This is a genomic window from Rhodovulum steppense, assembly GCF_004339675.1.
In the GTDB taxonomy this organism is placed as follows: domain Bacteria; phylum Pseudomonadota; class Alphaproteobacteria; order Rhodobacterales; family Rhodobacteraceae; genus Rhodovulum; species Rhodovulum steppense.
In genome coordinates, this window is the sequence record NZ_SLVM01000007.1 from 1 (window position 1) to 115,343 (window position 115,343).

99 protein-coding genes, 7 pseudogenes and 1 CRISPR repeat array (1 of these 107 running past the window's edge) are annotated in these 115,343 nt (G+C 65.3%); of the genes and pseudogenes, 58 read left to right on the forward strand and 48 right to left on the reverse strand.

The window, feature by feature from the left end:
- Positions 1-109 precede the first annotated feature (109 nt).
- Entirely contained in the window at positions 110-640 is a 531-nt protein-coding gene (locus EV216_RS05850; protein ID WP_165899161.1) for a LysE family translocator, read from the forward strand.
- 76 nt (positions 641-716) lie between these two features.
- On the opposite strand, the gene EV216_RS05855 is transcribed toward EV216_RS05850, so the two are convergent.
- Both EV216_RS05855 and EV216_RS05860 read right to left on the reverse strand, forming a co-directional pair.
- Complete coding sequence (locus EV216_RS05855) at positions 717-2,747, reverse strand: tyrosine-type recombinase/integrase (protein ID WP_132694138.1); 2,031 nt, start codon at positions 2,745-2,747, stop codon at positions 717-719.
- Entirely contained in the window at positions 2,744-3,928 is a 1,185-nt protein-coding gene (locus EV216_RS05860; protein ID WP_207893974.1) for a tyrosine-type recombinase/integrase, read from the reverse strand. The genes EV216_RS05855 and EV216_RS05860 overlap by 4 nt, the downstream gene beginning before the upstream one ends.
- A gap of 3 nt (positions 3,929-3,931) precedes the next feature.
- On the opposite strand from EV216_RS05860, the gene EV216_RS18595 reads away from it, so the two are divergent.
- The 6 genes and pseudogenes from EV216_RS18595 (at position 3,932) to EV216_RS05890 (ending at position 7,271) form a co-directional block, all read left to right on the forward strand.
- Entirely contained in the window at positions 3,932-4,273 is a 342-nt protein-coding gene (locus EV216_RS18595) for a DUF6915 family protein (protein WP_243641983.1), read from the forward strand.
- 1 nt (position 4,274) lies between these two features.
- The gene (locus tag EV216_RS05870) at positions 4,275-4,472 is read left to right on the forward strand and encodes a hypothetical protein (protein ID WP_132694139.1); all 198 of its coding nucleotides are present in this window, start codon (positions 4,275-4,277) and stop codon (positions 4,470-4,472) included.
- Positions 4,473-4,547: 75 nt separating this feature from the next.
- Positions 4,548-4,968 (forward strand): annotated as a pseudogene (locus tag EV216_RS05875) (hypothetical protein).
- On the forward strand, positions 4,961-5,605 hold the full coding sequence (locus EV216_RS05880) for an antitoxin of toxin-antitoxin stability system (RefSeq protein WP_132694140.1): 645 nt from the start codon (positions 4,961-4,963) through the stop codon (positions 5,603-5,605). Before EV216_RS05875 ends, EV216_RS05880 begins: the two are co-directional and overlap by 8 nt.
- A 57-nt stretch (positions 5,606-5,662) precedes the next feature.
- Positions 5,663-6,256 (forward strand): DUF6088 family protein, encoded by a 594-nt coding sequence (locus EV216_RS05885; protein ID WP_132694141.1) that lies wholly within the window; start codon positions 5,663-5,665, stop codon positions 6,254-6,256.
- Complete coding sequence (locus EV216_RS05890; protein WP_132694142.1) at positions 6,249-7,271, forward strand: nucleotidyl transferase AbiEii/AbiGii toxin family protein; 1,023 nt, start codon at positions 6,249-6,251, stop codon at positions 7,269-7,271. The genes EV216_RS05885 and EV216_RS05890 overlap by 8 nt, the downstream gene beginning before the upstream one ends.
- Before the next feature lie 22 nt (positions 7,272-7,293).
- Here EV216_RS05890 and EV216_RS05895 read toward each other — a convergent pair whose 3' ends face one another.
- Complete coding sequence (locus EV216_RS05895; protein ID WP_132694143.1) at positions 7,294-7,590, reverse strand: hypothetical protein; 297 nt, start codon at positions 7,588-7,590, stop codon at positions 7,294-7,296.
- A 177-nt stretch (positions 7,591-7,767) separates the two neighbouring features.
- On the opposite strand from EV216_RS05895, the gene EV216_RS05900 reads away from it, so the two are divergent.
- The 9 genes and pseudogenes from EV216_RS05900 to EV216_RS05940 all read left to right on the forward strand — a co-directional run bounded on the left by EV216_RS05900 (position 7,768) and on the right by EV216_RS05940 (position 17,559).
- Positions 7,768-12,126, forward strand: coding sequence for a strawberry notch family protein (locus EV216_RS05900; protein WP_132694144.1), 4,359 nt, complete (start codon positions 7,768-7,770; stop codon positions 12,124-12,126).
- A gap of 3 nt (positions 12,127-12,129) precedes the next feature.
- Complete coding sequence (locus tag EV216_RS05905) at positions 12,130-13,161, forward strand: DUF7146 domain-containing protein (protein ID WP_132694145.1); 1,032 nt, start codon at positions 12,130-12,132, stop codon at positions 13,159-13,161.
- A 364-nt stretch (positions 13,162-13,525) separates the two neighbouring features.
- Entirely contained in the window at positions 13,526-14,458 is a 933-nt protein-coding gene (locus tag EV216_RS05910) for a DUF2493 domain-containing protein (RefSeq protein WP_132694146.1), read from the forward strand.
- Positions 14,459-14,542: 84 nt separating this feature from the next.
- Positions 14,543-14,818, forward strand: coding sequence for a WGR domain-containing protein (locus EV216_RS05915; RefSeq protein WP_132694265.1), 276 nt, complete (start codon positions 14,543-14,545; stop codon positions 14,816-14,818).
- Positions 14,819-14,866: 48 nt separating this feature from the next.
- Positions 14,867-15,115, forward strand: a complete 249-nt coding sequence (locus EV216_RS05920; protein ID WP_132694147.1) for a FitA-like ribbon-helix-helix domain-containing protein — start codon at positions 14,867-14,869, stop codon at positions 15,113-15,115.
- Between the two features lie 3 nt (positions 15,116-15,118).
- Positions 15,119-15,541 carry a type II toxin-antitoxin system VapC family toxin gene (locus EV216_RS05925; protein WP_132694148.1) on the forward strand — a complete coding sequence of 141 codons (423 nt, stop codon included), beginning with the start codon at positions 15,119-15,121 and terminating at the stop codon, positions 15,539-15,541.
- Positions 15,538-16,515: pseudogene (locus EV216_RS18825) on the forward strand (type IIL restriction-modification enzyme MmeI); the annotation flags it as partial. The gene EV216_RS05925 and the pseudogene EV216_RS18825, both read left to right, overlap by 4 nt.
- Position 16,516: 1 nt before the next feature.
- Complete coding sequence (locus EV216_RS05935; protein ID WP_207893975.1) at positions 16,517-16,723, forward strand: transposase; 207 nt, start codon at positions 16,517-16,519, stop codon at positions 16,721-16,723.
- Between the two features lie 293 nt (positions 16,724-17,016).
- Positions 17,017-17,559, forward strand: a complete 543-nt coding sequence (locus tag EV216_RS05940) for a hypothetical protein (protein ID WP_132694150.1) — start codon at positions 17,017-17,019, stop codon at positions 17,557-17,559.
- A 32-nt stretch (positions 17,560-17,591) separates the two neighbouring features.
- On the opposite strand, the gene EV216_RS05945 is transcribed toward EV216_RS05940, so the two are convergent.
- Entirely contained in the window at positions 17,592-18,788 is a 1,197-nt protein-coding gene (locus EV216_RS05945; RefSeq protein ID WP_132694151.1) for an IS256 family transposase, read from the reverse strand.
- 173 nt (positions 18,789-18,961) lie between these two features.
- Here EV216_RS05945 and EV216_RS05950 point away from each other — a divergent pair, with 173 nt between their 5' ends.
- The 9 genes and pseudogenes from EV216_RS05950 (at position 18,962) to EV216_RS05995 (ending at position 32,976) form a co-directional block, all read left to right on the forward strand.
- A complete protein-coding gene (locus EV216_RS05950; protein ID WP_132694152.1) occupies positions 18,962-21,154 on the forward strand; it encodes a putative bifunctional diguanylate cyclase/phosphodiesterase in 2,193 nt (730 codons plus the stop codon).
- Between the two features lie 299 nt (positions 21,155-21,453).
- Positions 21,454-22,086, forward strand: a pseudogene (locus EV216_RS18610) (antitoxin of toxin-antitoxin stability system).
- Positions 22,087-22,151: 65 nt separating this feature from the next.
- On the forward strand, positions 22,152-22,553 hold the full coding sequence (locus tag EV216_RS05965) for an MbcA/ParS/Xre antitoxin family protein (RefSeq protein WP_131389154.1): 402 nt from the start codon (positions 22,152-22,154) through the stop codon (positions 22,551-22,553).
- Positions 22,550-23,251 carry an RES family NAD+ phosphorylase gene (locus EV216_RS05970; RefSeq protein ID WP_132694155.1) on the forward strand — a complete coding sequence of 234 codons (702 nt, stop codon included), beginning with the start codon at positions 22,550-22,552 and terminating at the stop codon, positions 23,249-23,251. The genes EV216_RS05965 and EV216_RS05970 overlap by 4 nt, the downstream gene beginning before the upstream one ends.
- Before the next feature lie 249 nt (positions 23,252-23,500).
- Entirely contained in the window at positions 23,501-24,655 is a 1,155-nt protein-coding gene (locus tag EV216_RS05975) for an FIST signal transduction protein (protein WP_165899162.1), read from the forward strand.
- A gap of 15 nt (positions 24,656-24,670) precedes the next feature.
- The gene (locus tag EV216_RS05980) at positions 24,671-27,457 is read left to right on the forward strand and encodes a PAS domain-containing sensor histidine kinase (protein WP_132694157.1); all 2,787 of its coding nucleotides are present in this window, start codon (positions 24,671-24,673) and stop codon (positions 27,455-27,457) included.
- Positions 27,442-28,062: a response regulator transcription factor gene (locus tag EV216_RS05985; protein WP_132694158.1), complete on the forward strand. Its 621-nt coding sequence runs from the start codon at positions 27,442-27,444 to the stop codon at positions 28,060-28,062. The genes EV216_RS05980 and EV216_RS05985 overlap by 16 nt, the downstream gene beginning before the upstream one ends.
- A gap of 350 nt (positions 28,063-28,412) precedes the next feature.
- On the forward strand, positions 28,413-32,387 hold the full coding sequence (locus tag EV216_RS05990) for a PAS domain S-box protein (protein ID WP_132694159.1): 3,975 nt from the start codon (positions 28,413-28,415) through the stop codon (positions 32,385-32,387).
- The gene (locus EV216_RS05995; protein WP_132694160.1) at positions 32,359-32,976 is read left to right on the forward strand and encodes a response regulator; all 618 of its coding nucleotides are present in this window, start codon (positions 32,359-32,361) and stop codon (positions 32,974-32,976) included. Before EV216_RS05990 ends, EV216_RS05995 begins: the two co-directional genes overlap by 29 nt.
- On the opposite strand, the gene EV216_RS06000 is transcribed toward EV216_RS05995, so the two are convergent.
- The gene (locus tag EV216_RS06000; RefSeq protein ID WP_132694161.1) at positions 32,949-33,458 is read right to left on the reverse strand and encodes a hypothetical protein; all 510 of its coding nucleotides are present in this window, start codon (positions 33,456-33,458) and stop codon (positions 32,949-32,951) included. The two genes, EV216_RS05995 and EV216_RS06000, sit on opposite strands and share 28 nt — an antisense overlap.
- Positions 33,459-33,613: 155 nt before the next feature.
- Positions 33,614-33,841 carry a hypothetical protein gene (locus EV216_RS06005; RefSeq protein WP_132694162.1) on the reverse strand — a complete coding sequence of 76 codons (228 nt, stop codon included), beginning with the start codon at positions 33,839-33,841 and terminating at the stop codon, positions 33,614-33,616.
- Positions 33,842-34,222: 381 nt separating this feature from the next.
- Between EV216_RS06005 and EV216_RS06010 the strand changes: the two genes are divergently transcribed.
- Positions 34,223-34,435, forward strand: coding sequence for a hypothetical protein (locus tag EV216_RS06010; protein WP_132694163.1), 213 nt, complete (start codon positions 34,223-34,225; stop codon positions 34,433-34,435).
- Between the two features lie 189 nt (positions 34,436-34,624).
- Here the strand turns inward: EV216_RS06010 and EV216_RS06015 are convergent, their stop codons facing one another.
- Positions 34,625-35,272 carry a hypothetical protein gene (locus EV216_RS06015; RefSeq protein WP_132694164.1) on the reverse strand — a complete coding sequence of 216 codons (648 nt, stop codon included), beginning with the start codon at positions 35,270-35,272 and terminating at the stop codon, positions 34,625-34,627.
- Positions 35,273-35,706: 434 nt separating this feature from the next.
- On the opposite strand from EV216_RS06015, the gene EV216_RS06025 reads away from it, so the two are divergent.
- Both EV216_RS06025 and EV216_RS06030 read left to right on the forward strand, forming a co-directional pair.
- A complete protein-coding gene (locus EV216_RS06025; RefSeq protein ID WP_243641986.1) occupies positions 35,707-36,036 on the forward strand; it encodes a type II toxin-antitoxin system TacA family antitoxin in 330 nt (109 codons plus the stop codon).
- Positions 36,037-36,654 (forward strand): GNAT family N-acetyltransferase, encoded by a 618-nt coding sequence (locus EV216_RS06030; protein WP_132694165.1) that lies wholly within the window; start codon positions 36,037-36,039, stop codon positions 36,652-36,654.
- 116 nt (positions 36,655-36,770) lie between these two features.
- On the opposite strand, the gene EV216_RS06035 is transcribed toward EV216_RS06030, so the two are convergent.
- Positions 36,771-37,067 (reverse strand): hypothetical protein, encoded by a 297-nt coding sequence (locus EV216_RS06035; RefSeq protein WP_132694166.1) that lies wholly within the window; start codon positions 37,065-37,067, stop codon positions 36,771-36,773.
- A gap of 162 nt (positions 37,068-37,229) precedes the next feature.
- On the opposite strand from EV216_RS06035, the pseudogene EV216_RS18920 reads away from it, so the two are divergent.
- Positions 37,230-38,636: pseudogene (locus EV216_RS18920) on the forward strand (strawberry notch-like NTP hydrolase domain-containing protein); the annotation flags it as partial.
- Here EV216_RS18920 and EV216_RS06045 read toward each other — a convergent pair.
- From EV216_RS06045 to EV216_RS06055, 4 genes and pseudogenes are all read right to left on the reverse strand, one after another.
- Positions 38,627-38,877 (reverse strand): annotated as a pseudogene (locus tag EV216_RS06045) (DUF4172 domain-containing protein); the annotation flags it as partial. The pseudogenes EV216_RS18920 and EV216_RS06045 sit on opposite strands and share 10 nt — an antisense overlap.
- 146 nt (positions 38,878-39,023) lie before the next feature.
- Positions 39,024-39,194, reverse strand: a complete 171-nt coding sequence (locus EV216_RS18165; protein ID WP_165899163.1) for a hypothetical protein — start codon at positions 39,192-39,194, stop codon at positions 39,024-39,026.
- Between the two features lie 139 nt (positions 39,195-39,333).
- Entirely contained in the window at positions 39,334-39,762 is a 429-nt protein-coding gene (locus tag EV216_RS18615; protein WP_243641988.1) for a hypothetical protein, read from the reverse strand.
- 244 nt (positions 39,763-40,006) lie between these two features.
- Positions 40,007-40,726, reverse strand: coding sequence for a ParA family protein (locus tag EV216_RS06055; RefSeq protein ID WP_132694167.1), 720 nt, complete (start codon positions 40,724-40,726; stop codon positions 40,007-40,009).
- A gap of 464 nt (positions 40,727-41,190) precedes the next feature.
- Here EV216_RS06055 and EV216_RS06060 point away from each other — a divergent pair, with 464 nt between their 5' ends.
- Genes EV216_RS06060 through EV216_RS06070 form a run of 3 tightly spaced genes read left to right on the forward strand, consistent with a single transcriptional unit; the run spans position 41,191 to position 46,106 of the window.
- Entirely contained in the window at positions 41,191-41,793 is a 603-nt protein-coding gene (locus EV216_RS06060) for a helix-turn-helix domain-containing protein (RefSeq protein WP_132694168.1), read from the forward strand.
- On the forward strand, positions 41,780-44,131 hold the full coding sequence (locus EV216_RS06065; RefSeq protein WP_132694169.1) for a relaxase/mobilization nuclease domain-containing protein: 2,352 nt from the start codon (positions 41,780-41,782) through the stop codon (positions 44,129-44,131). The genes EV216_RS06060 and EV216_RS06065 overlap by 14 nt, the downstream gene beginning before the upstream one ends.
- Positions 44,124-46,106 carry a type IV secretory system conjugative DNA transfer family protein gene (locus tag EV216_RS06070; protein ID WP_132694170.1) on the forward strand — a complete coding sequence of 661 codons (1,983 nt, stop codon included), beginning with the start codon at positions 44,124-44,126 and terminating at the stop codon, positions 46,104-46,106. The genes EV216_RS06065 and EV216_RS06070 overlap by 8 nt, the downstream gene beginning before the upstream one ends.
- Before the next feature lie 320 nt (positions 46,107-46,426).
- On the opposite strand, the gene EV216_RS06075 is transcribed toward EV216_RS06070, so the two are convergent.
- On the reverse strand, positions 46,427-46,870 hold the full coding sequence (locus tag EV216_RS06075) for a thermonuclease family protein (protein ID WP_243641989.1): 444 nt from the start codon (positions 46,868-46,870) through the stop codon (positions 46,427-46,429).
- Positions 46,871-47,232: 362 nt separating this feature from the next.
- Between EV216_RS06075 and EV216_RS18620 the strand changes: the two genes are divergently transcribed.
- The 8 genes from EV216_RS18620 (at position 47,233) to EV216_RS06115 (ending at position 56,935) form a co-directional block, all read left to right on the forward strand.
- Positions 47,233-47,865 carry a hypothetical protein gene (locus EV216_RS18620; RefSeq protein WP_243641990.1) on the forward strand — a complete coding sequence of 211 codons (633 nt, stop codon included), beginning with the start codon at positions 47,233-47,235 and terminating at the stop codon, positions 47,863-47,865.
- Entirely contained in the window at positions 47,783-49,204 is a 1,422-nt protein-coding gene (locus tag EV216_RS06085; protein ID WP_481404350.1) for a Y-family DNA polymerase, read from the forward strand. Before EV216_RS18620 ends, EV216_RS06085 begins: the two co-directional genes overlap by 83 nt.
- On the forward strand, positions 49,201-52,503 hold the full coding sequence (locus EV216_RS06090; protein WP_132694172.1) for an error-prone DNA polymerase: 3,303 nt from the start codon (positions 49,201-49,203) through the stop codon (positions 52,501-52,503). Before EV216_RS06085 ends, EV216_RS06090 begins: the two co-directional genes overlap by 4 nt.
- Positions 52,504-52,683: 180 nt before the next feature.
- A complete protein-coding gene (tnpA, locus tag EV216_RS06095; RefSeq protein ID WP_207893976.1) occupies positions 52,684-53,112 on the forward strand; it encodes an IS66-like element accessory protein TnpA in 429 nt (142 codons plus the stop codon).
- Complete coding sequence (gene tnpB, locus EV216_RS06100) at positions 53,109-53,456, forward strand: IS66 family insertion sequence element accessory protein TnpB (RefSeq protein ID WP_132694173.1); 348 nt, start codon at positions 53,109-53,111, stop codon at positions 53,454-53,456. The genes tnpA and tnpB overlap by 4 nt, the downstream gene beginning before the upstream one ends.
- Positions 53,457-53,518: 62 nt before the next feature.
- A complete protein-coding gene (gene tnpC, locus EV216_RS06105; protein WP_132694174.1) occupies positions 53,519-55,147 on the forward strand; it encodes an IS66 family transposase in 1,629 nt (542 codons plus the stop codon).
- Complete coding sequence (locus EV216_RS06110) at positions 55,147-55,443, forward strand: hypothetical protein (RefSeq protein ID WP_132694175.1); 297 nt, start codon at positions 55,147-55,149, stop codon at positions 55,441-55,443. The genes tnpC and EV216_RS06110 overlap by 1 nt, the downstream gene beginning before the upstream one ends.
- A 262-nt stretch (positions 55,444-55,705) precedes the next feature.
- Positions 55,706-56,935 (forward strand): aminotransferase-like domain-containing protein, encoded by a 1,230-nt coding sequence (locus EV216_RS06115; protein WP_165899164.1) that lies wholly within the window; start codon positions 55,706-55,708, stop codon positions 56,933-56,935.
- Positions 56,936-57,032: 97 nt separating this feature from the next.
- On the opposite strand, the gene EV216_RS06120 is transcribed toward EV216_RS06115, so the two are convergent.
- Together EV216_RS06120 and EV216_RS06125 are read right to left on the reverse strand one after the other, a co-directional pair.
- Positions 57,033-57,851 (reverse strand): COG3904 family protein, encoded by an 819-nt coding sequence (locus EV216_RS06120; protein ID WP_132694177.1) that lies wholly within the window; start codon positions 57,849-57,851, stop codon positions 57,033-57,035.
- Positions 57,841-59,148 carry a hypothetical protein gene (locus EV216_RS06125; protein ID WP_132694178.1) on the reverse strand — a complete coding sequence of 436 codons (1,308 nt, stop codon included), beginning with the start codon at positions 59,146-59,148 and terminating at the stop codon, positions 57,841-57,843. The genes EV216_RS06120 and EV216_RS06125 overlap by 11 nt, the downstream gene beginning before the upstream one ends.
- Before the next feature lie 399 nt (positions 59,149-59,547).
- On the opposite strand from EV216_RS06125, the gene EV216_RS06130 reads away from it, so the two are divergent.
- Positions 59,548-59,730 carry an AbrB/MazE/SpoVT family DNA-binding domain-containing protein gene (locus tag EV216_RS06130; RefSeq protein WP_243641991.1) on the forward strand — a complete coding sequence of 61 codons (183 nt, stop codon included), beginning with the start codon at positions 59,548-59,550 and terminating at the stop codon, positions 59,728-59,730.
- A complete protein-coding gene (locus EV216_RS06135; RefSeq protein WP_132694180.1) occupies positions 59,727-60,113 on the forward strand; it encodes a type II toxin-antitoxin system death-on-curing family toxin in 387 nt (128 codons plus the stop codon). Before EV216_RS06130 ends, EV216_RS06135 begins: the two co-directional genes overlap by 4 nt.
- A gap of 445 nt (positions 60,114-60,558) precedes the next feature.
- Here the strand turns inward: EV216_RS06135 and EV216_RS06140 are convergent, their stop codons facing one another.
- Both EV216_RS06140 and EV216_RS06145 read right to left on the reverse strand, forming a co-directional pair.
- Entirely contained in the window at positions 60,559-61,269 is a 711-nt protein-coding gene (locus tag EV216_RS06140) for an RES family NAD+ phosphorylase (protein WP_424511169.1), read from the reverse strand.
- Positions 61,266-61,676, reverse strand: coding sequence for an MbcA/ParS/Xre antitoxin family protein (locus EV216_RS06145; protein WP_243641992.1), 411 nt, complete (start codon positions 61,674-61,676; stop codon positions 61,266-61,268). The genes EV216_RS06140 and EV216_RS06145 overlap by 4 nt, the downstream gene beginning before the upstream one ends.
- 176 nt (positions 61,677-61,852) lie before the next feature.
- Positions 61,853-62,348: direct repeats of the CRISPR family, unit length 36 nt; unit sequence GGTGTAGTCGCCCTTCATATGGGCGTGGTCTTCGAC.
- A gap of 296 nt (positions 62,349-62,644) precedes the next feature.
- On the opposite strand from EV216_RS06145, the gene cas13a reads away from it, so the two are divergent.
- Positions 62,645-66,475, forward strand: coding sequence for a type VI-A CRISPR-associated RNA-guided ribonuclease Cas13a (cas13a, locus tag EV216_RS06150; RefSeq protein WP_132694182.1), 3,831 nt, complete (start codon positions 62,645-62,647; stop codon positions 66,473-66,475).
- 295 nt (positions 66,476-66,770) lie between these two features.
- Here the strand turns inward: cas13a and EV216_RS06155 are convergent, their stop codons facing one another.
- From EV216_RS06155 to EV216_RS06220, 14 genes are all read right to left on the reverse strand, one after another.
- On the reverse strand, positions 66,771-67,796 hold the full coding sequence (locus tag EV216_RS06155; protein ID WP_132694183.1) for a TrbL/VirB6 family protein: 1,026 nt from the start codon (positions 67,794-67,796) through the stop codon (positions 66,771-66,773).
- Positions 67,796-68,215, reverse strand: a complete 420-nt coding sequence (locus tag EV216_RS06160; RefSeq protein ID WP_132694184.1) for a hypothetical protein — start codon at positions 68,213-68,215, stop codon at positions 67,796-67,798. The genes EV216_RS06155 and EV216_RS06160 overlap by 1 nt, the downstream gene beginning before the upstream one ends.
- A gap of 17 nt (positions 68,216-68,232) precedes the next feature.
- Positions 68,233-69,267, reverse strand: coding sequence for an ATPase, T2SS/T4P/T4SS family (locus EV216_RS06165; protein WP_132694185.1), 1,035 nt, complete (start codon positions 69,265-69,267; stop codon positions 68,233-68,235).
- A gap of 1 nt (position 69,268) precedes the next feature.
- A complete protein-coding gene (locus EV216_RS06170) occupies positions 69,269-70,591 on the reverse strand; it encodes a TraB/TrbI/VirB10 family type IV secretion system protein (RefSeq protein WP_132694186.1) in 1,323 nt (440 codons plus the stop codon).
- Positions 70,588-71,304 carry a TrbG/VirB9 family P-type conjugative transfer protein gene (locus EV216_RS06175; RefSeq protein WP_165899165.1) on the reverse strand — a complete coding sequence of 239 codons (717 nt, stop codon included), beginning with the start codon at positions 71,302-71,304 and terminating at the stop codon, positions 70,588-70,590. Before EV216_RS06175 ends, EV216_RS06170 begins: the two co-directional genes overlap by 4 nt.
- The gene (locus EV216_RS06180) at positions 71,301-71,960 is read right to left on the reverse strand and encodes a VirB8 family type IV secretion system protein (RefSeq protein WP_243641993.1); all 660 of its coding nucleotides are present in this window, start codon (positions 71,958-71,960) and stop codon (positions 71,301-71,303) included. The genes EV216_RS06175 and EV216_RS06180 overlap by 4 nt, the downstream gene beginning before the upstream one ends.
- Positions 71,961-71,974: 14 nt before the next feature.
- Positions 71,975-72,772, reverse strand: coding sequence for a type IV secretion system protein (locus EV216_RS06185; protein ID WP_132694187.1), 798 nt, complete (start codon positions 72,770-72,772; stop codon positions 71,975-71,977).
- Complete coding sequence (locus EV216_RS06190) at positions 72,769-73,842, reverse strand: lytic transglycosylase domain-containing protein (RefSeq protein WP_207893981.1); 1,074 nt, start codon at positions 73,840-73,842, stop codon at positions 72,769-72,771. The genes EV216_RS06185 and EV216_RS06190 overlap by 4 nt, the downstream gene beginning before the upstream one ends.
- A 124-nt stretch (positions 73,843-73,966) precedes the next feature.
- Entirely contained in the window at positions 73,967-74,179 is a 213-nt protein-coding gene (locus tag EV216_RS06195) for a hypothetical protein (protein WP_132694189.1), read from the reverse strand.
- Positions 74,176-76,572, reverse strand: coding sequence for a VirB4 family type IV secretion/conjugal transfer ATPase (locus EV216_RS06200; RefSeq protein WP_132694190.1), 2,397 nt, complete (start codon positions 76,570-76,572; stop codon positions 74,176-74,178). The genes EV216_RS06195 and EV216_RS06200 overlap by 4 nt, the downstream gene beginning before the upstream one ends.
- The gene (locus EV216_RS06205; protein ID WP_132694191.1) at positions 76,562-76,840 is read right to left on the reverse strand and encodes a VirB3 family type IV secretion system protein; all 279 of its coding nucleotides are present in this window, start codon (positions 76,838-76,840) and stop codon (positions 76,562-76,564) included. The genes EV216_RS06200 and EV216_RS06205 overlap by 11 nt, the downstream gene beginning before the upstream one ends.
- Before the next feature lie 22 nt (positions 76,841-76,862).
- Positions 76,863-77,153, reverse strand: coding sequence for a TrbC/VirB2 family protein (locus EV216_RS06210; protein WP_132694272.1), 291 nt, complete (start codon positions 77,151-77,153; stop codon positions 76,863-76,865).
- 20 nt (positions 77,154-77,173) lie between these two features.
- Positions 77,174-77,797: a lytic transglycosylase domain-containing protein gene (locus tag EV216_RS06215; protein WP_424511170.1), complete on the reverse strand. Its 624-nt coding sequence runs from the start codon at positions 77,795-77,797 to the stop codon at positions 77,174-77,176.
- Between the two features lie 67 nt (positions 77,798-77,864).
- Positions 77,865-78,185 carry a hypothetical protein gene (locus tag EV216_RS06220; protein ID WP_243641994.1) on the reverse strand — a complete coding sequence of 107 codons (321 nt, stop codon included), beginning with the start codon at positions 78,183-78,185 and terminating at the stop codon, positions 77,865-77,867.
- A gap of 354 nt (positions 78,186-78,539) precedes the next feature.
- Here EV216_RS06220 and EV216_RS06225 point away from each other — a divergent pair, with 354 nt between their 5' ends.
- The 3 genes from EV216_RS06225 (at position 78,540) to EV216_RS06235 (ending at position 80,745) form a co-directional block, all read left to right on the forward strand.
- Positions 78,540-78,698, forward strand: coding sequence for a hypothetical protein (locus EV216_RS06225; RefSeq protein ID WP_424511171.1), 159 nt, complete (start codon positions 78,540-78,542; stop codon positions 78,696-78,698).
- Between the two features lie 312 nt (positions 78,699-79,010).
- Positions 79,011-79,664 carry a hypothetical protein gene (locus EV216_RS06230; protein WP_207893977.1) on the forward strand — a complete coding sequence of 218 codons (654 nt, stop codon included), beginning with the start codon at positions 79,011-79,013 and terminating at the stop codon, positions 79,662-79,664.
- A 238-nt stretch (positions 79,665-79,902) separates the two neighbouring features.
- On the forward strand, positions 79,903-80,745 hold the full coding sequence (locus tag EV216_RS06235; protein ID WP_132694194.1) for a hypothetical protein: 843 nt from the start codon (positions 79,903-79,905) through the stop codon (positions 80,743-80,745).
- Between the two features lie 373 nt (positions 80,746-81,118).
- Here EV216_RS06235 and EV216_RS06240 read toward each other — a convergent pair whose 3' ends face one another.
- Positions 81,119-84,442, reverse strand: a complete 3,324-nt coding sequence (locus EV216_RS06240) for a sensor domain-containing protein (RefSeq protein WP_165899166.1) — start codon at positions 84,440-84,442, stop codon at positions 81,119-81,121.
- A gap of 575 nt (positions 84,443-85,017) precedes the next feature.
- On the opposite strand from EV216_RS06240, the pseudogene gltA reads away from it, so the two are divergent.
- Positions 85,018-85,158 (forward strand): annotated as a pseudogene (gene gltA / locus EV216_RS06245) (citrate (Si)-synthase); the annotation flags it as partial.
- A 13-nt stretch (positions 85,159-85,171) separates the two neighbouring features.
- Here the strand turns inward: gltA and EV216_RS06250 are convergent.
- From EV216_RS06250 to EV216_RS18925, 10 genes are all read right to left on the reverse strand, one after another.
- Positions 85,172-86,833: a methyl-accepting chemotaxis protein gene (locus tag EV216_RS06250; protein WP_132694196.1), complete on the reverse strand. Its 1,662-nt coding sequence runs from the start codon at positions 86,831-86,833 to the stop codon at positions 85,172-85,174.
- Entirely contained in the window at positions 86,830-87,957 is a 1,128-nt protein-coding gene (locus EV216_RS06255; RefSeq protein ID WP_132694197.1) for a protein-glutamate methylesterase/protein-glutamine glutaminase, read from the reverse strand. The genes EV216_RS06250 and EV216_RS06255 overlap by 4 nt, the downstream gene beginning before the upstream one ends.
- Before the next feature lies 1 nt (position 87,958).
- On the reverse strand, positions 87,959-88,849 hold the full coding sequence (locus EV216_RS06260; protein ID WP_243641995.1) for a CheR family methyltransferase: 891 nt from the start codon (positions 88,847-88,849) through the stop codon (positions 87,959-87,961).
- Between the two features lie 17 nt (positions 88,850-88,866).
- Entirely contained in the window at positions 88,867-89,343 is a 477-nt protein-coding gene (locus EV216_RS06265; protein WP_132694198.1) for a chemotaxis protein CheW, read from the reverse strand.
- Positions 89,340-90,980 (reverse strand): methyl-accepting chemotaxis protein, encoded by a 1,641-nt coding sequence (locus EV216_RS06270; RefSeq protein ID WP_132694199.1) that lies wholly within the window; start codon positions 90,978-90,980, stop codon positions 89,340-89,342. Before EV216_RS06270 ends, EV216_RS06265 begins: the two co-directional genes overlap by 4 nt.
- 2 nt (positions 90,981-90,982) lie before the next feature.
- On the reverse strand, positions 90,983-91,453 hold the full coding sequence (locus tag EV216_RS06275) for a chemotaxis protein CheW (RefSeq protein WP_132694200.1): 471 nt from the start codon (positions 91,451-91,453) through the stop codon (positions 90,983-90,985).
- Positions 91,453-93,387 carry a chemotaxis protein CheA gene (locus tag EV216_RS06280; RefSeq protein WP_132694201.1) on the reverse strand — a complete coding sequence of 645 codons (1,935 nt, stop codon included), beginning with the start codon at positions 93,385-93,387 and terminating at the stop codon, positions 91,453-91,455. The genes EV216_RS06275 and EV216_RS06280 overlap by 1 nt, the downstream gene beginning before the upstream one ends.
- Positions 93,384-93,752 (reverse strand): response regulator, encoded by a 369-nt coding sequence (locus EV216_RS06285; protein ID WP_132694202.1) that lies wholly within the window; start codon positions 93,750-93,752, stop codon positions 93,384-93,386. Before EV216_RS06285 ends, EV216_RS06280 begins: the two co-directional genes overlap by 4 nt.
- Positions 93,749-94,084, reverse strand: a complete 336-nt coding sequence (locus tag EV216_RS06290; RefSeq protein ID WP_132694203.1) for an STAS domain-containing protein — start codon at positions 94,082-94,084, stop codon at positions 93,749-93,751. Before EV216_RS06290 ends, EV216_RS06285 begins: the two co-directional genes overlap by 4 nt.
- Before the next feature lie 277 nt (positions 94,085-94,361).
- On the reverse strand, positions 94,362-94,934 hold the full coding sequence (locus EV216_RS18925; protein ID WP_132694204.1) for an enoyl-CoA hydratase-related protein: 573 nt from the start codon (positions 94,932-94,934) through the stop codon (positions 94,362-94,364).
- A 553-nt stretch (positions 94,935-95,487) separates the two neighbouring features.
- On the opposite strand from EV216_RS18925, the pseudogene EV216_RS18630 reads away from it, so the two are divergent.
- From EV216_RS18630 to EV216_RS06345, 10 genes and pseudogenes are all read left to right on the forward strand, one after another.
- A pseudogene (locus tag EV216_RS18630) lies at positions 95,488-95,703 on the forward strand (IS5/IS1182 family transposase); the annotation flags it as partial.
- A 166-nt stretch (positions 95,704-95,869) separates the two neighbouring features.
- Complete coding sequence (locus EV216_RS06305) at positions 95,870-97,153, forward strand: polysaccharide biosynthesis/export family protein (RefSeq protein ID WP_165899167.1); 1,284 nt, start codon at positions 95,870-95,872, stop codon at positions 97,151-97,153.
- 1 nt (position 97,154) lies between these two features.
- Complete coding sequence (locus EV216_RS06310; RefSeq protein WP_132694206.1) at positions 97,155-99,038, forward strand: tetratricopeptide repeat protein; 1,884 nt, start codon at positions 97,155-97,157, stop codon at positions 99,036-99,038.
- Between the two features lie 2 nt (positions 99,039-99,040).
- Positions 99,041-100,360, forward strand: a complete 1,320-nt coding sequence (locus EV216_RS06315; RefSeq protein ID WP_132694207.1) for a nucleotide sugar dehydrogenase — start codon at positions 99,041-99,043, stop codon at positions 100,358-100,360.
- A 30-nt stretch (positions 100,361-100,390) separates the two neighbouring features.
- On the forward strand, positions 100,391-102,562 hold the full coding sequence (locus tag EV216_RS06320; protein ID WP_132694208.1) for a hypothetical protein: 2,172 nt from the start codon (positions 100,391-100,393) through the stop codon (positions 102,560-102,562).
- Positions 102,562-104,535, forward strand: coding sequence for a glycosyltransferase (locus EV216_RS06325; RefSeq protein ID WP_132694209.1), 1,974 nt, complete (start codon positions 102,562-102,564; stop codon positions 104,533-104,535). The genes EV216_RS06320 and EV216_RS06325 overlap by 1 nt, the downstream gene beginning before the upstream one ends.
- A 3-nt stretch (positions 104,536-104,538) precedes the next feature.
- Positions 104,539-105,549: an SDR family NAD(P)-dependent oxidoreductase gene (locus tag EV216_RS06330; RefSeq protein ID WP_132694210.1), complete on the forward strand. Its 1,011-nt coding sequence runs from the start codon at positions 104,539-104,541 to the stop codon at positions 105,547-105,549.
- Positions 105,546-106,346 (forward strand): ABC transporter permease, encoded by an 801-nt coding sequence (locus EV216_RS06335; RefSeq protein ID WP_165899168.1) that lies wholly within the window; start codon positions 105,546-105,548, stop codon positions 106,344-106,346. The genes EV216_RS06330 and EV216_RS06335 overlap by 4 nt, the downstream gene beginning before the upstream one ends.
- Positions 106,347-106,396: 50 nt before the next feature.
- Positions 106,397-107,023: an ATP-binding cassette domain-containing protein gene (locus tag EV216_RS06340; RefSeq protein ID WP_132694212.1), complete on the forward strand. Its 627-nt coding sequence runs from the start codon at positions 106,397-106,399 to the stop codon at positions 107,021-107,023.
- On the forward strand, positions 107,016-108,347 hold the full coding sequence (locus EV216_RS06345) for a KpsE/RkpR family capsule polysaccharide export protein (protein WP_132694213.1): 1,332 nt from the start codon (positions 107,016-107,018) through the stop codon (positions 108,345-108,347). Before EV216_RS06340 ends, EV216_RS06345 begins: the two co-directional genes overlap by 8 nt.
- Here EV216_RS06345 and EV216_RS06350 read toward each other — a convergent pair.
- The 3 genes from EV216_RS06350 to EV216_RS06360 form a co-directional block, all read right to left on the reverse strand.
- Positions 108,313-109,113 carry a nucleotidyltransferase family protein gene (locus EV216_RS06350; RefSeq protein ID WP_165899169.1) on the reverse strand — a complete coding sequence of 267 codons (801 nt, stop codon included), beginning with the start codon at positions 109,111-109,113 and terminating at the stop codon, positions 108,313-108,315. The two genes, EV216_RS06345 and EV216_RS06350, sit on opposite strands and share 35 nt — an antisense overlap.
- Before the next feature lie 103 nt (positions 109,114-109,216).
- Positions 109,217-109,942, reverse strand: coding sequence for a glycosyltransferase family 2 protein (locus EV216_RS06355; protein ID WP_165899170.1), 726 nt, complete (start codon positions 109,940-109,942; stop codon positions 109,217-109,219).
- A gap of 1 nt (position 109,943) precedes the next feature.
- Positions 109,944-111,740, reverse strand: a complete 1,797-nt coding sequence (locus EV216_RS06360) for a glycosyltransferase (protein ID WP_132694216.1) — start codon at positions 111,738-111,740, stop codon at positions 109,944-109,946.
- Positions 111,741-111,958: 218 nt separating this feature from the next.
- Between EV216_RS06360 and EV216_RS06365 the strand changes: the two genes are divergently transcribed.
- Positions 111,959-112,375 carry a PqqD family protein gene (locus tag EV216_RS06365; protein WP_165899171.1) on the forward strand — a complete coding sequence of 139 codons (417 nt, stop codon included), beginning with the start codon at positions 111,959-111,961 and terminating at the stop codon, positions 112,373-112,375.
- Between the two features lie 257 nt (positions 112,376-112,632).
- Here EV216_RS06365 and EV216_RS06370 read toward each other — a convergent pair whose 3' ends face one another.
- From EV216_RS06370 to istA, 3 genes are all read right to left on the reverse strand, one after another.
- Positions 112,633-113,523 (reverse strand): thermonuclease family protein, encoded by an 891-nt coding sequence (locus EV216_RS06370; protein WP_132694218.1) that lies wholly within the window; start codon positions 113,521-113,523, stop codon positions 112,633-112,635.
- Positions 113,524-113,673: 150 nt separating this feature from the next.
- Entirely contained in the window at positions 113,674-114,528 is an 855-nt protein-coding gene (istB, locus tag EV216_RS06375) for an IS21-like element helper ATPase IstB (RefSeq protein ID WP_207893978.1), read from the reverse strand.
- Positions 114,525-115,343, reverse strand: partial view of an IS21 family transposase gene (gene istA, locus EV216_RS06380; RefSeq protein ID WP_424511172.1) — the 3' portion only. Its footprint extends 690 nt past the window's final position; only the last 819 of its 1,509 coding nucleotides appear in the window; its start codon lies beyond the right edge, outside the window; it ends in the stop codon at positions 114,525-114,527. Before istA ends, istB begins: the two co-directional genes overlap by 4 nt.

Genomic DNA, 115,343 nt, shown 5'->3' on the forward strand with positions numbered 1-115,343 from the left:
AACAAGCTCGACGAACTGATGCCTTGGAACTGGGCGCCGATGGCTGCCCCGCAGGCAGAGGCCGCCTAAACCGCGGTATCAACCGGGCGGTTACGGTTCCCGGCACGGAGTGGCGATCGCCACATTCGGGATCGTTGGCGCTGCGCTCTCTGACATCGTCCTGATCGGGGCTGTATCGCTCGGGCTCGGTGCGTTGCTCGCAACCTCGCAGGTCTGGTTTGAGGTGCTGAAATGGCTGGGCGTAGCCTATCTATGCTATCTCGGCATCCGCGTTCTGCGCCAAGCGGGAAGCCCGACAGTCGCGCCATCGGATAGTGCGCCCAAGGCGGACAGGTTGATAAGACCAGTATTCCTGCGCAGCTTTCTGGTCGCGGTGACCAATCCCAAGGGCTACCTGTTCTTTACCGCGTTCCTGCCACAGTTCATTGACCCTACAGCACCCTTGCCGAGCCAGTATGCCATTCTGACGCTGATATTTGTGACGATTGATGTGATGGTGATGGGGGCCTATGCGGCTCTCGGTGCCAGTGCGGCAAGAACGATGCGTGCTGGAGCGCAAAAATGGATCGAGCGGCTCTGCGGATCAAGCTTCCTATTGCTGGCAACAGGGCTGGCCTTCTATCGAAGATCCGCAGAATGAAGCATTTTCTGCTTTTGTGTTTCTTCCGGTAAGATTTGGTCACCTTGTGTATATGTTCCGCCAATACGATGGTCCCTCACCCTCCGGCAAGCTCACCCAAATCCGCCAGCAGTTTTTCAATGCGCGCTGCGATGCCAAGATGTCGCTCGACTTCGCGGGACCAACCTCGGTCGCGGGCATCATTCACCAGAGCAAGTTCGATCTTGTGTCGGTCGCGCAGTCGGCCGGCATAGGCTTTCGTTGTCACGAACTTGGCGCATGTTAGGTAGAGATCGCACTCGCAGGGGCCTTCGGACGGCAATCGCAGACAGTGGCCCAGTTCGAGCTCGGTCTTGATAAAGTTCGTTTTCAGCCAGTCTATCGCGGTGCAGGAAAGCTTTCCAGCGCGCACAGCTTCAGCCCCCGGACCCGCGATCAACTGCCCGGGTTCCAGAACGCTCCTGTAATCTCGGAGGACCTCTGCGTCGCTGATCCTCGCATAGACCATTGCCATGTGCGGGGACTGGTGACCGAGCACGCTCATGATCGTGTGTAGTTTGGCCCCGCGTTCGGCAAGCTGGGATCCGACGCTGTGCCGAAAACGATGCGCCGAAATTGTTGGCTTGCCCTTCTGGTCTACCAGGCCAGCCGCCTCGCAGACCACCCTGAGAGACTCCTGAAATAGATAGTCCGCTGAAATTTGTGTACTGCGGCGGTAGAAGACGTAACGAACGTGCTCGCCAGTTCTTTCATCAGGAACGGGCAGGTCCGGTGCTTCTCGCCGCTGAGCGATCAAGGCTCGCAGCGGCATGGCTGCCTCCTCGTGCAGTGGAACTAGGCGCTCGCACAATGTCTTGCCAGCTGGAATTCGCAGTCTGGCTGTGCCATCGGGATATTGATCGAGGCAGTCGAGTCGCAAACGCGTGATTTCGCTGCGCCGGGCGCCGGACCATCGGGCGATCAACAATGCGGTGCGCTGGAAATCACATTCCAGCCGAACGACTTCCTGCATCAGGCGGTTCAGCTGGTCCTCTGGAATAAACCGCGGAACACGATGCGCAAGGCGAGGAAGGTCGTTTGTGTCCAGAACCGGGCGGTCTGGGAAATCCGGCCAACCCCAAGCTGCCCCATCAGCGAGGAATCTGGCGACTGCGCCTGCCCGTGCGCGGCGCGCTGTGATCGACAAGGGGGCGCCTGCCCTCGGTCTGATATCGACCCGGATGAACTCAAGGTAATCATTGAAAAGGTCAGGCGTGACATCGGCAAAGACCGAGACCCTTGGCTTCGCCTTTGACAAGAACGACACGAAGTGGCGCAGCGAGACGGCAAGGTGATCTGTTGTCTTCTGGGCAAGCGTTTGGTTTTTCCGTTCGATCCAACGATCCGCCCAGATTTGGAGATCTGGTCTTGCTGACGGGATGGGCTTTCTCTTCTCGGGTGTGATCCTCGGGCGAACGACGCTGTTGCCTCGATGGAAAAGGAGTAGCTGCAGCCTGCGGATACGATTGAACCAGGCGCGTTTGAAGCTGTGAGGAAAATCCTTATCCGGCTGCCTGAACGGAAACTGGTTGATCCGGCAGGCAATCGCCTCGATTGCTGACGCCATATCATCGAGGTGATGTTGTTGAACGCCGTCGAAGGTTCTGACGCCAGTGTGCATCGCAAGACGCGGCAGGATGCAGGCTAACGCACAACGCATGCTTCCCTCTGAATAGCCAAGCCTGCCGGCGTCTGTCACGAGGCCCTCTACCCCAGAAAATGCGTCGATTGGTGCGAGCGTCTCTGCGACCCGCATGTTGCCCACGGCGAAAAGGAACTCGTAGTCCAGTCGAACCCGATCTGTCAGAGCCAGATAGTAGAGGTAAGTCCTTGCCCGGTAACTGAGGGGATGGGTTGGGAATGCCTGTTTGTCTCCGGCCAGGCACCCGATTCTGACAGGGAGAGGTTCCGCAAACCAAGCTGCAAGATCTGGCCAGCGCGTCTGAAACGCGGCTCGATATGTCAGACGCTTCCGGCGAAAGCGCTCGTTCATGGGCAGGCGGGAAAGAAAGGCTGCGTAGTCAGCTTCGTCTGCATGAAGACAGGCGATATGTGCAGTCAGGCGCAAATCTGCGGCGGCTAGCGTCATGACTTTTCCCCTTCGTCGTTGGATTGATCACGCTTCATGCCAAGGGCTGCCCGATACTCTGCGACGACCACCGGGTCGGAGACCTTGGTGTAGATTCTGGTGGATTCCGGTGACGCATGGCCAAGCCGCCGTTGCAGCGTCAGTTCCCGCATGCCGGCCTCCCACATCTGCGTCGCATGGGTGTGGCGAAGGGCGTGTGGCGTCATCCAGGGTTCACGGATCCCGGCGCGTTCACATGCGCGTGCGAAAAGACGTGCAAGTGCCGAATACGACAAGGGCTCCGCTCGGCGACTGCCGTCGCCGCCGACCAGAAAGATGAAAGGGGAGGTTGCGTCGTGCGGGCGTTCGCTCATGACATAGGCGTTCAGCGTGTCCAGGGTCACTCCGTCGTGCAGGTCGACGACGCGCTCTACTCTCGACTTTGATCTCGCGCCTTTGGGATGATCGTCACGGCAGCGGACAAATACCCGTCTTCGGCCATAGCCAATGTCGCTCAGGTGCAGTCCCAGTACTTCGCCGGGGCGCAGGCCGGCGTTCAACATAAGAAGGATCAAGCTGCGATCGCGAAGGTTACGCAGCGCGCCCAGTATGCTGGCGACTTGCTGATGTGACATCGGGCGCGGCAGGCGCTGCACAGTCCGGAGGCTCAGATCGCGAACCTCAAGTTTTCGACGAGTTACGCCCGCCAAGAATGGCCGGTGGAGGTCGGTGGCCAGCCAGGCAGACAAATCGGCGGTTTTGGCGATGGGGTTCGGACCACTGAACGTGCCCATAAACCGCGCCCATTTGTAGAAGGCGCCCACCGCTGCCAAGGCCCTGTTGATCGTTGCGGCGGATAGGCGGGGCTGCACCTCGGCGCCATCCCTGGCCGCCAGCCGGATCGCTGACGCCTGCCGCTTTCGGCCGGACGGCATCGCCCGAAGATGAGCGAGGAATCCAACGGAGAGTTCGGGGGTGAGGTTTGTCCAGTGAATGTTCTGGGTTGAGAGAAAGGTCCAAAGATGAACCAGATCGTGCGCGTAGGCCGAGACAGTGTTCGGCGAAAACCCCTTGGCATTGAGATAGGCGAGAAAGCGACAGGCCGGGTCGATTTCAGCGCCGTCAGCAGTAATGACGATCGGAATACCGCTGTCCCCAGGACGTTTGACTTTGAACATGAGCACCTCGATGAAATTGTTCAATCAATGGCTTACTTTACGGCGTTTCCACGTCATTTTGATACTGTCCACATAATCGATGCCAGCAAGGAGATCACGGCCGACTTCCGGCACCGCGCGCTCCGCCACCATGCCGAGGGCATCTTCATGGCCGAGACGATTTTCGGTCCGACGCTCACCCTCTCGACTGGGCGCATTATCCCGACCCGCTGGGTCGGCGAGCAGCATGTGAAGGAAGACCTCGGCTTCATCCCGAGCTTCGCCGACTGGGTGAAGGCCATCCGGCCCGAGCCCTGGATGGGCCGGTCCGAGCGGATCGAAGCGCTGGTCGATCCGCATCTCGCTTCACCCGTGGTCGAGGTCGCCTGAGATGATTGACCCGGCCTATCAGCGCCTCGGCCTGCCAGCGGAGGTGTCGCCCTACGCCGTCCTGCGCGCGGCAGTCCGGGCGCTGCACCCCGACACGCGCGCCGTTCGCGGCTTTCGCACGGCGCGCAAGCGCTTCTACCGGCAGATGCTCTGCGCGCATGCCGCGCGACAGGCGGCGGGCGACGAGCCAAACGCCTGATCTCCGCCAGCCACCCTTTCATCCCAACCCAGCGCCCGGCCGCTCGGCCGGGTCTTCCCCATCCAGGAGGTCCCCATGGCGGATTACTTCACCCATTTCTCGTGCCTGCTCGATGTCGGCACCCCCGACAAGGCTGCCCGCGCGCTCGCGCTGTTCCAGAGCTTGCGCGAAGCCGATCAGGACGCCGAAGACCCGGAGGTCGCGGGCTTCAACCTCGTGCGTCAGGACGTGCCCGAGGGCAGCAGCCTCTGGATCCATGACGACGAGCACGGCGATGTCGAAGCTGTCATCCGCTTCGTGCTGCGCCTGGCAGAAGAACTCGACCTTACCGGTCTCTGGGGGGTTTCAGTATGCGCTGACCTGTTCGCGGCCTCGCCTCGACGCCTTCGGCGGTGGCGCGCATGCCATCGATCTCGGTGCCCGCAAATCCATCGGCTGGACCAGCAGCCAGGAATGGCTCGCCGCCGCGCTGAACGGGGAGGACACCGATGCCTGAGGTGATCTGCACCACCGTCTACCAGTTCCCCGAACTCTCGGAGGCGGCCAAGGAAAAGGCGCGCAGCTGGTATCGCGAGCTCGGGCCCCGTGACGATTGGTGGGACGCGGTCTACGAGGATTTCGAGCGGGTCTGCGAGATCCTCGGTATCCGCCTGAAAACCACACCCGTCCGCCTGATGGGCGGCGGGACGCGGGCCAGATCCTGCATCTGGTTCTCCGGGTTCTGGAGCCAGGGCGACGGGGCCTGCTTCGAGGGCTACTGGTCCCACGCCAAGGGCGCGGCCGCGCGCATCCGGGACTACGCCCCGACGGATGCGACGCTGCATGGCATCGCGGACCGGCTGCTGGCCATCCAGCGCCGGAACTTCTACCAGCTCGCTGCCGAGGTCAGCCACCGCGGGCGCTACTACCACGAATACACCATGTCGATCGACGTCACGCGCGACAGCCCGACCTGGCAGCCGCCGACCGAGGATGCGGAGGAGATCGTGACCGAGGCGCTGCGTGATCTGGCCCGCTGGCTATACCGCCAGCTTGAGGCCGAATACGACCACCTCACCTCGGATGAGGCCATCGAGGAAGGGATCATCGTCAACGAGTATTCGTTCACGGAAGCCGGGCGGCGGTTCGGGTGAGAGCGCACGGTTGAAAACTGTCAGAAATCTGCGTATATTTCTGACAAAGGAGCGATCATGGAGCGCATGGCCGAGAGCATTATGAATGTCGCTACGGCGTTGCCGGAGGGGGTGCCCTTGGCAGCGAAGGGGCTCCTGCACCTCGGCTCGCGCGCGGCGGTCGATCAGACACTCTCGCGTCTGGCCGCGCGCGGCGAGCTGATCCGTGCAGGACGCGGCATCTACATGCGCCCAGTCCAGACACGCTTTGGTCCGCGCAGTCCGTCCGCTGAACAGGCGATTGAAGCGCTCGCTGTGCAGCGGGGCGAGACGATCGTGCCGAGCGGCGCTGCCGCGGCAAACGCTCTGGGCCTGACCACGCAGGTGCCGGTCAAGTCGGTTTACCTCACCTCGGGGCGAAGCCGTGTGCTGAACCTTGGCCGGCAAGCAGTCGAACTGCGTCATGCGCCGCGCTGGCAGTTGGCCCTTGGGAGCAAGACCTCGGGCCAGGCCGTCCGTGCGCTGGCCTGGCTCGGGCCGGATGAGGCCCCCAAGGCTCTCCCCTTTCTGCGATCCAAGCTCACGGACACGGCAAAGACCGAACTCGTGTCCGCCGCGCCGCAGTTCCCGACTTGGCTGGCACGATTGGTTGGAGAGATGGTTCATGGCTGAGGCATTCCTGCGCCTCACCGCCAAAGACCGACTGGATGCTCTTGGCGTCGCAGCCGATCGGCTTGGTCGGCCAGCCCACCTCCTCGAAAAGGACGTCTGGGTGGTCTGGGCGATCCAGCAACTGTTTGGATCGCCCGTCGGCACAAACCTCGTCTTCAAGGGTGGCACCTCTCTGTCGAAGGCCTACCAGGTCATTGACCGGTTTTCCGAGGATGTGGATCTGACATTTGATATCCGGGCGCTGATCCCGGATTTGCTCGAGGGCCGTGAAGATGCCATGCCCGCCACATCCAGCGAAGAGCGGCGCTGGTCGAAGCGTGTCCGACAGGCTTTGCCAGAATGGGTGGCCGGGACCATCCAGCCGATCCTGCAGCAGGCGATTGATCGGGACGGGATCGATGCCGGCCTTCGGATTGACGGCGACAAGCTGTTCATCGACTACCCGCACCTCGCCCAAGGCACGGGATACGTTTCTCCGAGCGTGATGCTGGAATTTGGCGCGCGTTCTACCGGAGAGCCGGCATCAGCGCGAGACATTGTCTGTGACGCAGCGGGGGCCGTTGACGGCCTTGAGTTTCCGACTGCTCGCCCGCGCGTGATGCATGCAGAACGGACCTTCTGGGAAAAGGCAACGGCGATCCACGTGTTCTGTTTGCAGAGCCGTATGCGAGGGGATCGCTTTTCCAGACACTGGCATGATGTCGCCCGGTTGGACGCAGCGGGCATCGCCGCTGCGGCCATCGAAGATCGCGCACTTGGGACCGCTGTCGCAAAGCACAAGGCGATGTTCTTTGCAGAGAAGGCAGCGGATGCCACATGGATCGATTACGGCGCCGCAACCTCTGGGCATCTACAACTGGTCCCGGGCGGCGATGCTCTCAAGGCTCTCGCCGACGATTATCGCCGGATGGTCGAGGACGGCCTGCTTGCATCAACACCAGAGCCCTTTGGCGACTTGATGGACCGCTGCGCGGACATCGCGCGCAAGGCCAATGCAGCGTTCAAGCCTGACTGACCATCTTTTCGGAAGATTCCCGTTACTTGTTCCCGTCGATCCACTTCGACATGAGCCCCTTGTTGCGGAAGCACTCATCCGGCACGGCGCGCCGTTTGATCCGGGCGAGTTTCTCTGCGAAGGCCACCTGCTTGGACGTGGGCAGCCGGTCCATGTCGGATACTGGTTTCAGCCGGGCCTGTGCCTCGATCCAGGCACTCAGGGACCGGCGGTCCTGCTGCACCTCCCACGGCAGGAGGGTCTGGTTGCGCAGGGCGAGAGACCGCGCATAGGCGATCTGCTTGGGTGTTGCGGGCAGGGCGTGCGTGGTGCTGTCCATCGGGAAACTCCCTTTCTGGCTTGGGCTTCAATATAGAACATAAGGGGAACATAATCAAGCCAAGCGTCCGGGTTGCGCCGGTTCGAGAGGAAAAGGGGGGCGGGGAAAGATCAGGCCTGAGGGTGCCCGAGAGAGGGTGCCCGATCCTGATCCTGTCCCTCATTCCGGAGTTTCCCCATGACCTATCTCGCCCCTGTTGCGCCTCCCGTTCCTGTTCCATCTCGCGATCCCGCGTCCGCGATCCTCGCTGTCGCCGAAGCGCTGCAGCCCGATCTGGCACAGGGGTTCCAGATCGACGCGGTGCGCCTGCGGCTTGAGATGGAGCGCGCCTTTTGCGGCTCCGATGCCGATGGCGCGTGGGACTGGAAGCTTGCCTATGAGGCGGGCGAGGTGGCGCTGGTCCTCTTCCTGCGGAAGTTCGGCCGCGCGCTGCTCGCCCGGGCGGGCTCGCCCGCTGCCCTGCTGCCGATCCTTACCAAGGTCGCGGGCCTGTTGCCCACGCATACGCGGCGCTCGGAGGAGATGGAGCGGTTCCAGCAATTCAGCACACCGCTGCCCATGGGTCTCGCGGCCCTCGCCGGGGCGCAGATCACGCCCCGAGACCTCGTCCTCGAACCCTCGGCCGGGACCGGACTTCTGGCGATCCTCGGCGAGATCGCAGGTGGCGGTCTCGCGCTGAACGAGCTGGCCGATACCCGCGCCGATCTTCTGCGCCTCCTCTTTCCGGGGCGTCCCGTGTCCACGTTCGACGCCGCGCAGATCGATGATCATCTGGACGCGGGCTTTCGCCCGAGCGTTATCCTGATGAACCCGCCCTTCTCGGCTCTGGCCAATGTCGATGGTCGGACGACCGAGGCGACGGCCCGGCATCTGCGCTCGGCGCTTGCGCGGCTCGCTCCTGGCGGGCGGCTCGTCGCCATCACCGGAGCCGGCTTCGCGCCCGATGCGCCCGCCTGGGCGGACGGTTTCGCCCGCCTGACCGAGTCTGCTCATCTGATCTTCACCGGTGCTGTGTCCGGCACCGCCTTTGCCAAACATGGCACCAGCTTTGAAACCCGTATCTCGGTCTTTGACAAATGCCGCGGTGGAGAGGCGGGCGGCATCGCCGCCGATCTGGCGCGCCCGATATCGCCGGATGTGGCCAGCCTTCTGTCGCTGATCACCACCCATATCCCCCCGCGCCTCGAGTTGGAGCCTGCTGACCCAGTAGGGCCGGGCCGCTCTTCCCCCTTCCCGGGAAATCCTGCCCGTACCACGCGCACGGCCATCAGCACATCGCGCGCTGCGCCAGCAACACCCACCACCACTGGCGCGCAGATCGAGGCCGCGGACCTCACCTACAGCCTGCGGGATGCAACCGAGGCCAGTGCCAGCGCGCGCCTTTCGGATGCCATTTATGAGAACTTCAGTCTGCAGGCCATCCACATCCCCGGCGCGGCACCACACCCGACCAAGCTGGTGCAGTCGGCCGCCATGGCCTCGGTCGCGCCCCCGAAACCGACCTACCACCCCAAGCTGCCCTCCGCCGTCCTGCGCGACGGCCTGCTGTCTGATGCCCAACTGGAGACGGTCATCTATGCGGGCGAAGCGCATGGCGCCTATCTCGCGGGGTCGTGGTCTGTCGATGAAACCGGCGACATGGTCTCGGCCGCACCGGAGGATGCCGCTGACGCTGTCCGCTTCCGTCGTGGGTTTTTCCTTGGCGACGGCACCGGGGCGGGCAAGGGCCGGCAGTCGGCCGGGATCCTGCTCGACAACTGGTGCCAGGGCCGCCGCAAGGCGCTGTGGATCTCGAAAAGCGACAAGCTGCTGGAAGATGCGCAGCGCGACTGGTCGGCCCTTGGCCAGGAGCGGCTGCTGGTCACGCCGCTCTCGCGCTTCGCGCAAGGCCGCGACATCCCGCTGACCGAAGGCATCCTCTTCACCACCTATGCCACGCTGCGCTTGGAGGAACGCGGCGCCAAGAAATCCCGCGTCGATCAGATCGTCGACTGGCTGGGGGCGGATTTCGACGGGGTGATCCTGTTCGATGAAAGCCATGCCATGGCGAATGCCGCCGGGTCGAAGGGCGAGCGCGGCGACACGGAAGCCTCGCAGCAAGGCAGGGCGGGCCTGCGACTGCAGCACAAGCTGCCCAATGCCCGCGTGGTCTATGTCTCTGCCACGGGGGCGACGACGGTCCACAACCTCGCCTATGCTCAGCGCCTCGGGCTTTGGGGCGGGGAGGACTTTCCGTTCGCAACGCGGGCGGAATTCGTACAGGCCATCGAGGCGGGGGGTGTCGCCGCGATGGAGGTTCTGGCCCGCGACCTGCGGTCCCTTGGCCTCTACACTGCCCGGTCGCTGTCCTATGACGGCGTCGAATACGAGATGCTGGAACATGCGCTGACCCCCGCGCAGCGTGGCATCTACGATGCCTATGCCGAGGCCTTCGCCATCATCCACAACAACCTCGCCGCCGCCATGGAGGCCGCGAACATCACGGGCGACAGCGGCACGCTGAACCGCCAGGCCAAGTCTGCCGCACGCTCGGCTTTCGAATCCGCCAAGCAGCGCTTCTTCGGCCATCTGCTGACCAGCATGAAAACCCCTACGCTGATCGCCGCCATCGAAGCTGATCTCGCAGCGGGTCACGCCTCCGTCATCCAGATCGTCTCCACCGGCGAGGCGCTGATGGAACGCCGCCTGTCGGAAATCCCGACCGAAGAGTGGAACGACATCCGCGTCGACATCACGCCTCGGGAATATGTCCTAGATTACCTCGCCCATTCCTTCCCGGTGCAGCTCTACGAGCCCTTCACCGATAGCGAGGGCAATCTCTCGTCCCGACCCGTGGTCCGTGGCGGCCAGCCCATCGAATGCCGCGAAGCCGCCCGCAGGCGGGACGCGCTGATCGAGAAGCTGGCATCACTTCCGCCCGTGGCCGGGTCGCTGGATCAGATTGTCCAGCGCTTCGGCACCGATCTCGTGGCCGAGGTCACAGGCCGGTCGCGCCGCATCGTACGAAAGGGCGAGGGTCCTGCGGCGCGCCTCGTCGTGGAAAGCCGCGCGGGGTCTGCCAACCTCGCGGAAACCGCCGCCTTCATGGACGACCAGAAGCGCATCCTGGTCTTCTCGGATGCCGGGGGGACGGGGCGCAGCTATCACGCCGATCTCGGGTCGAGGAACCAGCGCCTGCGCGTCCACTACCTTCTGGAGCCCGGGTGGAAGGCCGACGCGGCCATTCAAGGCCTCGGGCGTACCAACCGCACCAACCAGGCGCAGCCGCCGCTCTTCCGTCCCGTGGCCACCGATGTGAAGGCGGAGAAGCGTTTCCTCTCGACCATCGCGCGCCGCCTCGACACGCTCGGCGCGATCACGCGCGGCCAGCGTCAGACCGGGGGTCAGGGTCTCTTCCGCCCGGAGGACAACCTCGAGTCCCCCTATGCCCGCGATGCCCTGCGCCAGCTCTACCGCCGCCTCTATCGCGGCGATGTGGCGGGCTGCTCGCTTGCGGCCTTCGAGGATGCGACGGGGCTCAGCCTGACCGACGACACTGGTCTGAAGGACGACCTGCCGCCGATCACGACCTTCCTCAATCGCCTGCTGGCGCTGACGATCGACATGCAGGCCGTGCTCTTCTCGGCCTTCGAGGAACTGCTCGATGCGCGGATCGAGGGGGCCATCGCCGCCGGGGCCTATGACCTCGGGCTCGAGACGCTGCGCGCCGAGAGCTTCCGCATCACCGACGCCCGGGTGATCTATACCCATCCCGGCTCCGGCGCCGAAACCCAGCTGCTGACCATCGCGGAGAAGCGGCGCAACACGCCGACCTCGCTCGCCGATGCGCTCGACTGGCTCGACGATCCGAAGGCGCGCCTGCTGGTCAACAGCCGCTCCGGCCGGGCCGCGGTGCAGGTTCCCGCCACCAGCCTGATGGTGGACGACGGCACCATTGAACCTCGCCTGCGCCTGATCCGACCCACCGAGGCCAGCACGGTTCCGGCCAGGATCATGGAGGACACGCATTGGCTGGAGGCCGACCGCGCGGCGTTCGATGCCGCCTGGACCGCGGAACTGGCCGAGGTGCCGGAGTTCAGCGAGTCCACGCTGCATATCGTGTCGGGGCTGCTGCTGCCGATCTGGAAGCAGCTCCCGCAGGATGAAACCCGGGTCTACCGGCTGCAGACCGACGACGGCCAGCGCCTCATCGGCCGCCGCGTCTCGCCCGCCTGGGTCGCGACCACGCTGGCAGATGACGCGCCGAAGCTCAGTGCAGCGCAGGTCCATGCCCTTGTTCTTGAGGGCAAGACGGTCGTGCGGTTGGCTGAAGGGATGGAACTCCACCGGTCCCGCGTCATGGGCGTCAACCGGATCGAGCTGTCCGGCTTCACCGAGGCCGCCAAAGACCGGCTCAAGGCCGATGGCTTCTTCTCGGAGATCATCAGCTGGAAGCTGCGGCTGTTCTGTCCGACCGACCCTACCGGCATCGCTGTGCTGGATCGCCTGCTTGCACGTTGTCCTGTGACGGGACTACATGAACGCGGAGGGTGTTGAGCCATGTATTCTGAGACCGAAGATGTAATCCGCGCTCTGGCGGAGAATGCCGAGGGCGTGTGTCGCGCCTACCTTCCCGCCGGACGGCGGGAAGGGTCCTACTGGATCGTTGGCGATCTGCAGAACAACCCTGGACGGTCGCTCTTCGTGCGGCTGACCGGGCCTGCATCAGGGCCGGGTGCTGCCGGCAAGTTCGCCGACGCCGCCACGGGAGAGCATGGCGATCTTCTCGACATCATCCGCGAGCGGACCGGCATCTCCCGCTTTCCCGACCTTCTGGCCGAGGCCCGGGCGCATCTCGGTCGTCCGCAGCCGGTCCTCCCGGACGTGCCAGTGCCGAAGAAGTCCAAGGCCCCCGGTGGCACGCCAGCGGCAGCGGCGCGCCTCTTTGCGGCTTCGGTCCTGATCGCAGGCACGCTTGCTGACATCTACCTCCGTTCGCGGGGCGTCACCCAAGGTGGCACCATGAGCGCCCTGCGCTTCCACCCGAAGTGCTGGCATCGGGATGAGGGCCAGACCCGAAGCGTCCCCAGACCGGCGCTGATCGCGGCGGTCACCGATGGGGCAGGGGTCTTGCAGGGCGTGCACCGCACCTGGCTGGCGCCGGACGGACAGGGGAAAGCAGATGTCGAGACGCAGCGGCGTGCCATGGGTCACCTCCTGGGCAATGCCGTCAGGCTCACCCCACATGACGACATCCTCGTTGTTGGCGAGGGCATCGAGACCATGCTGTCCCTGGTTGAGGCAGTGCCCGGCCTTCCCGTCTGGGCTGCGCTCTCGTCCGGTCACCTCGGGGCCGTCCTGCTGCCGGAGGGGGTGCAGCGCCTCTACATCGCCATCGACCGCGATCCGGCGGGGCGGAGCGCGGCAGAGAGGTTGAGCGCCAGAGCAGCCGAGGGTGGGATTGCCGTGCGGGTGCTGGAACCGCGGCTCGGGGATTTCAACGATGATCTCCGGGCGTACGGCACGGGCGCGCTGCGTCGGCATCTGGCAGGGCAGATCGGGCCCGAGGATCGGCATCGCCTGTTCGGCTGAGCAGCATCGCGCAGGGGGCGGACAAGGGACAGCGGGGCAGGGGTCACATCCCTGTCGTGGCTCTGGACTGTCGCTTTGCCTATTCCCGGGCAACCTCATCCACCCGTCACCCACACGGCCTTCAAGAGATGGGCAGGCGGCCGTCAAAGGGGCCGCCCCTTCAAGGACGGGGGGCGACTGATTTCCGCCGCGGGGGACGAGCCCCCGCTTTGCATCGCGATACAAATCAGCCGCCCCCCGTCCTCCTCCACATGCGTTCCGGCCCCGAAAGGGGGTGAAGGGGCGTCCCCTCCCACGGCTTTCGCAGCCCATGAAGGCCGCGCGGGATGACGCGCGGACGTGACAGGCCCGGAGGCAAGAACCGATGACGATCCACACCCACGACGACGCGTATGAACCCGTCCACACCGCATCCCAGACCGCCCATGCGCTCGAAGAGCTGCAGCTCTATGGCTACCGCCCCTTTGACGAGCCCGATCCGCGCCCGATGCCCGATGGGCAGCGCCTCGCGGTCGCCGTCGCCGACATCTTCGACGCCCTCGTCGCGACCCTGGAAGACACCCGCATGGAACCAGACCTCGAAGAAGTGCTCTGGGGCCAGGTCAACCTCTTCCACCGCGCCACAGCCCGGATCGAGCGGTCGCTCGACGAGAATGAACAGACGCAGCGCCGCCTCCAGCGTGAGCAGGACGGCTCCGAGGTGAAATCCACCGAGCTTGAACGCCTGACGGCCGAAGGCCTGACGCTCATCGAACGGCGCAACTGCATGGACATGATGCGCGATCACGCCGCGACCGAGTTCGTCCATCACACGGGATCGACCTGGCGCCCCCGCACCGGCTCGATGGTGAACCGCCAGCACATGACTGCAGCGCTGATCGACAGCCGCGACTTCCTCGCCGCCAAGCGCCGCGCGGAAACCGAGGCGATGCTGCCCGCAGGACCCAAGGTCGCCCTCACCGGCGGGACCGACTTCAACGATCACCGCCTGATCTGGGGCAAGCTCGATCAGGTCCGCACCAAACATCCCGATATGGTCCTTCTGCACGGGGGAAGCCCCAAGGGTGCCGAACTCATCGCCGCCAAATGGGCCGAGGCTCGCGGCGTGACGCAGGTCGCCTTCAAGCCCGACTGGACCAAGCACGCCAAGGCCGCCCCCTTCAAGCGCAACGACGCCATGCTCGACGTGCTGCCCGTGGGCGTCCTCGTCTTCCCGGGCACCGGCATCCAAGAGAACCTTGCCGACAAGGCCAAGAAGCTGGGCATCCCGGTCATGAAGTTCGAGAAGGGGGCGTGAGCCCCCTTTCCCCTTAAGGGGAAATCGAGGTGGAAGCGCAGGTTTCCACCTGATATTGTGTAGAAAGCCTTGTTTGATTACTACATGTACCACAAACCGATCCAGCTCAATGTCTTCCCGACCGACGTGCAGATGCGCCGGATTGATCCGGCGCGCAACATGCGTCGCTTCTATCGGCTGAGCGTGCAACGCGACCTCTTCGGCCGCGCCACCCTCGTACGCGAGTGGGGCCGGATCGGGTTTCGGGGACATATGATGGTCGAGACCCACCCTGATGAAGGCAAGGCCATCACCGCTTTGATGAAGCTCGCAGCGGTGAAGAAGCGGCGGGGCTATGAGGCTCTGCACTCAGGCGATTAGTCTTGATCGCATTGATTGCGATGATTACACTCTTCTCAGGAGGATATCATGGCAAGCATTACCATCCGGAACCTTGACGACGACGTGAAGCGCCGCCTTCGCATACGCGCAGCCGAGCATGGCCGCTCGATGGAGGAAGAGGCGCGCGAGATCTTGCGCCATGTCGTCGGCGAAGCGAAGCCATCCCACGATCTTGCCGCGGCCATCCGTGCACGGGTCGCGCCTCTGGGTGGCGTTGATCTCAACCTTCCGCAGCGTGAAGCCATGCGTGAACCGCCCGCGTTCGACCAGGCCTGACGCATGATCATCCTCGATACGAATGTCATCTCGGAGCTGTTGCGCCCGGCTCCGGAGCCCAAGGTCGAACACTGGCTGTCCGCTCAGGACGGGCTCAACGTCTACCTGACCTCGATATCGGAGGCAGAGCTGCGCTACGGCCTCGCGATCATGGGGAACGGCAAGCGCCGCGCCGCGCTGGTTGACGCCGTGGACCGTATCCTGCGCGAGGACCTCGCCGGTCGCATCCTGCCCTTCGACAGCGACGCCGCGCAGTCCTATGCCACCATCGCCGCCGCACGTCGCGCCGCCGGGCGACCGATCGCCCAGGCCGATTGCCAGATCGCCTCCATTGCCCACACCCGTGGTGCCACCGTCGCCACGCGCAATACGCCCGACTTCGAGGGTTGCGAGATCGACCTGATCAACCCCTGGACAGCCGCATGAACGCCGTTGAAATCGAACAAGCCGTTTCCGAACTTGCCGAGCAGCCCTTTGACGCGGCCGAGTTCCCCTATGCCTTCCTCATGGCCTTCGGAAACAAGGACACGACGATCAAGCGCCTGCGCACCGGCGCGTCGAACAAGTCCGACCTCGGCGGCGTCCTGCAGACCAACAACATCCACCTTGCGACCTGCGCGCCGGGCGACATCGCGGCGACCCTGACCGCCCTTCGCGACAGCCCCGCCACCACCCGCGCCAAGTCCAAGTTCATCCTCGCCACCGATGGCATCGACCTCGAGGCCGAGGATATCACCACCGGCGAAACCATCGCCTGCCGCTACACCGATTTCCCCGACCATTCCGGCTTCTTCCTGCAGCTGGCCGACATCTCCATGGTCAAGCAGATCCGCGAAAGAGCCTTCGACATCCGCGCGACCAGCCGCCTCAATCGGCTCTATGTCGAACTTATCAAGGACAACCCCGACTGGGGCAGCGCCGACAAGCGCTACGACATGAACCATTTCATGGCGCGGCTGATCTTCTGCTTCTTCGCCGAAGACACCGACATCTTCGTCAGCGACAACCTGTTCACCGCCACCATCGACTAGATGGCAAACCGCGACGGGTCGAACACGCACGAAGTCATCGGCGAGATTTTCCGGGCGATGAACACGCCCATCCCCAAACGGGCCGAGGCCAAGCTGCCCCGTTGGGCCGACACCTTTCCCTACGTGAACGGCGGGCTCTTCTCGGGCAGCACGGATGTGCCGCGCTTTTCCAAGATCGCGCAGCGCTACCTGTCCCATATCGGCAGCCTCGACTGGACACAGATCAACCCCGACATCTTCGGCTCCATGATCCAGGCCGTCGCGGATGAAGAGGAACGCTCGGTCCTCGGCATGCACTACACCTCGGTGCCGAACATCCTGAAGGTGTTGAACCCGCTCTTCCTCGATGATCTGCGGGCAGAGCTGGAGGTTGAACGACGATGAGAAGCTCGAGATCGTTTTATCGGTAGGCATGGGCGGCGCGACGGTGACGCAGGTTGCGCAGCGGCACGATGTGTCGCGGCAGCAGATCTATGCCTGGCGGCATGAGTTGAAGAAGCAGGGTCTGCTTTCGGCATGTCCGGAGGCGCAGTTTCTGATGAGCGACAACCAATTTGGCCGACGTATTGCCTCATGAAGGAATGTTCCCGAAGCGGTGGCTGTCGCCTCATCCGGAATGTTGCCGAGCTCCTACCGTTCAGGGGCTGCGGGTTCCTCGCAAAGGAGATCGCGACCATGGCCACGATAAACGTCTCTTTGCCCGGTCCCATGGCCGAAGCAGTAACGCGCGCGGCGCCGGACGCCGCGGCGTCTCCGCGATGATTGTGCGCGGGGCCTCTTAAGAAATGTAATAGCATTTCGTGGCTTTCCAGTCAGATGATATTAATCTTTGCAAGCTATGTTTTTTCACGATTCGGTATTTAGAACGAGATGGCCATAAAACGCAGCTTGACACTCAGCCCGTTCGTATTCGCGCTGTGTTACGCAATCTTCGGCGCCGGGTACATCCTGTTCAGCGACCGAATTCTGACCAGCTTGGCGGGCGACTACGCGCATTATCAACAGCTTCAAACCGCCAAGGGGTGGGTCTTCATCCTGTTTACTGCCGTTGGCCTGTGGCTCCTGATGCGCCGGGCTTGGGCACGACTCTCGCAGGCGGCCGAGGCGGCGATCAAGGCGGAAGACCGGCTGCGACTCGCGCTGACGGCCGCGGGTGGGTTGGTCTGGCAGGCACGCGTTTCGCCCGAAATCGGCACCGAGTGGCAGGTGACGGGGGGCCTTGCCCGTCAATTGAATCTGCCTGAGGGGCGATGGTTCGGCTTTGACGAGATGGCCGCGCACCTGCATCCGGCCGACCTGGCCGAGTTTCGGCGCCATTTCGAGCGCATCGTTCCGGGCCATCCCGAGATCGTGGAAAGCCTGTTGCGGTTCGACATGCCGGATGGAACGATAGTGTCCCACGTCGTGGTGTAGGAGCGCCGCCCCTCGGAGAGGTCAGGGCTTGATCAGGAAGCCACGGCTGGCAGCCTGACGGTGGGATTGTCGGTCACGCGGGCGAGCGTTTCAAGGCTCATGTAACGCCGTGCGACCGCCCATTCGTCGTTGGTCTCCAGCATCAGCGCGCCGACAAGGCGGATGATGGCCTCGTCGTTGGGGAAGATGCCGATCACGTCCGACCGGCGCTTCACTTCGCGGTTCACCCGTTCAAGCGGGTTGGTCGAGGCGATCTGGGTCCAATGCTCGCGGGGGAAGGTCATGTAGGCCAGCACGTCGTCGCGGGAGCTGTCCATCAGGGCGCCGAGCTTGGGCTGCTTCTCGCGCAGGGCATCGGCCACGATCTCCCACTGGGCTTCGGCGTCGGCCTTGGTTTCCTGCGCGAAGATCGTCTTCAGCATCGCCGCCACCGCGGTGCGCTGCTTGGCCGGGGCATGGGCCAGCGCGTTGCGCATCCAGTGAATGCGGCATCTCTGGTGGGTGGCGTTGAACACGCGGCGCGCGGCGGCTCGCAGGCCCTTGTGGTCATCGGCGATCACCAGCTTCACGCCCCGCAGGCCCCGGTCGGCCAAGGACCGCAGGAACTCGGTCCAGAAGGTCTCGGCTTCGGATGGACCGGTGGCGACGCCCAGGACCTCGCGCTTGCCGTCCTCGTTGACCGCCACCGCAATTATCACGGCCTTGCTGATGATGCGCCCGCCTTCCCGGACCTTGAGGTATGTCGCATCCAGCCAGAGATAGGGCCACGCGCCCTCGAGCGGTCGGGTCAGGAAGGCGTTCACCCGCTCGTCGATCTCGGCGCAGAGGCGGCTGACCTGGCTCTTGGACATGCCGCCTGCGCCCATGGCCTTGACCAGATCATCGACCGAGCGCGTCGAGACGCCGTGGACGTAGGCTTCCTGGATCACCGCCACCAAGGCCTTCTCGGCCGTGCGGCGCGGCTCGAGGAAGCTGGGAAAGTAGCTGCCCTTCCGAAGCTTGGGGATCTCCAGCGCGATCCGGCCCGCCCGGGTATCCCAGTCGCGGTCGCGGTAGCCATTGCGCTGAACCTCCCGCATCGGGGTGCGCACGCCCTTCGTCGCGCCGGTTCTCAACTCGATTTCGGCTTCCATGATCCGGTCAGCTGCGAAGGCCAGCATCTCGCGCACGAGGTCGCCATCGGCCTGCTTCTCAACCAATTCGATCAGCGCCATTCTGTCATCGGTCATCGTCGTCTCCGTTGTCGGTTTCAGGTCTCGCAACCCAAACCTTCTCCGAAGATCGGCGATGACCGCCAGCGTCACCAACGGCCGCGCGCTGCGCTACGCCGGAGGCTCCGCGCGCGGCCTCCTACACCACCACCCGGGACACGGCCGATGGAACCCGTCGCTGGATCAAGCTTGTGCCGGATTGTCGCAACGAGGCGGGTACGTCCGAGGAACCGCTCCTCGGGGTAGCCTTCGATCTGACCCGGCAGCAGGAGGCGTCGCAGGATCTGGCCGAGGTGATCTTTGGCGCCGGGCTCGGCACCTGGCGGTTGAATGTCGCCACGAGAAAAAATCAGATCAATGACAGATATGCCGAGATGCTGGGCTACAGCCGCGAGGAACTGGAGCCGGTGACGGAGGAGAGCTTCCTGACCCTCGTTCATCCCGAAGACGCGGTGAAGCTGTACGAAAACCGGGTGGCCCGGTCAAAGGCCGGGGATTACGTCTTCTCCGATGAGATCCGCATGCGGCACAAGGACGGGCACTGGGTCTGGGTGCTGAGCCGCTGCCGCCCCGTCGATTTCGCTTCGGATGGCACGCCAAGCGTGTTGTCGGGCGTGCATATCGACATCTCCGACCGCAAGGCACTGGCCGAGAAACTGCGCCTAGAAAGCGATTTCCTCAAGCGGCTGGTCGAGACCTCCGTCTCGGGCATCGTGGCGTTTAACGACAAGGGGCGCATCTATTTTGTCAACAAGGAGGCGACCGCGATTTTGGGCCTGACGTCCGAGCAGCTGATCGGGTTGCCGCTGGTGAACGATTACTGGACGTTGACCGAACTGGATGGTACGCCGATGGTGCCCGAGGATTTTCCCGGTTTCAGGGTGATTGCGACCCAAACCACCGTGCGCGATCGTCGGGTCTCGATCCGGCGACACGATGGCAAGACCCTGTCAATCTCGATCACTGCGGCGCCGATGCGGATGTCCGATGGGGGGTTGCAGGTGGTCGCCACCCTGACCGACATCACCGCGCAACTGGCGAACGAGGCGCTGTTGCATAACGCGGCTGCCGAGGCCATGCACGCCGCCCTGCATGACCCGGTCTCGGGTCTGCCGAACCGGGAATTGTTCGAGGATTCCCTCGCCGCGGCCATCGTCAAAGCGCAGCGTGACCGGGGATATTTGCTTCATGTCTTTCTGGATATCGACAATTTCAAGCAGGTCAACGACCGATTCGGCCACCATGCCGGAGACCTGCTGATCCGCAAGGTGGCAGCACGGCTCGAAAGGATCCGGCAGGGGCCGCAGGTTCTCGCGCGGGTCGCGGGCGACGAGTTCACCTTCCTGCACCCCTATGCCCCCGGCGAGGACACGCGGGAGGTGCTGACACGGCTTGCCTCTGTTTTCGAGCTGCCCTTCGACCTCGGGGGCTATGTTGTTCATATAAGTGTCAGTATGGGCGTCAGCGTCTATCCCGAGGATGCCACCTCTAGCGAGGAGTTGTGGCTGAGCGCCGATCTGGCAATGTATGAGGCGAAGGCGCGCGGCCGCAACCAGACTGTGCGCTTTACGGCTCCCCTGCGCGAGCGCGAGGCAGAGGAGGCGCGCATCGCGCAGATATTACAACGGGCGCTGAAGGCTCGGGCCTTCGAGATCTTCCTCATGCCGCTGGTGGATTTGCGGCAAGGGGGCCGGGTTGTCGGCGCCGAGGCTTTGTTGCGCAGCACTGAGCCGGATTTGCAGGGGATCGGTCCCGCCGTCTTTCTGCCGGTGGCCGAGCGCACCGGCCTGATGCGGGCGCTTGATCTGATGGTGGTCGACATGGTAGGTGCTGCCACGGCACGGCTGCGCGCGGCGGGTTATGCGCTGCGTATCTCGGTCAACCTGTCTCCCGACAGCCTGCATGAGACCGGCTTCGGCCTCGAGCTGCTCTCGCATCTGGATCAGGCCCAGCTTGGCGCGAGGGATGTACGCTTCGAGTTGACGGAAGGGGCGCTGGTTGATCTGAGCAGTCCCGCCCGCGAGGTTATCGACCTGCTGCATGATCGCGGCTTTGAACTTTCGGCCGACGATTTCGGCACCGGCTATTCCTCGCTGAGCTATCTTCACAAGCTGCGTCTGAGCGAGCTGAAAATCGACCGCAGCTTCGTGCAACGGCTTGAAACGGCGGAAGAACCTTCGGACGAGATCGTGCGTGCAATTCTCGCCATGGGGCAGGCGCTGGGGCTGTGCGTTGTAGCCGAAGGGATCGAGACAGAGGCGCAACACGATTGGCTGCGCCGTCACGGCTGCCCCCTCGGGCAGGGGTATCTGTTCGGCAAGGGTGTCGATCTCGACACCTTCTTGCAGCAGCATCTGACGCCGAAGGTGCTTCAAGGATCCTGAAGTGCGCCTAGGTGTTCCTGCTAGCCCCCCATTTCGTTCGCTTCTGCCGACTTGGCTGAAGCGGTAAGTCTTGCGGCAGCTAGATGAACGTCGATTCCAGCAGTCAGAACGGCCGTGGCTGCGGCATCAAGCAGAAGGGCAGCGGCGTGCGACATTTGCCCGCCTGCTGCGCTAGCTGCAGAGGCAATCACTTCGGCGATATCCTCTTCATCAAATCTCGCACTCATTTTTGGAACCTCTTACTCTTCAACGCTCAAAAGCTCTTGCTCAGCTGCCAGACGACCCAGACTTTGTTAATCATGCAATACCGGATTTCCTTACCTCACGATTCTTCGGTGACCTTCAACGCGCGTGTCCGCAGCTGGTATCGCGAACTCGGACCCCATGACGACTGGTGGGACGCGGTCTATGAGGATCTCGAGCGGGTCTGTGAAATCCTCGGCATTCGCCTCAAGACCACGCCCGTCCGCCTGATGGGTGGCAGGACGCGGGCCAAGCCCTGCATCTGGTTCTCCGGGTTCTGGAACCAGGGCGATGGGGCCTGCTTTGAAGGCTACTGGTCCCACGCCAAGGGCGCGGCTGCGCGCGGCCGGGACTGCGCCCCGATGGATGCGATGCTGCATGGCATCGCCGACCGGCTGCAGGCCCTCCAGCGGCGGAATTTCTACCAGCTCGCTGAATAGGCCAGCCACCACGGTCGCTACTACCACGAATACACAACGTCCGTGGATGTAACCCGCGACAGCCCGACCTGGCAACCGCCGACCGAGGATGCCAAGGAGATCGTGACCGAGGCGCTGCGTGATCTGGCCCGCTGGCTATACTGCCAGCTTGAGGCCGAATACGACCACCTCACCTCCGACGAGGCCATCGAGGAGGGGATCATCGTGAGCGAGTACACCTTCACCGAAGCCGGGCGCAGGGTCGGGTGAGCGGAAAGTAGACGCGAAGCTCACTTGATCTTTAAAATGGGATCATATGAACTATGTTGAGGGCAATGGAGGACGCCATGTACGTTGCAGAGAAAATCAGGGAACCTGCACAGGTCAACGCCGTCGCGTTGAAGGCCTACGCGCGCGTGGCCGATGCCTGGGGTCTCAGCCTCAAGGAAGCGGCGGGCCTTGCCGATATGTCGGAGAGCACATGGAAGCGCGCCAAGAAGCCGGACTTCGCGGGGGAACTGACCAAGGACCAGTTGTTGAGGCTCAGTGCGGTGATCGGCATCTACAAATCGCTCGAACTCTACTTCTCCGAGCCGCTCGCGCGAAGCTGGTTCACCCGACCGAACACAGGGCCGCTGTTCGGGGGTAGCCGTCCGGTTGATACCGCCATCGACGGGGGCTTGCCGCAAATTCTCGCGGTTCGGACCTATCTTGATGCATTGCGCGGTGGGGCATGAAGCGGACCGAGATTTCTGATCGTGGTCTCGTTCGTCTCCTGCCCGCCACTTACCACAAGCCGCCATCCCTGCGTGGTCTCGTCGATACCGATGACGAGATGGAGATCCTGGCAGAAATCGAGGGCCTGACCAGCGGCCGTCTTCTGGCGGAACGTGGCCGCAACCCGCATCTGGACCCGCGCGAGCTGGCCTGGCAGCGCCGCAGCCGAGATCTGCGCATCTATGGCGAGAGCCATGTCAACGCCGCCTTCACGTATACCCGCGCCGGCGGAAACCGCTTCAACACCGAAGAGCGCGGCGCCTGGTACTGCGCATGGGACGTGATGGTTTCCGTCAGCGAAGTGGCGTGGCACCGCACGCGCGAACTCGGCTTTACGGGCAGCTTCCACGATAGCGCCCGCTATGTGGAACTGCTGGCGGATTTCATAGGGATCTTCGATGATCTGACCGATGAACCGGAACATCCCGCGCTGCATCCAGATCCGGCCTTTGGATATCCTGAGGGGCAAAGCTTAGCCGAACATCTGCGCCGGGCGGGGTCCCGCGGTCTGATCTACCCTTCGGTCCGGGCGCCTGCACCTGGCGGGAATTGTCTGGTCTGCTTCGAGCCGCATGCGATCCAGAACGTCCGTCCGGGCGCGTCCTGGGATCTTGTTTGGGATGGGACGCCACACTATTCGATCACGGCTGTTGGCTGATCCGCCAAGGCGATGCGTGAGCGGCTGCCTCCCGATCGTGACGTCCAGGGTGGGCGTGGTGCCCGAGGCGATGTCGGTCAGGGGCGATCTCGGGCCGTTCGGCCGACTGTTGGAGACCACGTGCAGCATGATCATGGGCTGCCCGCGGACTATCCGAAAGTTCGGTCAGACTATCCGCAAGGCGCAGCGACGGCGCACAAAGGGCATTCTATACGATACGTATGAAAAGAGGGTAGCATGCGGATCATTGTGAGTGAGATTGTTGCACAGGAGGATATTGCGGCGCTTGTCGCGCACCTCCACGAGCTTGGCAGCTTGCCGCAGTTCTGTACCTTGCATCTCGACGAGAGGCTCGATCCGACCCCCCTGCTGAAACTTTCCCGGGAAACCGGGATGATGCTGATGGGGGGAACCTCCTGCTCTGGCGCGCTGACGGCCGACGGGGTCTGCGCCGGAGTGCTCTTTGCGATCGACGATGGCGAAGGATCATATGGAACGGCCCTCCGGCCGTTTGACGATGACCCGTCGGCGGCGGCAGAGGCGGCGACGCGAGCCGCCATAGACAATGCCGGTCGTACCGGCGAGCGGCCCGATCTCGTCTGGATCTACGGCACACCCGGGGAAGAGGAACGCGTCCTGTCGGGGATCGAGCGGGTCGTTGGTCCGGACACGCCCATTGCCGGAGGCAGTGCCGCCGACAATTCCGTGGCCGGCGGGTGGTCGGTTTTCGCCGAGGGAAGATGCGCCGGGCGCGCGGTGGCCATCGGCGTGCTCTATCCGTCTGGCGAGGTCTCGCTGGCCTATCACAACGGATATGCTCCGACCGAACGCAGCGGTATCGTCACGCGGGTCGAGGGACGGCGCGTGGCCGAGATCGACGCGCGCCCGGCCGCGGAGGTCTACAGCGCGTGGACGGGCGGCGCGGTTTGCACCGATACAGAGGGCGGGCAGACACGCTCGATCCTGGGCGAGAGCACCTTCTGGCCGCTGGGGCGGGAAACCCACCGGATCGCGGGCGTCCCCTATTTCATCCTTGCGCATCCTGCCGCCGTCGACGGCGAGGGCGGTCTGCACCTCTTTGCCGATGTCGCCGCGGGCGAGCGCCTCACGCAGATGACGGGATCGGCGGGCGCCCTGATCGAACGCGCGGGGCGCGTGGCGCGTATCGCATGCGAGGCCGGGAGAATGCAGCCCGCCGGGATCGCGGGCGCCCTGATCGTTTACTGCGGCGGCTGCATGCTGGGGGTCCACGACCGGCTGGACGATCTGACCAACGGTGTGTGCGAGGCCCTTCCCGCGGTGCCCTTTGCCGGAGTGTTCACCTTCGGGGAACAGGGGCCCATCCTGAACTCGGGCAATCGGCATGGAAACCTCATGGTCTCCTGCATCCTGTTTTCCAAGTAGCGCAAGGCCCCCCGGATGCCCGACAATGAACGACTGCGCGAGGCCCTTCTGGAGCTCCAGATCCTCCGGGACCGCGAGGCGCGGACCCATGCCGAGACCGCCGGACTGCTTGCCGCGATCGAGGCATATGCGACCGCGCCCACACCGACGCTGGCCATATCCGCAATCTTCGATGCTTTGGGAACCGCGACCGGGGCCTCGAAGGCCATGTTGGTCGAACGGCACGGGCGCGGGGCCCGGGTGATCCGCACAACCGTTCCGCAGGATCTCGGCGCCGAATGGATGCCGCCTGTCGATCTGTTCGACCGTGCACGCAACGTCGCGGATCTGGCCGCGCTCGGGAACCGGGCGGACAGCCCGGTGTGCGCCGGATTCGACAGCCTGCTGGCCGCGCGCCTGCCCGAAATCGATCCGGGGCCGGAATGCGCGATCCTCTGCCTTCACCACGGCCGCGGGGCTTTCCTGCGCCGGGATCTGAAGCTTCTGCTGCGGCTCGCGGGGCTGTTTGCAAAGGCCCTGGCATCCGAACGCCTGGCTGCGGAGAACGCCCTGCTCGCGGCGGCGATCGAAGGTTCCACGACCGGATTTGCGATCGCCGATGCCACCCGGCCCGACACCCCCCTCATTTATGTCAACCCGGGATTCGAGCAGGTCACGGGTTACGGTGCCAGTGAGATCCTTGGCCGAAACTGTCGATCCCTGACCGACGACACCCCGGACGCGGAAGAGGGGGTACGGCTGCGCAACGCCGTGCGCACATGTTCCGAAGGGCAGTTCCTGCTGCGCAGCCGACGAAAGTCCGGGCAGTTCTTCTGGAGCGAGGTGACACTGTTTCCCGTACGCGATGGCGAGGGTCATGTTCGGCACCTCGTCTCGACCCAGACCGATGTCACGGCCCGCGTCGAGGCGCGCCGGGAGCGGGACCGGATCCGCCAGCGCATGACCAAAGCCCTGGCCGTGACCGAGGGTGCCTTCCTGATGCTGGACAAGACGGGCGACGTGCTTCTGAGCAACGAGGCGTTGCAACGCGCGTTTTCCGCGCCGGGTCCGGACTGGTCGGTCGGGACGACCTTCGAAGAGAACCGCGCGAGCCACCTGCGCACGCTGCCGCACCGGCCCGGAGCCGATACCCTGCCCAATAGGCAAGACCTCGACGCGATGGCCCGCGCAGGTCATGGCCGGGAACTGGCGCTGGCCGATGGCAGGAGCTTCCTTCTGCGCGCCCGACGCGACGTGGATGGCGCTCTGGTGATCACTGCAACCGACATCACGCGACTGAAGAGCGTCGAGGCCCTGCTGCGTCAGCGCGCCGTCGCGGTGGACGCCGCCTTCGACGGCATAGTGATCCTCAACAAGTCGCAGCGCATCATTCACCTGAATCGCTCCGCCGTGGCGCTGTTGGGGTATGGCCGGTCCGAAGCGGCGCTTGGACTAGATTGGCGGGCGAGCTACCGCAACCAGCGCAATCCATCTAGCGGCACCTATCGGATGGAACGGGTCGGGCCGGTGGACGCGCCACAAATTCACGAGATCACGCGTTCCCCGCTGGACGGCGAGGGCTCGGTGCTCATCATTCGCGACATAACCGAACGTCTTGCCGAAGAGCGGCGGCAGGAGGAATTGCGCGGGGCGCTTATGCGCGCCCAGCAACAGGAGGCGCTGGCCCAACTCGCGGCCGGCGTGGCGCATGATTTCAACAACCTGCTTTCGGCGATCCTGGGCTCGGCGACCCTGATCTCGGGGGATCGGATGGCCGGAGCCGAAGCGCGCGAGCATGCCGAGCGGATCACATCGGCGGGGCATCGTGCGGCCCGCCTGGTCAACCGCCTGCTCGACCTTGGCGCCGAACCGCGCGACGGAGGTGCGTTCGATCTGCGCATGGCGCTTGCGGATGTGGCCGCGGTCGTTGTCCCCAGCCTGCCCGCCGCCGTGACCCTGGATGTGTCGATTTGCGACGACGCCATGCTTCTGCGCGGCGATCCGGGGACCGTGAACCGCATCTGCGTCAACCTGATCCTGAACGCCCGCGACGCGATTTCCTCCGAAAGCGGACAGATCACTCTCACCGTCCGGTCCTTCCGGTCGGAACGGCACCAGAGGCTGCGGATCGGTTCCCTGGACGCGGGCAAGAGCTATGCCCGCATCGAGGTCCACGACAGCGGCGCAGGGATGGACGAGGCCACATGTGCCCGCATCTTCGATCCACATTTCTCGACAAAGGGCGCGCGCGGCACCGGACTTGGCCTGACCATCGTGGCGCTTCAGGTCCGTGGCGCGGGCGGCGCGGTGGATGTGCAAAGCACGCCGGGGCACGGCACGGTCGTCACGGTCTTCTGGCCGCTTCACCCTCACGAAGCGACCCCCGATACTTGCGCCACCGCCGCGGAGGAGCATTCCCTTAGCGGCATGACATTCCTGGTTCTTGATGATGAGCGCGCCGTCGGCGAGGTTCTTCAGGCCTATCTTGAGGCGCGGGGCGCCGAAGTGGCTTTTTGCGACCTGCCGGATGTCGCCCTCGATGCCATCGCGAAGGATCCCGACGCTTGGACCGCCGTGATCTCCGACTACGACATGCCGGGCATGACCGGAGGCGACATGGTCGAACATCTGGGCCGGGTTGCACCGGATCTTCCGGTTTTTCTAGTGACCGCGCTCGCCCGGCGCCTGTTGGATCGGGGGCTTGATGGTGACCGCATCGCCGGACTGTTCGCGAAACCCATCGATCTGGTGGCGCTTGCCGGCACGCTGTCACGTCTTCAGCCGAGAACCGTCAAGGATCGGACCGCATGCTCCGGGTGCTGATCGCCGACGACCACGATCTTGTCCGCGAGACGCTTGCCCTGTACCTTGACAATGCCGGGGGCTTCGACCTGACGTTAGCCGCGGATCTGGATCGTGCCTGCAAAGATATCGAGCGGCATGCCGGGTTCGATCTTGTTCTTCTCGATTACGCCATGCCCGGGATGAACGGCCTAGAGGGCCTCAAACGGGCACTGGATGTCAATTCCGGCAAGGCGGTTGCGTTGATGTCGGGGATCGCGACACGGCAGACCGCCCACAAGGCGATGGATGCCGGAGCCATCGGCTTCCTCCCGAAGACGATGGCGGCGAATTCGCTGGTCAACGCGATCCGCTTCATGTGCTCGGGCGAGAAATACGTCCCGGTCGACTTCCTTTCGGGAGGACCGAAGGGCGACGAACCCCATCCTCTGGCCCGGAGCCTGACGCGACGCGAGATGCAGGTTCTGGAGGGGCTTTGCCGCGGCCTCGCCAACAAGGAGATTGCCCGCAAGCTGGACCTGAGAGAGGTCACGATCAAGCTGCACGTCAAGTCGGTCTGCAAAAAGCTCGACGCCAACAACCGAACCCACGCCGCGATGATCGCCAAGGCGGCGGGGCTTTTCTGAGCCGCGGACCAAGACCGCTGTGGTCGGGCGGGGTCCCGTGGCGCCCGATGCGGCCAGAGGGATTCGCCGTGGCTCCCCTCGGGGAAGGACGCATCCTCGGGGCAAGGCGGGTCGATCCCGGGTGCGGACCTTCTGTCGGCGACGGGGCCTGATCTGTCTTGGGCGCCCCCCGTCAGGCGGTCCCGACTGGAGGGAGCGGCCCGGGATCGTCCTGATCACCCACTCAAGTTACGCGTTCAACTCAAGGTTAACGAAAGCCACAGGATTGGCGCAAGTTTGACCCAAATTTGCCTTAACCGCTTGAGTATAGCTGATGGCTCAATGGGGTAGGGACGGCATCTGCCGGGTTGATGGGCGGCACGACACACCCTCAATTGAGGGAAGTCGACGCCCAAGAACAAAATGATCGGCCAGTCGTGCATGAGCAGTCCAGTAATGAGAAAACGGCGGCCCATCCGGAGGATGGTTTCGCCGGACGGCGTCCCCGCAGGGTCTGTCTTGCGAGCGATGGCGCGCGTGCACGGCGCCTTCCCGACGGTGCCGCGATGATGGAGGCTGTGAGGGTAACCCCGCCCGACGGCGCCGACGGCGAGAGCGAACCGGACCTGGAAACTCTTGTTTCGGCCGCCATGTTGGGGCTGGACTCGGATGTCGCGCTTGCCGTTCAGGCGCTGGATGGCACGCGCGATGGCGTGCGGGTCCGCTGTTCGACGGCGCCCGGACTCGTCGATCGGATCATCGCGCTTCCCGAGGCGCTGGCTGGCCATCCGGTTGTTCTGGACCTGTCGGCCGAGGGCATCGAGGCGAGGCTGCCCCCCGAATTCGCGGAATACCAATCCCTTGTCGCCGCCCCGCTCACGGGCTCGTCCGGGATGCCCGGTGCGCTGGTCGGCCTGTCGCGGCAAGCGGGCGCCTTCTCGCTCGGTCAACAGGCGTTTCTGGGGATGCTTGGACGGATTGCCACCAACGGGGCCAGGTGCAAGACTTTGACGCCTGCCGACCACTTCGCGTCCCCTGGCGGGCCACTTTTCTTCGAGACGGACAAGTATGCGCGTCTGACCGGGGCGCAGCACAAGGTTAGCGATGCCTTGCAGGACCTGTTGCGCTCGGGCGTGGACGAGGTCGACACGGCCATCGACCGGGCGCTGGCCGCGGTCGGGTGGCAATGCACGGCGGACCGGGTCTATGTGTTCCTGACTCGTGACGACCATTATGTCGACAACACCCATGAATGGTGCGCCGACGGCGTCGCGCCGATGATCGCCGAGTTGCAGGGCATTTCCATCGACGAGATCGCGCCGCACTGGATCGAGGCCTTCGGACGGAACGAGGCGATCCATATACCCGACGTTCCGGGAATGCCTGACTACTCCCCGGAAAAGTCCATTCTGATGATGCAGGAGATCAAGTCGCTGCTGGCGATGCCGATCATCCAGGGGGGAATTCTGGCCGGCTTCATCGGGATCGATGTGGTGCATGCCCATCACGAGTTCCTGCCCGGCGAGATCTCTCTGCTCTCGATGATCGCGAACGGTGTCGGTTGCATGTTGCGCACCAGCGCCGCCGCCGACCAGATGCGTCAGGCGCAGCGACGGCTGCAGGACGAACGCAACAGGTTGCGGGCGACGCTGGATGCGGTTCCCGATATCGTTGTCGAATTCGACAGCGCCGGCCGGTTTACAGGGGTCCATGGCAGTGATCCGGATTTCCTTTGCTGTCCGGCCGAGACGCTCATCGGCCTGACATCGGAAGAAGCTCTGCCCGAGGCGACCGCCACGCTCATAAGGCGCGTCCTGACGGAAGCGGCGAGGTCGGGCCGCGCCAACGAACCCGAAGCCCGTATCGTGACCCCGCAGGGCGCGGTGTTCAGGAGCATCGCGGTCAGAAGACGCGCGCCCGAGGCCGACACGGCCGGGCCGCCTTTCGTCCTGGTGGCGCGCGATGTGACCGAACAGGTCCGCAACAAGGCGCAACTCAAGCGGCTCAGCCGGATTGCCGAGACGATGACGAACCTCGTCATCCTGAAGGATTCGGCGGGGCGGATCACCTGGGTCAACCCCGCCTTTCAGAAGCGATCGGGTTATACCCTAGTCGAGGTGCAGGGCAGGATACCCGCAACCTTTCTGCATGGACCCGAGACCGACCCGCTGGTCGTGGAGCGGCTGGCGCAGGCTGCGGCCCGGCGTGAGCGCGTTTCGATGGAGTTGATCAACTATGCCAGGAACGGGGAACGCTACTGGGTCGAGACGAACGAGCAGCCTCTGTTCGACGGAACCGGCCGACACGAAGGCTTCCTAGTGGTGCAGACCGACATCACCGAGCGCAAGCTGTTCGAAGACATGCTGGCAGAACAGGCACTGCAGGCGCTCAATTCGCGGCAGAGGATCTATGCCGCGGTCGAGGCGCTGCCCGATGCCTTTGTCTTTTACGATCCGGATGATCGCCTGGTGCTCTGCAACGAGCGCTACCGACAATACTATCCGAAAACCGTCCCCGCCATCCTGCCCGGCGCCTCATTCGAGGAGATCCTGCGCTACGGGCTGGAGCACGGCGAATACGCAGAGGCGGTCGGCCAGGAACAGGACTGGCTTGCCGAACGGCTGCGACGTCACCGCCTGGACGAGAACGACAGCGAGCAACTGACTTCGGACGGGCGTTGGCTGCGTGTGGTGGAGCGCCGCCTGCCGGATGGCAGCAGCGTCGGGCTGCGCGTCGATGTGACCGAGTTCAAGCGGCTCGCCGAAGAGGCCGATGCCGAACGCCTTGCGGCACTGGAAGCGTCGCAGGACGGCATTTCCATCACGTCCGAGGACGGGCGTTTTCTCTACATGAACAAGGCGTTTCGGGACATGTTCGGCATCGGGTCCGGGTTGAATATCCGCGACGTCTTCTGGTGGGATCTGGTCGCGAAGGCAGTGCCTCCCGCGGACACCTTTGCGTTGCAGAAGAAGCTTAGCCAGGACGGGAACTGGCTGGGCGAACTCCTGCTGCGCCGCATGGGTGGAACCGAATTCTGGGCCTATCTGTCCGTGAGCGGCCGCGGGGACGGGAGGGCGCTGGCCATCGTCCGCGATGTGACCTCGATGAAACAGGCCATCACCGAACAGGCGCGGCTTCGGGAAGAATTGCAGCTGGCGCAGCGTCGCGAGGTGATCGGACAACTCGCTTCCGGTATCGCGCATGATTTCAACAACATTCTTGCCGCGATCTCGGGAACGATCTCCTTGCTGTCGTCGAAGCACGAGGATTGCGGCAATGTCGAGCGGTTGCAGGCCGCCGTGCAGGAGGCGACGTCGCTGATCGGCAGGCTGTCGGACCTTGGTCGGCGCAAGAACAGCGTTCAGACCTTCGACATGCGCGAGCAGGTGTGGAGTTCGATCGACCTCATGCGGGCGGACAGGCTGCAAGACACGGAACTGAAGCTGACCCTGCCACCCGACCCGTTCGAGATCGAGGGCGACCCCACGGACGTCACTCAGGTCGCACTGAACCTGGTCCTGAATGCCAGCGATGCCATCAGGGACAAACCGGATCGCAACGCGCATGACTTCATAGAGGTCACGCTGACAAGAGCCGACAGGTCCGACCTGGATCGGCCGACGACGATCGGCACGCTTGAGCCGGAGAGAGACTATTTCCGCCTGGCGGTCGCCGATACCGGGCCCGGCATGAACGCGGAGATCTCGGCCAGGATCTTCCGGGAGAACTTTACCACGAAGGGTGAGAAGGGTACCGGGCTCGGGTTGCCAATCGTTGCGCGGGTGGTGACGCAGAACGGGGGCGCAATCCGCATGGATACCGTGCCGGGTTCGGGGTCACGCTTCGATGTCTTCTGGCCGGTCATGCGCGTTCCGCTCGCCGAGGTGGGACCGCTCAACAGCCTGGGTGATCCCACGGGACGGCTGGATGGTGCCACGATCCTGGTGATTGACGACAATGACCTGATTCTCAGGGTTCTTGCCAGCTTCCTCGAAGAAGCCGGTGCTGAAGTCGCAGCCAGTACAGACCCCGCGGATCTGCTCGCGGCGGTGCGCGGGGACCCGGGCGCCTGGGATCTGCTTGTGACCGATTTCAACATGCCGACGATGAACGGGGCAGAGCTTGCCCGGCAGGTGCACGCGCTCGATCCCGGCCTGCCCGCGCTTCTGCTCACGGCAATCCCGGACTGGCGTGTGCGGTGCGGGTGGCGCGGGCCTCGCGAATTCGCGGCGGCACTGAAGAAGCCGGTGTCCCGCAATGAACTTGTCCACGCCGCCGAGGCGGCAATCGCACAGCGACTGAAAAAAGAGGAAAAAAATGAGACTGCTCATCGCCGACGACCATGAACTCTTGCGTGATACACTGAGATTGTTCCTCGCACGCGAGGAGGCGATCGAAGTCGAATTCGAGAGCGACCTGCCCTCGGCCCTTCGCGCGATCGAGACAAGGGGCCCGTTCGATCTGGTTCTGCTCGATTACAGCATGCCCGGCATGAATGGCCTCGAAGGATTGAAGAGTACGCTGGATGCGGGGAACGACGTGAAGGTGGCGATCATCTCGGGCGTCGCATCGCCGGATGTGGCCGACAGAGTCCTAGCGCTGGGTGCGTCGGGTTTTCTGCCAAAGGCACTTCCCGCAAAGACGCTGGCCAACGCCGTCCGTTTCATGGCGGCCGGAGAAATATATGTGCCGGTGCAATTTCTTCGGCGGGCGAAGGATGAGACGACTTCCCTGCCCGCCTCCAGCCAGTTGCTCCCGCGGGAGGTGGAGGTGTTGCGCGGGCTTTGCGCAGGTAAGACGAACAAGGAAATCGCCCGGGACATGAATGTCCAGGAGCCTACGGTGAAGCTCTACGTCAAGACGCTTTTCCGCAAGATCGGCGTTCGAAACCGCACCCAGGCCGCTCTTTACGCAAAGGAGTTCGGCTTTTCCTGACGCCAGCCGCCCGCGGACGTTTGCGCTGCCGGACGGCGGGTCAGCGGGACAATGTTGTCGGCCCGGCTGGGGTCGACTTTGCGTGATGCCGTCTCGATGCTTTGGCGGCGTTTCCAGACCTCGTTGTTGATGGGGGCCACCGCGAGCGCGAATTCGAAGGAATTCATGTCGGATGGCTCATGCAACAGGACGTCGCAGACATAGAGGTTTTCAAGAGCGAAACAGTTCCGCGGCGCCGTTCTGGTCGTGACAATGACCGGGACGGATGGCACTTTTTCGCGAAACGCGATGATCTGTGGAACCAGATCCTTGTGTGTGCCCAGCCTGTCCATTCGGATGATCAGTTGGTTCCAGGCCCTCGGCGCTCTGGTTACCTCGTCCAGGGCGCTTGGCAGATCATCCTGGATGGCCATCGGCAGGCGTTGCTTTTCCATCCAGTCGCAGTACTCGCGGAAATCGTCCCACCCGTTCTGGATGATCATGACGGGTTTGCTTTTGTCGAGGTGAAACCGTGTAGACATGGCAGATCGAGACCTTTCTCATGGGACGATTGGTGCTGCAGGTCGCTTGCAATCAGGGCGGTCCTGATCCCGAAGCGGCGAACGGCCGCTCGAGCGACAATTCCGTAGGCAGGCGCCTAGCCGAACACCATCCAGCCCAACGCCACCCAGAACAGAAGCCCGAGACCGGCCACCGGCATCAGCCACCAGCCCGAAGGCATGCGTTCCTCGGGCTCCGCCGTTTCATATGCCTCGGCTTGGGCCCGCTCCCAGGACTCGAAGTGCTCGGCTTGCGCAAGGCCGGGATGCATCGGCTCCCCGACCGTCTTGCGGTCGATAGTCCCGAATTCGATTGCCTGTTTCATGTCGCGGCCTCGCTGCCTTGATTGTTCAGACCATTGTCCTGACACCCGGGCGACGGCCTTTCATTCCTAGCATCAGCTTCACCGCAGAACGTTTGCAATGGGAGGACGCAAAAGGATTGTGACCGCTGCATGGGGATAGCGATCGACCCTTGGGAAGACCGTGGCGATATGGGCGGATAGCGACCCGGGCTCGGATATCGGAGTGGAGGCAAGACCCCGGCACTATTAGAGCGGATAATGAAGGGGGTTTTCGGGGTGCGCGGTACCCTTTCGGATCGCTACGCACACGAAGGGGTGTTCCGAATACCGCCTTGCACAGGCGATGGGCGTCCGCTCGTCTGTTAATTTTGGGATAAAAGGGCCAAACAAGGAGGAAACGTGATGACGAAGAAGAAGGAATACGACTGGGTCGTAGACGTCCTGATAGACCTCAATGGGTTTTGTGAGAACGAAGGGCTGGACGACGTTTCGCGCAGACTGGCCGCGGCGATCGAGGAGATCGCGCCATTGCTGAGGACGCCGCCGACTTCGTCGGCACAGGCAGCCGCTTCTGCACCGCGTACGGCCCGCCGCCTTCATCTGGTCAAACCCTGATCCCGGTGGCCATTCTGATTCGGATCCTCGGCAACGTGAGGGGGCATGAAGCAAGGCCGCGAGTCGGGCGGATCGCAAGGGGCACCGCGATCGGGCCGGGCTGCGGAAGCAACGCAGCCCGGCCCGATGCGGCCTTCACGACCCATGATCGCCCGCGTGCTGCTCCCATCTTCCTGCCGCGCAGAACGGTCATTCCCGGTGGAGGGTGAACATCCCTGCGCCCGATCCGGACGGGGCCGCTGATCGGTCCCGTGCGCGCCGTCCTTGTTTGGCCCGCTCGTCAAGCCGCGACTGCCAGGTCCGATTGTTCTTTCGGGCCACGGCGAGTGCGTGGCGCCATGACGCGGCGTTGACGGGAGATTTCAGCGTCACGTCGCAAAGTGCCAGCCGGTCGCATGACAGATCGTCCCTCGAGGTGCAGTCGCTCAGGAGGATCAACGGAACCGATGGACAAAGGTGGCGAAACCGCAGCAACGGTCGGATGCAGCCGGTGATGCCCCCGAAATCGTCGATCTGGACGGCCAGAAAACCCCAGACCCGCCCGGCCTTGCGACTATCCGCTCGCAGATCGGCAAGTGCGAGGTCGAGATCCTGGTAAAGCACGCTGCACCCGGCCAGGACACGAGCTTCCACGCCAGCGGTCGTGACTCTTGCCGCGGCGAGCATCACGCGGCTGGGGGTAGGTCTCGGCGGGACGGCATCCCGGATCGCGATCTGGTCCTGGGCGTCACCGGCCGGTCGGAATTCGGGGGCCTTCGCCCTGTTCGCGGCGTTGCGATGGGATGTGACGGAGGCATCGTGACCGCACGCCCCTTGGTGGATGTCCTTCGAGTTCATGGTCGTCGCCCTTGAAACGAGCCCCCACCCGTTTCGCATCTCCACGATAGGTCCCCACTGGCTGGACAGCTTTCACGACGATGGAGGGGGCGCGGGAACAGTCGCATCGCGGACGGCACCACGGGGCGCATCACTACCCGTTCGGATCGCGGCCAGAGGCTGTGCCCGGGCGGTATGAGCGCCAGCGCGGCGAGGAAAACTGTCAGCGGGATGAATGCAGGTGACCTCTCTGCATCGAAGAATGTACCGCAGCCCACCGCCAGGTTGAGGCCGAATACGACCACCTCACTTCGGACGAGGCGATCAAGGAAGGAATCATCGTGAACGAGTACACCTTCACGGAAGGAGGGCGGCGGTTCGGATGAGGCGTGACCTTCGAAGAACTTTCCTGACCACACGCTTGAAATGTACGTCGACGTGGCGTACATAGCTGGATGACGTTTCAGGAGGCGACCATGCTCGGTTTCCACGACACCACGCGCGCGATCGACGAGCGCAATGAGGCCCGGATGAATTTCCGGACGAAGCCGCGCATCAAGACCGCGATTCAGCAGGCGGCGGCGCTTTCTGGCGTCGACGATTCTGTCTTCACGATGAATGCGGCCTACCAGGCCGCGCTGGCAACGATCGCTGCGCATGAACGCACAGAGCTGCAGCCGGTCGATCATGAGGCGTTCTTCGCAGCGCTTGATGCGTCGGCGGCACCGACCGACGCCCTGCGCGCGGCCTTCCGTCGACACAGCGACACGGTTGTGTCGAAGTAAATGGCCGCGTCACAACCGGTCGCCTACACCATCGAGCCGTTCGATCCGGATAGACATGATCGGGCGGCTTTTTCTTGCGGCGTCGAGCAAGTCGACAACTACTTCCAGAAGACCGCGAACAAGCTCGCCAAGGCGGACAATGTCCGTCTCTATGTGATGGTGGACCCTGAGGGCACGGTCATCGGCTTCTATGCGCTGAATGCGCACGCGGTCCAGTACACGGATCTTCCTGCGAAGTTTGCGCGGACCCGGCCTTCGCATGGCAACATTCCCGCCGCCTATATCTCCATGATCGGGCGGGATCGGAAGCTCAGCGGCGGCGGGTTTGGCGGCGATCTCTTGGTCGACGCCCTGCGGCGCATTGCCGTTGCGGCCGACGCCATTGGCGTCGCGATCGTCATGCTCGATGTGCTCGACTGCGGCGATCCTGAGCGCGTTGCGCGCCGCAAGGCGCTTTACGAAGGCTACGGATTCCAGCCATTGCCTTCGAACCCGCTCAGAATGTTCATGTCCGTCAGCACCGTTCGCAAGCTGATCGCTGAAGGGGACGACATGCAGAAAAAGGACGCCGCGCTCGCGGATCTGGCGCGGCTCGGACAGGAGTTTGACCGGGGTTGAAGTCCTGAAGGCCCAATCTGCAAACCTATAAGTTGGCAACTACAATCAGTAGGCCAAATTGTGGTGTGGCAAAAGCCCCGGACGGCTGCACGGGGTGTCAACAGCTGGTTCCGTGCTCACCTGTTCCCGTCGATCCACTTGGACATGAGCCCCTTGTCGCGGAAGCATTCATCCGGGACGGCGCGGCGTTTGATCCGGGCGACCTTCTCCGCGAAGGCCACCTGCTTGGAGGTCGGTAGCCGGTCCATGTCGGATACCGAGCGCAGCCGGGCCTGCGCCTCGATCCAGGCACTCAGGGACCGGCGGTCCTGCTGAACTTCCCAAGGCAGGAGGGTCTGGTTGCGCAGGGCAAGCGAGCGCGCATAAGCGATCTGCCTAGGCGTCGCGGGCAAGGCGTGCGTGGTGCTGTCCATCGGGAAACCCCCTTGTCGGCTCGGCCCTGAATATAGAACATAACAGAAACAAATCAGGCCAAGCGACCGGGACGCGTCGGTTCGAGAGGGAGAGCGGGGCGGGGGAAGATCAGGCCTGAGGGTGTCCGGGCCTGTCCCTGTCCCTCATTCTGGAGTTTCCCGATGACTTATCTTGCGCCCGTTGCGCCTCCCGTTGCTGTTACGTCTGCTGATCCCGCGCATGCGATCCTTGCCGTGGCGGAAGCGCTGCAGCTCGATCTGGCGAAGGGCTTCCAGATCGACGCGCTGCGTCTGCGGTTTGAGATGGAGCGCTTCCAGCAGTTTTCGACGCCGCTGCCCATGGGGCTGGCGGCGCTCGCTGCCGCGCAGATCACACCGCGCGATCTGGTCCTCGAGCCTTCGGTCGGGACCGGGCTTCTCGCGATCCTCGCCGAGATCGCGGGCGGCAGCCTCGCGCTGAACGAGTTGGCCGACACGCGCGCCGACCTTCTGCGTCTCCTTTTTCCAGGGCGCCTCGTCACGCAGTTTGATGCCGCACAGATCGACGATCATCTCGACGTCGGACTTCGTCCGAGCGTCATCCTGATGAACCCGCCGTTTTCGGCGGTGGCCAATGTCGATGGCTGGACGAGCGAGGCGACGGCCCGGCATTTGCGCTCGGCCCTTGCCCGGTTGGCCTCCGGCGGGCGTCTGATCGCGGTCACTGGCGCCGGCTTCGCGCCGGAAGCACCCGCCTGGGCCGAGACCTTCGGACGCCTGACCGAGACGGCGCATCTCGTTTTCACCGGCGCTGTGTCAGGTGCCGCCTTCGCCAAGCATGGGACCAGCTTCGAGACGCGCATCTCGGTCTTCGACAAATGCCGAGGCTGCGAAAAGGCTGGGATAACCGCTGATCTCAACCAGCCCATGGCTCCCGATGTGGCGCAGCTCCTCGCCCGGATCGTGGCCGAGGCCCCCCCGCGCCTCGAATTGGATACGGGCGATGTCGCTCGATCCCGTTCCACGTCCCCCTTCTCGGGAATTCCTGCCCGTGCATCCGCCACCCCAGCCGGGAAACCGCGCGCAACGGCGTCGCCCAAGACCGAAGCACATGTTGCCACGCCGGAGGCCGAAGACCTCGCCTATTCCCTGCGCGAGACGGTGGACGACCTCGGCCCTGCGCGCCTTTCCGACGCGATCTACGAGACGATCCGCCTGCAAGCGATCGACATCCCCGGCGCGGCCCCGCACCCAACCAAGCTGGTGCAGTCGGCGGCGATGGCCTCGGTCTCGCCTCCGAAACCCTCCTACAGCCCTAAACTCCCCGCCGGCGTGCTGCGCGACGGTCTGCTCTCCGACGCGCAGCTCGAGACCGTGATCTACGCGGGCGAGGCGCATGCTGCGTATCTCGCCGGATCATGGTGCGTGGATGATACCGGCGCCATGGTCTTGGCCGCGCCTGACGATGCCGCGGACGCCGTCCGCTTCCGTCGAGGCTTCTTCCTTGGCGATGGCACCGGCGCGGGCAAGGGCTGCCAGTCGGCTGGGATCCTGCTCGACAACTGGTGTCAGGGCCGCCGCAAGGCGCTCTGACGGCGCAGGGAGGATTGTACACTGGACCGGTCCAGCACCTCGCCTTCGATGGCGCTCGTTCGCATCGCCTCTTCACTCAGAAGCTCGATGGGCAAGCGGTCGCGCTCATCGCCGGTCACATGGAAGACGTCGCCCAGTATCTCTCCAGACGACAACAGGAACCGCCGCTCTAGAGGTTCGACGGCGGCGCTGTCATAGCGAAACTCGGCCAGTCGGTGTGCGTCCAGTTCCAGCGCATGAGCTATAGGGACCCTTTCTATAACTCATCATGCGGCAAGATCATGATGCATGGAAGATCATTCCATGCATCAGGCGGGCGTCTTTCGGTGGTGCCGATACCCTGAACTGCCTTCGGTCGTCTTTCCTGCGTGCATGCTTGTGCGTTCAGGCGGCCTTGACCATCGGCTCGTAGCGCACCTCGGTCATGGCTTCGTTCAGCCAGGCGGGTTGCAGATCGCCATTGTTCCACTGGTACAGATAGCCAACGAGCGTATCGGTCTTCTGGCAGAGAATCCGCAAGATGGGTTCGCCGGTCAGGCGGGTGTTCGGGGACATGATGCGCTCCTCTTACCTGGACATCGAAACTGGTGAACATGGAGGTCAATGAATACTCGCCGGTCGTGTTAACGGCAGGATTCTGCAGCTGCAAGATCAACCGGAGCGCTGCGCAGGGAATTCCCGCGCCAAGTGCAACTTATCTTTTTGGACAGGGTGTTTCCGGCAGCCCGGCTTCTTGCTGCAGTGCGGCATCTGCCCTGATCTGGACGAGCAGAGCGTCGATCTCGGCCCAGACACGGGGCTCGACCTGGCCACGGATGAGAGTCCATTTGCTCAACACGTCGAGCGGATCATGGGCGCGCAGGAGAGCGGCCAGCGCCTCATGATCGACAGCGAGGGAGGTGCGCGCGCGCCATGCCGTATTCCGGCTGCGCGGTTCGGTCGACGGCGGTACGAACTCCGGTCCGACCTGCCAGTTCCTGACCGCGCGGCGCAGGGAGGCCCGGATGACCTGGGCAGGGGCGACCCCGCAGGCGAGGAGTTCTGCCTCCTGCCGGGCGAGTGCATTCACCCGGATGTCGATCTTTCGCGTGGTGGCCGTGCGCCGCGCAGGCGGCGGCATCATGGGCAGTGGCGACAAATCCCCGGCTGGGACGGTTGCCGAACGACCAGATGTGCTGCCGGGCGTGATCAGGACCGGCGGGACCGGCCCCTCAGGATTCAGCGCCGCCGCGATCTCCGCACCGGTGTGGCATCCTGCCCGCCCTTCTTCCCTTCCCGGGACTTCTTGCCCCTCTGGCCTCAGCGCGGCTGCATAGGTCGGGTCAGGTCGGGTGATGGTGGGGATCCTCTTCCGCAACGCTCTGACCTCACACGGCCAGGATGTCATTGAGGATGTCGGTCGCCTCTTCCAGGGCTTCGACCACATGGCGCACATGCGGGCGCATCAGGGGGTTGGGATCGGCCTGCTTCTGCAGGGCCACCGCATGCAGAAGCCCTTTCTCGTCCATCTCCTTGTAGACGTTGCGCCGCATCATGACGGTCTCGATGACCGGGAACCGGGCAATCGCCGCCTCGATCAGGGCCGCATCCGCACGGGTGGTTTTCTGGTCGACCATGTTCAGGACAACGTGGTGGCGCGGCAGGCTCGCCGGATCGTCGACACGAGAGCGCAGCTTCTCGAACCAGTCAGCGGTCTGCGCGCCGACATCGAGATCCGAGGTGGAGAGCATGACCGGCGTGACGATGTGATCGGCGAGGACTGCGATCCCGTCCGACCATTCGGCACCGACGCCCGCGGTGTCGATGAAGATGAAATCTGCCGCGTCCGCCGCATAGGCCTGCTCGATCCAGTGATCCACAGCCCCGACGGTATCGACCGATACCGAGCGCAGGAGAGGTGATCCCAGACCTGCCGAATCGGCCCGCCTGTGCCATGCGCCGAGCACCGCGGTGCTGTCTGTATCGATCAGAAGGACCCGGCGCCCGGCAGCCACGGCGGCGCTGATCAAGGCGCGCGAGAGCGTGGTTTTGCCACTCCCCCCTTTCCGAGCCATTGCGGCGATGACCACGAGATTGTCGTTCGGCATGGGGCGCGGGCTTTCGGCGAGGATGGTGGAGGCGGGCAAAACAACACAAGCGGCGCTATACGGTTGATTGGCGCGCGTCAAGCAGAAGACACGGTGCGGGCCGTCGGAGCGCGAGCGCAGAGGACGTGACGCACCCAGCGCAAGACATTCCGCGGCGCGCGGAGGGCGCGATGCAGTAGACGCGATGCACAAGACGGGGGACGCGCAGCGGACAGCGCGATGCGGGACGCAGAAGACGCGCTGCAAGGGACGCGATGCGCGGCGCAAAGAGCGCACGACGCGGTGCAGAGGACGCGCGGCGCGACGCAGAGAGCGCAAGGCGCGATGCATTTGGCGGAAGACGTGAAATCGGCCCCGTGGGCCGATTTTCTACATTGAGTACAAGCCCTTGGTGCCTTCTCCGCTTGCGCTGGGAGAAGGCGGGCTTGTACGAAACTGGCAAGAAATAGGAACGTATACTTCACATGGGCACCAGTCGCAGACTGACCGATCAGGAGCGCCGTCAGATCGTCCGGGAGCGGGCGAAAGGCGTCTCGGTCAGTGCGATCAGTGCGGCGCTGAAGGTCTCGCCCAAGACCGTCTACAACGTGCTGAGCCGGGGCCGTGCCGCTGTCTCGGCCAACGACAGCCGCACCCGCGTGTTGACCATGCGGGTCACCGAGCGCGACCTTTGCGGCTTCGATGCGGCTCTCGCCCGGCGCGGCATTGCCCACCGGTCAGACGCAATGCGGTGCCTGATGCTGGCCGCGGACGATCTCCTGCGCCCTGATGAGGGTATGACGGATGAGCTGAGGGGGATGAGCGCGGCGCTGAACCGGGTCGGCAACAACGTGAACCAGGTTGCGCGCCGCCTGAACGAGGCAAAGCTCAAGGGCGAGCGGCTGCCATATACCCCCGCAAGCCATGCCGAGATCCGCGATCTCGCGGTGCTCGTCTTCGACCTGGCCGATCAGATCCAGGAGATGTTCCGCGCGCGCCGCCGCGAACTGGACCTCGAGGTCACCAAGGCCCTCGCCGGTCTGGCGCGGCAGGAAACGGAACAGGTGGCCGGGAATGGCGCGGAGTGAGACGCGCGGCATCAGCCCCGCCATCTTCGATCGCGACTGGAGCCGGGTCTCGGGCAGCTGGCAGGGGCTTGCCAGGGGCGCGCAGATGGTCCGGGCGGCGCGCGGCTATACGCCGGCCATCTTCAAGCCGATCTCCAAGGGCGGCTGCCATACCGGCGCGCAGCTCAAGGCCCAGCTCACCTATCTGACGACCAAGTCGAGCCACATCCTCGACAGCCGCGGCACCCATGATGGCAAGAAGACCCTCACCGAGGCCGAGATCGATCGGGTTGTGCGGCGCTTCGAGAACCAGTGGGGCGAGCGGCACAGCCCCAAGCTCGGTCATACCTCGCATCTGCTGATGGCCTTTCCGGTCGGAACCACAGGCGATGAGGTGCGCGCGATCACAGAGACGATCTGTGAGAAGTTCTTTCAAGGGGAGGGGTCGCAATTCGACTATATTGCTGCAATACACCAAGATCGCGCGCATCCACATGCGCATATCGTTCTGAACCGCCGCAGCAAGGATGGCGAAATGTTCTTTCTCGGGAAGGATCACCACTTCAACTACGACGCCTTCCGGGCGGCGATGGTCGAGGCGGCGCAGCTCCACGGGATCCGGCTTGAGGCGACACGGCGTCTTGACCGGGGGGTCACGACCTACCGCGCCGAGATCGATGAGGTCTACAAGGCCCGTGACGAAGGCCGGCCGCCAGTCGAGCGCCAGCGCACCGGGGCTGACCTGGCCGCAGCCCTGGAGACGGTGGCGCGCAATGCGCTGACCTATCGGGGGCTGGCTGTCGAGGCATCCCGGTCGAACTTCGATGACGTGGCCGAGGCGCTTGAGCGGGCCAGCACCATCCTTGCCAGTGGCGGTCAGATTCAATCTGACGGAGCCATCTACATGTCCAAAGACGAAACAGCGTTTGACACGCTGATCACCGAGTTTTCCCAGAACATCCGTCAGATCGAGGCGGCGATTGACCGAGCGCCTGCGGCGGAGCGGCCGGAGATCGAGCGCAAGCTTACCGATGTGCTGGCCTCCGTTGCGCATCTCAATCCGCTCGGGGACCGCTCGGCCGCTCTGCTTGATGCGCCCTCCCGCGACGGCGTCTACGCGCGGGCCAACATGCGCGAGGATCAGATCGGGCGCCTTGACTACGATGCGGTTAAGGCACGCCTCACCGAGGCGCTCCAGGGCACGGGCATCGATCCCGAGGCAGTTGCAGCCCGCATGCGCGAAGGAGCCGGCAATGCCGCGCTCGAACGGCAATGGCTGGCGCAGGATCTACGCGCCATCGCCAAGGCGGGCGATCTCGATCTGGAGAAGGGCGAGGACCGCGAGGAGGCGCTGGATCGGCTGGAAGCCGTCCATGTCCGTCTGGGCGATACCCTGACCGATGCGCGCATCTTGCGGGCGGTGGACGATGTCGATGAGGCGGAGGATGCCGAGGTCTCACTGGCCGAGCGTCTGACGTTGCCCGAGCGTGATCTCGCTGCCGAGCGCCCGGACGTCTTTGCGCCGTCCGAGCGGCAGGACTTCCAGCAGCTGGTCGCTCAGTTCCGCCGGACGGATTTCAACTACCCATTCTCGGATGATCCCTCGGTCCGCCGGGCAGGGGCAATCGAGGTGGAAGAGGCCCGTGCCGCTTTCAACGCCTATGCCCAGCGATCGCCCGACCATGCCGAACTGGCCTCGATGGCCTGGGACAAGATCACCGACAGCCGCAAGCCGCAGGAGTTCGCTGTCGAGGAGAAGGACCGCAGGCTCCACGCGGGCGATATGGACCTGGCTCTGCGCGATCCTACGCAACATCTCGGTCCGATCACCGAAGATGACCGCACCGTCGCCCGCTACCGCGCCGAGATGCCGGATGACGAGTTCGGGGCAGCTGTGCAGAAAGAGATCAACCAGCTGCGCGCCATGGGCGCCTCACGCGCCTATATCAGCGAGCGGAGCTTCGACATCGAGGACAAGGCCCGGCAGGATTATGCCGAACGGCGCTTTATGGCCGAGACTGCCCCAGATGTGCTGACGTTCCTGCAGCGGGCCGAGGCCGGGGATATGGAGCCGCTCACCGAGACGGCCGGGCAGCGCCTGGTCGCGCAGATCGACCGCAACCTGTCCCCGAACGCGGTCACCGCCCTGCGTGCTGGCCATGCCGATGTGCTGGAGAAGTTCACCGAGCATCCGCTGCGCCAGTTGGAACTCGCCAAGGCCTATCTCGAAAGCAGTGAGGTTACCGCGCACGGCCCTGCCATGGAGCGGGTGCTGGACGCCCTGGCCGAGGAACAGATCGAGGCGCAGCGCGCGCGTCACGCCGCGGCGCATGGCGAGAAGGGGATCACCCATGGATAAGGGCAGGATCGCGGGCGGGATCCTCAGCCTGACGCTGATCGGTCTTGCCATCGGCTATGTCGTGGCAACGGGCTACCTGACCCTGCGCTACGGGCTCTCGACCGAGCGGATCGATTTCACGCTGCTTGCGCGGGAATACAACGCGCTGGGGGCCAACGCCCCGCGGGATTTCCTCTGGGTGAACCTGATCCTCGGGGTAAGCGGTCTGGCGGCGTTCCTGCTCGGCATCACGCTTCTGGGCGAGGCGCTGACCCGGTTCGGCACGACGCATTGGCAGACCCGGGGCGAGATGAAGCGCAACGGGTTCTTCGCCAAGCCGGGCGGCGGCTTCCTTCTGGGCAAGCTCGGCCCCCCGAAATCGAAGCGTCCCTTCCTCGTCTCCAAGACCTTTCCGCATGCGCTGATCGTGGCCCCGACGGGCCGGGGCAAGGGCGTTGGTTTCGTGATCCCGAACCTGCTCACCTACAAGGGCTCGGCCGTGGTGCTCGACGTGAAGGGCGAGAACTTCCGCGAGACCGCGCGCTTCCGCGCCAGCATGGGCGACAAGGTCTTCCGGTTCGCCCCGACCGACTGGGACCGCCCGACGCACCGCTACAACCCGCTGGCGCGCATCGCGGCCATGACCAATCCCGACCGGCAGCAGATGGAGCTGAAGCTCACCGCCAAGCTCTTCCTGCAAACCGACAACGAGAAGCTGAGCGGGCTCCTGGCAGGCGGTATCGATCTCTTCGTCGCGGCAGGCCTTCTGGCCTTCGAGCGCGGGGTGCCCACCATCGGCGAGATCTACCGCATCACCGCCTCCGGCGGCGACAAGCAGAAGGAATACCTCAAGCGCTCCCAGGAGGTGAGGAACAAGTCCGCCAAGCTGATCTTCGAGCGCATGGCGTCGACCAACAACGACACCCTGACCTCTTACCTGTCGCTCCTGATGACCTCGGGTCTCGACACCTGGGACAACCGCGCGATCGACGCTGCGACCGCGACCTCCGACTTCTCCTTCCGGGACATCCGGCGCCGCCCGCATGCGATCTATCTCGTGGTCGAGTCCGAGATGATCCGGCCCCTGGCCCCGCTGATCCGGCTGTTCTTCTCCGACCTGATCGCTTCGCTGCAGGCGCAGGAGCCCGGCGAGGATGAGCCCTGGCCCGTGATGATCATGCTCGACGAGTTCGACCGGCTCGGGAAAATGCCGATCGTGGCCGAGAGCATCAAGACGCTGCGGTCATTCGGCGGCAACCTCGCCATTGTCACCCAGACCATCCCGGCGCTCGACGAGATCTATGGCGAGAATACCCGCCGCTCGCTTCAGGGCGGTGCTGGCGTGAAGCTCTACCTCACCCCGTCCGAGCAGAAGACCATCGAGGAGCTGAGCCAGGCTGTCGGCAAGACCACCAAGCGCGTGGTGACCCGATCCCGGGCCGTCGGGCGCAACCCGTTCGAAGGGCGCAGCGTTTCCGAGCGGACCGAGGACACACCGCTGCTGACCGAGGACCAGGCTCGCCGCATGGATCTGGACGAGGTGATCCTCGTGATCGACGCGCAGATGCCGATCCGGGCACGGCGGATCAAGTATTTCGAGGACCCGGCGCTGAAGATACTGCATGCCGGTCAAGCCGGGACTTTCCCGTATCCGGATGAAGACGGGCTGCGGCGAGATCGGCAGATTGCGGAAACCCGTGGGACCGTGGAGCGGCTGATGCGGGAGCTGATGGCCGTGAAAGCGTCGGGTTCAGTGATGCCGAAGGCGGGGGCCACCGCGGGATCGGACATGGCGACGGCTGGTGACGCACGACTCGAACCGACGAGGTCCTCGCGTGCCCGTGGGCGGGCGGCCCGCGCGCTGGCGGGCGCGGTGAATTCGGAGCCGGCGCCACTGACGATCGATCTGGACCGGTTGGGCATAGCTGGCGCGGACCAGGCAGGGCTCGTCGCCGCCGTTCAAACCACGCGCTCGATCATTGCGGAATATGCTTGAACTGGTCAGCACGCATCCGGGACGTCGGCACGCTTGCGCCGAAGGTGCCCTGATCGGTCATGCCGGTTGGGAACCGCACGGCCGTCAGAACGCGTCCCGGGGTGGCGCGGGAGCTCAGGCTTGCATCGTGAGCGCAAACGCGGCCCGGAGCACGTGATTGTGCCGATGGTCCCGGCGAATTCTTCCACGCCAGGCGATTGCCGTGGGCCGCCCAATCGCTGTGTCCCGCCTGTCCGGTCCGGTTGTCGTTCGTCGCCTGACATGCCTGCCATACCGAGTCCGCGGTTCGATACTGGCGCGTATCCGGTCTGGTCGAGTTTTCAACGCGCGCGACAATAGGGCTTCAGGGGAATGTCGCGTGACTTCTTCGTCTCGAACTTGCGGTAGCGTCCGCCCGAGTAGCGCGGGCAATCCCGCCCATGACCCGCTGCGATTATCGCCGCGCCAATGTCATTTCCATTCGGATCATGGCAGATCCCCACCCAGCGATCATAGCTGCGCTGCCCGTTGAGAACACAGCTCATCATCTTGCCCCGATAGGTGCGCTCCACCCATTCCTTTCCAGCGCGACCGCCAAGCTCTTTGAGTTCGGGGCTGTCCACACCGTTCAAGCGCACCGCGATGCGTCCACGTGACGAGGCAATCTCGATGGTGTCCGCGTCTCGCACATGAACCAGCCGCCCCTCGATTCTCTGCGCTTCGGCAGTTGTCACGAGGAGGACCAATGCAAGCATTGCCGAGGTGGCACGAATAACCAGGTACACTGAGCACTCCTCAACATGTCTGCAAGGATCAGGAACCGACCGGCGGCTCTCATAGGATATCGGGGGCCAGCGCTCAAGATCGATGATCTATCTGCCATGACAGAGCAATCCGATCATGCGGCAGAGTCGGCATCTGTTCGCGAGCACAAAGCTCTACCCTGCCTTCATCACGATGCACCGGTGGCGAATCCCTTGTCCGTGCGCCAGTGTTCTTCTATTGTTCTTCCTTGCCCCCACCCCGGTCCGCCGCCGCGTCATGCCCGGCCGCTTGTCGGCCATCGGCGTCGAAGGGGCCGGGCAGCAAAGGGGGAAACCGCTGCCGGAGGGCGAGCGGTCATCACGGGCCAGGAATGCGAACACCGATGCCGGATCCGCTTGCCCTTCGTCCCGCCCGCATGCACGAGGCCGAGGGGTCGGGCCGCCGGGCCTTTGCGGTGTTCCAGGCCGCGCGCCATCCCGGGCCGCTGGTCTGGATCCTGCCCGCCCATGCCCCCGAGATGCCGATGCCGCCCGGCCTGCCGCCGGGGATCGCCTCGCGCCTTCATCTGCTGCAGCCGCAGGGCGAGACCGACCTGCTGTGGGCGACCGAGGAATCGCTGCGCGCGGCCCCTGTCGGCCTGGTGATCGCCGAGCCGGAAAAGCCCCTGTCGCTGACCGCGGGCCGCCGGTTTCAACTGGCGGCCGAAGCCGGGCAGACCACGGGCCTGATCCTGATCCGCGAGGGCGCGGGCAGCAATGCCGCCGAGACGCGCTGGCACTGTGTGCCCCGTGCGGGCGATGCGGCGGACTCGACTCTGCAGTGCTGGTCGCGTATCAAGAACAAAAGAGGAACAGTAGGACGCTGGATTGTGAACTGGGATGGCACGTCGGCTGCTTTCGATCTGGTTTCCGCGACTGGCGAGCGACACGAGCCTGCGCCGCCGCCCCGTCCCGGGGCCGTTCGCGCTGACCCTGCGCTCGGGCAATGCCGACCATCTGCACTGCCTGACGCCTGAGGCCGAGGCGCGCGGGCTTGCCCGCGGCATGGCGCTGGCCGATGCCCGCGCGATCTGCCCCGACCTGGCCACCCGCCCCGCCGATCTGGCGCGCGAGGCGGCGGCGCTTGCCAGCCTGCGCCGCTGGGCGGGGCGCTATGCGCCGATGGTGGCCAGCGACGGGCCGGACGGGCTGATCGCCGACATCACCGGCGTTGCGCATCTTTTCGGCGGCGAGGAGGAGCTGCGCGCCGACCTGCATGCCCGGCTGGAGCGCGCGGGGCTGACGGCGGCCAGCGCCATCGCCGGCAGCCGCGGCGCGGCCCATGCGCTGGCGCGCCATGGCGGCGGGATCCTGGCCGAGGGCGCGCTGTCCGAAGGGGTCGGGCGGCTGCCGGTCTCGGCGCTGCGCATCGACCATGCGACGGCCGAGGCGCTGGCGCGCGTGGGGCTGACCCGCATCGCCGATCTGACCGCGCTGCCGCGGGCGCCGCTGGCCCGGCGCTTCGGGCCGGGGCTGGTGCTGCGGCTGGACCAGGTCCTGGGCCATCAGCCCGAGCCGGTGGCCGCGGCCCCCGATCCCCCGCATTTCGGGGTGCGGATGACCCTGCCCGAGCCGATCGGGTTGCAGGCCGATGTGATGGCGGGACTGGGCCGCCTGCTCGAGCGGCTTTGCCGGACGCTGGCCCTGCATCAGCGCGGCGCGCGGCGGCTGCGGCTGGAACTGCGCCGGGTGGATCGCGGCGTTGCCCATGTCGAGATCGGCCTGGCCCGCCCGCTGCGCGACCCCGACCGGATCGCGGCGCTGTTCGTCAAGGGTGTGCAGGAGATCGACGCCGGTTTCGGCATCGACGCGCTGCGGCTGAGCGCGCCCGTCACCGAACCGCTGGCGCCCGAGCAGATCGGCGGTGGCGGCGCGGCGGTGCGGGGCGAGGATGCGCTGGCCGACCTGGTCTCGCGGCTGGGCAACCGGATCGGCTTTGACCGGGTGCTGCGCCTGCTGCCCGCCGACAGCCGCATCCCCGAGCGCAGTTTCCTGATCGCCCCTGCTGCCTATAGCGCCCCCGCCCCGGAACCGCCGCGCCGCGGTCCCGCCCGGCCGATCACGCTCTTTCCGCCCGAGCCTGTCAGTGCGGTTTCCGGCCACCCGCCCGCGCGGTTTCGATGGCGGCGGATGGAGTTCGCCACGCTGCGCGCCATCGGCCCCGAACGCATTGCACCGGAATGGTGGCTGGACGATCCGGCCTGGCGCACGGGGCTGCGCGATTACTGGCGGATCGAGACGAAACAGGGCCCGCGGCTGTGGCTGTTTCATACCCCGCTGGCGCCCGGCTGGCAGGTGCAGGGGGAATTCGCATGACCCGCTATGCCGAGCTGTGCGTCACCACCAATTTCACCTTCCTGACCGGCGCCTCGCATCCCGAGGAACTGGTGGTGCGCGCCGCCGAACTGGGGCTGGATGCCATCGCGATCACCGACCGCAATTCGGTCGCGGGGGTGGTGCGGGCGTTCTCGGCGCTGAAGGAACTGGCGCGGCTGGCGGATGAAGGCCCCGCGATCCGCTCGCAGCGGGTGATGGACCATTCCAGCCGACAGAGCGTCGCTGCGGGCAGCGCGGCCATCGCCCGGGCCGCGATGCTGCCGAAGCTGATCGTGGGGGCGCGGCTGGTGCTGGCCGACAGCCCGGTGGAGTGGCTGGCGCTGCCCACCGATGCTGCCGCCTGGTCGCGGCTGACGCGGATGCTGTCGCTCGGCAAGCGGCGGGCGGCCAAGGGTCAATGCCACCTGACCCGCGCCGATCTCGAGGAATGGGGCGAGGGGCTGATCCTGATCGCGCTGCCCCCCGACCCGATGGAGCACGCCACCCCTCCGGACCTGCGCCGCCTTGCGCGCCGCTTTCCGGGGCGCTGCTTTCTGGGGGCGGCGCCGCAATATGACGGGCGCGACCAGGTCCGGCTTGACCGGCTTGCGGGGATGGCGCAGGCGACCGGGATGCCGATGGTGGCGGTGGGCGAGGTGCTGATGCATCGCGCCGCCCGCCGCCCGCTGGCCGATGTGCTGACCTGCCTGCGCGAGGGCTGCACCATCGACAGCATCGGCACCCGGCGCCTTGCCAATGGCGAAAGGCGGCTGAAATCGGGGGCCGAGATGGCGCGGCTGTTTCACCGCTATCCCGCCGCGATCCGCCGCACGCTGGAAATTGCCGATGCCTGCGCCTTCCGGCTGGATGACCTGCGCTATCAATACCCGGACGAGGCGCTGAACGGCGAACCCGCGCAGGACCGGCTGGAGCGGCTGACGCGCGAGGGGCTTTCGTGGCGCTATCCCGAAGGCCCGCCGCCGAAGATCATTGCCCGCGTCGACAAGGAACTGACCCTGATCCGCGAGGTCGGCTATGCGCCCTATTTCCTGACCGTCCACGACATCGTGGCCTTCGCCCGCAGCCGCGGGATCCTGTGCCAGGGGCGCGGCTCGGCGGCCAATTCGGTGGTCTGCTACCTGCTGGGCATCACCGAGGTGCCGCCCGAATCCATCACCCTGATCTTCGAGCGGTTCATCTCGAAGGAACGCGGCGAGCCGCCCGATATCGACGTCGATTTCGAACACGAACGGCGCGAGGAGGTGATCCAGTGGATCTATGACCGCTACAGCCGCGAACGCGCCGGGCTGACGGCCACCGTGATCCATTTCCGAAGCCGCGCCGCGATCCGCGAGGTGGGCAAGGTCATGGGGCTGAGCCAGGACGTGATCGCGCGGCTGTCGGGCCAGATCTGGGGCTGGTCCGCGACCGCGCCGGGCGAGGACCGGCTGCGCGAGGCCGGGCTCGATCCCGCCGACCATCGCGTGATGCTGGCCACCCGCCTGATCGCCGAGATCATCGGCTTTCCCCGCCACCTTTCCCAGCATGTCGGCGGCTTCGTCATCACCCAGGGTCGGCTGGACGAGTTGTGCCCGATCGAGAACGCCGCGATGGAGGATCGCACCATCATCGAATGGGACAAGGACGATATCGACGCGCTGGGGCTGATGAAGGTGGACATCCTTGCGCTGGGGATGCTGACCGCGATCCGCAAGGCGTTCGGGCTTCTGGAAATCCACCGCAAGCGCCGCCTGACGCTGGCCAATGTCCCGCCCGAGGACCGGGCGGTCTATGACATGCTCTGCCGGGCCGATGCCGTGGGTGTGTTCCAGGTCGAAAGCCGGGCGCAGTTGAACTTCCTGCCCCGGATGCGGCCGCGCAAGTTCTACGACCTGGTCTGCGAGGTCGCCATCGTCCGCCCGGGGCCCATCCAGGGCGGCATGGTGCATCCCTTCCTCAACCGCCGCATGGGCCGCGAGCCGGTCGAGGATCTGGGCCCCGCGATGATGGAGGTGCTGGGCCGCACCTATGGCGTGCCGCTGTTCCAGGAACAGGCGATGCAGATCGCCGTGGTCGCCGCGGGCTTCACACCGGCCGAGGCCGACCGGCTGCGCCGCAGCCTTGCCACCTTCAAGCGGATGGGCACCATCGGCGGTTTCCGCGACCGGTTCGTGTCGGGGATGCTGGAGCGCGGCTATGACGCGGGCTTCGCCGAACGCTGCTTTGCCCAGATCGAGGGCTTCGGCTCCTACGGGTTCCCCGAAAGCCACGCGGCCAGCTTTGCGCGCCTTGTCTATGTCTCGGCCTGGCTGAAATGCCACCACCCGGCGATCTTCACCTGCGCCCTGCTGAACAGCCAGCCGATGGGTTTCTACGCCCCCGCCCAGCTTGTCCGCGACGCGCGCGAGCACGGGGTCGAGGTACGGCCCGTCTCTGTCAACCATTCCGACTGGGACTGCACGCTGGAACCGCGGGCCGATGGCGGGCTGGCATTGCGGCTGGGGTTCCGCCAGATCAAGGGCCTGCGCGCCGAGGATGCCGCCTGGATCGCCGCCGCCCGCGGCAATGGCTACCCGGATGTCGAAAGCCTGTGGCGCCGGGCGGGGGTCGGGCCGGAGGCGCTGGAACGGCTGGCCGAGGGCGACGCCTTCGCCGCCCTGGGCCTTGCCCGCCGCGATGCGCTCTGGGCCGCGCGCGCGTTGCGGGCGCCTGCGCCGCTGCCGCTGTTCGGCGCGGATGGCGAGGGCGGCGCGGAGCCCGCGCTCGTGCTGCCGGCGATGACGCTGGGGCAGGAGGTGATCGAGGATTACCTGTCGCTGCGGCTCTCGTTGCGCGCCCATCCGCTGGAACTGCTGCGCCCGCGGCTTGTCGGCAGCCTGCCCCATGACCGGCTGGCCGGGGCGAGCGGCCGCGTCACCGTCACCGGCCTTGTCATCACCCGCCAGCGGCCCGGCACCGCCTCGGGCGTGATCTTCCTCACGCTCGAGGACGAAACCGGCGTGGCGAATGTGGTGGTCTGGACGCGGGTCTACGAACGCTTCCGCCAGGCCGTGATCGCCGGGCGGCTCTTGCGCGTCACCGGCCGGATCGAACGCGACGGCCCGGTGGTGCATGTCATCGCCGAACGGGTCGAGGATCTGTCGCCGCGGCTTGCCACCCTCGGCCACCCGGTGCCGATCCCCGCCAATGACGGCCGCGCGGATGAGACCCGCCGCCCCGCAGGCGGCAGCCTGCGCCCCTCGGCCCGCCACCCGCGCGACCAGGCCAGGCGCCTCTTTCCCAGCCGGGATTTTCACTAGGGCCTGTCGGGCCCCCGGCCTTCGGTCGACCGATGCGCCGGGAATCGGCCGCTGGCTTCTCAGAGCGAGGCCCTCAGACAGGGACAGCCGCGGTCACGAAAGCTCTGGTCCGATCAAGAGTCGAGTGTAACGGCCCGGTTGGCGCTGCCTGCCAGAGCTTGGCCTGATCGATTAAGGCACGTGCATAACGACGTCGTTAACAACGTATCTTATGTGGGGCTGGTGATGCGGGGCGATATTCTTGGGCTGGAGCGGCGGCGACGGTTGAGCGACGATGAGAAGCTCGAGATCGTTTTATCGGTAGGCATGGGCGACGCGACGGTGACGCAGGTTGCGCAGCGGCACGATGTGTCGCGGCATCAGATCTATGCCTGGCGGCATGAGTTGAAGAAGCAGGGTCTGCTTTCGGCATGTCCGGAGGCGCTGTTCCTGCCGGTGGAGTTGGAAAGGCCCCTGGAACGGGCGGTTCCGACGACGGTCACCACATCAGAAGCACCGCGGCCTCCGCAGATCGAGCTGAAGCTGGGGAATGGCCGCTGCCTACGCTTCGCCCCGTCCCTGGACGCGGCCATGCTGACGCAAGTTACCCGGGCGGTGGAAGCGGCATGATCGGACCGGGAACCGGCGTCCGCGTCTATCTGGCTTGTGGTGTGACGGACATGAGGAAAGGCATCGAGGGGTTGGCCGCGCTCGCGCAGGATCATCTGCGCCAGAAGCCCACCGGTGGCGCCGTCTTCGCGTTCCGTGGTCGCCGCGGCGACAGGTTGAAGCTTTTGCACTGGGATGGGCAAGGCTTCTGCCTTTACTACAAGGTTCTGGAGAAGGGGCGCTTCCCTTGGCCTGCGCGCGGTGACGGGGCGGCGCGTCTGACCTCGGCGCAGCTCGCCATGCTCTGGGAAGAGATTGACTGGCGCAGGCCGGACTGGGGTGCGCCGCCCGCTCGCGTAGGCTAAGGAATGGCGATGGAGCGCCTTGTTTCTATGGCGTTTCTTGCGGATTTGCGGTATCCGGGCGCATGTCGAATGTGGCCCAAGCTCTTCCTGATGACCCGGCGCTTCTGAAGGCGCTGATCGCCGCCTTGCAGGCTGAGAACGCGAATATCTCGGCCACGTTGCGCGCGCATGACCAGTTGATCCAGACCCTGCGGCTGCGCATCGCCAAGCTGAAGAAGCAGGTGTTCGGCCAGTCCTCGGAAAAGATCGAACGTGAGATCGAGCAGCTGGAACTGGCGCTGGAGGATCTGCTGATCGCCTCGGCCGAGTGCGAGACTGCGGTCGTGGATGACGGTCAGGGCGATGATGCCCTGGAAACGACTGTCGCCGGCGAGGTCGCCGATCGCCCATCCCGCCGTCGTCTCCGGGTTTCGGACAGCACGCCGCGCGAGCGGCAGGAACCCGACCCCGGCAGCTGCTGCCCCGATTGCGGCGGCGATCTGCGCGTGGTGGGCGAGGACGTCAGCGATATGCTGGATCTGATCGCGGCGCAGCTGAAGGTCGTCCAGATCACCCGGCCCAAGAAATCCTGCCGCCGCTGCGAGCGCATGGTGCAGGCGCCCGCCCCCAGTCGGCCGATCCCGGGCAGCATGGCCGGGGCGGGCCTTCTGGCCCAAATCCTCGTCGCCAAATTCGACGATCACCTTCCTCTCTATCGCCAGCACGAGATCTTCGCCCGCATGGGGGCGGACATCCCCGACAGCACCTTGGTCGACTGGTGCGGCCGCGCCATGAAGGTGCTGCAGCCGCTGATCGAGAGGATCGAGGCCGATGTCATGGCCAGCGATCTGCTTCATGCCGATGACACGCCGATCCGGGTGCTGGACCGGTCTCAGCGTGACAAGGGGCTGGGCAAGGGCGTGAAGAAGGGCCGGATCTGGACCTATGTCCGCGATCAGCGCCCCTGGGCAGGCGCGTCGCCACCCGGGGCGGTCTATGCCTTCGCGCCGGACTGGCGGGAAGAACACGTCCATCGCCATCTGGCCCAGACCCGCGGCATTCTCCAAGCCGACGGCTACAAGGGCTATGCGAAGCTTTATGGTCCTGACCCAGACGGGAGGCCCCGCCTTCGTGAGGCTGCCTGCTGGGCTCACCTGCGACGTGACTTCCATGATGAATGGGACAAGACGAAATCCGCGATCGCCCGCGAGGCGCTCGACCGCATCGGCGCGCTCTATGACATCGAGCGGGAGCTCACCGGGCGTTCCGCAGACATCCGCCTTGCCGCGCGCCAGAAGCACAGCGCCCCGAAGGTTGCGGCTTTCTTCGCATGGGCCGACCAGCAGCTCGCGCTGATCCCCGGCAAGGGCGATCTGGCCAATGCCTTCCGCTATGGCCTCAGCCGAGGAGGCGCCTTCAGCCTGTTCCTCGAAGACGGCCGGGTGGCCATCGATAACAATCCCGCCGAGCGCGCCCTGCGCCCGATCGGCATCGGACGCCGCAACTGGCTCTTCGCCGGGGCCGACACCGGCGCCGAAACGCTGGCCCGCGCGATGACCGTCATCGAGACCGCCAAGATGAACGGCCTCGATCCGCAGGCCTACCTCGCCGACATCCTGACCCGCATCCATGATCACAAGATCAATCGGCTCGACGAGTTGTTGCCCTGGAACTGGTCGCCGCTGACCAATGCGTTGCCCGAGGCCGCCTGATGGCAACCGTCAGCCATGTCTGCACCCTCGACTACGTCGCCAGGATGCTGGGCGAAGACCCCGAGCTTCTCGAAGCCATCGTCTACAACGACGACAATCTGACCTACGGCGCAATCATCAGCGTCTATACCGGCGCGGAAGAGACCATCACCGCCCTGACCGATGATGGCATTGACGACCTGAAAGACATGCTCAGGGACGCCCGCATCACCACCGAAACCTGGCATGCGTTCCTCGACGACTTTGTCGACGACGAAGACCTCGTCGCCCGCATCAAGGCCCAGTCACCGCAGTAACAACCGGCTGGTTACGGTGTAGGTGTCAATCGCCTTGTTGCCTGCCACTCGGATCAGAGCATCAGCGGCAAGGCGGCTTGGCTTCTCGTTGATGGAATCGAGGCGGAGATACTCGTCTAGGCAGGATGCAAGGTCCCAAGTGTGGGGCTTCACGCGCTCTAGGAGCTTGTTCACATCGACAGGCCGCACAGAGGGTGAGGACCATATGCCGTCAAGGGCGGATGAATCGGTGCTACACTTCCTGGTCGGCGGAGCCGAGGACGTGGTGGGCGTGGCGGAGGGGAGTACCGTCATGACCATAGAAACCTTGCCCGCTCTTTGCCCGGCCCGCGCGCCTTGGAACAAGGGTCGCATCATGGGCCAAAAGCTTCCGCTGCAGCCAAAGCATGTCTGGTCCACGCCCCCAGCGCCGGGCAAGCTGGGTGGCGGCACGGCCGACGACAAGACACTGCGCGATCTGCGCGGCCTCTTCCGCGAGGCGCTGATGCGCCCCCCGCCGGAGTTCCTACACTACGGCGATCCCTTCGGTGACGTGTCCTTGCGCCGTGAAATCGTGGATTACCTGCGAGCCACGCGCGGCATCCGGGCCGGAGTCGATCAGGTGATGATCACGTCGGGCACGCAATCGGCCCTGTCGCTGATCGGTCGGGCGCTTATGCAGCCCAAAAGTCGGATCTGGGTCGAAGACCCATGCTATCCGCAGGCGCTGAACCTGTTTCGAAGCCTTGGGCTGACAATCATCCCGGTGCCGGTGGACCAAGATGGCCTTGACCCCGCCGCAGGTATGCTCGCCGCGCCCGAGGCCGAGGCGGTCTATCTGACACCGTCCCACCAGTTCCCGCTTGGCGCGACGCTCTCGATGCCGCGCCGTCTGGCGCTGCTGGACTGGGCACAGGGAGCTGGCGCGTGGATCATCGAGGATGATTACGACAGCGAATACCGCTTCACCGGCCCACCTCTTGCTGCACTTCACGGTATCGACCGGGCGGGCCGCGTCATCTATCTCGGCACCTTCTCCAAGGCGCTGGCACCCGGGTTGCGGCTGGGCTACGCGGTGCTACCGGTCGAGGTTGTCGAAACAGTCCGCAGGCTGCGCGACCTGACTGACCGTTATCCCAACCCGCTGATCGAGACGGTGCTGGCCAGGTTCATGTCCGAGGGGCAATACGCCGCGCACCTGCGTCGCGCACGCAAGCGCTGCCGGATGGCGCGGGACGCGCTGGTCGAGGGGCTATCCGCGGCACCGCTGGATGTGATGATCCCCGATCAGGGGCTGCATCTGATAGCCTATGCCCGCGGCGACGAAGCGGATGCCGAACTGCAGCGCCTAGGGCAGGCGGGCGGTCTTAGCAGCCGCCGCTTGTCGCAGATGTTCCTCAAGGCCCCTGCACAACAGGGGCTTGTCATCGGCTACTCTGGCTTCGAGACCGCCGAAATCCGGGCTGCCGCTTATGGAGCGACGCGGGCCATCACTTCGGGAGGAAGAGAATAATTCGCGCAGGCTTCTGCATGCATCAGGTCACTCGTTCATGATACGGTCAAGCGGTGGAACCCTGAAAGACTGCTCTCCGCCCCTCGCGCCGTGACCGCTAGGGCAAGGTCGTTGTGGCCATGCGGCTGTCGATCAGTTCCGCCTCGACCAGAACGTAGATGTCCTCGGGCGCGGTCGAAAGTCCGAAGCGCATGACACCAGGGTCAATCCCCATCTCAATCAGATATTCCATCGTTCTGCCCTGACTGCGCTGGATATCCTCCACGGCCAGAAAGGCAGGCATGTAGCCCGGCGTCTCATAGTAATGCTGATGCAGCCCCACGGACCCCCGCAGCGACACGGCCCGCTCCACGCCCGCGGCAAGGATATAGGGGCAAGCCGACAGGCAGATTGTGCCCGGCAGGATCGTGGTGGACAGCTCGCGCGCGCGAAGCCTGCGCCCGATGTCAAGCGCTTCGTCGACATTCCCGCCGGGGCTGTGCAGGGCGACTTGGCCGGGCACCTCGGCAAGACTGGCAAGAAAGGCGTCGAAGCGGTCCGCATCGCCCGGCTCGATGGGGCCCGCCGCGACGATCAGGGGGCCCTGCGCCTCCTCCGTCTGGAGGCTGAAGTTTAGTCGCGGCGGAAGATTCTCAGGAAGGGTGATTGTGGGCGCCTCGGACGGGCCGGTAAAAGTCGGAAGCGCACGGTTGGGATCGTGCCGCCGCACCTGATCGCCCGGCAAGACCGGGGATGTCAGCGGATTGGTCGTGCCGCCGCCAAGGCCAGTGGGCAAGCGGTCGCCAAGATCCACGAGCAGCACCAAGGCCGCCACCGCAACCTGCGCGATGAGGGCGTAGCGCAGGCCCCGCCGGATCGTGAAGGGACTGCGGGCCGGTTCGGCCTTGCCGGTCCGGGCCGCGGTTTCAGTCGGCATCGGGCGCCCGATCCACTGGCGCGGCGCGCTCGGAACGCAGGCGGCGCAGCATTTCGGATTCCGCGTCGCCCATCGAGGCTTCGACATCCCGCATCGCGTTGATCGCGGCCTTCAGATCGGCCAGCGTCAGCGTCTCCTCGATGCTGAGCCCGTCCCGCCCGCTCCGGATCGCGGCCTGAGTGACGGCCAGCACGAAGACCAGAACCCCCGGCAAGAGGTCGATGGCGATCGCGCCCGCCCATGAGGGAACGAAGCTTCCGGCATAGCGTATCACGGCATCGGCGCTGGAAATCGGGTTGTAGGCCGTTTCCTGTGGCGGCTCGATGGCCAGCACCTCGCTTGCCGCCTCCCCCAGACTGGCGCTGAGCCGTTCCACCGAGGCGAAAACCGCCGCCATGGTCTCGGATTGCGTGCTTCTGAGCGCTGCGGTGCCGCCGTCTAGCTCGGGCAGGATGATGCTGGCGGGCAGATCCGCTGCCGCCCGCGCCACGAGAGGCGCCACAGAATACTGGTTGAGGCTGGCGATCACGCCCGCCAGTCGGACACTTTCCTCGGAAAAGGCGACCGAGCGTTGTTCGACCGGGCCGGGGGCGACAGTCAGGGCCCGCATCTGGCCGAGCAGGCGGTTGCCCTCCTCGAAGGCGGCCTCGATGCGGGCGTCCTGCGCCGCGATGATCTCCTCGAGCGAGCGCAAACGGTCGGTGGTCTGCGCCAGAAGCCGCGCGACCGCCCCGTCGCCCGCCACGCCCGTGGTGCCTCCCTCGCGTGCTTCGCGATCGGCAAGTTCCTCAAAGGTCAGGCGCGTGCGCTCCACCTCGCGACCCAGCGCCTGTCCCCGCAGGGCGATATCATGCGCCTGTTCCAGCGCGGCCTGATATTCCTGAACGGTTTTGGCGAGATGCTGTTCCACCGCCGCCGACCCGGCCAGCGCCGCCGCGTTCAGCCAGCTCGACATCGCGATGATCGCGAGCGAGCCGACGATCGTGGAGAGCGTCAGGCCGATGAAACCGCTGGCCGTCCTCATCGATGGCAAGAGGCGCAGGATGTAGCTCCAGAACACGAAGATGCCGACCGAGACGGCGATGGAATAGGCGACGGCGGCAAAGAAGCTCATCGCGCCCGTATCCTCGAGCAACGAGGACACGCCGAGATAGGTGTAGATGCCCGATGCGATGGCCAGGATGCCGAGTGCTGCCGGCGTTATCGTGTCGAGCCAAGCCAGATGCCCCTCCAACTCGCGGGCTGTGCGCAACCCTTTGCTTTCGGCTGCAGTCAGGCGCCGTTCATTGGATGTCATCAAATCTGATCCTCAGGATTGGGTAGGGCTGAGCCGTCACAACGGACTGAGATCGTATTGCGTCTTTCGGTCCGCGCAAGCCAAGTCTGCAGCGCGAGTCTGTCGTGCGACCGATCCTTGATGCTTGATCGAGCCGCGGATGTCTGAAGGTGTCGAAAGCGCCGTTCGGCCCGGAGCCGACCTTCGTCGACCGGATGGACGCCGCGGCGCGGCGTCAACGAACCAGTCCTTCGCCGCGCAAGCGAGATCAGAACCTGACGGAGGCCCGCCGGGCCCAGCCCCTGACGACAAGCGTCGAGGGCTTGTGCACCACGGACCAAAGATGTATATACTTTCATATATCCAAGGAGTCGCGCCATGATCGAAACCAGGATCCGGAGAGTTGGCAATTCTGCCGTCATGACCCTGACCACCGAAATGCTCACCATCCTCGACGCGAAGGAGGGTGACACGCTCTTCGTCATGCGCGGAGACGACGGCAGCCTGAAGATCACGCCGCACGATCCCGCGGTCGCCGCCGCGCTGGCCGCCGCGGAGATCGTGATGGACGAAAACCGCGACCTGCTTCAGGCACTTGCGTGAGCGAGCCGGTCTGGGTTCCGCTCGCCGCGGTCCTTGCGATCCATGACAGACAGATAGCCCGGCATGGCGGCGCGTCCGGCATGCGCGACCGGGCGCTCCTGGAGATGGGCTGCGCTCGCGCGATGAACCTCGCGGCCTACACCGACTCCGGGCTTGCGGAGATGGCCGCGGCTTATGCCTTCGGCATCTGCAGGGCTCATGCCTTCGTGGATGGCAACAAGCGCACGGCCTTCGTGACGGCGCTCACATTCCTGCGACTGAACGGCTACTCTTTCCGCCCCGACACGATCAAGGGCGTCAGGATGATGGAGACCCTGGCGGCGGGAGAGATCAGCGAGGCGGACTTCGCCAGGTGGCTGGCGACTGGCATGAGCGAGATCTGACTCACCGAAGTTTTCTTCGAGGGCCGAGGACACCAACAAGCACGTCGCGATTGGCGCTCCAGTCGGCTCTTCAACATTCTTCGCAAGGGGCTGGCCCACGGAGGGGGGGCTCTGGTGCCATTCAACCTCAGCCCTGATCGGCCGCAGGCAGCCCATTCTTGACGTTCGCCTCGTCCGGGCCCAGCATGACAGCAACGGTCAAGGAGGGCGGAAAGTGTGAATTCGCTGCAATAGCTCGGTTGCTGGCCGACGTCCTCATACCGGACTTCCAGAAGTCGGAAACTGGCTCGGCCCTATTCGGCTGGGCTCGGAGCGAAAGGATCGGTTTGTTCCAGATGGCCCCCGTTTCTGCACTCTTTACGGCCGCAGTCGTGTCCTTTCGGTATCGTCCCGAACGGACTGGCATGCGATGGACTGGTTCCGACAGCGTTTTCACAAGCTTTCCTCAACGTAGCGACAGGTCGAAGATCGCCCGGTCCCCGCTGATGCGGCGGACGTAGTCCACCTTTTCGCCGTCCCAGTGATAGCGGTAGTGGTCGGCCTGCCGGGGCAGGCTCACCACATCGGGCCAGAAGACCCCGATACACTGACCGCCCGGATTCCGGACGCTCGGATAGACGACTCCGTCCGCGCCCGCCGCCCGCCGCGACTTCGCCAATTCCTGTGGCGCCGCATAGCGCGCCGGATCGGGGTCAAGGTAGGCGGCGCCGTCGGGCCCGCGCAGGTCGACCAGGTCTGCGTCGATCGCCCCGACCAGTTCGCGCACCTCGGAGATCCAGCCGGGATCCTCGCCCGTGCTCGCGTAGAACCGCGCCATGTGGAAGGTGTGCTCGCGCAGCGCCGTCTCCAGCGTGTCGCCGGCATAGTAGACCCCGAAACTGCCGTCGCTGAACCGCGACCGCCGGTCGGGCGAGACGTGGACGAACGCCGCCATCACCCAGGATGCTCCCTCGCCCGAGACACGGCGTTCGACCGGCACCAGGGACGGGTCGCCATAGGTGGCGGCCAGCCGGGGGTTGGTGCGCTGGACGGCGGCGGTGATCAACTCCCAGTCGCGCGGGTCGGCGATGTCGTCGTAAAGGTCGATGGGCGGGAAGTGCGACATCACCAGGCGATGGGTCCGGCCCCAGGCGACCCGCGCTGTGGGCAGGCTCACCACCCGCCGCGCACGCTGTCGAGATAGCGGCGCACGCGCTGAAGGTCGTCCATGCCGCCACCCCGCACCATCACGTCGAGCGCAGAGGCCCCGCCGAAGGAAGCGTTGGGTTTCGCGATCCAGGCATGGGCGCGCGCCGGGTCCTGAAACAGGATGCGCAGGGCCTTGTGGATGCCCAGAAGGTTTGACATCCGGTCGGCAAGGTCGCGGGCGACGCGGCCGTAATCGCCCGCACGCCAGCGGCGATAGGTCTTGACCGAGATGCCGCCCAGAAGCCGCGCGGCGTCCTCGTCGCGCACGCCCCAGCGGTCCATCAGCGCAAGGATCGCCCGCTGCATGGCGGCGATCTCGTCCGGGCTGTAGCCGTCTTGCGGCGCGGTATCGGGTGTTTCGACGGGTCGGAGCATGGGCATTCCCTTCTGACCACAATCTAACGATTTGCGGCCAAAAGTCCATAACCCCTCCGCGCGCATCGTTCAGATGTCATTCAAGCCTGGTGCGCGGGCAGCATAGACCATCGTCCTTCATATGGGCGTGGTCTTCGACCGGCCATGGCCTGCCAGTGGGGCAACGCCTGCACCGGGGTGTAGTCGCCCTTCATATGGGCGTGGTCTTCGACATCGGGCGGCTGGCAGGCGTGGCGTGAGTGGTGTAGTCGCCCTTCATATGGGCGTGGTCTTCGACCGCTGAGGGAAGCGGCAACTCGTTTCAGGAGGTGTAGTCGCCCTTCATATGGGCGTGGTCTTCGACCGCTCGCCACAACGACCGTGACTGTGCTGGGGTGTAGTCGCCCTTCATATGGGCGTGGTCTTCGACAAACTGGCCCCCTTCGTCATGCCGCTTGCGGTGTAGTCGCCCTTCATATGGGCGTGGTCTTCGACGCATTTAACGTCATAGGAGGGGAAACAACCGGTGTAGTCGCCCTTCATATGGGCGTGGTCTTCGACGACTGTGCATCCATCCGAATGGAGGAACTGGGTGTAGTCGCCCTTCATATGGGCGTGGTCTTCGACGACGGCATCCGCAACTTCGCGCTGGGCGTTGGTGTAGTCGCCCTTCATATGGGCGTGGTCTTCGACTGACTCTTCGCAAAGCATTGGTGCAAGTCGGAAAAAACAGGCTTTTCTCCAAGAGAAAACGGCGCACGCGCATCGAACCAGCCCGCTTTCTAATCCGTTTTTGCCGAGAACGTCGAATTCTCCCTTTCCTCCAGACGTTTCATCATCTTCCAAGGGCGACTGGCCGATTTCCAGTGCTGCTTCGAGGCTACGCCAGCCGTTCCGTTTCGGCAAGCCTGACTTGATACGAGACCCGAAACCCGATTTCCTTTCCCTGCCGATTTCGGCCGGGTGGTGATTGAAGGGGGTGGTGGGATATGCGGATCGTTCGTCCCTACGGGGAAAGCCGGACAGATCTGGGCGGAGAGCGCGGACAGACCCGGGTTCTGGTCGACAATACCGCGGCCCGGGCGCGCCACGAGATACCGGACTTCGCGCAGAGCCATGACGCCCTGGTGATCGCGCAGTGGATCTCGGTGCTCGACCGGATCGCGACCAAGCCGCAGGGCACCCAGGGCGCAACCAGGGCGCAGCACGCCTTCCGCGACCGTCTGGGCCGGGCGGCCTGGGCGCAGATGTGTGCCGCGGACCGGATCAGCGCCGCGGCCCAGGCCGACCCCTATGTCGCCGCGCTCTGGCGGTTCAAGACGCATCCCTATGGCGATGCCAAGTATCGGCCCCGCAAGGGCAAGGATGGAAAGCCGCTGGGCGAGCCGAAACCGCAGGGCCGCTGGTATGGCCGATTTGCCGCCAATGCCGAGCCAGAACAGGCAGACGTGGCCGCCATCGCCGCGCTGATGGATCACCATCTGCATGTGGCCGAATTGCGGATCGACCCCAAGCGGCCCGAGAAGCGAAAGGGCCTGATCGAGGCGCGCGCCAAGAGCATCGAGGGCAACGTGCTGGTGGCCGAGCCGCGGAAGCGCCCAGTCGGCAGCTGGTCGAGGGAGGCCATCACCCGCTATTTCATGCGGCAGGACGTGGCCGCAGAGATCTTCGCCGCAGCCCGGGATCGGGAGCAGGGCCTGAACGACGTGCCGAGAGGCCCGGTGCGCCTCGCCCTCGCCGCGAAGATCCTGCACGGGCACTGGACGCGCCTGTTCCACGCCCCCGGCACGCGCACGGCCTATTCCATCCGCGAGGCCGAGGAGAAGGAGCCGGAGCTCTTCGCGCTGCATATGGCCGTGAAGGATGCCTATGCGAAGCTCCTGAAACGCCGGACACAACCGAAGACCCTGAAAAAGGGCGTGAAGCCGCCGCAGCAGGCGCCAGTGACGACGGTTCTGCCGAAGAACGCGGGCGAGTTGCTGCGGCTGGTGCAGCACCGCAGCCGGAACCGTGATCTGTCTGCGCTGATCCGGCGCGGCAAGCTGATCCACTATACGGCGTTCGACATTGCAGCCGCGGCAGCGGAGGCGGAAAGCAAGACACCGGACGTGCCGGACGCTGATCGCCTGGCTTATGTGCTGACACATTGGCCCGACGACCTGTCCGCCAGCCGTTATCTCACCAGCGACGGCCAGTCGGCGATCAAGCGATCAGAGGCGTTCGTCCGGGTGTGGCGCCACACCATTGCCATGGCATCGCTGACCCTGCGGGATTGGGCCTCAATGAATAATGACCTCGGGGATGTTTTGGGCAGCGCGAACAAGGTGGATCAAGCAATCGGAAGGGCGAATTTCGATCCCGCCTGGCACGACAAAAAGGTCCGACTGCTGTTCGGAGCGCGCGCCGCCCTCTTCCCATCGGACGATGACGGCCGGAAAGCCCTGCTCGCCTCGGTGATCCGCGCGGGGCTCGCATTGCGGAACAGCAGCTTCCACTTCACCGGCCGCGGCGGATTCCTGGCAGCGCTGAAGAAACTGGGGTCGGAAGAGGTGATGGTCCCGTCCATTCTGGCCGCGGCGCATGCGCTCTGGCGCGAGGACGCGACAGCCCGCGCCGGGCGGCTTCGTGCAGCCCTGACCGGGGCCCATGCCGCACACTACTTCGAAGAGGACCAGAACGCCTCGATTCTGACGCTGCTCGACGAGGCACCGCCAAAGGAGTCCTTGCCGATCCCACGCTTCCGCCGGGTGCTGGGCCGTGCCGAGAACACATGGAAGGGCAAGGAGGCTCTGGTCCTTCCACCCACGGCAAACCGCAGACAGTTGGAAGACCCGGCGCGGCGGTGCCGCTATACAATCCTGAAGGCGCTTTACGAACGGCCGTTCCGGTCTTGGCTGATCGCCCGCGCGCCTGAAGAGGTCAACGCTTGGATCGACCGGGCGATCGAAAGAACCACGCGCGCCGCGAAAGACATGAACGCGAAAAGGGGAGAGGACGATAAGAGGTCGGTCATCGCGGCCAAGGCCGAAAGCCTTCCGAGGCTCTCCGGGGAACGAGGGATCGGGGACTTCTTTTTCGATCTCTCCTCCGCAACCGCCAGCGAGATGCGGGTCCAGCGCGGCTACGGCCATGACGGCGAGGCCGCGAAGGAACAGGCCGGCTATATCGATGACCTGCTGTGCGACGTGGTCGCCCTCGCCTTCGATGCCTGGCTGAGAAACCCACAGGCCAACGGGCGGCCGCTGACCTTCATATGCGACCTCAAGCCGGAAACGCCCTTGCCTGCCGCACCCAAATGCACATTGCAGGAGATCGGGAGCGCGGCGGAACCGGTGAGGCCGGAGGACTGGCAGGCCGCGCTCTACCTGTTGCTGCATCTCGTGCCCGTGGGCGAGGCCGGCCGGCTGCTGCACCAGCTGGCGAAATGGACCGTCACCTCGCGGCTCGCCGACGACCTATTGAACGCCAATGTCACCGATGATCCATCAAAAGCTGAAAGGACCGCCGACGAAGAAGATCTGAAGCGTCTGGTCCACACGCTCATCCAGCATCTCGACATGCACGATGCGAAGTTCGAGGGCGGCGATGCGCTGACCGGCTGCGAACCCTTCGCCGCACTTTTCGCCAGTCGGCCCGGATTCGCGCGCATCTTCCCGGCCGAGGCCGACGAGCGTCTCGACCGCCGGGTTCCAAAGCGCGGCCTTCGCGAGATCATGCGGTTCGGCCATCACGGCCTGGTTGCGTCCTTCGCCGAGGATACCAGGATCACGGACAAGGAAGTGGGTGACTACCTGCGTCTGGAGATCGAAGAGCGACCGGACAACGTTGCAGCGCTGCAAGCCAGGAAAGAAGAAGCGCACGAGCGCTGGGTGAAGGCGAAGGAGAAGCGGAAAACGGTCGACCCAAAACACCTGGAGGACTACGTGACCGCGCTCTGTGGCATCGCCCGTCACCGGCGTCTCGCCTCACGCGTCACCCTCACTGACCAGGTGCAAGTCCACCGGCTGCTGATGACCGTCCTCGGCCGACTGGTCGATTTTTCCGGCATGTTCGAGCGCGATCTCTATTTCGCGATGCTGGGCCTGCTGGATGAGAAAGGCGCGCGACCCGACGAAGTCTTCAGCGGGCCCATCGACGAGCCGAAAAGTCGGCTCGCACTCCTCGCCAACGGCCGAGTTCTTGCCGCGCTTCGCGAGCAGATCCCGCATTCCAAAGACCTTGCCGAAGAGCTGCGCAAGGATCTGGAGCGGCTGTTTGGAATGGACTGTTCTGGTATCAGGCTGCTGGAAGCCGACGAGAGGGGCGACACCTGCCTGCGCGACATCCGCAACGACCTGTCCCATTTCAACCTCCTGCATGACGACAGCTTCGCCCTGGATCTAACCACGTTGGTCAATCGAACCCGCGGGCTGATGTCCTACGATCGCAAGCTGAAGAACGCCGTCTCGAAATCGATCAAGGAGTTGCTCGCACGTGAGGGCCTGACGCTATCTTGGGACATGACCGACCGGCACGACCTCGAGAACGCCCGGATCGGCGCCAAGCCTGCTGTGCACCTCGGCGGTCGAAAACTCGCGTTTCGCGGCGGAGACCGTCGCCCGGAGCCGGTCCGGGAGAACCTGCACAGCCCAACCCACCTGGAAGCTGTCGCACGGTTGTTCGGCGGGAAAGTCGTCGAAGAGGACGATGTAACAAACTTGGATCTTTCGTCCATCGACTGGGCGGCCGAACCCCACAACAGCAAGGAGACTCACCGACACAGGCCGGCAGGACCTCGCAAATCCCCACCAAAGCGCCGCGCCTATCATGCTCCGCGATGAAGAGCATCAACGGTGAGTGCGGACCAAGGCGTCGCCGCGCCGCCCACGAATGGCGGCAATCGCTGCCGCACCGCAGCGGTTATAGGATCCGCAGGATGTCCGCTCCGGGCCGGACCTCGCCCTTCAACCTGCGCGGCGGCACCCCCAGTTTGCGCCGGTTGGCCTGCACCTCATGTGATCGACCACATTCGTCGAACTCTGCGGGTGTGTTGCTTCAGCGGCGTTAGGCAGCTTCCGCGCATGGTCCATTGGCTCCCTGGGCGGCGGACTTTTAAGTCTGCCTGCGAGAGTGCCGTCATCGCCCCAACCGCTTCGCCCGTTCGGCCATCCGGACCACCTGCGCGCTGGCCGTCGCTGCAGCGGTCCGCACCGCCGCCGGCGCCTGCAATGCCCCGCGCCCGATCGCCTCGCCCGTCGTCAAGGCTCCGATCCGGGCTCGGTTCTGAACACCCGATGTGTTCAACAGGCCACCCATCACACCTGCCGACCCGTTGGCGATGGCCGGTGCCGCCACGACCATCAGGTTCCCTGAAATCCCCCGCACGATCAGGGGCGTTGCAGCGACGAAGCCCTTGGCCAGGAACACCACTACGAAGAACGGGACCAGCGAGCCGATGTTGGTCGCGGAGTTGGGGTCGCCGAGTTGCGCGAGAAGCGAATTCGCCATGCCGATGACGGTCGAGAACATGGCGGCGATGACGATGGGGTAGAAGGCGTAGCTGATCGTCGTCGAGACCCACCTGTGGAAGAAATCCCTGGTCGCATCGAAGAGCGACAGCGCGATCATGATTGGGGCGAGGCCCAGCATCAGGGTCAGCATCATCTTGGCGAAGATGAGGACGATGCCGGTCATGAAGCCGAGCAGGCTCAGGAGGATCAGACCAATGCCGCCGAGGATCGCGCCGGTCATCCAGTTCAGGTTGCTGCCAATGGCGTTCAGGTACTGGCTGAACTTCTCGATCAGGATGTCGAATTCGCCCGCGAAGTGTGTTGCCCCTGCTCCGCCCGCTCCCACAGAGGAGATCAGCGCGCCTGCGACATAGTCGAGGCCACCAATGATGGCATTCGCGACGGCGTTGAAATTGGTCCAGTTAAAGGCGAAGAGCCCTATCAGGGTCAGCTTGACGAGGTACCAGAAGAAGCTGGCCCCATCCATGCTGCGGAACTGGAAGGCCATGTTGATGCAGACGCCGATCAACGAGAGCGTGACCATCAGCAGGATGATCGTGCCGGTATTGCTTGCCACGGCCCCGAACTGGGACTCCGCAGCATCGACGAGAAAGCCGTCGGCGGTTGCGACCATCCAGCCGACCACCCCCATTACCAAATCCCCTGAGCTTCACAGATTTCGCGAACTTTCGGCTCAAGTTGTTTGCGCAGATCAATCCACTCGCGGCGCATTGCTGAGTGTTCAGCTTGGGTGAGACTGGCATAGTCGTCGCGGTATTCGCCTTCGACGCTATCCCAAGCGGGGAACCGGACGGCGCACCCACAGTCGCCGGTGCCTGCGATCACCTCCCAAGCCCGGATTTCGTATAGCTCCATCAGCGCAATGACCCTGTAAGTCTCGCGCGGATGGACCTCGTCCATCCAGGACGGCCGTGCAGGCCGGTCGTTGCAGATCCGGTACTGCTGCGGCGACAGGGTGACGGTGAGATCGCTCGTCACCTGAGGCGGGGTCTGGGCTGCGAGGGGTGCGGCCATCATGACGACGGCTGCGGCGAAGGCGATCTTGCGCATGGGGCTCTCCTTTCGGTTCATTCCGCCGCGACCTCGGGGCGTTTGGCCTCCCCGGATCCGGCAGTGGTCTGGTCTGGCTCTCCTGCCTGCCCCGGCAGGAAGAACTCGGTGATGCCGCGCGCGCCGTCATGGCGACCGGCCTGGATGATCACGTCGATGGAGCCCTCGATGTAGTCGACCACGTCGGCATAGGTCATCGGCACTTGCGCTTTCAGGGCGGCGATGGCGAGGCGGCGGACGGCGAGTTGCGGGGTCTCGGCATGCAGCGTGGTCAGCGAGCCGCCATGGCCGGTGTTGATCGCCTCGAGGAAGGTCATCGCCTCGCGCCCGCGGACCTCGCCCAGCACGATCCGGTCGGGGCGCATGCGCAGCGTCGAGGCCAGCAGCATGTCGGCGCTGCGGATTTCCGAGTCCCGGTCGGCGATCAGCGTCACGGCGTTCGGCTGCTCAGGGCGCAGCTCGGCCGCCTCTTCGATGGTGATGATCCGTTCCTCGGGTGGGATCAGCGAGAGGATCTTGCGGGCTGCGACCGTCTTGCCGGTCGAAGTTCCACCAGAGACGATCATGTTGAGCTTGTTCTCGACGCAAAACCGCAAGGCGGCATCAATGTCTCCCGAGGCCACCACGTCGCGCAGTGCGGCGTTCCGTTCCCGGCGCAGGCCTTCGAGGCTGCGTTCGCTGCCGTAAAGGAAGCCGAGCCGGATCGCCTCCAGCGGCAACGAGGAGAAGAACCGCAACGAGATCGAGAACCCGCCCTCGACAGCCGGGGGCTGGATCACCTGTGCCCGGATCGGGCGGTCGCGATAGAGGATGGAGACCGAGACGATGGGCTTCCGGGCGCCGAGCGTGGTCGAGGCGGCCGAGGCGATCTGGTTGCCGAGGTCCCTGATCTCGGTCTGGCTGAGCGGGGTGCCGAGCCCCCGCATGAAATGGTCGCCCTGGAACTCGCCCCAAGCCCGTCCGTCGGGATTGATGCAGATCTCGATCGTGTCGTCCCGCCGGACCGCGGCGCCCAGCCGGTCGAGCGAGGCCTCGAGATAGCTTGCCGCCATGTCAGAGTATCTCCAGGTCGCGATCGACCATGACGGTGATCCGGCTGCCCTGATCGACATGAATCACCGGACGGATCGCGAGATAGTCCCGCAGGGTACCCTGGGCGGCATCGCGCAGATCGCCCGAGACCTCGCGCGCGGCCCCGGCAATCGCGCCATCCTCGATCTTACCCGCGGCCAGGGTCGGCACCGCGCCGATCAGCGAGATCAGCGCGGCCGAGCCGAACCGCTGGGAAAAGCGCGTGTCGACAAAACCGGTGGTGCCGGTCCGGCCGAGCGCGTCGCCGCCAAAGGCGCTGATCTCGACCGTCTGGTTGTCGGGCAGGATGATGCGATCCCAGGCCACCATGACCCGCGCCTGCGCCAGCGCGACATCCGAGCGGTAGCGCCCGATCAGGCGCGCGCCGCGCGGGATCAGGACGCGGCTGCCATCGAAGGAGTGGACGTCCTCCGAGACGATGGCCCGGATTGCGCCGGGCAGCGTGCTGTCGAGCGCGGTTTCGGTCACCGCCTGGATCATCGTGCCCTGCACGACGGTATGCGACGGGTTCACGATCACCTCGGCCCGCGTGGTCGGGGCCGGCCTTGCGCCTGTGCGCACGAAGGCCTCGTCGGCACTCAGGCGCGCCTGCTCCTGCGCATCGGCGCGCCCGCCGGCGGCCCCGGACCAGGCAATCAGCGGCGAGGCCACGCGCGCCGCCCGGGCCTCGGCTTCGGCCAGGCGGCGCCGCTCGAGTTCCGCTAGGCGCAGTTCCTCCTCGGTCGGTCCCATGCGAACGGGCTCCGGCGGATTGAGGCGCGCGAGTTCGAGATCCATCCGCATCTGGTCAAGCTGGCGGTCGCGCTCGGTCAATTGCCGTTCCAGCGAGCGCTGCGCCTCGTGCGAGGCCGCCTGCAGGGCCGCGATCTGGGCGGTCAGTTCGGCAATTGCCGATTCGGCCCGGCTATCGGGCACCTCCGCCGGGCGCGCGCGCAGTTCCTCGAGTTCCGCCCTGAGCGTGGCAAGGCTCTCCATCAGGGCCAGTTCGGCGGCCGAGGGCCCGGCGTCTTCCGGCGCGGACAACGGTTCGGGCTCCGGCAACCGCAGGGGTGCGATATCGCCGAAGCCTGTGCCGAGCGTCTGGAACTCGTCCGGGGCGGCCGTTGCCAGAAGCCCCTCGGGCTTGGGCTGCAGCGCAAGCCAGAGCACGCCGCCGAGGGCCGCAATCCCGGCCACGCCGAGAAAGGCCGTGATCGGGGAGGCCCGCCGACGGTCCATGCGCTTGCCATTTGTCCCCTCCAGGGCCGCGAGCCGCGCGGCGAGGTCTTCGGTTGCCTCCTTCATGACGCGGCTTGCCCGATGTCCTGGACGCACACCACGTCCTCGCCGAGGCGCAGCACCCATTGTCGGTTCACGCCCGACACGCGGATGACCCCGTCGCCTTGTGCAGTGCTGTTCACCGCGCGCTCGGCCCCGTTCGTGTAGCGGAAGATCGCGGGCACCGGCGTGTTCCGCGCGAAGCGAAAATAGGTGAAGGTGCCGTCATCCCAGATCGCCGTAGGCGTGAACTCCAGGCGGCTGCTCACGGCATAGGTCGCGTTCGGCGCTCGCGCCGCGACCGCGCGCGCGGGCTGGACCCTGGCCTCGGGATAGCGGAACTGCACGACGTAATGCGGGGTCTCGCGCGCCTCGATCACGTGGAAGTAATAGGAGCGGCGGTTCGTATAGACCGTGATGTTGGTCGCCACGCCGGCGGCCATCGGCTTGATTGCGAAGGCGCGCCCACCGGGGACGCCATCGAACTGGAAGCCCACGGTGTCGCCCGCGATGATCGAGCGGATGGTCTCGCCCTCGCCGAACTCGACCGATGTCACGCGGGTGAGGGTGGTGACGATGCGGTAGACCTGCCCGTCGGTCCAGCTTGCGATGCGCACGCGATTGTCATGCGGGCCGGGGCGTGGGGTGATTTCGGCGAGGGCCGACGACGCAAGAAGCGCCAGCGCGCAGGCAAGGGTGGCGGCAGGAACAAGGGCAGGCTTTCCGGGGGTGCGGGTCATTCGGAACGGTCCGATCGGATGGCATATTGGGTGACGGTGAAGCCGAAGGGGTTCTGCCAGACATCGTCGATCGAGCGGGTCCGTTCGGGACGAAAGGCAAACATGAGCGTGGCGGTGAACATCCCCGCCTGCGCCCCCTGGGGACCGGAGAGCCGTTTCCTCAGCCTTACCTGGGCGCGGTTCTCGCCGATCAGCGTGATCGAGGCGATCTCGACGGCCATCTCGGAGGATGGTCCATAGCGCGTTGGCGGATAGCTCTCCTGCCCCGAGGTCCACATCGCGCGCATGCTGGCCTCGGCTGCCCCGGTCGATTGGGCCAGGACCCGGCGCACGCGCATGTCGTTATCGAGCTGGTTGTAGCTCTCGCGGTCGAGGATATAGCGGTAGATCTGCGCCTCGATGATCGCGGGCCGCTCGGCGAGCGAGACGGCCGCGACCGTAGCATTCGGGAGCGCCATGCCGGTTTCCGGGTCATAGGGCACGACCACGGGCGGCGGGGTCTCGATCATCAGGGCGACGGCGGCGGCGGCAAGACAGCCGATCACGCCGAACCCCGCGCCGCCGATCCCGATCATCTGCCAGAGCCGCTCGCGGCGCAGCGCGCCGTGGATCAGCTCCTCTTCCACGAGTTCGCGGGTGCTCAGGCCAGTGGTCATGTCAGGCCCCCCGGTCATGGCCGCAAGCTCGGCAGGGTGAAGTCCATGTAGCGGCGTTCCTCGGCGATGGTGGCGGCATCGACCACCCCGGCATTGCCGGCGCCGAGGGTCTGGATTGCCTCGAGCTCCCACATCCGCGTCATGGCGATGGCCAGTTCGGCGGTGACCCGGGTGTTGTGGTCCATCGCGGCCTTCAGATCCTCCATCTCGGGAATCTTCGCGACCAGCCGCTCGACCCGTTCGAGCGACTGGGCGGCCTCGGCATGGCTGTTCTGGGCCGCGGCCGACATGACCGCGCCGGTGGTGGCGCGCGTGGCCACGCCCTCGGCCCCGGGTTTGCCGCTGGTCGCGATCTCGCGCAGCGAGTTCTCGTCAAAGCCGGCGCGCGCCAGCGCCTGTTCCATCTGGGTGCGCATGGGGCCTGCCGTGACGCCGAGAAGGTTGCTCCAGTCGCCCGCCTGGATGCCTCGGATGAGGCCTGGCAGATCGCGGAACTTGGCCTCGAGGAGCCCGTCGAGACCGTCGCCCATGACCATGCCGAGGATGCTGCGCGGTCCGGTGAGCGAGGCATGCATCTGTTGCAGCTGATCGAGTTGGTTCTGGACCACGTCGAGCTGTTCGAGGGCATTGTCCAGAAGATCGGTCTGGATCCCGAAATCCTGCAGCATCTGCTGAAGCTGGCGGATTTCCTGGGCGATGTTCTGGGTGTCGACCGTGGGCACGCCCTGCGCGGTGACAGGGCCCGCGAGGGCGGTGCTCACCGCGAGGGCCACGGCGCCGGTGGCGAGGGAACGGGTCAGGCGCGGGATCATCGCAACGTCTCCAGGGTGAAATTCATGAACTGCCGCTCGGCGACCTGGACCGCGGCCATGGCGAGCTGTTCCTCGCTGAGCGGCTGGGTATGGACGGCCTTGATGCGGGTGCGGATCGCGACCAGCCGGGCGAGCTCGGCCCGGGCATAGGTGTTGAGCGCGATAGCCTCGTTCAGGTCCCTGGTCTCGCCGATGCGGGCAATGATGTCCTGGACGCGCAGCGCGGCCGCCTGGACCGAGACCAGCGAATAATCGCCATAGACGCCCGCGCCATGGGCCGAGAGGCTGAAGCTCGCGTTGGCCAGCAGGACCGGGTCGACGGTGCCGAGGGCATCGATCCCGCCCACGGCCGCAAGGTAGCGGTTGTATTGCTGGGGGGTCACCACGACATAGGCTTGGGTCTCCGCGAAGGGGGGGACGCCGCCATATTGCTGCACCCGGCCCGGGCCCGCGTTATAGGCCGCGAGCGCGTGGATGATGTTGCCATCGAACATGCCCAGCATCTGCGCGAGGTAGCGTGCGCCGCCCGTGACCTGCAGCCAGGGGTCGTCGTAATAGGCGGGGTAGATCCCGAGATCGCCCGCGGTGTCGGGCATGATCTGGGTCAGGCCGAAGGCGCCCGCGGGCGAGCGGGCGCCGATCTGGAATCGGCTTTCCTGCCAGATCAGGGCCTGCAACAGGCAGCGCCATTGCACGAGCGTGAGCCCGGCGCGGCCCACGCCGGGCAGGCCGTGGGTATGGCGCGCGGCGCGGATGATCAGCTCCTCCACCCCTTCCCGTGCATCGCCGAAAATTCGCGCGGAGGCCGGGTTGGGATCCTCGGGCGCATAGAGGCTGGCGGCGGCGGTGCTGATACCTGCCGCTTCCCCCTGCCCGGACTCGAGCCCGGCCACGCTGCCCGCGACGTCACCGGCGCGCAGCGTCATGGCATCCATGATCGCGTTCAGCGCCGCGAGCTGCTGGCGCTCGATCTCGGCCAGTTCCTGCACACGGGCGAGGCGGTCCTGCTGAAGTGCGAGATCCTGTTCGCGCTGCTCGACGATCGCCTGCCGCCCCGCGAAGAGGCGCATGTCGAAGGTCGGCACCCCCTGGGCGGAGGCCGGGGCGCCGCACCATCCCCCGAACGAGCTGGCGAGTGCGCTCGCAAGGAGCGCGGACCGCGCCGCGCCATGGAAGCAGGTGGCGGTCATCGGATCAGCCGCCCGTCCCCGGCATCACGAAGTCGCAGGCCGACGCGCGCCGCGTGACCTCGCCGCCCGTGCCGGCGATCGAGGGCTTGGACGCCACGCCTGCCGGCGCCTCGCGGAAGGTGAAGCAGTTCGCTTTGGCAGGGTGATGCTGGGCGCAGGCCGAGAGGCTCGAGATCAGGCCGATCAGCGCAAGGCTGCGGGCAATGGGACGGGTCATGTCACTCTCCAGAAATCGGGGCGGTCGCGATAATCGGCGCCGACAAGGGCCTCGCCCTTCTCCATGCCGCCAAGGATGGTCACGAGGGGGCCGAGGGCGCCGAGATCGGCATCGATCACCACGGCGCCGCGATCGTCGCGCACGAGCGCCAGCCGCGAGGCGGAGCCGACGCCCAGAAGCACATCGAGTTCCTTGTCGCCGAGGCCGAGCATCGCGTAATCGGCGGCCGAGGCGCGGATATTGGGCAGGAGCACCTGGGTCGGCACGGCTTCCACGATGGTCTTGCCGGTGCGGGTTCTCTCGAGCTGGCTGGCATATTGCGTCATCATCACGACGACGGCGTTCTGCTTGCGGGCGGTCACCAGCCAGTTGCTGAGCCGCTCCGCGAAATACGTGTTGTCGAGCGCCTTCCAGGCCTCGTCGATCACGATGATCGTGGGCCTGCGATCCTCGATCACCCGCTCGATGCGCCGGAAGAGGTAGGAAAGCACTGCCATGCGTTCCCGTTCGCTTTCGGAATCGAGGATGCCGGTCAGGTCGAACCCGGCAATGTCGCCGTCGAGGCTGCCCCCGAGCTTGAACGTGTCCTCGGCATTGGCGCCGAAGATCCAGCCGTAGCGGCCGCCTGCGGTCCATTCCTGCATGCGCTCGAACAGATCGCCCCCGTCATCGGTCGAGACCAGGAGCGAGGTGAAGTCCGACCAGTTCCGGAGGCCCGCGTTCCGCGCGCTTGCGTTCTGGCGCACGACCTCCTGCAACCGGTTGGTCTGCACCGGCGTGAGCGGCCGGTCGCGGCGCTCGAGCAGGCTTGCGAGCCAGTCCGCAAGCCAGGCCTGGCCACGTAGGTCGATCTCGGTCTGCAGCGGATTGAGCCCCGTGGGTCGACCGGCCCGTACGGTCGAATAGCTGCCGCCGAGCGCGCGGACTACCATTTCCATGCCCGCGCGATAGTCGAAGACGAAGGTCCGCGTGCCCGCACGCCGCGCCATGGTCATCAGAAAACCCGCCAGAACGGATTTGCCCGAGCCGGGGCGGCCGAGGATCAGGGTATGCCCGCCCGTAGGCTCGCGGTCGGGTGCGCCCTGTTCATGGAAGTTGAAGCGAAAGCCGCTGCGGTCCGGGGTCGGAAAGAGCGCGATCGGCATGCCCCAGGGGACTTCCCGTCCGGCCTTGCCGAGCGGCGTGCGGTGGAAGGTGGCGAGATCGGCGAAATTGTGGTTCGTGATCGCGGCCTTGCGGCTGCGCGCGCCCGTGTTCCCGGGATGCTGCGCCATGAAATGCGCCCGCGCCCCGAAGGCTTCCGAGATCAGGTTGATGCCGGAGGTGGCCGAGATGTTGCGGATCTCGGCCGCGATGTCGTCGAGAGCGGCCTGGGTGCGCGCGTAGACGGCAACCGTCATGTGGTGCTCGCCGAAGATCAGGCGTTTTGATTCCAGGTCGTCCTGGGCCAGTTCCAGTTCCTGCGCGAGGCTGACCGCCCCGTCATCGGCCGCCTGCATCAGGCGCAGCTGCCGCTTGATCCGGCCCGCCATGATGTTGGCGTTGATCGGCACGAAGGAGTGGGTGACCACCATATCGACGGGCAGGTTCAGCTCGTCGAGCATCAGGCTGTCGGTCCTGGCGGGGTAGGTCTTGACCGCGAAGATCGTGCCGAACTTGTCGCCCACGGCGCCATCGGAAAGCGCGATCGTCGTGCCGCGGAAGGTGACGCGGGTATTGGCCACATCCTCGGCGATCACGCCCAAGCGTGACCTAGGGAAGAGCGGGTGCTCCTCGCCGGTGTTCAGCGCGCCCAGAAAGCCCAGGAGCTCGCCGGTGCTGGCCGCGAGAAGGCGCGGGTTCAACGCGTCGAAGGAGGAGAGCAGAAAGCCCACGACCTCGTCGAGCTGGCGCAGGCGCCGGGTGGTGTCTGCCGCAAGCCGCGCCCGCGGGGCCGCGAGGCCGAAGGGCAGACGGCTGACGCTGTCGGGACGCTTCAGGACCGAAAGCGTGAGCGTCTTGTCCCGCAGACCCGACCGGCCGAGATGGGCCTGCCAGCGCTGATCGACGGCAGCGGCAAAGCCGTCGCCCGGGATCGGCGGCAGGGTGACATCGACGGCTTTCGAGACCTTGTGCAGGTAGAAGGAGAACGGGGTTCCAACCTGCGCGAGGATGCCTGCAAGCAGCCCGCCGATCCGGTCGAGATGGGCGTCCTCGCTCGTCGTGCTGTTCACCCCCTCGAGCCGGATGCATTGCATCAGCTCGTTGCCGCGCGTCCGGATCGTGCAGTCGGTGACGAGGCTGACATAAGGCAGCATTGCCGAGAGCCGCTTCTCGCCCTTGACCCAGGCGGGCAGCGCGGTCAGCGGATCGAAGGCGTCTGCGTCCGGATCGGCCACTCCATCACGGGGCATAGCTGTCACCCCCGTGGATCCTTCGGTTCGACGTCGGCGGCGTTTCCTGCAAGGTGATCACCAGCACATCGAGGAAGTTCGGGTCCCAATCCGCCGCCTTCCACAGCGCAGGCCAGGCCAGCCCCGCGACCACGGCCACCACCCAGCTCTGCACCCAGAGGAACAGAAGCGCGGAGCCGAAGAGCCAGACCATGGCATACATGATCGGAAGGCCCATCAGCTTGGGTGGCCTCAGAAGGCCGATGAAAACGCGGGACTGCTCAGCCATGGCGGGACTCGGGGTCGGAAGCTCAGGTCGACCAGATGGCGGCGACGATGGTGGGCGCTGCGGCGATGCCCGCAATCGCGACCACCACCCAGAGCGCCTGCCGGAAATCGAGGATGCCGAAGAGCCAGGACAGGAACACCCCGATCAGCGCCAGCGTGCCGATCACGATGCCCAGGGGCCCGGTGATCGCATCGACGATGCCCTGCAGCAGGGTCTGGACCGGCGAGAGGTCGATACTCTGTGCAAGCGCGGGGCCCGCCAGCGCGATGAGGGCCGTCGCGCCAAGCGCGGTGAAGGCCCGTGTGCGGAGCAGGCTGTGAATGGTCCGTGACGTCACGACAGTTCTCCTCTGAGCCGCTGGAACACGGCTGTCACGCGGGCGACATGCCCTTGGGTTTCTCGAAAGGGGGGAATGGCGCCATGGCGGGCGACCGCATCGGGCCCGGCATTGTAGGCGGCAAGCGCGAGCGCCGGATCGCCGAACCGCTCGAGCATCATCAGCAGGTAGCGCGCAGAACCATCGAGGTTCTGTGCGACGTCATGCGGATCGACGCCCAGATCGCGCGCGGTACCGGGCATCAGCTGGCCGAGCCCGATGGCCCCCGCATGGCTGAGTGCGCGCGGGTCATAGGCGCTCTCGACCTCGATATTGGCGCGGTAGAACAATGCCCAATCGGTGACCGACAGACCGGCACGGCGAAGCCCCACATGGCCGCCATAGCGCAGCGCCGTGGTCTCGATCGCGTGCAGGATCTCGGGGGCGGCGCGGACGGTGCGCGGGGCGACAGCCGCAGCAACCCGGCCTGGCGGGCGGTCATCGGCATGTGCGTTTGGTTCTGCAAAGAGAAAGAGGCGATCCGCTTGCGCCTCGGCCGCACCGTCAAACGCGCGCGGGAGGCTCCTGTCCTCGCTGACGGAAATCAGCCGACCATCCGGGCCAACCGAGAAAACGAACACGTCAGCCAGGGCCGGCGGCGCGGAACAGACGCCTGTACCCAGGGCAATGACGAGCGCGATCGCGCGGTCAGCTGTCCTTGACCAGAACCGGGCCGGTGCGCGGCGGGGCAACGCGGCCGGGGGCGGCGTGACGCTCGCGTCCGCCCTCGAGGAGCGGGATGCTGGCGCTTGTGCAGCCCATCTCGGCAAGGAAGCTGACAAGACCGACGATGGTCTTGAACTCCCGCACCTTGAGAATGCTGCGGCTGGTGACGAGCATCTTGTCCGCGCGTCCGTCTTCCGCGACGGCCCGCGCAACCCAGGTGCCGTACCAGCTGTTGTGGCGCTTCTCGGCCCCTTCCTTGCAGACGACCTCGAGGAGGTATCCGTCGGCCAGGAGGCTGCGCAATCCGTCTTCTGTAACCACATTCGGTGCTTCTTCTATCATGGCTCCCGCTTCGGGTCCTTTCCTGGCTGGGGTGCAGCATCGGTCCCGCGGGGTCGCAACACCACGGGCGATACAAAACAACATGAACATTGGCAAGACAATAAAACCGTATTGACGAAGATCGCCTTGCCCTGATAACGTCCCTACCGCACGACATAACAACATTAAAGGCGCAAAAGGAGGTTTGCCCTGCACATGTCATGCGTGTGCAGCGCCGTCGTCGCGCTGCTGCTCGGCCCGACCTGCACGCAAGGTGCGATGGCCTCCCCCTGCCCGGCCCCCGACCCTCCGTATCTCCCCCAATCGCCCGGGGACATGCGCGCCTATGCCGACCTGCTCAGGGCGGATTTCGAGGGCTATTTCGCCGACGTTCAGGCCTATTTCCGTTGCCTCGATGACGAACGCGCGCGGGCCATCACCGAGGCGCGCGAGGTCAGCGAGGCCTATGGGCGGTCCCAGCGCGCGCAGCAGTGAGCGCGCCTGAGGCGGGAAGGCGGGAATGTGTCCCGGCGGATGACAGAGTGGAGTGCCTCCCGAAACCGGCCGGGACGCAAACCCCCGAACTGGTCCACCATGACAACGCGTTCCCGGTCTGGTGACCAGATCGCCCCCTCGCGCCCGGCGGGGAAATCGGCCGGGGCCTGGGGACTCGAGCGGCGCCGTGCGGGCGCCTGGTCTGCTCTGGTCGAGGCACCCGGTCCGTTGGTGATCCTGTTGCGATGAAATCCGATTGAAGTCGGTAATGGTGTATTGTATCGGCTATGCTATTTTGTAGGGAGTCGACACATGACGCCATTGATCAGGCCACTCGCAGCCATCGCGGTTGCGCTCGTGGTCAACATGCCAGCAGCCGCACCCGCCCAGAGCTATCAGGTCGATTGTGCGATCCTGCTCTGTCTGGCCGGAGGGTGGCCGACATCGGCTCCTTGTGCCCATGCGCGCGCTGTCTTCATCCGGCGGATCACGCCGTGGCCGGTGGAGCCTCCCCTGCAGATCTGGCGCTGCCCCATGGGCGCTTCGTTTGCAGCCCCGGCCCGGGCGCTCCCGCTGGAGCGGCTCCACGACATCACCTTCCGGACCGGATCCTCGATCGCCATGCCGACCGCTTCCTTGCCCGTCCTGCCGGTCCAAGCCTCCGAACAGGCCGATATCGACATTTCCGGCGATGCCTTCGACTTCGTGCGCAGCATCCGCGTCTTCCATATCCAGTTCCATCAGAGAGAAGACGGTGACGGTCGTTGCATCCGCTCGGACTCGACCCGGCTCGGCTCCTACGGGGAACAGGGTGATTATCGCTGGGCCAGGTCGAGCGTGACGGCCGTTCCGTCGGCGTCCGCCCTGCCCCGCCCGAAGCATTGCGACAGGATGGTCTACCGCTCGGTCTTCGTCGACTGGCGCGATCATGCGGGCAGCTACGGTTTCGAAGAGGTCCGCTACTGAACCCGCGGGGACCCGCGTTCATCGGGTTCGCCGCCTTGCAACCCTGCACGGGAGGCTGTGCATACAAAGAGAAAAGGGACACGACGCCAGACCGTGAAGCCTGACGCCGCGCCAGAGAAACCCATAAACAAGCTTCCTCTAGCGCATAGTCCAAGCCGCCGCAACCAGCAAAGTTGTTTTGCTGGCATGAATGGTGTTTGCTCACGGAATTGCGTTGGTGCCCCCCGGAGGCCCAAGCATGGAACCGACCACCGGCCTGATCCTGCGACGGATCACGCAAACCGATCTTTCCGTCTCTGCCCACAAGCTCGCCACGCTGATCCTTGATGCCATCGCGTGGAAGGACGGCTATAACGGATTGCCCCGCGGCACGGCCGCCTTCACCCTCTCAGCACTGGCGGAGAAGATGGGTGTCTCGCGGCAGTATCTGAGCGTCCTGCTGAGCGAACTCGAAGTGTCCGACCTGAAGCTTGAGCGCCGCAAGCCCAACGGCAAGTTTGCCCCTTGGCTTTTTCGCTTCGCGGCCTTCGATGACGACGAACCAGCCCACGATGCAGTGTCAGACAGAGGCGACACATCACTATCTAGAGAAGATACCAACAAAACTATCTTCTCGGGACGAATCACCATCGACGAAAGTCCGAACGTTTTCCAGACCTGCTGGGCCGACCTGATCAAGGCTGCAAAGAGAACGCTGCCCTGCTGGAACGTCGACACCCAGGTGATCTGGGATCGGTTCCTTGCCTTCAATCGCGCAAGGGGCAATGTCGCGGTTCCGGCAGGTTTCCTGCTTGGCTTCATGCGCCGATGGCGCACATCGCCAGGCACGGCTCCCCGGCCAGAGGAAGCTCCCGTGCCTCAGCGCGCCCTCGAGCGGCAGGAACGGGAACTGCTCGCGCAGATCAACGCCGCACCGATCGCCAATCGGGAGTTTCACGCCTCGGATCTCTGCCGCGTGATCGGACAGGCGGCATATGATGCGCGCGTTCGCGACGTCATCCGGCAGTTCGGCTGCCCGAGGTTCACGGCAACCCTCGCGGTCCATGGTCTGGCGGTCATGGCGGGGGAGATCGCGAGGTGATCGTCGGCATCGTGACGCGGGGTTGAATTACCTGAACTGCGCTGCGCCACTACCCTACACCAGACAAGGGTACAGCACCTGATGCAGATGCTGCTTCCTGGACCAAAGATACAGCGCGCGACGCACCCTACTCGCCCGCGCCGAGGTCATGACGCTTAAACTGGCGCGCGACGTGGGCATAGACGCCTGCGTCGCGGATATCCTGAACACCTCGCTACGGTTCCCGGCAGCCCTCATCCGCCGCTTCGACAGGGTCGGGGCGGATCACATGGACAGGGTACCGTTCATCTCGGCCCAGACCTTTCTGGGATTGGGCGATGCCCGCCGACAGAGACCGCGCATTCTCCGCACCCGAACGCCACTTTCTTCAACTCTAGCTTCCGCTGATGACCTTTTCCAGCAGGTCCGGGACGGCGCAGGCTGGAAGAGGCCTCGAAAAAAGGAACCCCTGCAGGCCGTTGCAACCGACCTCCTGAAGAATCCGCGCATGGTGGATCGTCTCCACGCCTTCCGCTATCGTTTCCATACCGAGGCTTCGGGCGAGGTCGACAATGGTTCGCACAACATCGCGCGACCTCGGGTCCTCCACGATGGGGGCCACGATTCGCCGGTCGATCTTCAGGACCGAGGGCGCAATTGTCAGAAGTCCGACGATCGAAGTGTGACTCGAACCGAAATCGTCGATCTCGATCGACACGCCCGCATCCCGGAGAAGCTGCAGGTGCCGCGAAAAGACATCACTCTCCTCTTCCACCAGGATCGACTCCAGGAGTTCGAAGGCCACACTCGTTCCCGATGCGACGATTTCTCGAGCGCAGCTGACTACCTCGGGATCGTGCATTCGCGCGGAACACACGTTGAACCCAACCTTCGGGATGTCTACCCCAGCCCTCTTCCACGTCCCCAGGATGGGCGCGGTCTTGCGCATCATGATCCGGTCGATTTCCGAGACAACGCCGCGCTTCTCCGCGAGGGGGAGGAAGACATCCGGTGTGAGGGTGCCTCTTACCGGATGATCCCAACGGGCCAGAACTTCCAGCCCGACGACCCGCCTTCTATCTGCCGAAAGCTGCGGTTGGAACCAAGGTTCAAAAGATTCCAAACGAAGCGCTTCTTCGAACTCAAGTTCGAGGCGATGCGATTCCCGAAGGGTATGCATGGTTGCGCCGGAGAAAACCTCAATCCGATTCCGTCCCTCGGATTTTGCCCGGTAAAGCGCGGCATCGGCATACCTCAAAACGTCCTCTCGATCGAGATCGGTCGCTTCGATCGAGGCGATGCCGAGGCTCGCGCTGACATTGATCTGCCGCCCTTCGAACATGATCGGAGTCGCCAACCGTGATTGGATCCTTTCTGCAATCCTAAGTGCATCTTCCGCGCTTGTTCCAGGCGCCAAGATCAGTGAGAACTCGTCGCCACCGATCCGAGCCGCAAAATCGGACTCGCGCACCGAGGAGTTAAGGATGCCCGCGATGGCTTGAAGCACCAGGTCTCCACCGCGGTGCCCAAAGGCGTCGTTGAGTGGCTTGAAGCGGTCTATGTCAATCTCGATCACGGTCAGTGTTTCCGAGGTACCAAGAGCCCGGATCGCCGCAGCAAGGTGCTCGTCATGGCCGCGGCGGTTCGGCAGGCCGGTGAGCGGATCGAGGAAGGCAAGTCTGCGATTCTCCGCCTCCATCATTTCGGCGGTTTCGCGTGCCGCGGTCATCTCGACTTCGCGGCGAACCGTGTCGCTGACATCCATGCAGACACCGACCCAGACAACCTTTCGCTTGGCTTCCGCCCGCGCCACGGCTGCCACCTCGAACCAGACATGGCCCGTCCCTGGTCGATCGTAACGGACCCTGTGCCTCCAGGCACCCTCGCTCCCGGCCCGACCATCGATGGAGGCTGCGAGTGCGGCTCGATCCTCGCGGCGCAAACGCCCTGGAATGCAATCCGGGTCCCGCGCGAGCTCTCCTGCCTCAATGCCAGTCATTTCCAGGAACCGCTCCGAAAGATAAGGGAATCTCACCCCGCCTGAATCGTCCCGGGACACCTCGAACAGGCCGACAGGCGCGACATTGGCAATCACCCGCAAATGGTCATGGGTCCGCCTGGTCTCCTCGGCGGATCTGCGGGCTATTTCCTCCGCCTCGATCTGGTCGGTAATATCGGTAATCTTGCCAAACCAGGATATCGATCCATCCGCCTTGCGCACCGGATTTGCCCAGGAATCGATCCAGCGTCGGCCATACTTCGGATGGTGCACACGGTAGCGGAACCGCCGCGGTGAAGCACTCCGCTCCGCCTCTTCGATTGCACGACGAACCCGGCTTCTGTCTGCTGGAGCGATGTTTCGGAGGACTGCCCAGCCATCGCGACGGATCTCGTCGTCGTCGACGCCCAGGATATCCCCGAACTTGCCGCTGAAGAAAGCATACTCCAGTTTGCCCCCCGCCGAGCCGCGATGCTCAAAGATTGCACCCGGAACGTTCTCCACCACCGTGCGAAGGCGCTCGAGTGTCACGCAAAGCTCTTCCGATGCATGCTGTGCCTTCAGCCCCACCTCGGTGGCTTCTGTGACGTCGAAGACGTTCCCCGACCATGTCACCGAACAATCTTCGTTCCGGGACGGGATCGAGTAGAGCGCCATCCAACGCACTCCCTTCTCAGGGTGCTGCAGGCGATATGTGACCTGGAGCGGCGATCCGTCCCGGCGGGACCTATCCATGGCCTTGGCCAGGGTGCCCATGTCTTCTGGCACGATGTTGCGCGCGGCTGCGGCCCCATCCTCGTGTATATCGCGACCGGCAACGCCAAGGAGATCAGGCAGCTTGGCACTGAAATAGGGAAGGGTGACCGTTCCATCGAGGTTTTCATGGTGTTCGAAGAGCGCCCCGGGGGCGGAGTCGGCAAGCGTGTTAAGACGATCTCGGGCCGCACGGGCCTCCGCAGCAGTCTCCTCAAGCCGTCGTTCTGTCTCCTTTCGTTCCGTGATATCCTGAAATGCACCGAGGATCCGCACTGTGCGCCCGGCTTCGCGGACGGGCTCTCCGATCGCCCGGACATAGATGCGCGCCCCGTCAGCGCGATCGAGTGGCAATTCGAGATCCCATGGGGTTCCTGTCTGGAGACCGGCGGAGACTGCCTGGGCGATAGTGTCCCGCACGTCAGGCGCATAGAACTTAATCCCATCCTCAAGGGTCGGGCGGTAGTCCGGAGGCACACCGTGAATTCGACAGGTTTCATCGGACCAGTACATTTCGCCCGTCTCGGGAACCAGCTCCCAGCATCCAAGACCGGCCAGCATTCCGGCATGGCGCAACAGGGCCTCGGCACGTCTCGAGAACGCCCGGCCTTCCGGTTCGGACCGGATGGGCAGCGCGATTCCCGTAAGTCGGATCGGCACGCACTCTTCGTTTCGGGCAGCTATTCCTCCAACCATACGGATGTGCCGGGTTGCGCCGGAAGCCGTTTTCAGCCGAAGATCGATATCGAGCGTCTCCGCGCGACCCGTCTGGATGCGGCTGATCGCGATATCACTCAGCGTCAGGTCTTCCGCTTTGCAGATTTCCGGCAGAAAGAACTCCTTTCCCACGGACGAATCCCGCCCCAATAGCGCCCGGAAACCGGGATCCAGCCACAGGTCGCAATGCTGCAGGTCCCATATCCATGAGCCGACTCCCGCAGCGTGCAGAGCGAGGAGCTCATCCACCGACCGGTCGCCTCGCAGGTGACGTCCGCTCCGACGAGATCCAATCGCCGCCGACATTTGACCATCCCGCTTCCGCGATCTGCCCTGGAGAAGGGCATCGTTATCCTGCTTCGAACGCATCATGAGAAACTGTTTCCATGACAGGTTGTGGATGTTCGATGCATTTGCGCCCGAGGTGCATGTACGGCGTCAGCAGGCATCTGACCGGAAAGCCGTATGCACGGGACCGAGGCCTCATGCCAAAACGCATCATTAATACCGCAATCGTGGTTAATGATGGGTTAACCCCACGTTATTCATGAGCGCCCTGGTTTTGTCGCCTGGGCCTGGCGTCGGCGCGGTTCTGCAGCATCCTGGCGGTTGGCATCCGGCTGATCGTGGCGGCCTTCGCCTCCAGCGGGTGTGCGGGGGTGCGCGGGCGGCGATGTGGTGCCTTGGTGGATATCTGGGGCGACGATCTGACATGCGAGGTCGGCCCGCGGACAGGGTGTGGGCGATCGGATCAGGCTGGCGGCGGTTTGTTTCAGGGACCGGACCAGTGCAGGGCGGTGATCCTGGGCCAGAGGACTGCCCAGATCCTCGCGGTCAGCCGCACGGTGGGCTGGATCTCGCAGTGGAAGGAGATGATCGCCGACCCGAACACGCGGATCGGCCGTCCCCGCCAGCTTTATACCGGCCCGACCCGGCGCGATTACGTCCACGTCGAGGACCGCTGAACCGGCCGCGCCGTCAGAAGAAGATATCAAGCTCCTCGGGCGGACCGGCGCCGACCTCGCCGGGCTCGGCAAGCCCGAGCCCGCGGCAGAAATCGCGGTGGATCTCGCGCTCGGACTCCATGGAATAGAGCAGCCAGAACGGGACAAGCTCCGCGTCGGGATCCGCACCCGCAGAGGGTAGCGCGGCCGCACCGGGCGATGCGGCAAGATCGGCAAGGCACGCCACCTGCGCCTGCATCGCCTCGCAGGTTTCGGGCACCGTGGCATGCAGCGACGAGGCAAGGGCCGCGATTCCATCGGTCACGATGCGTCCGGCCTGACAGACCCGGTCCAGGTCGCTGGCCACCGCCGCGCCCGCGCCTTCGATCCCGGCAATGGTCCGGGCGGTCCTGCCCTGAAGCTCCCCGATCAGGTCCGAGATCCGCGCGTCGCTGTCGCTCAGCGCATCCCGCATCTCGCGCAACTGCGCCGCAGAATCCGAGGCCAGCAGACGCAACTGGCCAGCGATCTCCCGCAGAGCCGCACCTTCGCCGCCAAGTTCGGCGCAGGCCAGGACCGCATTCGTGCCCACAAGCCGCAAATCCTCTGCCAGCGAGGAGACATCCGCCAGCACCCGCCTCAGATCGGCTATGTTGCCCGTCACTGATTCGGCGGATGCAAGAACCCCCTCGCGGCGGCTGCGAATGGCCTCGACGGCAAGGCGCGCGCGCTCCACTGCGGAGCGCAAATCCGCGAAGGCGCGCAGCCGTCCCTCCACAGATCCGGTGCCGCCGTTACCCGCGATCTCGTCGAACCGTCCGACACTGGCCGCCAGCGTCGCGGTGATCGTCGCGGTCTCGTCGCGCAGATCGCCAAAGGCGCCGGCAAGCTGCGCATCGGCAAGACCGACCAACCAGCCCGCATCGGGATCGGACGCAGCCCGTTCGTGGATCTGCCCGGCATGGTCGATCCGCTGGCTGGCCCGATCCCCGGTCTGAAGGCTGACGATCACCCCGTCGAACGCGGCCTGAAGCCGGTCCAGAAGCGCGGCCAGCGGCCGTCCGAATGCGCTCTCGTTCCGGCGGTCCTCGCGAAAGCCTGCCACCGCCCCGCAAAGCGCCTCGAATCCCGGCCGCAACGCCGCCACCTCGGCACGCAGGCCCGGCAACCGGCGCCGCGCCAGATTGCGCAGATGGGACGACAGTTCGACGGTGATCGCCTGCACATCGGCCAGGGTCGCCAGCGAATGGTCGAGCAGCGCGCGCGCATTGTCGGCAAAGCTTTCCAGCTTTGCGTGGCGCGGGCGCAGCGCAAAGACCTGGATCCGGGCATTGGTCGTCACGAACTGCATCATTCGGACGCTGCGCGCAACCGTGGCCACCGTTGCGCTCAACGCATCGACCTGTCGGCGCAGCGTGTCCAGATCGCCGTTGCATCGGCCCAGATCGTCGTCAAGGGTGCCCACCGACCGGGCAAGCTGGCGCGCATAGCCATCCGCCGCCTCGATCACGCAAGGCGCGCGGTCGACCAGTTCGGCAAGCGGGCCGCGCAGCTCGGCGAAGCGGGCCTCCATCGCGATCAGCGTCTCGCCCGCGTCAAGGAATACGCGCTCAAGCCCGGCCCGCAGGCTGTCCAGCGCCGCGGCCTCGGGCGGACGGGCCGTGGGACGCATCGGGTGGGGCAGCGCGGCGGTCACGACGCCGCCTTGCGATCGTCGCGACCGCTGCGGGCAATAATCTCGCGGGCGATCCGGTCCAGCGGCAGGGTCTGGCAGACGGCACCCAGTTCCTCGGCGGCCCGCGGCATGCCATAAACCACGCAGGACGCCTCGTCCTGGGCGATGGTCCAAGCGCCCGCCGCGCGCATCTCGCCCATCCCCGCCGCGCCATCATCGCCCATGCCCGTCAGCAACACGCCCAGCCCGCCCTGCCCCGCCGCCTGCGCGACCGAGCGGAACAGCACATCGACCGACGGGCGGTGGCGCGACACGCAGGGTCCGGCGCGCAGCTCGGTCCGGTAGGTCCTGCCGTCCCGGCGCAACACCAGGTGACGGTCGCCGGGCGCGATCACCGCCTGGCCCGGCACCAGCACATCGCCATCCTCGGCTTCCTTGACCGCAATGGCGCACAGCGCGTTCAACCGCTCCGCGAAGGCGCGGGTGAAATGCTCGGGCATGTGCTGGACCACCGCGATCGGCGGCAATCCGACCGGCAGGCTTTCGAGGATCTCGCGCACCGCTTCGGTGCCGCCCGTCGAGGCACCGATGGCGATCATCGGCGGGCCTGCACCCGGACGCGCGGCCATGGGCGGCAGGATCACATCGGCGCTGAACCGCTCTCCGGGGGCGAGCGCACGCAGTCGCGCCACGTTCCGCCTGGTCCCGCGTCCGGAAGCGCCCCTGCCCGACTGATAGGCGGCATGGATCGCGTCGCATAGACGGATCGCGGCCTCACGCCGGTCCTCGGCCGTGGCGATGCGCGGCTTGGCCAGAACCTCGGCCGCGCCCAGTTCCAGCGCCCTGAGCGAGGCGCGCGAGCCCGCCTCGGTGAAGGAGGAGATCACGACGACCGGCATCGGACGCTGGGACATGATCTTCTTCAGGAAGGTCAGCCCGTCCATCCGCGGCATCTGCAAATCCAGCAGCAGCACGTCCGGCAGCCGCTCGCGCATCATCTCGGCGGCCTGGAACGGATCGGCCGCGGCCCCGATCATCTCCAGCCCCGGATCCTCGGCGATCAGCTTCTTGAAGGCGATCCGGATCGAGGCACTGTCGTCGATGACGAGCACGCGAACGGGGTCTTTCGGGGCCGTGCCGGTCATGTCAGTCCACCCTTTTGAAAGTTGCCGGTGCGATCTGGGCCAGCGCCGCGCCTTGACCGATCATCGACTCGGAATGGCCAAGATACAGGATGCCACCGGGTGCCAGATGGCCCGCCACACGCCCGACGATGCGGGCCTGTTCCTCGGAGGAGAAATAGATCAGCACGTTGCGCAGGAAGACGATGTCGATGTCGCGCTCGAGCGGATAGCCCGCATCGAGCAGGTTGAGTTGCGCGAAACGGACGCGCCGACGCAGTTCGGGCACGATGCGCGACTGCCCGCTCTGCCCCTCGCGGCCGCGCATCACCCACCGCTCCCGCAGATCGGGGGGCACCGGGGCCAGCATCGGATCGGGATAGACCGCGCGGCGGGCGTCGCGGAGCACCCGTGTATTGATGTCGGTGGCCAGGATCGCCCAGTCGAACGGGCCGGTTGCGCGCGCATGTTCGGCCGCACAGATCGCCATCGTCCAGGCCTCGGCCCCGGTCGAGGCCGCCGCCGACCACAGCTTGACCGGCTGGCGCGTGCCGCGGCGCCGCGTGATGGCCTCGGGCAGCGCGCTGTCCGAAAGATGCCGGAAATGCGTGGGTTCGCGGAAGAAATCGGTCTTGTTCGTGGTCACCGCGTCGAAGATCTCGGTGCGCTCGGCGTCAAGCGCGCCATCGCGGAACAGGTGCCGGATATAGTCGTCAAGCGTGGCAAAGCCCAACTCGGCCATCCGCCGGCGCAACCGCCCGGCCACCATCATCCGCTTGCTCGGCGGCAGGCGGACGCCGATCTCGGCCTCGACATAGGCCGCGAACCGTCCGAACGCATCGCCTCCGGCCGCAGCCTGCGGGCGCAGGGCGGCAGCTTGCGGGGCCGGGCTTTCGGCGTTCATCGTCGCGGCCATGGCGGACCTCCTTCGGCTCAGGCCGCGGCCGGACTGCCGGGCGCCGCGGCCGGGTAGGCCAGAAACAGCCGCTCAAGATCCAGCAGCGTGACGAATTCGCCGTCGCGCCGACCGATGCCCCGGACCAGACGGTGATCCCAGTGCAGAAGGTCCGCCTCGGGCACCGGCTCAACGCGGTCATTGTCGAAGGCCGCGACCTCGAACACCCGGTCGGTGCGCAGCGCGACCTGCGCGCGCCGCTCGCCGGTCTCGATCCAGAGCACGACGATGCGCGTCGCGTCGTCATCTTCCGCGCGCGGCAGGCCCAGGACCGCGCGCAGATCCACGACCGAAACGCCCGCGCCGCGCACGTCGATCACGCCCATGACATGCGCGGGCGCGTTGGGGATGCGCGTGATCCGCCGCCGGTCGAGGATTTCCTGCACCCGGCCGACGGGGACGGCGAAGCGTTCCTCCCCGACGCCCAGGGTCACGACCTGGCCGATCCCGGTCATGCGGCGCTCTCTTTCTTCCAGTCGCGCATGAACTGCGCGTCCAGCTCGTCGCCATCCTTGCCCAGATCGAAATCGAAACCCATCGGCTGCGCCTTCTTCGCGGGCGCCTTGCGGGCGGGTGCGGCGACGCGGGCCGGTGCCTTGGCATCGGTCACCCGGAAATAGCCGATCGCGGATTGCAGCTGTTCGGCCTGGCTGGCCAATTCCTCGGCCGTGGCCGAAAGCTCCTCGGAGGCCGAGGTGTTCTCCTGCGCGACCTTGTCGAGTTGCTGGATTGCCATGTTCACTTGGCTCGCGCCGGTTGCCTGTTCCTGGTTCGAGCGCGAGATCTCTGTGACTAGCTGCGAGGTCCGCTCGATATCGGGCACGAGGCTGGACAGCATCTCGCCCGCCATCTCGGCCGACTTGACCGTGCTGGCCGAGAGCGACGAGATCTCGCCCGCGGCACTCTGGCTGCGTTCGGCCAGCTTGCGAACCTCGGAGGCCACGACCGCGAAGCCGCGGCCATGTTCGCCCGCCCGCGCGGCCTCGACCGCGGCGTTCAGCGCCAGCAGGTCGGTCTGGCGGGCGATCTCCTGCACCACCATGATCTTTTCGGCGATGGTCTGCATCGCCTCGACCGCCTGGCGGACCGCCGCGCCGCTCTCGCGGGCATCGCCGGCTGCCTTGCGCGCGGTCTTCTCGGTCTCGTTGGCGTTCTCGGCGTTCTTCTCGATATTGGCGGCCATCTGCTCCATCGAGGCCGAGGCCTCTTCGGTCGAGGATGCCTGTTCGGTCGCGCCCTGGCTCAGTTCTTCCGAGGTCGAGGCCATCTGTTCGGCCCCCGACGAGACATTGCGCGCGGCGCCGTTCACCTCGGTCACGACCGAGCGCAGTTTTTCCGCCATCCGGTTCAGCGCGCTCAGCAGATCGGTGATCTCGTCATTGCCGCGCGCCTCGGCGGTCTGGGTCAGGTCGCCATCGGCCACCGCGCGGGCCAGCACATTGGCACGGTTCAGCCCGCGGCTGATCGAGATCAGGATCCAGGTCGCGATGCCGGTGCCTAGAATCGTCGCCACGGCCAGAAGTGTCAGCGCCAGCATGCGGGCGTTCTCGTATTCGCCCCGCGCCGCCGCGACGGCCTCGTCCATCATCGAGAGGTTGCGCTGCAACATGCCGTCCAGGATCGACTCCATCTGCCGCCAGGTCTGCTGCCCCTCTCCGGCCAGAAGCCGGTAGGCCTCCTGCGTCTGGCCAGCGGCATCCAGCTCCAGCGCGCGTCCCGAAATGCTGCTCATCGTGCCGTAAAGGCCCAGATAGGCGTCAACATCGGCGCGCCCCTCGGCGGTTGCCAGCGTGCGAATCTCGTCGACATATCGGCCATGGGAATCGCGGCCATTGGTCAGAGCCGTCAGGATCTCCTGCTCCACCGCGGCATCCTCCGACAGCAGGTATTCCCGCACGTTGCGCTGCACGCGCAATTGTTCGGCGGTGATCGTCTGGGTCAGTTCGACACGCTTGGCCTCGTTGTCGACCAGTCCGCTCAGGCGGCCGTTCAGGTTCGACAGGTCCACCAGCAGCAGGCCGACCCCCACCGCCGACATCGCGACGAGCACCGCGAAGGCGGCGGCGAGTTTGATTTTGATCGTGAGGCGCATTTTCAGAGGTCCTTCTCGAACTGGGGGGTGCCGGTGGAATTGGCGAGCGAAGCGGCATAGATCCGCTCGAGATCCGGCAGGATGACGAAACCGGCATCGGTGCGGGCGATGCCGGACAGGAATTCGGGCGGCCATTTCATGCCCACCTCGGGGATGTCGCCCATGGCGGCATCGTCGATCTCGGTCACGTCGAGCACCCGGTCGGCGATCACCGCGACCGTGGTCGCCTCGCCCGCCACGGGCACGTCCAGCACCAGGATCCGGGTATGCTCATCCTGCGCCGCCTGAGCCATGCCAAGCGCGACACGCAGATCGGTCAGCGGGATCACCGCGCCGCGCACATTGATCAGCCCCGAGGCGAAACGCCCGGCACGCGGCACCCGGGTCACCGGAACGGGTTCGAGGATCTCGTGCAGCATGCGGGTCGGAACGGCCAGCGTTTCGCCCGACAGGGTCAGGGTCACGACCTGCATCAGGCGGCTCCTTCCAGAATGCGCACCCGATCCTCGAGCCTCCGGCCCAACGAGATCAGGTGCCCGATATCGAGGATCAGCGCGACCTTGCCGTCGCCCAGGATCGTCGCGCCTGAAAACGCCTTGAGCCCGGCATGGACGCGCGAAAGCTGCTTGATGACGGTCTGGGCGTTCGACACGATCCGGTCCACCACCAGACCCACCCGGCCATTGGTGCCGGAAACGATCACCACCTTCTGGAACTGCGACCGTGGCCCGGGCGCCTGGAACACATCGGCCAGCCGCAGGAAGGGCACCAGTTCGCCGCGAATATCGAGGAAGTTCGAACGGCCTTCGCTGGCAAGCAAGTCGGGCGGCAGTTCCACGCATTCCTCGACCGCCGAAACCGGGATCGAATAGCGCTCTCCCCCCACCTCGACCAGCAGCCCGTCGGCAATGGCCAGCGTCAGCGGCAGGCGCAGCGTGACGGTGGTGCCATGGCCGGGCTCGCTGTCCACGTCGATCTGCCCGCGCAGCCCCTGGATCGCGCTGCGCACCACGTCCATGCCCACGCCCCGGCCCGAAAGCTCGGTCACGGTGGCCGCGGTCGAGAAGCCCGGCTCGAAGATCAGCCGGTAAAGATCGGGGCCAGCGACGGTCGAGCCCGGCGGCAGCAACTCGCGCTCGATGGCGCGGGCGCGCAGCCGCTCGTCGTTCAGCCCGCGCCCGTCGTCATGGATGCGGATATGCACCTCGGCCCCGGCATGGGTCGCGGTCAGCGAGACCGTGCCCATGCGCGGCTTGCCTGCCGCGACGCGGTCCTCGGCCGTTTCCAGCCCGTGATCGGCGGCGTTGCGCAGGATATGCACCAGCGGATCGGTCAGCACCTCGATCACGGTCTTGTCCAGCTCGGTCTCGCCGCCGGTCGAGACGAACTCGATGGGCTTGCCCAGTTGCTGGGACAGGTCATGCACCAGCCGACGAAAACGGCCGAACAGGTTCCCGATCGGCACCATGCGGATCGACATCGTGGTTTCGCGCATGCCCGAGGCAAGGCGGCGGATATCCTCGGCAACCGCCATCAGCGTGGGATCGCGCAGCGATTGCGACAGGTCGTGCAGCCGCGATTCCGCGATCACCAGTTCGCCCACGCGGTCCATGATCTCGTCCAGCCGCTGGGTCGCCACGCGCATCGTGGCGTGATCGCCCGGCCCGGCGGCCCGCTTTTCGGGGGTGGCGCGGGCGGTGTCGGGTGCCTCCTCGGCCACTGGCGCCGGTGCGTCCCCAAGCGGTTCGATGCTCAGGCGCAACTGGTCCTGAAGGAATAGGAACACCTCGTCGACCGCCTCGCGCGCAACCGGCGCCCCGATCAGCACGGTCCAGCGGATCGGCGGCGCCTGAGGGTTCAGCGCATCAAGCGGCGGCAATTCGGACAGATCGCAGTCCACCTGCACCCGGCCCGGCGCAAGTGCCTGCAATTCCTCAAGAAGCGCGGGCAGGTTCAGCCCCAGCCCCAGCGCATCGGGACCCAGGCCGAAGACGATGCGCCACCCCTCGCCCGAGGGCGATCCGGCGGCGTCCTGCCCGCCCAGCGCGGCGGCCAGCGCCTCCAGGATCGGCCCGTTGCCGGGGCTTGCCGCGACCGGATCGGCCAGCAGCGCGCCGATCTGGTCGCAGGCGGTCAGCGCGACGCGGATCAGCGCCGCGCCCGCCCGGCCGCCCGGCGCGCGCAATGCCTCGAAGGCGGTTTCGAATCCGTGCAGGAAATGCGCCAGCTCGGCATGGCCGAACATCGCGCCCGACCCCTTGAGCGTGTGCAGGTCGCGAAACAGCGCGTCGATCAGGCCACGGTCATCCGGTGCATCGTCAAGGTTCAGCAGGTTGCGTTCGATGGCGGCCTGCAGATCCGCCGCCTCGGCCAGAAAGACCGCATCGGCATCCTCGTCCCCGGTCATGCCCCCACCATCCGTTTCACCACGGTCAGGAGTTGCGCCTGATCGAAGGGCTTGGTCATCCAGCCCAACGCACCCGCGGCCTTGGCCTCCTGGCGCAGGTCGTCGCGGGTTTCGGTCGACAGGAAAACGATGGGCACCCCGCGCGACGCCGGGCGGGTGCGGTAGCTGCGGATGAAGCTCAGCCCATCCATCCGCGGCATGTTCTGGTCGGTCAGGATCGCGTCGGGCCGCGCCCGGTCAAGCTCGGCCAAAGCCTGTTCGCCATCGTCGGCCTCGATCACCTGATAGCCCGCGCCCGCGAGCGTCTTGCGCACCATCTGCCGGACAGAGGGCGAGTCGTCGACGATAAGGACGGTCTTGGTCATGCATCAGCTTCCTTGGTTCGTTTGGGGGCAAGGCCGTTGGCGCGGCCCCCTTCCATCTGCAGATGCCGGTCCGGGTCGATCCCGCAGGCCTGCATCCGTTGCGCGACAAGCCCGCCCGAGGGCATCGTGACGGCCAGCGCCGCACCGCGCTGCGTGGCGGTCGCCAGCGCCGAAAGCAGCGTGGCGATCCCCGTCAGATCGCAATGGGTCCAGTCCGAGGTGTCGATGTGATAATCGCCGCCCGCAACGATCCCGGCGGACAGGCGCGGGGCAATCTCGTCCGCGCGGGCCAGGTCCACGCCGGAAAGATCGCCGATCAGTTCTGAGGACATGCAACCCCCTTTCGAATGCAAAGGTGTGTATGGAATGCGAATTAACGAAGCCCTAAGATAGGATTTTCTCCGCGGGGAAAACGCAGCCGATTTGATCGAACGGCCCGGCCGCACCACCTTGCGGCACGCGACGCGGACCCGCGCCCCGACGGGACGCAAGTCGTGGGATCGGCTAAAATTTCAGGGATTGCATGGCACGCGCAGGGTCATTTCGTGATCCCCAAGGCGCGAACCGGGCGCTGAGGGGGCGCATCTGTCCCGATTGCCTGCGCCTGTCTCAGCGTCCCTCGAACCGGGGCGGCCGCTTTTCCAGGAAGGCCAGAACGCCCTCCTTGAAATCCCGCGTCGCCCCGCAAGCGCCCTGAAGCTGCGCCTCCAGGTCGTTGGCATAGGAGGCGCGGATCGCCGCCTTCAGCTTGGCATAGGCCACCGTCGGTCCCCTGGCCAATTGCGCCGCGCGGGTCCGCCAATGGGCCTCGAACCCCGCTTCGGGCACCGCCTCCCAGATCATGCCCCAATCGGCGGCCTGGCGCGCGGGCACGGGCTCGGCGAACAGCGCCGCCCCCATCGCGCGCGAAAACCCCACCTGCCGCGGCAACCAGTAGGTGCCGCCCGCATCGGGGATCGAGAACAGGATCTGGATCAGGCTGGCGCGCAGCAGCCGCTCGGGCGCGATCGAGGGGCGGCCGTCGGCGGCGTAGAGCCGGGCGAACTCGGCGTCCATGCTGACCAAGTCCAAGGCATCATTGACGACCCGCCGGATCTTGCGCAGCGGGTGACGCGCGGGAATGCGCTCCTCAAGGTCGACATAGCTGAAGAGCGACCCGCTCGTCTCGTCCGTCCCGCGCATCCAGAGATCCCCTCGTCCTGCCCATGACGGTGAGTCACGTCCTGCATCCGACGTCGAAGGCAGGGTTTTTCAGCAACGTGTTAGTCAGCTTTGAGTTGTACGCGTCGTTTGACACGGTGATAAGGTCGATCCCGAGCAGCCCCTCCAGTCGGGACTGCCTGACGGGGGTGCCGATGACAGATCAGGCCCCGTCGCTGACCGAGATTCCGTACCCAGGATCGACCCCCTTGCCCCGAGGATGCTTCCTGCCCCGAGGGGTTTCACGGCGAGTGCATTTTTCCGTCTTGGGCGCCATGGGAACCCGCCCGATCAAAGCGCTCTTGGTCCGCGGCTCAGGCACCCCGAAGTGAGCCCGTAGTGATGGCGTGATGCGGCAGACGAAGCGGCTGTGGACGGATGAAGAGAAGCGGTTCAGTCGATCTGTTTCCAGACAACTGAACCGTGCGTTTCGGTGGCCCAGGAAGCGCGGCCCTGCGCGGTGAACGCCAACCTGATCTTCAAGTGGCCGCGCGATTCCCGGTTCGTTCTGGACCTTGCGGCTGTGCCGCAGGCCAAGCGCCGCATCCACCGCAAGGGCAAGCGCGGCAAGCCGCTAATGGAACGAGGCAAGTCCAGCAACCCGACCAGGTCCGCCGTGCGCGCCCGGGTCGAGCACGTCTTCGCTGCGCAAACCAGCGACATGGAGGAGACGCTGGTGCGCCATCGGACTGATCCGCGCGTAGCCAGAATCGGGATGAAAAACCTCGCCTGCAGGGCTCTGATGACGTGACCGTCCTCCTTTGTGGAGCATTGCAGACCCACCTTGGCACATCGATGCCGTCGGTGGGCGGTCACGTCATCAACGCTGGGAAGGGGACGTCCGGCCAACATCCGATTTGTTCGTCAGCGACGCCGGGCTGGACAATGTGTCGCGGCCTCGAAGCAACCCGTCTGGGTTGATCTATGCTGTTAGTTTGTATTTTCCGTCGGGAAAGTTTATTCATTTCAAGTACGAGGCGTACTGCTTGGTTCTCTCCTTCATCTGCAATGCGCGTGTCCAAGGGAACGATTATTCCCGGGGAAAAGGCTGGCCATTTCCGGCGGTCGTCGGCCTTCTGCTGGCCCTCGGACTCTCGGCTTGTGGTACGATCTACAAGACGCCGACCATTCGGGATGATAGCTCTGCCCAGATCCCGTTCGATGTGATCGAACTCACGCCTGCGGCCATCCAGGCTGCGAATGGCGTTTCCTATTCTCCACGCCCCTTGCCAGCTGCGTTCCGTGGCCCCCTCCGGGGCGTGGCAGGGACCGGCGGCCTGCCTCCGGAGCCGGGTGTCACCGAGTACCGGATCGGGCCCGGGGATGTGATCTCGATTGTTCCGACCAGGCTTGCAACCGGCGAGCCCGGTGCTGATCAGGGTGCCTCGGGCGAATTCCGGGTGCGGGATGACGGCACGATAGACCTTTCACGCCTCGGCGCGCTTTCTATCGGGGGACTTTCGATCGCTGAGGCCGACACCGCGCTCAAGAAATTGCTGCGCAATCGGCAGACCGACCCGTCCTATCGGATCGAGATTGTCGAGTTCAATGCGCGCACCGTTCCTGTCGACGGCGCCGTGGCCGCGCCGGGGCTGGTGCCCCTGACCCAGGTGCCCATGACTCTGGACAAGGCGCTGGCGGCGCGCGGCGGTCTGCGGGCCGAGGTCCGGAGTTCCGCGACAGTGACGTTGCATCGCGTCGGCCGCAGTCATGCCTATCGGGGCGACGATCTGGCCATGCTGTCACGCGTGGTGTTGCGGGACGGCGACAGTGTGGTCGTGGATCCGGGCGAGAGCTCCGAGGAGCTGAGGGCACGCTTTTCCCAACTCGACGCGCTGGATGCCGTGGCCCGCGATACCGTCTACCTCGTGGGCGAGGCCCGAAGCCCGCGCAGCATACAGATGCCCTTCGATCGGCAGTTGTTCCTCTCGGATGTCGCTCTCGACAAGGGCGGTGTCCCGCTGGAGACTGGAAACATGGCTGCGATTTACGTTCTGCGCAGCTATGGGCGCAACGGCGGGGTGGCGATCTATCACCTCGATGCCGGCAACATCGTGAACCTGGTGCTCGCGACACGGATGGAACTTCGCCCGGGCGATCTGATCTTCGTGTCGGAGCAGCCCGTCACGCGCTGGAGCCGTGTCTTGAAGCAACTTTCCCCTGCAACGATCACTTCGGTCGCAGCGAACGTGAGAGACTGAGATGTCCGAGCCGACAACAGCCCCCTTTCCCCTCGCGGATGTGCCCGAACAGTCGCTTGTCGAAAGGATAGGTCCGGCATTGCAGAATGGCACGCTGACGGTGTTCGACCTGGTGCGTGAGGCCCACGCATTGGGTCCGCGTGAGCCTGCCCGGGCCGCGGCGATGCTTGCTGGCGTGCTGCGGCATGGCCCGATCGAGGAACGGTTCTGGCTGCAAGCTCTGTCGCGTGCGATCTCGGACGCCGGGCCGCTATCCGTCAGCGAGGTTGTCACCGCTCTGGACGCGGTCTCCGAGCTTGCGCCGAATGGTCCCGAGGCGATGCGCGAACGTATTCTGAGCGCTCTATCTGGGGCCGGCCGGGACCGCGACGTTGCGGTTTTTGCGACGATGTCAGCCGATCTGCCCGGCCTGTCGGCGCGCTTCTGGTATCTTGCCTTGCGGGCCTGCCTTCGCCTGGGGCAGACCTCCGGTGCGCTTCAGGCCGCGCGGGGCGTTGCGATCGCGCCCATCGAGAATGTGTCGCATCTGCTGACGGCGGGCGCGGTGCTGCTGCGCAACGGACTGGCCGACGAAGTGCTGGCAATGATCGAGCTAAACCCCGCCCTGGCGCAAGACGAGCGCACCGCCGCCCTGCGAGCCGACGCATTGCTGCGCCGCGGTGGCGCGGAAGAAGCTGCATTGGCAGAACTACAGCGCGCTGCGGCCTTCGATCCGGACGATCTGCGTACCATCGACACCGAAGCCAGGCTGCTTCTGTCGCTCGATCGCGCGGACCAGGCGGTTGCGGCCTATGAGCGGGTGCCGGAGGCGCGGTTGAACACCTCTATGCGGATTCGCAAGGGGCAGGCGTTGGAACAGGCGGGGCGGATCGCCGAGGCCATGGCGATCCTGCGGGCCGTTCTGGACGAAACTCCCGATAACACAGCCCTGCGTCGCCGACTTGTCGGTCTTTACGAACGGAGCGGGCAAGCTGACGAAGCGCGCGCGCTTCACATGGCGGGACTGTCGTTGAGGGCGCAGAGCCTGCAGGGCGATCTGGCCGATGGGGTTGCACGAATCCTGGCCAGCGACGATCCAGCCGCAATCCCCGCCGAGCGCATGGCATGGCTAGAGCGGGCGTTGGAGGAGCGCGGCGTGCGGCCCGAAACGGACTGGAAGCGGCACGCGCGCCAGCTTGCCCGGATAGATGGCCTGATCCTCGACTGGGCACAGGCCCGTCCCGAAAGGGTCGACGAGCTTTACGATCTGGTTGAGCCCGAACCGGAGGCGCGCAGGATTCTGGACAAGGCGCTGGCACAGGGAAAGGGTGCCCTTGTGACGTCGGCGCATGTCGGTCTTCTTTTTTCCGGGCCTCTGGTTCTCAGCAAGACCGGGTTGCCCTTCGCCTATGTCGCCTCGCTGCCGGATCTTGGCCAGCCGGGCATGACCGACAGTCTCATCTCGACCTCGACCAACGATACGGCGGCCGTCGGGCGCAAAATTCTGCGGGCCCTGCGCGAAAACAGGCCCGTCGCCATCGCGATCGATGGTGCTGGCGCACCCGGGCAGACCGAGCGCCTGCTGTTCGACAGGCCGATCCGCCTGTCGGATTTCGCCGCGCGGCTTGCATGGCGCATCGGCACACCGACCCTGTTTCCGTGCATCACCTTCGAGCAGGGACGGGCTTCGTTCCGGCTTGACCCGATGCCGTCGCCCGCGCCCGGCGAGATCGAGCCGCTCTTCGTTGCGCGTTGGCTCGATGCCTATGTCGCCGGTCTCGGCCGGTTCCTTCTGGACCATCCGGAGGCGATGCGCGGAACAGGTGGCTTCTGGAGCCGCATAATGCATGTCGCCGGCGGAGGGGTGCAGCCCCGGCAAGCCCAGATCAATCAGTTGGATCGGTAACCATGAGAATTGAAAATGTTTCTGCGGATCAAAGGGTCAGTACCCGGATTGAAGCCGACACCATCGCCGTTGTAGGCTTGGGATATGTCGGGCTTCCGCTGGCAGTGCGTCTGGGCGAGGTCTTCAGCCGGGTCGTCGGCTTCGACCTGTCCGGCCAGCGCGTCGCGCGGCTGAACGACGGCGTGGACGATACCGGCGAGATCGGGCATGAGCGCCTTGCTGCCAGTAATCTTGTCTTCAGCGTAGACCCGGCCATTCTGGCCTCGGCAAGCATATATATCGTCGCGGTGCCGACGCCGATCCGGCCCGACAAGCGCCCGGATCTAACCCCCCTCGAATCCGCGTGCCGGACCATCGCCCCCCATCTCGGCAAGGGCGACCTCGTCATCTTCGAATCAACGGTCTATCCTGGCGTGACCGAGGACATTTGCGGTCCCATCCTCGAGGCCGGTTCCGATCTGCGCGCAGGGTACGATTTCAACCTCGGTTACAGTCCCGAACGGATCAATCCGGGCGATCAGGTGAACCGGCTGGAAACCATCGTCAAGGTGGTGTCGGCCGACACGCCCGCAGCGCTCGACCGGGTCGCGTCGCTTTATGGACGTGTGATCGATGCGGGCGTATTCCGGTGCTCGTCGATCCGCGTGGCCGAGGCCGCCAAGGTGATGGAAAACACCCAGCGCGACGTCAACATCGCGCTCATGAACGAGCTTTCAGTCATCTGCCAGCGGATCGGGATATCGGCCAACGAGGTGATCGACGCTGCGGCGACCAAGTGGAACTTCGCGCCGTTCCGCCCGGGCCTTGTCGGGGGGCATTGCATCGGGGTCGATCCCTACTACATCGCCGCGCTTGCCGAAGAGCTCGGGCATCATCCCGAGGTCATTCTGGCCGGGCGCCGCCTCAACGATTCCATGGTCAATCAGGTCGCGACCGCTCTGATCCGTCGGTTGGTGTTGCGCGGCGGGGCCGTGCGCGCCGCGCGCGTCGGTCTGTTCGGCCTGTCCTTCAAGGCGGATGTGCCGGACCTGAGGAATTCCAAGGCCATCGAACTGGTCACGGCGCTTGGCGGGTTCGGCCTGAGCGTGATGGTCAGCGATGCAGTCTGTGCACCCGATGCCGTCGAAGCGTCAGGGTTGTCACTGACCGACCCCAACGAGATGCACGATCTTGACCTTCTGGTGGTAGCTGCCGATCACAAGGCCTATCTTGAGGATCCCGCGTTCCCCGGACGGGTGAAGCCGGACGGAATATTCGCCGACATCCGGGGTGCCTTCCGCGGGAGAACCTTGCCCGCTGGTGTCGACTACTGGTCTCTCTAGACTGCAGACCACACAAGAGCGGAAGACCCCATGTTTCGCGTCACACCGATAGGATCCTGCCGCATCGCGACGCCGCTGCGTATCGGGTCCGGCATCTATGGCTATCGGTTGAATCGGGAGCGCAGCTTCGGCTTTACCCATTCCTCGGCCGAAGCCGTGCAGCAGGTGCGGTTCATGCGCGGCGAGATCGAGCCGCCCGAAGCGGTTTGGCGCTTCCTCGCGGCAACGGCAGAGCGCGTCGACGCCCTCGCGGCGCGGCATGACATCTCGGATGCCTATGTGATCGAGATATGTTCGGCCAAGTTGACTCGGATCGGCCCCTGGATGGTCCAGGCGAACTACCTGCGCGCCGTCTTCCGCGACTTCTTGTCGGACCACGCCCGCGCAGTGCGGTTCTGGAAGCTCGCCCATGATGCGGACCAAGACAGGATCGATGCATTCCTTCGTGAGGTTTGGTCGGATCGTCCCGAGCGTATCGAGGAGTGCGATACGCTGCGTCTGGTGCGGGCAGAGCGGACAACGCCCGAAACCCTGCGTCGCGACATGACCTGGCTTCTGCAGGCGCTGCCCGAGGTGATGTTCGTCACCCATGTGGACGCCCGGCGCGCCGATGGCGGGTGGATCGCGTCGCGCACGGCGTTGATCGCCATGGTCGAGTCCGTGGCCCTGGAACTGGGCGCCCGGGTGTTCAACCCGACCGCGGCGATGGATGAGTGGGGACAGGCCGAGGCGATCGAATGCGACAGCGAAAGCCTTGCCCATTATACCGAGGACTTCTCGCACCGGGTGGCCGATCTGCTGATGACGGCGGGCCTTGGCGAGGCTCTGATCCGCGCAGGCGTGCGGCGGCATGACGACGAGACACTGGTTGTCGATCATGCCCAATGCCGCCTTGAGGCCGGGACGATCGAGGGTCTTGGCGCCTCGCTGTCCTGGGCGGCGCATCTGCGCCCCGGCTGGCAGGAATTGCTACTCTGCCGCGTGTCGCATGCGCTGGCAATCGGGGATCACGACCAGGCCGCTTCATTGCTGGACGCCTTCGACCTTGCCGCGATCCCTGTCGACCGGCTGTCCCGGATCGCGGCACTCTGCGCCGCGGCGGATGCCATTGCCCCACTGCGCGTGCTTCGCAAGACCGTGCCCGTCGCCTGCGATGGCCTGTCCTTCGCGCTGCGGCTACAACTCGACGACAACCGGATCGGCGACCTGACCCTGCCGCCTTGCCGCGAAGCCTTGCAGGCGGCCGAGATTGTTTGCGCCAAGGGGCGGCCCCGCGACGCCCTGGAATTGTTGCTGCGCGAACACCCCGGGGCGCAGGCCGACGCGCTAACCTCGCCCGCGGCCCGAGCCCTTGCCCGGACGCTGCTGACCATGCTTGCGGACGAGAACGATTCCGCAAGCATGGCCCGTCAACTGCAACTCGCCGCAGCGGCGGGACTGCCAAAGGAAACAACCGCCGAGACGGCCGAGCGCCTCAGGGGCCCGTTGCTTCGAAGAACCGAGGCTCTGGCCCGCACCAAGGATCTGGACGGGCTGATCACGCTTGCTGCGGACCATGCCGATCTGGCCGACATCGTTCCCGAACTGTTTCTTGCGCTGGCCCGGGTCGCTTTGCTGGCAAGGCGCTACGAGGAAGCATTGCCCGCCGCCGAACGCGCGGCGCAAGCCCTGCCCGAGGCGCCTGAACCCGCACTTCTTGCGATGCGGGCCGCCGCGAACCTGCGGCAGACTGACCGGGTGATGCACCATGCCGAGCGGCTGGCAAGACTCTGCGCGCCCGACCATCCGCATGCCGTCGAGGCCGCGCAGCGCATGGCCCAGGTGCCACGACAGGCCTTGAATGCCGCCAGGTTCTGTGAAGACCCGCTCGATGCCTGGGCGCTCTGTCTGCTGGCCTGCGATGATCCCGAGTTGCGGGAAAGGGCGTTGGCGAAGCTGGACGGGCTCCGCGCGCGGATCGTTTCCAGGCTGAGGGAGCGTCTTGATCGGGGCGGCGACAGCCTGATGGACGACATCGGCCGCGCAATCACGCTGATGGGGCCGGACCCGCGGCTGACGCGGATTGCCGGGCGCCATCTTGTCCGGCTCCGCCGCCATGCCGAAGCCGCGGAGTTTTGGCGCCAGACGCTGGAAGCGGATCCTGACGATGCGCTTGCGCGCGCCGAGCTGGACCGCTGCCTGCAAAAGGCCGTCATGTCCTGATGCGCCTGATTTCTCGAGTCATTCCTAACGACGATACCGCGCTGCCGCCATCGGCCGAGATTCTGGTTCTGGCTGAGAATCTCGCCGCGCGCGGTCTTACCCCGCAGGACGCCCGCGCAGCGCTGGACCTGCTGACTCCACATCTGGAATCGGCACGCCCGCATGAAGGATTCATCATTGCCTATGCAGCCCTCGTCGAGAATCTGAGGGCTCGTGAGGGCATGCTGGAATTCTGGGCCGACGTGCAGCGGTTGTTCCCGCAAGCCGTGACGCCGATAAGATTGCTGATGCGCTGGTATCGGCGCCAGAGAGAGACCAAGGCAGGGCTGACCCTGCTGCACGATCTCTGCCGCGAAAGCGACCGCGACCCACAGGCTGCATGTGCCATGCTGCTTGGCCTGGACGAGTTGCGGCTTTACGCCGAGATGGACGACTTCATGCGGCAGGCCATGGACGGACCCGTGGCCAATGACGAACTGAAGGTACGCTATGCCCGCATCCTCCAGAAGCGCAATCTGCCGCATGAGGCATTGCGAGTGCTGACCGCGCTGGACAATGCAGAGCGCGCGCGCAATAGCGTGCGCGCTCTGCTGGGCGAGATCCACCGCCAGCGACGCGGTGCGATCGCCGCTCGGGAAACCGAGACGGATGACGTGGTACGGCGGATTGTGGAACTGGCCGTCCGAGACCTTCGCCCGGTTCGCCAGACCGACGGGATCGAAGGTGTCGTGTTCTATACCGGCCAATTGGGGCCGGGCGGAGCAGAACGTCAGATGACCCGGATCGCAATCGCCCTTCATGAAAGACAGCGCGCAGGTCTGGCTGTGGGTGCGCATGCACTGCGCGGTCCGGTGCGGGTCTGCGTGCGCCATACGGATCAAGACGGGAATGGCGGATTCTTCCTGCCCGTGCTCTGGGCGGCCGGGGTCGAAACCACCATCCTGAACGAATCTGCCCAAGGCTATTCCGACGGCCTGGACACGGTCTCCGACGGGATGGGGCGACTGCTGCAGATGCTGCGTCCGGATCTTCGGGAAACAACATTGCGGCTTCTGGCCTATTTCCGGACGACGCGCCCCGAGGTCGTTTATCTCTGGCAGGACGGTGGAGTGCTGGCGGCCGCCTTTGCCGCGTTGATCGCCGGTACGCCGCGCATCGTCGCGAGTTTCCGCGGGCTCCCGCCGAACCGGCGACCCGAACGGTTGCGTTCGGAAATGCCGACCCTCTACAAGGCGCTGGCAGAGCTCCCGCATGTGGCCTTGTCGGCCAACAGTGCGGTCGCCGCCCGCGATTACGAGGACTGGCTCGGCTTTGCTCATGGCACGATCAGGGTCATCCCCAACGCGGTCGAGAGCATCACGCCCGATGGCGAAGCCGACGACCACGCCCTCTGGTCCGGGATCGAGGCCCGTTCACCTGGCTGCACGGCGACGGTTCTGGGTGTATTCCGCTTCGACCTGAACAAGCGCCCCCGGCTCTGGATCGAGGCCGCCGCTGCCCATGCCCGTCAACGGCCGGACATGCGCTTCGTCCTGCTCGGTGACGGTGTCGAATGGGAGCCATGCGCAGACCTGATCGCCGATCTGGGCATGCAGGACAGGATCTTCCTGACCGGTATACGCAGGAATGTGGGCTTCTACCTCGCGCGTGCCGACCTTCTGATGCATCTGGCCCGGACCGAGGGATTGCCGAACGTGGTCATCGAAGCGCAGTCCTGCGGTGTGCCGGTTCTGGCCACCCCCGCAGGCGGCACCGGCGAGATAGTTCTCGATGGCGAAACCGGCATTCTTTTGCCGAGTGCCGAGACCGTTCATGCAGCCGATGTCGCCGCCATGCTCGATGCGCTGCTGGCCGATCGGGCAAGGCTGCGCGCGATGGGCCGCATGGGCGCGGAGCGCGCTGCATCACGCTTCCGTCTGGACAACGTGCTGCACCAGACGGTCGAACTCTTCAATTCCCACCGGAGCCTCTAGCTGATGCGCAGGATCTTCGTCACCGGCTCTGCCGGATTCATTGGGTTTCACCTGGCAAGGGAACTGCTGGCCGAGGGGTTCGCTGTCACCGGCCTGGACGGCATGACCGACTATTACGACGTGGCGCTCAAGCGGCGGCGCCACTCGATGCTGATGCAGAATCCGCATTTCGACGCGATCGAGGGCCGGCTGGAAGACGCGGACCTGATCCTTCGGACGATCCGCGAGGCCGAGCCCGATGCGATAGTGCATCTCGCGGCACAGGCGGGCGTGCGCTACAGTCTCGAGAATCCCCGCGCCTATATCGACACGAACCTTGTGGGCACCTTCAACGTGATGGAGGCTGCCCGCGAGATCGCCGTGGGCCACCTGCTGATGGCCTCGACCTCGTCGGTCTATGGCGCCAATACAGAGATGCCCTTCACCGAGCACCAGCGCATCGACACGCCGCTCACGCTCTATGCCGCGACGAAGAAGGCCAACGAGAGCATGGCCCATGCCTATGCGCATCTGTGGAAGATCCCGACCACTATGTTCCGCTTCTTCACGGTCTACGGCCCCTGGGGGCGCCCCGACCTTGCGCTGTTCAAGTTCGTCAGGGCTGCCCTCGCGGGTGAGCCGATCGACGTCTACAACCATGGGAACATGGCCCGCGACTTCACCTATGTCGGCGATCTCGTACGGGCAATCCGGCATCTGATCGATACCCCGCCGGCAGAGTCGGCCGATCCTGCCGACATCCCCGAATGGGACAGCCTCAGCCCTGCCGCCCCCTTCCGGGTGGTGAATATCGGTAATGGCGACAGCGTTCGTCTGCTTGATTTCATCGAGGAGATCGAAAACGCTCTGGGCATGCGCATCGACAGGAACATGATGGAGATGCAGAAGGGTGACGTGCCCGCGACATGGGCAAGTTCGGATCTGCTGTTTCACCTTACCGGGTTCCGCCCGAACACGCCGGTGAAGGTGGGCATACGCGAATTCGTCTCCTGGTACCGGGAGCATTACGGGTGAGCCATGCCCTGAAAGCCGGTGGCCATCTGCCGGCCTGGCCTGTCCGCGTTGCCACCCTGGTCCGGCGCGAGAGAAAGACACGCTTTGCGGGTGGCGCGTTCGGTCTCCTCTGGGCTTATGTCATCCCGGCAAGCTGGGTGGCCTTCGTCGTGATGATCTTCAACCTGACCGGGCGGGTGCCGCCGATCCATGCGGGGGCCGAGATCTTCGTGGCGACCGGCATCCTGCCCTACATCATGTTCCGCCAGACGCTGACCACCATGACGCGGAGCGCAATCTCGAACCGAAATCTGCGCGTGATCCGCGGCGTCCGGCCCGCCGATCTTCTGACAGCTTCGGCGCTGTTCGAACTGATGAACATGTTCGTCATGATGGTCGTGATCTTCGGGGCCGTCATCCTGATCTTCGGCGCAGAGCCACCGGCAAACCCTGCGAAGGTCGTGCTGGGGATGGGCGGGGCATGGATGCTCGGGGTCGGGCTGGGACGGTTGATCGCGATCCTGGGGCTGATGAGCGATGCGGTCAGCCGTGCCGTTCCGATCCTGCTCAGGCCGACCTTCTGGATCTCGGGCATCTTCTACACCGCCAACGAACTTACCGGGACGGTGCGCGACATCCTCTGGTGGAGCCCGCTGTTCCACGCTACCGAGATCTTGCGCGAAGGGTATTTCCTCGGGTTCAGCTCGCCGATCTCGGATCCGCGGATGGTCCTCGTCGCCGCGTTGATCCCCTATGTGCTGTCCTTCCCGGCGGAGATACTCCTGCTGAGGCGGGGGCTTTCGAGGTATCGGCTGTGATCCTTCTCGACAAGGTCGGCATCGTGCGCCCCGGGACCGGACGAAGCGAGATGATCCTGCGCGATCAGACCGTCATCTTCCGTGCGGGGGAACGGGTCGGCATCTATGCCCCAAGTGGCACCGGCCGGACCACGGTGGCGCGGGTTCTGGGCGGCATCCAGCATCCTGATCGCGGACATGTGCATATCGAGGGCCGGGTCGGTTGGCCGGTAGGTTCCGCCGGGATTCTGCACCCGCTGCTGACCCTCGCCGAGAACGTGTCGCATGTCGCGGGCCTGACCGGCGTCCCGGAGGGTGAGATTGGCGCCGTGGTGGCCTGGTTGTGCGAGGGCGAGGCGATGCTGCGGCGGACCGTCCAGTATCTGTCGCCGGGGGAGCGGGCACTTGCTGCCTATGCTATCAGCCTGGCGGTGCCCGTCGACCATGTCATTGCCGACGACAAGATCCTGATCAGCGATGAACGGGTGATTGCCCGGTGCGAACAGCTGTTGCGGGCGCGGTTGCGAAATGCGGGCCTTGTCTTCATCTCGCGCAATCCGGCGCAACTCAATCGGTGGTGCAGCCGCCATTTCGCATTGATCGGAGAGCGCCTCATGCCTTGCGATGACGCCATCGTCGGCCAGCAGATGCGAGAACTCGCCGAACTCGCGACCGAACGGGAAAGAGCGTATGGCTGAGACAGGACCGCCGGACGATCCGTCCGAAGACGAAAGACTGCGCCGCTGGCGCGAAGAGCGCCGACGCATCGCAGCCGAAGAGCGCGACAGGCGCCTTGTGAAGGAACTCGACACCGGGGCGCCCGCCATTCCCAAGCCCGAAATCCCGGTCGATCTGCGGAACCTGCGCATCAAGGCTCCTGACCCGGGTCACGAGCCCGCAGAGCCCAATGCCTCGACAACCAACGAGATCGACGAGATCCAGGCCCGGATGGCAATCTGGCGCCGTGCCCGCTGGCATCGGGCCCTGGCGCTGTTCGTGGTCTGTGTCCTCGCACCGCTGGCGGCGGTATTCGGCTGGCTGACGCTCGCTACCAAGCCACTTTACGAAACCCGTGCCGTCCTGACGATTTCGCAGCCCAAACAGGAATCGCAGACCGCGCCGCCGGGACTGCTAGGCGCGATCGGGGCACCCCAGGGGATGGCGCAGGTATTCATGGCCGACGAGTTCGTTCGCTCGCCCGCGCTTGTCTCGGCGGTGCTGGATCCCGCGCTTGCCCCTCGTCTGGCGGCCGAGGGGCTTGGCGATCTTGTCCTGTTGTCGCACGATGCACTGGCCAGCCAGATCGACAGTTCGGTGAATATCCAGACCGGCATGATGACGGTTTACGCGCGCATGCCCGAACCGGCCCAGGCCGTCGCGCTCGCCCGTCTGGTTCTGGACCTCGTGTCGACGCATGTCGACGATCTGGGTGCCGATCTGCGGGACAAGCGGCTGTCGGTCGCCCAGGACAGCGTCAACGAGGCGCGGGCTTCGCTGATCGAGGCCAAACGTGCGCTCGTCGCCCTTCAGATCGAGCATGGCGAACTCGATCCACGGACCAGGATCGAGGGCATCTACCAGATGATCGCGGGGACCGAGAGCGAGATCGTCGCCCTTCGCACCGAACTGGGTCGGGTCGAGGTGGCAGGCAGCGGCGACAGCTATGAGGCAAAGCGGCTGCGCGAACTGCTGGAGAAGCTGGATGCCCTGGTCGAGAGGGAGCGTCGCTCGCTTCTGGAGCCCCGCGGCGGGACGACTTCGCTCAATGCGCTATTGATGGATTACGAGACGGCGAACCAGACGGTTAGTATCGCAGAGGAAACTCTGTCGGCGGCTCTGGCCTCGCTTGCCTCCGCGCAGTCCGAGGTCGCGCTCGGGCGCAGCGTGCTGCAGGTCGTGGTGCCGCCGCTGGCACCGGGCAAACCGGAATATCCCCGCATCATGGTCGCCCTTTTCATCACGCTGGTGATCGGGCTTGCAGTCTTCTTCACCGCGCGTCTGGTTCTGTTCGACCCGGACTGAGTGCCCCCTGAGGCAGCATCGCTTCCAGTGCCCGGGCCAGCGCTCCATAGGGTAGCCGCATCCTCGTGTCCTGACGGAACGCCGCCTCGTCGGCAGCTTCGACATCGCCGGATGCCAAAAGGCAGACCGCGTCCAGCAGCCATTGCGGCGAAACGGTCGGTCCCGAAACGATCGCCCTGTAGCAAAGCTCGGTCCAGAGGTCATGCGGCGCCGGGATCTGGCAGGGGCACCCGGCCATCCGGGCTGGGCGGGCCCTTGAAAGGACATCGGCGTGGCGAAAGTCCCGCATGCGGGTGCAGGCACGGTCGGCGAACAGGACCACTGGCATGCCGGTGGGATGACGATAGACCCGGCGCGAGCGGGACGGCGTCTCGCTTTCCAGTTGACAGCCTAGAGCGGTCAGCACCGGCCTGGCACGCTCGCAGCCGTCCACGTCCGGCATCAGGAGCGTCAACTGCGCGGTGTGGCGCAGGAAGGCGACGGGATAGTGCCCTGCGGCGATCGCGGCTCCTCCGATAACAATGGGCGAAAGGCTTGCCACACGCGCATCGCCCAGAACCTGACCTACGATCCGCCCGAAGGCTGCGGCCCGGGCCTGCTCCATCGCAAGTGCCGCCCTGAGCCTGTCAGGCCAAGCTGCAGGCAGGCGGTCCGCCACGGGCAGAAGCCGAGCGGCGGCAATGGCAAGAATGTCGCGGATGCGGCTGTCCAGCCCGACAATCACATCCGCGCGCTCGTCCGGGATACGCTGGAGAAGACGTTCCAAGGTGGTTGGAACGGCGTCTTCGGCGACAAGGCAAAGGTCCATGAGGACACGCTCGATTTGCCCCAGACCCTCAGGCGGCAGGAGAGGCGGCGCAGCATCCTGGTCAGCGGTCATCATCGTCCGCCTTCCATGTTTCGACACAGCCCGACATGCTTCCCGCCTGTCTGCGCGCCCTTATTTGCTTGGCGAGCAACATCATGAAATTGTGATGCTTTTCATCATTGCGCCGTAATGTCAGGTTCTCTCCGTGGATCCGCCGGACCAAGACGATTTCGGGCAGGATGACCTCTTTCAGGCCCATGCCGCGGGCACGCAGCAGCCATTCCTGGTCAGCCCCGGTGGTCATCGTCGCATCAAACGGGCCTACCCTTTCGAAGACCCGCCGCGGCGCGAGAAGGCCGGCCATCAGTCGCCCGGCCTCCGGCCCACTTGGCAGCGCAAGTGGCGAGGCTTGGAACCCGACCGGTCGGATATCGAGATGTTCTGCCCCGCCGAAACAAAGGGCAAGCTCCGGATCGGCCAGGAATGCGCTCATTTGCAGCGACAGCTTGCGCGGGGTCCAGAGATCGTCGGCATCAAGAAAGGCCACGAAATCACCGGTCGCCGCCGCCAGCCCGGCATTGCGAGCCGCAGCCACTCCGGCGTTCGCTTGCTGCAGGAGCCTTACGCCCGGGCGGGCCGAGACCAGTGCGGCCGTGTCGTCGGTCGATCCGTCATCGACGACGATCAGCTCGTCGACTTGGCGATCTTGGCTCGCAACGCTGTCGATGGCCTCCTCGATGAAGGCCGCGGCGTTCCAGGCGGGAATGATGCAGGAAATGCCAGGCATGTCAGTAAGCCCCCCTCTCGCCTCTTGCCGACGCGGCCCCGGCAGGCGCCCGCATGGCCTCGGCATAGCGGCGCACCATGGTTTCGACGGAATAGGCATCGGCTGCAAAGGCGCGCGCCCGGTCACCCAGTGCCGGATCAGCCCGCCACATCGCGATCATCCGGTCGGTAAGATCGGCGATCTCGTCCAGGTCCGGGTTGTCCAGGTTCGACAGTGTTGCCCCGGTAACGCCCTCGATATAGCAGTCCGACGCTCCTCCGGCCCGGGTGGAGACGACGGGCACACCGCAATACTGTGCCTCGATCAGCACGTTTGGCAAACCCTCGCTTCGCGACGTGAACACGAAGACGTCCATCTTCCCCAACCAGAAGCCCACATTGCTGCGAAACCCGGGCATGAGTAGCCGGTCCCCCAACCCGGAGCGCCGCGCACTGGAGCGCAGGTCGTCCAGCGCCTCTCCGTAGCCGATCAGCAAGAAACGGGTGCCGGGCCGCCGGTCAAGGTAGTGACGAGCAAAGTCCAGCCAAAGATCGGGGCGCTTGCAGGGGTGAAGACGGCAAATGCAGCCTACGGTGCGCTCCGCATCGGCCGTAGTAGCAGAAAAGTCCGTCCACAAGGCCTCGTCCTCATCGCTGCCGCGCAGCGTTGGCGGGGCGCAGCCGTTCGGAATGACCTGGAATGTGTCCGTCGGGATTCCCAGCCAGTCGGCATAGCTTTGGGCGACGCTGGGGGAGTTGCATTGGAAAACGACACCGGGCACCAGTGCAAGCGCCCGGAACATCGCCGCATATTGGAGGAGGAAGGGCGTTCCGTGCTTGTCCGGGGACAGGGCGCGCAGGTTCAGAAGCACTTTCGGCACCTCCGCAACCAGCGCGGCAAGCGCGGCATAAAGGATCGGGCCATCCTGCCAGATGCTGACCGCCGCGGCGCCCGTTCGGCGGAAATACGGGGCAAGCTGTCTGACCCCGATCTGCGCTGCGCTCGGCGTTATAGCGAGGATCTCCGCCATTACCGGGTCGCCCTGTGCAACGGCCTCGATAGGTTGGGGCGGCAAGCTGCACAGGTCGTCGGTCGCGGGCAACGACCCCGGTAGGGCAGCCTCGAAGAGCAGGCGCTGCGCCGACGGAACCTCAGCCAGGGAAACGACGTGTACCGGTCCGTCAAGGCGAACGCCCCGCAAAATCCGGTCCGCACCCAGGCCGCGGTGCAAACCCTGGGCGAACAGCCAGAATTGCCGCTCCGCCCCACCCACACCAAGTCCGGCGGTCATCAGAACCACCGGACCGATCCTGCCCGGATCGGTTTCGGGCAGTCGGCGCCCGGCAAAGCGCAGGATCGCTGCGCACAGGGCAGGGATCCGGTTGTCGGGACGGTCGGTCAGCAGGTCGGGTTCGCTCTCGGAGAAGCGCCGCTCGGCGCGCCGTAACCCATCGACAATGCTTTGGGTCGCAGCATCCGCCCCGGCCCGCTCAAGCGTCTCTGCCACGCAGATCGCCTTGCGGATGCGCCCGCGGTGGCGAAGCTGCTTCACGTAGCGCAACCTCACGTCGTCCAGATCGGGAAAGTCCGCAAGAAGCCCGTCGTAGATCTCATCCGACTGTTCGTGGAACCCGGCTTCGTTCAGGAGCTCCGCGCAAAGCTGCCGCCGCGAGATGGCGTCGGCTTCCTGCGCCATCGCGGCGGCAATGAATGACGGCACCTCATCGCGACGATTGGCCAGAACCAGGTCGCGAACCCGCATCCTGAGGACGAGTGAAAGCGGCGCGTTGCTCGAAACACTCTCCTTCAGGGCCTTCAATACTGTCTCCACCCGAACCGGGAACAACCTGTTCCAAGACCAACGATTACGGGTCGGTGCCGGATTTGTCTATCATCGAGGGTGTGTCGGTCGTCGTGCCGCAGCGACGTGCACGCGATAGTTGACACCGTGCGACTTGGATATTCTAAGAGGTCTCGTTCGGTCCAATGACGCCGGGCCAAACAACCTCGCAGGAAGCGGATCGCAAAGGGGCTGCCATGGGAACTGATCGTCGACATTCCCCGTCGGAGGCACGACTTGAAACCAGCCTGATCGATGACGAGTTGGTCGTCCTGTGCCTCGACAGCGGCTACTATTACACGATCACCGGGATAGGGGTCATCGTATGGCAACTGATCGAGCGAGGTGCCTCGCTCGGGTTGATCGTGGAAACAATCGCGCAACGGTACGAGCAGGAGGCCCAGAAGGTGCAGGCCAACATCGAGACCTTCCTGGACAAGCTGGTTCTTGAGAACCTTGTTGGTCCGGCCGAGTCTACGGATGCGGCAGATCCTGCCACGATAGGGGAGTTCGACGGTTGGCAACCAACCTACATTCCCGTCACGATCTCGAAGTACAACGACCTTTTCGAGGCATTCGCCTCGGATCCACCTTTGGTGGTGGGGCGTCTCTGATACCCAGTATCACCTAACCGACGGGCACCTCGAAAAACTGTCCTGCTCGTGCCCAGCGAATATTCCACGGGTAAGACCACGAGGCGCGGCGCGATCACCCGTGCGGGCTATTCCCGCCCAAATGAAAAAGATCATTTTCAACTGCGGTCAATAAGGCAAGACGGCCTCAAAAGGCAAGGATCTTTTCCATTGGCCGTGAAGCAAGAGTGAGCCGAGCAAAAAGGAAAAGATCACTTCCATATTTCGCCTTGCTGCCCTCACCCGCACCAGTCCCCGGGGGGCCGCGGGCAACTGTAGGGGCCACATATGTAGCGCGCTGCCAGCCCCTCCGAGATCAGCACCTCGCCCACGTCGCGACCATCCACATACAGACTGCCGCAGATGCGCCCGAAATTGCACGCATCGGTGCCCTCGGTCCCCGGCCGACATGCACAGGCAACCCGCTGAAACTCGATGCGCGCGGCACCGTCCAGCATGTCCGTCAGGCGCCTGGTGGCGCGGGTGCCGAGCTGGCGCTCGCGCTCGCAGCGCGGCGAAAACACTTCGGGCGTGTTGAACCCGACCAGGCGGACCCGGCGGCTGTCCCCGGGAACCCGGATCGTGTCCCCGTCGACCACCTGGATATCGCGGGCAACGAGCGCGATGCGCGGATCGGCCTGCCGGTCGGGTACACCGCTGATCCCGTCTCCCGGTCCCGTGGCCGCCCGAGCGGTATCCGAACTGCCGGTCAGGATGCCGTCAATGTCGGTCTGGACGAGAAGGATCGTCATGACGATCGCAATGAGACCCACGGTGGCGGATCTCAGCCTGCGCAGGATCCCGTTGCCGCGCCGCCGGCCGGGATTACGGCGGGCAGAAGGCCGGGACCTGTCGCGTGGCGGCCGCGGCGACAAGCGCGTCGGTCGTCCCGGACCGGATGCCGGTGTTGGCGCCATGGCCGGGCCGGGCCGGTCCGCGCCGCCCGCCTGGCAGAGGCGCATCAGAAGCCGGTACTGCTTCGCGCTCAGTTTCGTGCTGCGACCATGTCGATCAAGCCGGGCGCCCATGTCCCGCAGGAAGCGCTGCTCCCAATCGCTCAGGGCCCCGTCAGCCAGCGCGCGCGCGATCCCCGCCTTGACCTCGTCCAGCTTGTCCTGTGAGAACGGCATCCCTGCACCATCAATCCGTTTCGAACCATGCGATCGCGACCTGCTAGATCACCGATATGGCTGGATTGGGGCAACATGTGTAGAGCGTCAACCTCCTTGTCCGGTGCCGACAACCAAGGTGGCCGGTTCTGGCCGCTGCGATCGGATCGGTTAGGTGATGGTTTCCTCCTTGATGTTGTCTGCGGCCTCGGCTTCGAGGTTGTCGCTGGAGGTTGTCGCTCCGATTTCAGGCTTGGCTGATCGGCGTTCGGCTGCGGCGCGCCGACGATAACTGTCGCCGTTCATCTCGAGGATGGTGGCGTGGTGGACGAGGCGGTCGATCGCGGCGACGGTAACGGCCTGGTCGGGGAAGACCTTGTCCCAGGCGCTGAAGGGCTGGTTGGCCGCGATGGCGAGGCTTCTGGTCTCGTAGCGCCGGGCGATCAGTTCGAAGAGCACGGAGCTTTCGGCGCGGTCCTTCTGCGCGTAGGTGATGTCGTCAAGGATGATCAGGTCGAACTTGTCGAGCTTGGCGATGGCGGCCTCGAGCGCCAGGTCGCGCCGCGCGGCCTGAAGCTTCTGCACCATGTCGGTGGTGCTGGTGTAGAGGACGCGCCTGCCCGCCTCGACAAGGGCATGGCCGATGGCGCACAGGACATGGGTCTTGCCCGCGCCCGAGTTGCCGATGGCGATGAGGTTGGCGCCGGTCTCGACCCAGTCCCCTGCGGCCAGCGCCTCGACCCGGGCCCGCGTCACCCCGGGCAGGGCCTTGAAGTCGAGGGTGGCCAGCGTCTTGCCGCCGGGCAGTTGGGACTGCTGGAGGTGGCGGTGGATGCGGCGCGCATCGCGCTCGGCCAGTTCGAGCTCGGCAAGGGTGGCGAGGAACCGGGAGGCGGGCCAGCCCTCTGCGTCTGCACGTTCGGCCAGCGCCTGCCAATGGCGCTGGAAGCTGGGCAGGCGCAGCGCGGAGAGCATGGCGGGCAGCGCGTGGACATCGACGGGGCGGGGAGCGGCGGGGGCGGTCATGCGCAGCCCTCCAGCAGGGCGTCGAAGCTGGTCAGTTCTGTCAGGGCGACGGGGGTGTCGACCGGGAGGGCCCGCTGTGGCGGCTCCAGTCGTTCCTTCAGCCGGCGGGCCTCGGGCAGCTCGCCCCGACCGAGGCTGTCGGCGATCAGGAGGGCCAGTTCGGCCTCGCAGCCTTCGTCATGGGCGAGGCAGAGCAGGCCGACCATGCGACGGCAGGCGTCGCGGCGGGGCAAGGCGGCGGAGAAGGCGGCCCAGGCCTCGGCGTATTCCGGGCGCGGAAACAGGCCGTCGCGATAGACCGAACCTGCCAGCGCCTGCGGCTTGCGGCGCAGGGCATGAATCACATGGCGATAGTTGACGCAATGGACACGCACGCCGTCATCACGCCCCCGGCGTCGCGGGTGGGTGACGACATGGGTGGCGCCAAGGAAGGCCTCGATCCGGTCGTCGTAGACGTGAACCCGCAGCCGCTGACCGATCAGCTGCGAGGGCGCGGAGTAGAACACGCTGTGAACGAGGAAGCCCCCGGTCTTCGTCACCCGCGCGACCACCTCGGTGAAGTCGGTGGTGCGACGGGCGGGCAGCGGCCTGAGCGCCGCCATCTCAATGCGCAGGGCTGCGTCCCGTCGCCGGTTCCGGCGGGCGACGAGTTCATCGACAAAGCGGCGCCAGTCGGCGAGCGTGGCGAAATCCCGGGAGCCGCGCAGGATCAGGGCCTGGTTGAGCGCCACCTTGAGGTGGTTGTTGTGGGCCTCGACCGACCCGTTCTCATGCGCCTCGCCGGGATTGTTCCGGCTCGCGAGCATGCCGTAATG

What these genes read in the sequence shown, in the direction of transcription:
- EV216_RS06165 (WP_132694185.1), bottom strand. Translation starts at nt 69,267, where the DNA reads ATGGCGGCAAGCTATCTCGAGGCCTCGCTCGACCGGCTGGGCGCCGCG.
- EV216_RS06235 (WP_132694194.1), top strand. Translation starts at nt 79,903, where the DNA reads ATGGAACCGACCACCGGCCTGATCCTGCGACGGATCACGCAAACCGAT.
- EV216_RS06000 (WP_132694161.1), bottom strand. Translation starts at nt 33,458, where the DNA reads ATGATCATCCAGAACGGGTGGGACGATTTCCGCGAGTACTGCGACTGG.
- EV216_RS06030 (WP_132694165.1), top strand. Translation starts at nt 36,037, where the DNA reads ATGGCCGCGTCACAACCGGTCGCCTACACCATCGAGCCGTTCGATCCG.
- EV216_RS06290 (WP_132694203.1), bottom strand. Translation starts at nt 94,084, where the DNA reads ATGTCCTCAGAACTGATCGGCGATCTTTCCGGCGTGGACCTGGCCCGC.
- EV216_RS06365 (WP_165899171.1), top strand. Translation starts at nt 111,959, where the DNA reads ATGGGAACTGATCGTCGACATTCCCCGTCGGAGGCACGACTTGAAACC.
- EV216_RS06260 (WP_243641995.1), bottom strand. Translation starts at nt 88,849, where the DNA reads ATGGCCGCGACGATGAACGCCGAAAGCCCGGCCCCGCAAGCTGCCGCC.
- tnpB (WP_132694173.1), top strand. Translation starts at nt 53,109, where the DNA reads ATGATCGGACCGGGAACCGGCGTCCGCGTCTATCTGGCTTGTGGTGTG.
- EV216_RS05910 (WP_132694146.1), top strand. Translation starts at nt 13,526, where the DNA reads ATGACGATCCACACCCACGACGACGCGTATGAACCCGTCCACACCGCA.
- EV216_RS06370 (WP_132694218.1), bottom strand. Translation starts at nt 113,523, where the DNA reads ATGCCGTTCTCACAGGACAAGCTGGACGAGGTCAAGGCGGGGATCGCG.
- EV216_RS06225 (WP_424511171.1), top strand. Translation starts at nt 78,540, where the DNA reads ATGCGCGCCTATGCCGACCTGCTCAGGGCGGATTTCGAGGGCTATTTC.
- EV216_RS05890 (WP_132694142.1), top strand. Translation starts at nt 6,249, where the DNA reads ATGGCTGAGGCATTCCTGCGCCTCACCGCCAAAGACCGACTGGATGCT.
- EV216_RS06090 (WP_132694172.1), top strand. Translation starts at nt 49,201, where the DNA reads ATGACCCGCTATGCCGAGCTGTGCGTCACCACCAATTTCACCTTCCTG.
- EV216_RS06255 (WP_132694197.1), bottom strand. Translation starts at nt 87,957, where the DNA reads ATGACCGGCACGGCCCCGAAAGACCCCGTTCGCGTGCTCGTCATCGAC.
- EV216_RS06145 (WP_243641992.1), bottom strand. Translation starts at nt 61,676, where the DNA reads ATGCTCCGACCCGTCGAAACACCCGATACCGCGCCGCAAGACGGCTAC.
- EV216_RS06265 (WP_132694198.1), bottom strand. Translation starts at nt 89,343, where the DNA reads ATGACCGGGATCGGCCAGGTCGTGACCCTGGGCGTCGGGGAGGAACGC.
- EV216_RS18165 (WP_165899163.1), bottom strand. Translation starts at nt 39,194, where the DNA reads ATGTCCCCGAACACCCGCCTGACCGGCGAACCCATCTTGCGGATTCTC.
- EV216_RS06010 (WP_132694163.1), top strand. Translation starts at nt 34,223, where the DNA reads ATGACGAAGAAGAAGGAATACGACTGGGTCGTAGACGTCCTGATAGAC.
- istB (WP_207893978.1), bottom strand. Translation starts at nt 114,528, where the DNA reads ATGACCGCCCCCGCCGCTCCCCGCCCCGTCGATGTCCACGCGCTGCCC.
- EV216_RS06270 (WP_132694199.1), bottom strand. Translation starts at nt 90,980, where the DNA reads ATGCGCCTCACGATCAAAATCAAACTCGCCGCCGCCTTCGCGGTGCTC.
- EV216_RS05925 (WP_132694148.1), top strand. Translation starts at nt 15,119, where the DNA reads ATGATCATCCTCGATACGAATGTCATCTCGGAGCTGTTGCGCCCGGCT.
- EV216_RS06005 (WP_132694162.1), bottom strand. Translation starts at nt 33,841, where the DNA reads ATGAAACAGGCAATCGAATTCGGGACTATCGACCGCAAGACGGTCGGG.
- EV216_RS18615 (WP_243641988.1), bottom strand. Translation starts at nt 39,762, where the DNA reads ATGATGCCGCCGCCTGCGCGGCGCACGGCCACCACGCGAAAGATCGAC.
- EV216_RS06170 (WP_132694186.1), bottom strand. Translation starts at nt 70,591, where the DNA reads ATGAAGGAGGCAACCGAAGACCTCGCCGCGCGGCTCGCGGCCCTGGAG.
- EV216_RS05990 (WP_132694159.1), top strand. Translation starts at nt 28,413, where the DNA reads ATGGGCGGCACGACACACCCTCAATTGAGGGAAGTCGACGCCCAAGAA.
- EV216_RS05895 (WP_132694143.1), bottom strand. Translation starts at nt 7,590, where the DNA reads ATGGACAGCACCACGCACGCCCTGCCCGCAACACCCAAGCAGATCGCC.
- EV216_RS05870 (WP_132694139.1), top strand. Translation starts at nt 4,275, where the DNA reads ATGATTGACCCGGCCTATCAGCGCCTCGGCCTGCCAGCGGAGGTGTCG.
- EV216_RS06285 (WP_132694202.1), bottom strand. Translation starts at nt 93,752, where the DNA reads ATGACCAAGACCGTCCTTATCGTCGACGACTCGCCCTCTGTCCGGCAG.
- EV216_RS05970 (WP_132694155.1), top strand. Translation starts at nt 22,550, where the DNA reads ATGAAGCGGACCGAGATTTCTGATCGTGGTCTCGTTCGTCTCCTGCCC.
- EV216_RS06175 (WP_165899165.1), bottom strand. Translation starts at nt 71,304, where the DNA reads ATGACCCGCACCCCCGGAAAGCCTGCCCTTGTTCCTGCCGCCACCCTT.
- EV216_RS06070 (WP_132694170.1), top strand. Translation starts at nt 44,124, where the DNA reads ATGGATAAGGGCAGGATCGCGGGCGGGATCCTCAGCCTGACGCTGATC.
- EV216_RS06060 (WP_132694168.1), top strand. Translation starts at nt 41,191, where the DNA reads ATGGGCACCAGTCGCAGACTGACCGATCAGGAGCGCCGTCAGATCGTC.
- EV216_RS06355 (WP_165899170.1), bottom strand. Translation starts at nt 109,942, where the DNA reads ATGCCTGGCATTTCCTGCATCATTCCCGCCTGGAACGCCGCGGCCTTC.
- EV216_RS05905 (WP_132694145.1), top strand. Translation starts at nt 12,130, where the DNA reads ATGTATTCTGAGACCGAAGATGTAATCCGCGCTCTGGCGGAGAATGCC.
- tnpC (WP_132694174.1), top strand. Translation starts at nt 53,519, where the DNA reads ATGTCGAATGTGGCCCAAGCTCTTCCTGATGACCCGGCGCTTCTGAAG.
- EV216_RS05965 (WP_131389154.1), top strand. Translation starts at nt 22,152, where the DNA reads ATGGAGGACGCCATGTACGTTGCAGAGAAAATCAGGGAACCTGCACAG.
- EV216_RS05995 (WP_132694160.1), top strand. Translation starts at nt 32,359, where the DNA reads ATGAGACTGCTCATCGCCGACGACCATGAACTCTTGCGTGATACACTG.
- EV216_RS05885 (WP_132694141.1), top strand. Translation starts at nt 5,663, where the DNA reads ATGGAGCGCATGGCCGAGAGCATTATGAATGTCGCTACGGCGTTGCCG.
- EV216_RS06195 (WP_132694189.1), bottom strand. Translation starts at nt 74,179, where the DNA reads ATGACCCGTCCCATTGCCCGCAGCCTTGCGCTGATCGGCCTGATCTCG.
- EV216_RS06025 (WP_243641986.1), top strand. Translation starts at nt 35,707, where the DNA reads ATGACGTTTCAGGAGGCGACCATGCTCGGTTTCCACGACACCACGCGC.
- EV216_RS18620 (WP_243641990.1), top strand. Translation starts at nt 47,233, where the DNA reads ATGCCGGATCCGCTTGCCCTTCGTCCCGCCCGCATGCACGAGGCCGAG.
- EV216_RS06315 (WP_132694207.1), top strand. Translation starts at nt 99,041, where the DNA reads ATGAGAATTGAAAATGTTTCTGCGGATCAAAGGGTCAGTACCCGGATT.
- EV216_RS06160 (WP_132694184.1), bottom strand. Translation starts at nt 68,215, where the DNA reads ATGCGCAAGATCGCCTTCGCCGCAGCCGTCGTCATGATGGCCGCACCC.
- EV216_RS05880 (WP_132694140.1), top strand. Translation starts at nt 4,961, where the DNA reads ATGCCTGAGGTGATCTGCACCACCGTCTACCAGTTCCCCGAACTCTCG.
- EV216_RS06055 (WP_132694167.1), bottom strand. Translation starts at nt 40,726, where the DNA reads ATGCCGAACGACAATCTCGTGGTCATCGCCGCAATGGCTCGGAAAGGG.
- EV216_RS06340 (WP_132694212.1), top strand. Translation starts at nt 106,397, where the DNA reads ATGATCCTGCGCGATCAGACCGTCATCTTCCGTGCGGGGGAACGGGTC.
- EV216_RS06345 (WP_132694213.1), top strand. Translation starts at nt 107,016, where the DNA reads ATGGCTGAGACAGGACCGCCGGACGATCCGTCCGAAGACGAAAGACTG.
- EV216_RS06180 (WP_243641993.1), bottom strand. Translation starts at nt 71,960, where the DNA reads ATGACCACTGGCCTGAGCACCCGCGAACTCGTGGAAGAGGAGCTGATC.
- EV216_RS06275 (WP_132694200.1), bottom strand. Translation starts at nt 91,453, where the DNA reads ATGCAGGTCGTGACCCTGACCCTGTCGGGCGAAACGCTGGCCGTTCCG.
- EV216_RS06310 (WP_132694206.1), top strand. Translation starts at nt 97,155, where the DNA reads ATGTCCGAGCCGACAACAGCCCCCTTTCCCCTCGCGGATGTGCCCGAA.
- EV216_RS06230 (WP_207893977.1), top strand. Translation starts at nt 79,011, where the DNA reads ATGACGCCATTGATCAGGCCACTCGCAGCCATCGCGGTTGCGCTCGTG.
- EV216_RS05940 (WP_132694150.1), top strand. Translation starts at nt 17,017, where the DNA reads ATGGCCATAAAACGCAGCTTGACACTCAGCCCGTTCGTATTCGCGCTG.
- EV216_RS06130 (WP_243641991.1), top strand. Translation starts at nt 59,548, where the DNA reads ATGACCCTGACCACCGAAATGCTCACCATCCTCGACGCGAAGGAGGGT.
- EV216_RS06185 (WP_132694187.1), bottom strand. Translation starts at nt 72,772, where the DNA reads ATGATCCCGCGCCTGACCCGTTCCCTCGCCACCGGCGCCGTGGCCCTC.
- EV216_RS06320 (WP_132694208.1), top strand. Translation starts at nt 100,391, where the DNA reads ATGTTTCGCGTCACACCGATAGGATCCTGCCGCATCGCGACGCCGCTG.
- EV216_RS05915 (WP_132694265.1), top strand. Translation starts at nt 14,543, where the DNA reads ATGTACCACAAACCGATCCAGCTCAATGTCTTCCCGACCGACGTGCAG.
- cas13a (WP_132694182.1), top strand. Translation starts at nt 62,645, where the DNA reads ATGCGGATCGTTCGTCCCTACGGGGAAAGCCGGACAGATCTGGGCGGA.
- EV216_RS06200 (WP_132694190.1), bottom strand. Translation starts at nt 76,572, where the DNA reads ATGCCCCGTGATGGAGTGGCCGATCCGGACGCAGACGCCTTCGATCCG.
- EV216_RS05855 (WP_132694138.1), bottom strand. Translation starts at nt 2,747, where the DNA reads ATGACGCTAGCCGCCGCAGATTTGCGCCTGACTGCACATATCGCCTGT.
- EV216_RS06190 (WP_207893981.1), bottom strand. Translation starts at nt 73,842, where the DNA reads ATGCGCCTCTTCGCGGGGCGGCAGGCGATCGTCGAGCAGCGCGAACAG.
- EV216_RS06280 (WP_132694201.1), bottom strand. Translation starts at nt 93,387, where the DNA reads ATGACCGGGGACGAGGATGCCGATGCGGTCTTTCTGGCCGAGGCGGCG.
- EV216_RS06110 (WP_132694175.1), top strand. Translation starts at nt 55,147, where the DNA reads ATGGCAACCGTCAGCCATGTCTGCACCCTCGACTACGTCGCCAGGATG.
- EV216_RS06120 (WP_132694177.1), bottom strand. Translation starts at nt 57,851, where the DNA reads ATGCCGACTGAAACCGCGGCCCGGACCGGCAAGGCCGAACCGGCCCGC.
- EV216_RS05900 (WP_132694144.1), top strand. Translation starts at nt 7,768, where the DNA reads ATGACCTATCTCGCCCCTGTTGCGCCTCCCGTTCCTGTTCCATCTCGC.
- EV216_RS06330 (WP_132694210.1), top strand. Translation starts at nt 104,539, where the DNA reads ATGCGCAGGATCTTCGTCACCGGCTCTGCCGGATTCATTGGGTTTCAC.
- EV216_RS18925 (WP_132694204.1), bottom strand. Translation starts at nt 94,934, where the DNA reads ATGCGCGGGACGGACGAGACGAGCGGGTCGCTCTTCAGCTATGTCGAC.
- EV216_RS18595 (WP_243641983.1), top strand. Translation starts at nt 3,932, where the DNA reads ATGGCTTACTTTACGGCGTTTCCACGTCATTTTGATACTGTCCACATA.
- EV216_RS06065 (WP_132694169.1), top strand. Translation starts at nt 41,780, where the DNA reads ATGGCGCGGAGTGAGACGCGCGGCATCAGCCCCGCCATCTTCGATCGC.
- EV216_RS05945 (WP_132694151.1), bottom strand. Translation starts at nt 18,788, where the DNA reads ATGACCGATGACAGAATGGCGCTGATCGAATTGGTTGAGAAGCAGGCC.
- EV216_RS06155 (WP_132694183.1), bottom strand. Translation starts at nt 67,796, where the DNA reads ATGGGGGTGGTCGGCTGGATGGTCGCAACCGCCGACGGCTTTCTCGTC.
- EV216_RS06015 (WP_132694164.1), bottom strand. Translation starts at nt 35,272, where the DNA reads ATGAACTCGAAGGACATCCACCAAGGGGCGTGCGGTCACGATGCCTCC.
- EV216_RS06325 (WP_132694209.1), top strand. Translation starts at nt 102,562, where the DNA reads ATGCGCCTGATTTCTCGAGTCATTCCTAACGACGATACCGCGCTGCCG.
- EV216_RS05980 (WP_132694157.1), top strand. Translation starts at nt 24,671, where the DNA reads ATGCCCGACAATGAACGACTGCGCGAGGCCCTTCTGGAGCTCCAGATC.
- EV216_RS05985 (WP_132694158.1), top strand. Translation starts at nt 27,442, where the DNA reads ATGCTCCGGGTGCTGATCGCCGACGACCACGATCTTGTCCGCGAGACG.
- EV216_RS06125 (WP_132694178.1), bottom strand. Translation starts at nt 59,148, where the DNA reads ATGACATCCAATGAACGGCGCCTGACTGCAGCCGAAAGCAAAGGGTTG.
- EV216_RS06035 (WP_132694166.1), bottom strand. Translation starts at nt 37,067, where the DNA reads ATGGACAGCACCACGCACGCCTTGCCCGCGACGCCTAGGCAGATCGCT.
- EV216_RS06205 (WP_132694191.1), bottom strand. Translation starts at nt 76,840, where the DNA reads ATGGCTGAGCAGTCCCGCGTTTTCATCGGCCTTCTGAGGCCACCCAAG.
- EV216_RS05920 (WP_132694147.1), top strand. Translation starts at nt 14,867, where the DNA reads ATGGCAAGCATTACCATCCGGAACCTTGACGACGACGTGAAGCGCCGC.